Genomic DNA, 113950 nt, shown 5'->3' with positions numbered 1-113950 from the left:
GGGCACTGGCGAGGCATGCGGCCCGGTTACGCGAGTGGAGGCAACCACGCCAACAGCGCAGTCCGGAGGCGACAGGGCCGGTCCGGAAGCTCGCTCGGAAGCACTCGGATGGTCGGGCGATGGATCATCGTCTCACTCGCCTCAGGTACGTCCGTATCGACTGTGCGGTATGCCGCCGGGGTCACGGACGTCACGGCAACTGTAGCGGCGTTCGACCACGTCGACCATGATCCGAGGTGATAATCCCATCGGACGCATCCATCCGCGACGGTGGATCGACGGGAACTGCCGAGCAGGGCCCTTCGGCCCCTGGAAGGGCCGTTCGGCATCTGCGCGGACCGCGGGTGCGCGGGACAGACTGCGCAGCGGGGCCGGACGTACGACGTACGCAACCGACCGCCCCGGCGCCCGCACTGATCTCACTGGGCGTCCGCACACGATGCGGAACGAGGAAAAGCCATGACACTCACGACGAGGCCCTTCACCATCGGCGCAGAAGTCTCCGACGAGGACGGCGCCTTCGGGGTCCTGCGCCGGGTGGTCGTCGACCCGGTCGCCAGAACCCTCACTCACCTGGTGATCGAGCCCAAGTACCACCACGCGGCCGGCCGCCTCGTACCTGTCGGTCTGATCGACCAGTCCGCCGCACGGATCGCACTGCACTGCACCACGGCCGAGTTCGAGGCTCTGTCGAGCGCCGACGAGAAGCATTTTGTGCCCGCACCGGACAATGAGTGGGGCTATGCGGGCGGCGAGATTTTCGCTCTCCCCTACTACGGACTCGGTATGGGGACAGGCGCGGTCGCCATGAGGCCCGTTCTCCCGGTTCCTGGGCCGCGCCTCATCACGCGGGACCGTATTCCCACCGGCGAGGTGGAGATCCGCCGGGGTGACGCCGTGCACGCGACCGACGGTGAGATCGGCCGGGTCCAGGGCCTGGCCGTGGACACCGGTGACTACCACGTCAGCCATGTGCTGCTGGACGAGGGCCACTTGTGGGGAAAGCGACGCGTCGCGATCCCCATCGACGCGGTCGTCAGCGTCACCGGCGACGTCCGGCTCAGCTTGACCAAGGACGAGGTACGCGACCTGCCGCCGGTCGACCTCGCCCATGACCGCACACCGAGCGTCGCCGACGGAAATCCTGTCTGAGCCGCAGGGGCTAAGCCTCCGCTGACCGGCACGGCACGAGCCGCGACCCTGTGTCGACGTCTCGGCTCCTGCGGTGCCCTCAGGCGTTGACGCGGGCCAATGGCTGCTCTCGCCCCTGACGGCCAGGGAACAGCAGAGCGGCCGATCCGGGCGGAACGGGATCGGAGCCCCCCTTCGCACGGCGCTCCGCCGGACGGCGGTGATGGAAGCCGCGGCCCGCAGTCCGCCACGGCCTCGGGCCGCTGCCCGGGGTGGGGCGGGGGGATGGGAAACTGGCGGGTATGGATATCCGTCGCAGGAACAACGTCACCGTCACCGGCTGTGCAGACGGGCCGGTGCTCCTGCTGGCGCACGGGTTCGGCTGTGACCAGAACATGTGGCGCACGGTGGTTCCCGCATTGGCTGAGAGCTACCGGGTGGTGCTCTTCGACTACGTGGGTTCCGGCCGGGCGGACCCGTCGGCCTGGGACGAGCGGCGTTACAGCTCCCTGGAGGGCTACGCGCGGGACGTACTGGAGGTCTGCGAGGAGCTGGACCTGCGGGACGTGACGTTCGTGGGGCACTCGGTCAGCGCGATGGTCGGGGTGCTCGCCGCGGCGAAGGCCCCGCGGCGTGTGTCCCGGCTGGTGATGGTCGCGCCGTCGCCCTGTTACATCGACGACGACGGTTACCGGGGCGGGTTCAGTGCCGAGGACATCGACGAGCTGCTGGAGTCGCTGGAGTCGAACTATCTGGGCTGGTCGGCGGCGATGGCCCCGGTCATCATGGGCAACGCGGACCGCCCGGAACTCGGCCAGGAGCTGACCGCCTCGTTCTGCGCGACCGACCCGGACATGGCTCGCGTCTTCGCCCGCACGACGTTCCTGTCCGACAGCCGCGAGGACCTGAAAACGGTCACGGCGCCGACGCTGGTCCTTGAATGCAGGCAGGACGTGATCGCGCCCCGGGAGGTCGGCGCCTACGTCCACGCGGCGATCCCCGGCAGCCGCCTGGTCACGCTGGAGGCGACGGGTCACTGCCCGCAGCTGAGCGCGCCGCAGGCCACCGCGGGCGCGATCATCGAGTTCGTCGGGACGAGCCGGTGATGTGCAGGACCGACCAGGCGCCCGAGCCGGGCGAGGAGCAGGACGTGGACACCACGGACGCGGTGTTCACCTCACTGCTGGAGGACAGTGCGGAGGAGCTGTACGAGCAGGCCCCGTGCGGATATCTGTCGACGCTGATGGACGGCACCATCGCGAGGATCAACACCACCCTGCTGGACTGGCTGGGCATGGAGCGTGCGCAGGTGGTGGGGCGGATGCGGTTCACCGATCTGCTCACTGTGGGGGGCAAGCTCTATCACGAGACGCACTTCGCGCCGCTGTTGCAGATGAAGGGCGAGGTCAGCGGCATCGCCCTGGACATCAGGGCCGCCGGAAAGGCGCGGATGCCGGTGCTGGTCACCTCGAAGGTGAAGACCAGCGAGGACGGCGAGCCCCTGCTGATCCGCACCACCGTTTTCGACGCCCGCGACCGCCGCGCCTACGAGGCGGAGTTGCTGCGCGGCCGCGAGGCGGCTGAGGAAGCCCACCGGCAGGCTGAAGCGGCGCGCCGGCGGGCGGAGGCTGATCGCGTCCGGCTCCAGGAGGCGCTCGCCGTTCTCCAGCAGAGCCTGCTGCCCTCGCAGCTGCCCGCGATCCCGGGCCTGGAGGCCGGTTCCTACTACCACACGGCATCCCCGGATCTGCTGGGCGGAGACTTCTACGACCTGTTCCCCCTGGACTGCGGCCGGTGGGCGTTCTTCCTCGGGGACGTGTGCGGCAAGGGGCCCCAAGCTGCCGCGGTCACCTCACTGGCCCGCTACACCCTGCGCGCCGCCGCCCTGCACGATGCCGACCCGGTCACCGTCCTCACCACCCTGAACACGGTGCTGCACGAGCGGTACGCCAGCGGCGAGGGCCGCTACTGCACCGCCGTCTTCGGAGTCCTGGAAACCGATGAGGGCCACGTCGGCGTGCACCTGGCTTCCGGCGGACACCCCTCCGCGGTGATCCAGCGCGCGGACGGCAGCACCGACTGGGTTCCCACTCCGGGCGGCCTGCTCGTCGGCGTCCTGCCGCAGGCCCCGTTCACGGCCGCCCGCGCCGATCTGCTGCCCGGCGACACCCTGCTCCTGTACACCGACGGCCTGACCGAGGCCCGCACCGGGCCGGACCGTGAGCTGTACGGCGAGGACGCTCTGTGTGCTTTCATCGCCGCCCAGCCGCCGACGGGCCCGCAGGCTCTCATCACCGCCCTGAGCGGGCTGCTCGCCTCCTTCGGCGACGGGCTCGACGACGACACCGCCCTGCTCGCCCTCGGCGTGCCCGCCCCGCTTCCCACCACCGCGAGTGACGAGCTGACATGAACCCTCTGACGATCACCGCCCGAGCCACCGCCACCGGTCCCGTCCTGGAGATCACCGGTGACCTCGACTACGCGACGGCACCCGAACTGCGCAGGGCCGTAGACGGCCTGGCGGTCGCCGCGGGGCAACTGCTGGTCCTTGACTTGGCCGGCCTGGACTTCTGCGACTCCAGCGGGATCAGCGCTCTGCTGTCGGTTCGGAGTGTGGCTATCGAACACGGCGGCGACATGACCCTCGCCGCGGTTCCCGCGAACACCGCCCGCATCCTGGGCATCATCGGTCTGGACCAGGTTTTCACCATCCACCCGGACGCCACGACGGCCACCGCCCGCGACTCCGCCGCCAGTTGATCCTGCTCCGGACAGCGTCAGCCAAGGGGGCCAGCGTCCGGGTGGCCGCGCTATGCCGCCCTCTGCCAACCCCGCTGCTGCGCGTTCCGTTACTTGCCGCCTGCCTGCTCCAGGGCGGCCTCGTAGGCGTACAGCGCGGCGATGACCGTGGCGCGGTCGGCGGGGTCGAGACCGCGCATGACGCGTTCCCGGGCAGAGGCACTGCCAGAGAGCCATTCGCCGATCGGTGCGGTGTAGGCGGGGGCGGTGGCCCCGGTGCGGCGGGGGAGTTGGCAGGCGATGCCGCCCACGGCACTGGCCGCGCCGGTGATCAGAACGTTGACTGGTGGGTGCGGCCGCCAGCGGCCGGGCGGGCAGGGAGACCCGCTCGGCCCGGGTACCGCAGCTGGGACGGGGAATCAGGCGTTGATCGAGGCTTCGTGTCCGGCGTCCTTCGCCGATGTCCGTGTCCGGGGCAGGACGAGATAGGTCAGGGCCAGTCCGATCAGGCTCAGGACCGCGCCCGCCAGGCCGGTCCACCGCAGAGCACCGGCGGCGACGATCGCGCCGCCGATGACCGAGCCGGCTGCCGCACCGAGGTTGAAGGCGCCCACGTTGACGGACACCGCCAGGCTCGGCGCGGCGCCCGCGTGGTACAGGATCAGTCCCTGTAGCGGGGCGATGGTCGCGGTGGCGAACAGACCGAGTACCAGGACTGCCGCCACGGCGGTGGGCTGCCACACCACGGCGAACGGGATGAGCGAGAGCGTCGCCGCGAGCCCGCCGAAGACCCCGCGTACGGTGGCGCTCATCGACTTGTCGGTCAGCTTTCCGGCGGTGAGGTTGCCGAGAAAGCTACCCGCGCCGTAGGCGAGCAGCAGACCGGAGACCGCGTCGGCGGAGAAGCCGGAGACCCGGGTCAGCAGCGGCGCGATGTAGGTGAACAGTGTGGCGACCCCGGAAAAGCCCACCGCGGTGGTGGCGATGGCGAGCATGACCGGCCGACGGGTCACCACGCGTATCTCGTCACGCAACCGCGTGGACGGTGCTTCCTGACGGGGCAGTACGGCGGCCAGGAGCACGGTGCCCACCAGGGACAGAACGGTCAGCGCGGCGAATGGAGCCCGCCATCCGGCGCTTTGCCCGAGCAGTGCCCCCAGGGGCACTCCGAGGAGCGTGGCCACGGTGAAGCCGGAGGCCACGGTGGCGATGGCCGAGCCCGTCTTCTCAGCCGGGACCACCCGAACCGCCGTGACCAGCGCCAGCGCCAGGAAAGCGGCGTGACTCAGCGAGGACACCACGCGGCCCACCAGGAGCAGGCCGAACGACGGCGCCACGGCGCTCATCGCACTGCCCGCCGCGAACAGCAGCATCAGCCCGATGGCGAGGCCCTTGCGCGGCAGACGCGAGGTCAGCAGGGCCATGAGCGGCCCTCCGACCACGACTCCGAGCGCGTATGCGGTCACTGCTTGTCCGGCGGTTCCCACGGAGACGTCCAGATCCTCGCCGACCTGGGGCAGCAACCCGGCGATCAGGTACTCCGAGGTACCCACGACGAAGACGCTTACGCACAGTGCGGCGAGCGTCGCGAAACCCTTGTTCACCTTCATGCCGCAGACGCTAAAGTCTCACATGGGTATGAGAGTCAAGCCCGAACGGGCAATGTCCGCGCGACTGTCAGGAGGTCCCTGTGCGTATCGGTGAGTTGTCCCGGCGGACCGATGTGGCCGTGTACTTGTTGCGCTACTACGAGGAGCAGGGTCTCCTCCATCCGCAGCGTCGTCCCAGCGGTTACCGGGAATACGTCGAGGAGGACGTCGCCGTGGTCCGCCGCATCCGCAGCCTGCTCGCCGCCGGCTTGGGCACCTCCACCATCACCGCGGTCCTGCCGTGCCTGCGGGATACCGGCGACCGTCTCGTCCCCACCTGCTCGGACCTGCTCGCCGACCTCCACCAGGAACGCGACCGCATCGCTCAGGCCATCAGCGACCTTCAGGCTTCCATGGACGCGCTCAACAACGTCATCGCTGCGGCCCCAGCCGACGTCACTCGCAGGGCACTTGCTTCACTCGACGTGTGAACGAATCGACTCTCACCGCCGTACCCCGACGGCGCTGAGGTCCCCAAGGTGGCGCCCGGCCTGTCGAAAGGGTTACGGAGTTGGCCCGCACATGGCCCGGATCTTGGTGACGGACTCCCGCCAGATGCCGAGCAGTGCCCGCACCTTTACTTGTCCTCGCGGCACCCGGTTGCCACCGCGGTCCTGCCCGTGGAAGCGCACCGTCGGACAGGTGCGAGGCAGAAATGGCCGTGCGGCATCGCGGTCACCGTCGAACAGCCGAGGCCGTGCGAATTGTCCAGGAGCCGCCGGGTCGTCGGGGTCCATGCGGACGTCTGTCTCGGCTGCGGGCCCATGCTCCATGCCGGCCCAGCAACCCCATTCTGATAGCGGAGAACGCGTCCGTCCGCGGGGGCCGAGGTGGTCGTATGGGCTGATATGCCATACCGCCCAATAGGCGCAGACCAGCGCGTCGGCTGCGAAGGGGCTTTGTACCTGTGCTACGGCAGAGTCCTCGGCGCGAGTGTTGCCAACACATCTGCGAGAGTTGGCTTTGGTGAGTTGGGCGATGGCCGCACCAACCAGGCCCCCGCGGCGCCGCCGCACCGGCTAATCGTGGCATGCCATGATCCTGACGGGCTGGTGCCACCGGCATCACGCCACACGCTGGGGATACCGCGTCGGAACAACGCCTCCAGCCGAGGCCGAGGTGGTCGTGCCTGTGCTGCCGAAGCGAAGGTGTGGAAGCAGCGCGGCCAACCGCGGGCAGGCCCGATATTCTTGGTACCGGCCGTATCGGTTCGTAAACGGCGCTTTGCGCCTCAGCGGGTCCGCTCGATGACGCAGCGGCCTCGCCGGAGTTCGGGTCTCCCGGAGTGCCGTAGAATTGAGCGTCCCAGCCGATCGGCTGTGGCTGAGCCTGGCGAACTCCGCGGCGAGCCTCGTGGATGTCAGCTCGTCGTTCCCAGCGGATGCGGAGTCGTTTGAAACCGTGGAGCCAGGCGAAGGTTCGCTCGACGACCCAGCGGTAGGTGCCCAGTCCGGTGCCGTGCCGAGTGCCACGGCGACCGACAGCACGAGCGCCGCAGCGGTGAACGCACCGCCGCAGTGTCCTCGCAGGTAAGTACACCATCGTCAGCGCGGAGTGCCGTCCTGAAGCAGTACCGGGCTCGGTCGACACGGCTCAGGCACACCAACGATGGCAGAGACGACAGCGGGATAAGACCGTGAGGATCGCGCGGACGCGCGAAGCTTCCCGCAGCGCCGGAGCCCGGCGTGGCCTACAGTCCGGCGGCGGCCGAGGACTACGAGACGCGTAATGAGGCCAAGGTCGGCGTCCACCGCTGGTGCGCCCATCCGTGGACTAGCGGACCCGCGCTGCAACTCTTGCTCCAGCCGGGCGATCTGCGCGTCACTGAGGCGAGGACGGCCGGGCGAACCCTTCAAGGCCACTCCAGCCTCGCGACACTCACCGGCGGTGTGGCCTGGTGGTGGTCAGACGGCGTCGATCACCCGCCGTACTGCGGATTCGATGGCGCGTTGTCCGGCGGGTAGGGGGTGGCCGCGGTTGTCGCCGCCGTTCCGGCCGACGTCGTAGACCCATGGTGAGGCGCTGCACAGTTCGTGACCGTGGAAGCTGTTCAGGACCGAGACGTAGGTAACGTGAGCGCGGGCGGCCGCGGCCCGGGTGGCGGCATCCATCTGCGCGGCCAGGTCGTTGAGATTGGAGCGCTCAGAAGGTGTGAGCCAGCCGCACCGCCTGGTGGCCGACTGCTGCGCGGGGAACAACCGCGGATAGCCGACCACGACTACCCGGGCATGCGGAGCTGTCGTTTTGACCAGCTGATAGGCGCTCAGCAGCTTCCCCGGGAGCGTCTGGCTGATGTAGCTCCTCGCGTGGGCGACGGTGCGATCCAGGACGCAGTCGCTGAGGAAGCAGTGGGTCAGGATGCGGGAGAAGCCGACATCGTTTCCACCGATAGTGAGCGTGACCAGGCTCGGTGCGGGCCGAAGGGAACGCAGACGGGTCGTCACCTGTGCGGGTTCCCCCTTGAACGTCGAGCTGAGCGCCGAGATTTCCGCCCCTGAACACGCCAGGTGCGCTACGAGATGCACGGCCGCGTCGTCTACCGCCAGCAGCCGGGGCCACGCCTGCGGGCTACGATCGCAGGCGTGGGAAGCGGCGTCGAACGGCGGATTGCCCTCGCCAGAGGAGTAGGAGTCGCCCAGCGCGACAGTCGAGACCGGCGCCGGAAGCGGCGCACTGGATTTCAGGAGCGTGGCGCGAGGTTCGTCCATCCCCAGCCCCGGGCGCGGCATGGACACCAGCACGGTCTGCCAAGTGCCACATAGCCCGTCCGGGGCGGTGCACTGGACTTGTTCGACGTAGAGACGGCCTTCGGCTAGGGCGTACTGGCTGCTGTTTCCGCCTGCGCCGGAGTCGAGCGCGGAGGTGTCGAAGGAGTCCACCGGCGCGCCGGTGGTGTGGCTGTAGGTGTCTACCTGAAAGCTGGTGGAGGTGTACGCGTTATAGGTGACATTGCGCAGCAGCACGATGTGGCCGCGGCTGTCGGCTTGGACGGCGACCGGTGCGTAGGCGCGGTCGCGGGCGTCGTCTCTTTCGGGGACGGTACGGGTGAACAGCAGATGGCCCCTGGGATCGACAGCGATCAGGCGGTCGGTGCTGCTTCCAGCCTGAGTGACAGTCAGCAGGACCGGCACCCCCCACGAGGCAGCGGTCCAAGCGTTGATGAGTGGGTCGGCGCAGTATGGCAGGGTGTAACGGCCGGTGCGGCCACTGATGTTGAACACATCGAGGCGGTTGACCGGGTCGTACCGCCAGCAGTCGGGTTTGGAGGTGGGGCCGCTGCGGTTGGTGAGGTACGCGAACACGTAGCCGTCGGGGTTCACAGCGAGCCGCTGCGGCATCTCGGCAGCGGCGGACACCACGCGAACGCGGCCGATGTCGTTGCCGTGGTAGTCGATGTACCGCACGCCGTCTCCGGCGTAGTTCTCCACTACCAGGCCCCGCCGGTAGGCCCCGACGATGCCGGAAGCGTCCGCGGACCGGTTGGCGAACAGCAATGCCCCGGTCGTCGCGGATATGCCGAAGATCACGGCTTGCCAGCCGCAGTTGGTGTACGCGGTGCCGGCGCCGTAGATGTTGCCGTCCGCGCCCGGGACGAGCTGTCCGTATCCGATAGCGACAGGAGACTGGCCGCACGTCACGCTGATGGGGCGGGTCCACTTCAACGCCGCGCCCTGGTACGCCGCCACGACCGAAGGATCGGTGCCGTTGCCGTGCGGGCGTGGGCGGATGCCTACCGTCAGACCACTGGCGCTCACCATGCTGACACAAGACGCCAGCGCTCCTGCGGGCGCGCCGGGAAGCGGAGACCCACCGGCAGTGAACCGCTGCACTATCGACCCTGTGCTGTCGTTGCCCGTGCATCCCTGGACGCTGGAGTTCCCCTGCAAGTCCGTATGGAGCAGCCCTGAACTCTCAACGGGCTGCTGCCATGCCGCAGCCGACGGCTGCGGCATGTCCTGCGGGAGTTCGGCACGTGCCGCGGGTGCCATGAGCCCCGCCGCTAATAGCATTCCTGTCACCGCTGCGACCAGCGCACGTCGTGTCCCCGGCATAAGTCCCACCCCTCAGCTCACTCCGCGGACCGCCGGGCGGATCACCCGGGCCAAGCGGAATCAGGCGATGTTAGCGGCCGATGTGTCCTTATGAGCCCTGTTCGCCGTTATTGCCTGTCAGACGCTCATTCGGCATCTACTCCGATACGCACCGACAAGCACCTGCCTGTCAGCAGGCGCGTCCGCCCCACCGACTCTCCGGTGCCCTCTGCGCCGTCACAGGCCCCGGGCCCGGACGGATCCCGCTTCGAAATTCCCCGGGCCCGCTGTCACCGTGGATGACCCGTCAAACCAAACTGAGTCGATCGCATGGCGTTGACCTGTGTGGACTTGATTGAGTGAGACGGCTGCGCGTTGCGATTCCGTGGACCAGCACAACACCTAACTGTTCGTTCCCCACCAGCACACGCCCCCCTCACCCCCCGCCGCTGAGACGCCGGCAGGCCAACGGATCGCGGCGTGGCCGACCGGCCCCGCGGACGCCCAGGTGCCCCCGCGCAGGCGGAGGTCGCTGGTCTGCGCCGGGGTGACGGGGTGACGGGGCAAGCGCGTACGGGCCGTGACCCCTGATCTTGGACACACGAGACACCGGATCCTGAGGACCTGAGGACGGACATCTCGTGGTCATGAAGAGCTATCCGCCGCAGTTCAAGGCGGACGCGGTCACGCTGTACGAGTCGCGGCCCGAGGCAACGATCAGGCAGCTTGCCGCTGATTCGGGGATCGACCCGGCGACGTTGCGGAACTGGGTCCGGGCGGCCGGAGTCAGCCGACCACGGGGACGCCGGGCAGCGGCACCCGCGGAACCGTCGACGCCGTTGGAAACGGAGAACACGCCCTGCGCAAGAAGGTCCGCGAACTGGAAGAGGAACGGGAGATCCCGCGGAAGGCGGCCAAGTATTTCGCCGGGGAGACGCGCTGGTGAGCCGCTTCCAGTTCGTCGCCGACCACCAGCGCCGCTACGGCGTCAAGCGGCTGTGCGCCATCCTCGGCATCGCCCGCTCCAACTTCTACTGCTAGCACGCAACAGCCAGTGCCCGGGCAGCCCGGCAAGCGGCAGACGCTCACCTCGCCGCCCGGATACGGGAAGTGCACCGCGAATCGGACGGCACCCACGGCGTCCCCAGGATCACCGCCGAGTTCCCGAAGGCGGGCGAGTACGTCAACCACAAGCGCATTGCGCGCGTGATGCGGAAGATCCCTCGGCCAGGCTTTTCAGCAGGAATCGCGAACGTCACTCAATTCCTACTAGCGGCTACCAGACCAGCGGTTACAGGTCCGATACTCTTCTTGATTTCTTCCATTGGAAGGCCTGATCCGGAAAGGATTTCGATTACTCGAATCTTCACTGCTTGACGAACCTCCGAACTGGGGGAAGTAACGAGCTCTTCAAGGAGGCGAGCACATCTCACCACCACGGGGTCACCTGGTAGCTGCCTCTCTAGCGCAGGGACGAGCACAGGCCAGACAAACGCCTCGGACAGCAGCGAATAAATCCCTATTTCGTGCGGAACTAGACCTAGGTCGCGCGCCGACTCGACCTCAGCGGCCTCCAGCTCCTCAACCAAGGGAAGGCACTCGGGCAGCCAGTGGAGCAGAGCTGCGCGCACGTACTCCGCATCGGAAGATACTTTTTTAGACACGGGCACAGTCACCTCGCTGCATCATCGATGTTTTGGGGGCTACGCCACAGGGGGAGGCCCGCAGTCCCCACCAGAAATCTCACAATAGATCATCCCGTCCCTCAGGTACTGTACAACGACGTCGACTATGAGGAGGCTATCGGTAATGCCACCTAGCGTACTCAGCATGCCCGATGTTCTCAGGCTCGGGCCGCTAGTCCGGAGCACGGGCTTGTATGGCCTCTCCTGGAACTGCGAACCTGTGACCGATTCAAGCGCTGGCGAATTCGCAACCCGGTTAATTTCACCGCGAATAGTCCTATCAGCCTCAGTGGGTTCGTTGAGGTACGTCGTAACCTCGCCAGCCTTGTCGACGGATTCGTCCGTTCGTGATGGCGTGAGCAAGAAGCCGTGGATCGTGGATGACGGGTTGTGGGCTCGGATCGAGCCGCTGCTTCCGGCATGGCCGAACCTGTCGCCGGGCCCGCGGCCTGTGGATAATCGGCGCTGCCTGCAGGGCATCCTATTCGTGCTGTACACCGGCATCACCTGGCAGCAGTTGCCGCTGGAGCTCGGCTTCGGCTCCGGGCAGACCTCCTGGCGGCGCCTGGGTCGCTGGCAGGCGGCCGGAGTCTTCGAGGACCTGCACCGCACACTCCTGGCCGAGTTGAACACGGCCGGCCTGATCGACTGGACACGCTGCGTGGACGCCTCCCACGTACGCGCGAAAAGGGGGCGAGGCGACAGGCCCCTCGCCGGTTGACCGCCGCACGACCGGCAGCAAACACCACCTGATCAGTGACGGCGGCGGCATTCCGTTCCACGTGATCACCACCGCCGCCAACGTCAACGACGTCACCCAGACCCTCGACCTGGTCGACGGGATCCCGCCCGTCGCCGGCCGAGTCGGGCACCCCCGCAAACGCCGCGACGCCCCTGCTCGGGGACATGGGCTACGACAGCAACCCCAACCGGCGACAACTGCGCCAGCGCCGGATCCTGCCGGTCATCTCCCGCAAGGGATCACGGGACATCATCGGCCTCGGCAGGCTCCGCCACGTCGTCGAGCAGACCTTCGCCCAACTCCACCAGTTCAAGCGACTTGCCGTCCGCCGGGAACGGCGCCTCGACCTCCACAACGCCTTCGTCTCACTCGCCTGCGCACTCATCTGCTGGCGACGCCTCAACAACGCATCCTCATGATCGTGTTACGAGTTCTCAGGTTTCAACGCCCGCTTCGGTCGCATGTCAACGCGGGCGAACCTGCCCGCACGTTGGCGCGCGTGGCCACTCACCGGTGACGCGCGTACGGTTGGCACGATGCCCCGGTCCCCGGCAGCGGGTTTTTGATCTGTCTGGAAGAGGCGCATCGGGTGCATGTATTTCACGCAAACCCAAGGGCGCGTGGGCGCGCAACAGCGGCGCCTGGGGGCATCGACGCCCGGACGCCGCACACGGTCACTGCGGCGGCCAGTCTTCCGGCCGACCGTGTCGTCGGCGAACTGGCCTCCAGCAGGGACGGTCTTCGCGCGAAGGCGGCGGCGGAGCGGCTGCTGCGATGGGGGCCTAACGCCGTGTCGTCGCACCGTGCGCGGGCGCTTCCCGTGCTGTGGCGGCAACTGCGGTCTCCGCTGCTGGGACTGCTGCTGGCTGCCGCGGCCGTCTCCTACGGTGTCGGAGAGCGCAGCGCCGCCGTGATCATCGCGGTGATCGTCGCCCTCTCGGTGGGCCTCGGCTTCGTCAACGAGTTCCGGGCCGAGAAGGCCGCCGAGGCGCTGCACAGCCAGATCCGCCACCAGGCGGTCGTCTTCCGCGACGCCAAAGCGGTGAGCGTTCCGGTGACCGACCTGGTACCGGGAGACGTGGTCAGCCTCCGGCTGGGTGACATCGTGCCCGCCGACGTGCGGCTGCTGGAGGCGACCGACCTGGAATGCGACGAGTCCGTCCTCACCGGTGAGTCGCTGCCGGTGTCCAAGGCGACGGACCCGGTTCCGGCCGGGACGGCGCTGGCAGACCTGACCTGCTGCGCCCTGATGGGCACGGTCGTCCACTCCGGCAGCGGCCGCGCTCTGGTGGTCTCCACCGGTGCCGATGCCGAGTTCGGGAAGATCGCGGTCGGGCTGAGCGGCCACCAACTGGAGACGGAGTTCCAGCGCGGGCTGCGCCGATTCTCCATGCTGCTGGTCTACGTCGCGGGCTCCCTCACCGCGTCGATCCTCGTGATCAACGTGGCGCTCCACAAGCCGCTCATCGACTCGCTGCTCTTCTCGCTCGCCATCGCGGTCGGCATCACCCCCCAACTGCTCCCGGCTGTCGTCTCCACCAGCCTGGCCGCCGGGTCGCGGCGCATGAGCCGCCGCAAGGTACTGGTCAAACGCCTGGTCTGCATCGAGGACCTCGGTGACGTCAACATGCTGTTCACCGACAAGACCGGCACCCTGACCCTGGGGCGCATCGACTTCATGCGCGCCGTGCCCGCAGGCGACGACTCTCCCGAACAGGTACTGCGCTGGGGCCTGTTGAGTACCGAGAGCAATGCCGCCGACGGCTCGGCGGTGGGCGGCAATCCACTGGACACCGCCTTGTGGGACTCACCCGCGGCCCAGACCCAGCACACGGCTCTCGCCGCCTGGACGCAGGTGGCGGTACTGCCGTTCGACCACCAGCGGCGCATGGTCTCCACCGTGGTCCGCGACGGCTCCGGCACGGCGATCCTGGTCACCAAGGGCGCCCCGGAGAGCGTGCTGGAGCGCTGCGTCGACGTACCGGACACCGCCAGGAAGGCGCTGGAGGCCGAGTTCGCCGCGGGCAACCGCGTCGTGGCCGTCGCCACCCGGCCGGCTCCCGGTTTGCGGAAGCCCACCGCCCCGGACGAGAACACCCTGCACCTCAGCGGCCTGCTGGTATTCCTCGACCCGCCCAAGCCCGATGCGGCAGCGGCGCTGCTCCGGCTCGCCGGCCTGGGGATCGACGTCAAGATCGTCACCGGCGACAACCCCGCGGTGGCGGTCCGGGTCTGCCACGACCTGGGTCTGCCCGCTGCCACCGCCCTGACCGGGACAGACCTGAACACGCTCGACGACAACCAGCTCATCGAGGCGATCGAGCGCACCACGGTGTTCGCCCGCGTGAGCCCGGAGGACAAGGCACGCATCGTCCGCGTCCAGCGCACCACCGGAAACGACGTGGCGTTCCTCGGTGACGGCGTCAACGACGCCCTCGCCCTGCACGCCGCGGATGTCGGGATATCCGTCGACTCCGCCACGGACGTGGCCAAGGACGCCGCCGACGTGATCCTGCTGGAGAAGGACCTCGACGTGCTCGCCGACGGGGTCACGGAGGGACGCCGGATCTTCGCCAACACCATCAAGTACGTCCTCATGGGCACGTCCAGCAACTTCGGCAACATGTTCAGTGCGGCCGGTGCCTCGCTCTTCCTCAGCTTCCTCCCGATGCTGCCGTCGCAGATCCTGCTCAACAACCTGCTGTACGACTCCAGTCAGCTCGCCATCCCCACCGACAATGTCGATGAGGCGCAACTGCGCCGCCCCTCGCACTGGGACATCGGGTTCATCCGTCGCTTCATGATCTGCTTCGGGCCGATCAGTTCGGTCTTCGACTTCGCGACCTTCGGCGTCATGCTGTGGGTCTTCCACTCCGGTGCGACGCAGTTCAGGACCGGCTGGTTCGTCGAGTCACTCGCCACCCAGACGCTGGTGATCTTCGCCATCCGTACCCGCCGCATTCCGTTCTGGCGCAGCCACCCCAGCCTTCCCCTGGTGCTGGCGGCGTTCGGCGCGGCTGCGGTCGGCGCCGTACTGCCGTCGACTCCGCTGGCCCACACCCTCGGATTCCAGCCATTGCCGGCAGGGTTCTTCGCGGCGCTGGCGGCCCTGACCGTCTGCTATCTCGGACTGATCGAAGCGGGCAAGTGGCTCTTCTACCGCACCTTGCCGTCGCCGGACACTGTTCCCTTGCCACACGCGGGTCACCGGCGCCTGCTGCGACGGCGGGCCGCACGCTTCAGCTCGCTGAAGCGTCAAGCAGGCGGCACGGCCCGGGTGTAGGCGTGTACTGACCCTGAATCGATGACTACGGCGTCCCGGCCCTCTGGCCTGGTGCGTTCCGGCGGCGGAGCCACCGGAGCAGTCCGTCGGCTTCCCAGACGATGAAGGGGAACGGCGCGATCACGGCCAGCTGTGACGGGCCGAGCGACGCGGTGCCGAAGATGTCCTGGAGCGGGGACGTATAGACGACGGCTGCCGTGAAGACCGGTTCGAAGGCGATGCCCCACGGCAGGCGCGGGTTGGACCGCAGGCCGATGGTGAACAGCGAGGCGTGGTCGGTCCGGGCGGCGAACGCCGTGCCGATCTGGCAGGCGACGATGCCGGCGAAGGTGATGGTCGAGGCCTGCAGATAGGCGTGGTGAAGGGCCGTACCGCCGCCGGTGGGGTCGCCGGGGTGCCAGCCGGCCCGCCAGAGGGTGAAGAAGAAGCCGCCCATGACCAGGACCGCCGAGATGCTTCCCAGGAACGCCCAGGCGCGGATGAGCAGCGCCCGGTCGATGACTCCGGCGGTGCGGGGTCGCGGCGGCCGGTCCATCACTCCGGGTTCGGCGGGCTCGCGTCCCAACGCCAGCGCGGGCAGCGTTTCCGTTCCGAGGTCGATGGCGAGGATCTGCAGGACCGTCAGCGGCAGCGGCAGCGGCACCGCGCCACCGGACAGCGCGACCACTTCGCCGCGGGCCTGCACCGCCTGGGCGACACCTTCGCGGGGCGGGTCGGCCATCGCCACCAGACCGATCAGGGTCAGCCCGGCTTCGGCTTCCTGCCTGTTGTCCAGAGCCCCGGGTACGACGCGCCGGGCGACGCGTTTCGAGTGCGCCCTTGGTGTGCACCACGAGGTCACCGGAGGTCTGGTCCACCGTCGACATGCGCTTGAGGTGGGCGTCGAAGTGGAAGACCGCCCGGCGTGCGGCCGTACGCTGCGATGAGATCACTCCTACCCCGAGCTCCGATGCCAGCCCCCCCGCCAGGGACATGGTGCACGACGGCCTCGACTTCGACGGTGTCTTCTGCGCGACCGGCACGGTGGCGATGGGCGTGCCGCGCGGCCTCGCCGACTCAGGGGTGCGGGTGCCCGGTGAGGTCAAGCTGATCGGCCTCGACAACGTCGAGACGAGCGCATACCGCGCCCCCTCGCTGTCCACGATCGACCCGGACGACGACGCGAGGGCACAGTCCGCGGTCGGCCTCCTGGCCCGGCGGTCGCGTCGTCGGTCAAGGACCAGGAAGGGATCGTCAGCCGCGTCACTCCGGTGGCCAGGGAATCGAGCTGCCGATGAGGCCAGATGGACCGCGGCAGAGTGAGCCGACCCGAAAGTGCGTCCCGCGCAGGGGATGACGGGCCCTCGTCGTACTCGCTAGGCTCAATCCAGCAGTGGGAGCGCTCCCACATACCCCGTCGCATCTGGCCCTCGCTCCCTGAGGGCCCTCTCCCCCCACGAGAGCACGGAGGAAAACTGTGACACCCCCCATCGGTACCCCACGCCCGGCCGAGGCGGCCAAGGCTCCCGCGCGCGGGTCGCGGCTGCGCAAGGCCATGGCGCTCGGCGTAGCCGCAGGTCTCGCCGCCACCGGCATCGTCCTGAGCACCGAGATCACCGCAGGCGCCGCGGCGCAGGGCAGCCTCCCGACCGGGACCCAGCTCTACGCGGACCCCAACTCCCAGGTCGTCCGCTGGGTTGCCGCCAATCCCGGTGACTCCCGCCAGCCGGTCATCGCCCGGCGGATCGCAAGCCAGCCGCAGGCGATCTGGTTCTCCAACTACCGCCCCTCCACCGTCACCGGCGACGTCCGGGCTGTCACCACGGCCGCGGCCACCGCCGGACAGGTGCCGGTGCTGGCCGTGTACGAGATCCCCAACCGTGACTGCGGCGGCGCGTCCGCAGGCGGTGCACCGGACCTGGCCTCGTACGACGCCTGGGTGCGCAACTTCGCCGCCGGGCTGGGCAGTGGCCGGTCGATCATCATCCTGGAGCCCGACTCCATCGCCCTGACCACCTGCCTGACCGCACAGCAGCAGGCCGACCGGTTCGCCTCGCTCTCCCGGGCGGGAGCCGCCATCCACGCCGCCGCACCCAACGCAAAGGTCTACCTGGACGGCGGCCACTCGGCCTGGAACAGTGCCTCGGAGCAGGCCAATCGGCTGCGCAGCGCCGGCATCCTGACGAATGCCGACGGCCTCTTCACCAACGTCTCCAACTTCAATACCACGGCCAATGAGGTCAACTTCGCCAAGAACGTGCTGGCCGCGCTCGGCAACCCGGCCAATCTGCACGCCGTGGTGGACACCAGCCGCAACGGCAACGGTCCAGCGGGCGGCGGGGCATGGTGCGACCCGTCTGGCCGGGCGATCGGTGCCTATCCCACGACCAACACCGGCGACGCGGCGATCGACGCGTTCCTCTGGGTGAAGCCGCCAGGCGAGGCGGATGGCTGCGCCGGCGCCGCAGGTACCTTCCTGCCGGACGTGGCATACGCGCTGGCATCCGCCGGAACCTCGGACCCCGTTCCGCCGACGACCCCGACGACCCCGCCGACCACCGTTCCGCCGACTACCGTTCCGCCGACGACCCCGCCGACCACGGCCCCGCCCACGACCCCGCCGCCGACATGGGCGGCCTGCTCCGTCAGCTACAAGATCGTCAGCGCCTGGACGGGCGGCTTCACCACGGACGTGACCCTGCGCAACACCGGCGGCAGCGCAGTCAACGGCTGGTCTCTCAAGTGGACTTTCCCTGCCGACCAGAAGATCACCAGCGCATGGAACGCCACGACCACCCAGTCCGGCGCCACCGTGACCGCCACCGACCTGGGCTACAACGGCGCCGTCCCCGCGGGCGGCTCCACCAGCTTTGGTTTCCAGGGAACAGGCTCCGGCACCACCTCGCCCACCGCGTTTACGCTCAACGGCGCTGCCTGCACCGTCTCCTGACGCACCATCCGCTTGACGGCGGTGGCCGGCCCGGAATCTTCCCGGGCGCGGCCGCCGCGGTACGCCCGGCACGGGCGATTGATGGGACGAGCCCGCACGCGGGGGAAAGCGGCAATGATCGCGCCTTTGAGTCTGACTGGGGCCGGCCCTGCCGACACCGGCTGACAAGGTCAGGCGGGAAGCCGGCGGATCAAGGTCGAGGCCCGGTACGCGGGATGGTTCCCAGAAGGTGTCTGCGGTTGGTCCGCCCACGACCCGACCCTGTCAGTCCGTCACGAACATACCTTCGGGGAAGAAGGTGCCCCCGACGGGAACGTCGACCTCGAAGAGCTCGTTCGTGGACAGGACGAATCGCAGACGTTCGTTGTCGCCGCAGTGTCGGGATGAGTGGCCCAGCAGCAGGAAGTGCTCGTGGGGCCTGAACTCGAACTCGCCCTTGGCCGGGATGACGACCTTGTCCAGCCTGCCGGCCTCCACCTCTTGGTCCCGGGCGATGGCCTTGTGCATCGTGACGGACATGAAGGTATCGGCGAACACCAGGTGGATCTCAATGTCCGGGCCACCATGCCTGACGACCAAGTTCGTCTGGGTCACGCCTGTCACCTCGCACGACAACCGCGCATATGCGGTGAAGACCGCCTACACCACGTTCAGCTCGCAACTGATGCACCAGAGCGACGACGGCCGCCTGTCCAAGGACCAGTTCGTCACCGAGCTGCACGCCCGGCTCGACGACTCCAGCCGTGCGGACGTGATCGAGGTTCTGTCCGAGGCCCTGTTCAACATCGCGGACACAGCGCGAATCAACGAAGTGAGCAAGGCGGAGTTCGTGGACCTCGCCAAGGCCGCCGGCGATGCCGCCCCGTCCATCGTATGGGAGGCATTCAACAGCGACGGCGTCATCCTCGGCGTGGAGTAGGCGCCGGGCAACCCGCCCGGAGTGGGCCCGAATGCGCTCCGCCCCATCGCGAGCCGACGGGCCCGGCCGCCCGACCGCACGGGCGGGCGGCCCGAAGATCACCCTCACGCGGTCGCGCCCTATGCCGCCGTGCGCTCAGGAACGGCGGCAAGGAGCCAGCTCCCCGGGACGCCGTCCGGTGCAGTGAAGAAGCCGTGCGCCGCCGCTTGGAGGTCGCCGAGGGTGAGGAAATCGTCATGGTCACGGTCGAGATGCTCGAACTCGTAGCCGACGGTGTCGACGGAGGCGTCGGCGTGGCGGGCCTTCAGGTACTCCTCGAACGCGGCCCTGCTGACCTTGCCGGACCTGTCGGTGTCCATGACGGCGAACACCGTGGAGACGAATTCGCGGATGTAGTCGGGAAGGTCTCGGGAGTCGTCCCGCCCATCGCCTTGTCCACGTAGTTGAGCAGTTCGATCTTGCTCACCTGACCGTCTTTGTTCGCGTCGCTGTGCCGGACGAAGCCCTGGACCAGCCTCTGGGCTCCCAGGGCCAGTGGCGTCGGCCGGGAACCCGAAATCCCTTCGACGTACGCCAGATCGCGCGGGTTGATGCCGCCGCTTCCGTCCTTGTCGAGCCGCTCGAACAGTTCAAGAACCCTCTGCGTGTACGCGCCCATGATCGGCATCCTTGAGTGTGAAGGGTGCTGCTGCCAGCCTTGCTGACGAACGTAGTCCGGCGATCATCAGCGCTTCCGCAGCACTCAGCTGGTGTCCACCGATCGGGTGACACCCCGCGGGGCCGGATCCGGAGCGGGCAGCCCGACCGCGCGGTCGAGGCGATCGAGACTGCCCGGCGCGACGGCCGGCGGCCCGTCTGAAGCGGCGTGCCGCCAACGCCACTCGGCTTGTGCCGATTCCTCCGCCGTTCGTCGTCATGCTGCGCTCGCATGTGGATCGGTTCGGCGTGGCACCGGACGGTCGGGTCTTCCGAAACGCGGCTGGCGGTTACGTCGACGCCGGGGCTTATGGCATCACGTGGGCCAGGGCGCGCGCCAGTGCGCTCACAGCCGAGGAGCAGGTCTTGATGCTGGCGAAGCGGCCGTATGACCTTCGGTACGCGGGCGTCTCCTTCTGGCTGGCCTCCGGCGGTGATCCTGCCGAGGGCGCCCGAAGGGCCGGGCATTCAGGTCATGTTCAGCTGCTGCGCCAAGTATCTCGCTGGAGCGCAGGACTATGCCGACGGTCGCATCGAGGAATCGGTGCGGCTCTGGGGGCAGATGGCGGAGACCGTCGACGGTGGGCCTCGGGCGGTCCGGTCCGGAAATAGACCGGGACAGCTGGTCAGAGGGGGGAGACCAGGGGGAGATGTCGGGAGAACACCGGGCGCCGTACCCCGACGGCGCTGAGGTCCCCGAGGCGGCGCCCGACCTGGCGAAAGGCCAGGTCAGGCGACATATTTGAGGAGTCTAGAAGAAGCCGAGCTTCTTCGGGGAGTACGAGACGAGGAGGTTCTTGGTCTGCTGGTAGTGCTCGAGCATCATCTTGTGGTTCTCGCGGCCGATGCCGGAATTCTTGTAGCCGCCGAAGGCCGCGTGGGCCGGGTAGGCGTGGTAGCAGTTGGTCCAGACGCGGCCCGCCTTGATCTCGCGGCCGAGCCGGTAGGCGGTGTTGCCGTCGCGGGTCCAGACGCCCGCGCCGAGGCCGTACAGGGTGTCGTTGGCGAGTTTGAGGGCCTCGTCGGTGGAGTCGAAGGTGGTGACCGAGACGACCGGGCCGAAGATCTCCTCCTGGAAGATCCGCATGTTGTTGGTGCCGCGGAAGATCGTCGGCTCGATGTAGAAGCCGCCCTCCAGGCCGGGGACGGTACGGCTGGTGCCGCCGGTCAGGACCTCGGCGCCCTCCTGCTTGCCGATGTCGAAGTACGACAGGATCTTCTCGTACTGGTCGTTGCTGGCCTGGGCGCCGAGCATGGTCGCCGGGTCCAGCGGGTCGCCGCCGACGATGGCGCGGGTCCGCTCCAGACAGCGGGCCATGAACTCGTCGTAGATCGAGGAGTGGATCAGCGCGCGGGACGGACAGGTGCAGACCTCGCCCTGGTTGAGGGCGAACATCACGAAGCCCTCGATCGCCTTGTCGAGGTAGTCGTCGTCCGCGGCCATCACGTCCGGCAGGAAGATGTTCGGGCTCTTGCCGCCCAGTTCCAGCGTCACCGGGATGATGTTCTCGCTGGCGTACTGCATGATCAGCCGCCCGGTGGTGGTCTCACCGGTGAAGGCCACCTTCGCCACCCGCGGGCTCGACGCGAGCGGCTTGCCCGCCTCCACGCCGAATCCGTTGACGACGTTGAGCACACCGGCGGGCAGCAGGTCGGCGATCAGCTCGATGACGACCAGCAGGCTGACCGGAGTCTGCTCGGCGGGCTTGATGACCACGCAGTTGCCCGCCGCCAGCGCCGGCGCGAGCTTCCATGTGGCCATCAGGATCGGGAAGTTCCACGGGATGATCTGGCCGACCACGCCCAACGGCTCGTGGTAGTGGTACGCGACGGTGTCGGCGTCGATCTCCGAGATGCTGCCCTCCTGGGCGCGCAGCGCGCCCGCGAAGTAGCGGAAGTGGTCCACCGCCAGCGGCAGGTCGGCGGCCAGCGTCTCGCGGACCGGCTTTCCGTTCTCCCACGTCTCGGCCACCGCCAGCCGTTCGAGGTTCTCCTCGATCCGGTCGGCGATCTTGTTGAGGATGTTCGCCCGCTCCGTGGCCGAGGTGCGGCCCCACGGACCGGCGGCCGCGTGCGCGGCGTCCAGGGCCAGCTCGATGTCCGGCGCGGTGGACCGCGCGACCTGGCAGAAGGTCTCACCGGTCACCGGGGACGGGTTGTCGAAATACTGTCCCTCGGCCGGTGCGACCCAGTCGCCCCCGATGAAGTTGTCGTACCGCTGGGCGAAGCTGACGATGCTGCCCTCGGTGCCTGGCTGCGCGTAGACCATGACGGCGCTCCTCGGTGTACCGGTGTGCGGGTTACGGTGTCAGCACTCACTGTGGTGGCCCGAGGTTGGCAAAAGGTTGGCGGCGCGGGGCCTGTGCGGACGCCGGGGCACGCAAGGTTGGCGGGGCGGGGCCTGTGCGGACGCAGGGGCGCGCGGGCGCCGCTTCCCGCACGGCCGGAGACCGTCGCGTCAGCTCCGCAGCGCCGCGTTCAGCCGGCTCGCCGCGATCCCGCGCCGCGCGTCGCCGGGACCGAGCAGCCGCAGCGCATGCTCGTGCACGGCGGCGTCGTACGGCGCCCGCTCCCCGTACCGCAGCGCGTGCTCGGGGCGGGTGTCGGCGAGCACCGCCTCGCGGACCACCACTTCCAGATGCTCGCGCCAGGCCACGATGCCCGGCGCCTCCGACATCGGCAGCAGCGGCCCGCGGTAGTGGCCGACGGCCGCCGCGATGTCACCGCACTCCAGCGCCCGCAGCACCTCGGCCGCGTCGCAGCTCACCGGCACCGTCAGCGCGTACCGCCTGGTCGCCACCCCGCCGTTCAGCGCGCGCCGCAGATGCGACAGCTCGGCCTTGAACGTGGACGCGGTCACGCAGCGGTCGCCGTACAGCGACGCGCGCAGCCGGTCGGGCGCGAAGCCCTCGGGCTCCAGGGCGAGCAGCGTCAGGATCTCCAGTTGGCGCGGCGGCAGATGCAGCGGCTCACCGTCGCTGCTGGCCTGCGCCGTACCGAGGCAGCGCAGTTCGAGACCGGCGGGGCGCTGCGGCTCCGGAGCGCCGTCCAGCAGCCGGGCCTCGATGGCGGAGGCCAGGGTGCGTACGGTCGGCAGGGCCAGCGGGTGCGAGCGGTCCCAGGTGGTGGAGAGGTCGAGGACGCCCAGCACCCGGCCGTCGGGGGCGTGGATGGGCGCGCAGTAACAGACCCAGCCGTGCAGGGCCGCGACCAGGTGCTCGGCGGAGAAGACCGTGCTCGGGCGGCCGGTGCGCAGCGCCAGGGACAGCGCGTTGGTGCCCATCGCGCGCTCGTCCCACCGCCCGCCCGGCGCGAAATTGACCCGCTCCGCCCTGCGCCGCATCAGCCTGCCGCCGCACGTCCACAGGATCGTGCCGGACTCGTCGGTCACCGCCGCGACGAAACCCGCGTCCTCGGCGATGCTGTGCAGTTCCCCCGACAGGTCGGCGACCGGTGCGCGCAGCGGCGAACCCTTCCACCGCGGATGGACCGCGCCGTCCTCGGAGACCGGCGCGCTGTCCCGCGCGGGATCCACCGTGCCGACGCTGCGCACCCAGGAGTCGGTGACCTCACGGCGCAGCGGAGCCGGGCCCGCCGGATAGCCCCCCGCCGACCTCAACTGCGGTACGCGGCGGGCCCATTCGTTTTCCAGTACGGTCCTGCGGTGCTGGAGCGCACCCTGCTCTGCCATGGCCTTCCCGACTTCTGTGTCGTCTTCGTCGTCGACATGGATGTCCGGGCACTGCCGGGTGCCACCTCGTAGGGGAGGCGGCGTGATCCGCATCATAATCGGACACCTCGCCCGCAGGAAGGCTGTTCGCGGCAGTCCGCACCGCGTTCACGTCCGGTCGGCAGCAGAACGGCTCGGGCCGCTCGTACCGCTCGGGCCGCTCGTACCGCTCGGGCCGCTCGTACCGCTCGCGCGCCTCGTACGGCTCCCAGGACGCGACGGAGGGCGGCGCCCCCTGTGACACGGGAGGCGCCGCCCTCACGGCATCCGAGGACCGCGGTCGGTCAGTGGCCGAACAGGTGCCGCACGTGACGGTGCCGCGGTGTGGCCGCCGTCTCGGAACCGTCGGCGCTGTCGGCCGCCGTGGAACCGCCGTACGCGTAGTCGGTCCCGGTGTCCCCGGCCGGTGCGGCCGTGGTGTCCGCCGTGCCCAACCGGGCCGCCAGCGCGTCACGTTCCCTGGCGTTGTCCTTCGCGGCCCTGCGGGCCTCGGTGAGCTTGCGGGACTTGCGCCGGTGGCTCACTCCGCCGCCCATCGCCATCGCGGCGCCGAGGCAGAAGATCAGGGCGAGCGCCAGACCGGCGCAGAAGATCTGAAGGGTGTTCATGGTCGCGATGGAGTGCCCGAGCACCGACACGTTGTACTCGGGACCTCCCGACGTGTTGTCGGCGATGGCGAGGCCGGTGAAAGCACCGGCACCGGCCAGGAGCAGCAATCCCAGGATCAGCATTGCGGTCACCTCCGATGGTGAGCTGCGTACCCCTCGGCTACCCGCCGGACGGCATCACATACGTCCCGCCCGTATCGGCCGCCGATATCGCATACGTCCCGCCCGTATCGGCCGCCCATCGCCCGCCGCACGCGCCGCCCCGGTGACGCGGCGCGTCACCGGGGTCCGTCACCACGCGTCACCGCCCGCCACCGGGGCGTGCGCGAGACGTCAGTGCGTCGGCGGGTAGCTCACCACGTCCACCGGGACCGTCGCCGAACCCTGCGCCGCCGCGCCGTAGCCGTTGATGACGTGGTCGATCACGCCGTCTCCGTTGAGCGAGACGGTCAGCAGGTCGTGGAACCGTACGCCCGGGCGGTCGGGCACCTCGAAGCTGTGGGCGTTGTGGATCGTCGGGTCCACGTTGAAGAAGCAGTAGCTGCCAAGACCCCAGCCCTCGTGGTGCCGGACCGAATCCGCCACCTTGTACGCGGCCCAGCCCGCGACGCCGTGATGCCCGTAGGCGGCCTGATTCGGCGGGTCGTACGGCAACTCGTTCTGGAACATGACCGTCCGGCCGTGGTCGCCGTTCCAGATGACGTTGTACTTCTGGTAGTGCTCCACGAACAGGCCGGTGGCCAGGACGTGGTCACCGTTGACGACCACGCCGGTCTCCGCGGTGTTCACCGTCCAGCCGACGCCCGTACCGTGGTCCGCGCGCCAGGCCCAGATGTGGTCGAGCAGCACATTGTCACTGTTGACGACCAGGCTCGTGGTGGCCTTGCCCGCGCCCGCGCCGCCGATCCGGAAGAACACGTCCTGGAGCGAGGTCGGATCGCGCGGGTCCGTACGGCCGCCGCGCCTGCTGCCGACCTCCAGCAGGGCGGGGGAGTTGGTCTTCCCCGCGTCGAAGAGCAGCCCCGCGACGCGGACGCCCTTGACGTCCGCGACCGTCATCGGCACCGCTCCGCCGACCGGCGTGAGGGTGGGGAAGCCCAGGCCGAGCACCACCGTGCCCGACCACTTGACCTTGATGGACTCCGCCAGCCGGTAGACGCCCGGCGTCAGGAGCAGGTGCTTGCCCTGCGCCAGCGCGCGGTTGATGGTGCGCACCGAGTCCGTGGGCTTGGCGATGAAGAACCGGTCGATGGGGACCGAGGTGCCCGCGGTCGTACCGCCGGACCAGGACGCGCCGACCGCGTCGTGCCGCAGCGACGGCAGGAACACCCGGTAACGGCCCGCCGAGTCGACGTACAGGAAGGGCTTCTCGCGGCTGAGCGGGCTGGTGGCCAGCGTCGTGTACGGCGGGTCGGGGAAGGACTGCTCGGGGGCGCCGACGACACCCGCGAAGACCTGGTTCCACACGCCGTTGGACCAGGAGCCGACCGAGCTGTCCCGCGTCAGCCACTGCTGCTGCGAGGCGTTGATCACCTGCCCGTCCACCACCGAGTCGGCGATGAAGCCGCCGCTGGAGTAACCGCCCTGCCGGGGGAAGAGGAAGAGCTGGCCGCGGATGTGCACCCGGCGCAGCGGCGCGGCCTGCGACACCGCCCACCAGTTGATGCCGTCGGTCGGGTTGACCGCCAGATTCTCCGCCGAGCGCCAGAAGTTGGTGAGCGCGCTGTCGCCGCCGCCCGGCTGCGCCTGCCCCTCGACGCGCACCGCGCCGTTGATGGTCACGTCGTCGGGCGACAGCCCGAGGCCCGCGACCGAGGTGTAGTAGCCGAGTTGCGCGTCGACGTCGTACGTGCCCGGCTTGAAGAGGAAGGCGTAGCGCTGCGTGCCGAATTCGTTGGCGACCTGTACGGCGGTGGCCGCGTCCAGCGCGGCCTGGATGTCGGCGGCGGGCATGCTCGGGTCGAAGACGGTGACGTTCGGGCCGAAGTCGGGTTCCGTGGACGGCGAGTGGCCGCCGGGGGAGTGGGAGCCGGGGGAGTGCGCGCCGGCCGACCGCGCCGCGGCGGGGGTCGCGGCACCCGCCAACGGCACCACACCGGCGAAAGCGGCCGTGGCGATCAGCGAACGGCGGCTCAGACCGCCGCGCTCCCCGGATGTGTGCTGCGACTGCGATGGCGCCTGCGGCTGCTGCGAGTTGGGAAGTGCACTGTCTGCGGCCCTGAACGAAGACATGAGCTACGACCACCTTCTGACGGCGAGGGGGGAATTGAGAGCGCTCTCTTGGAGACGTACCCTCGCGGGCCGCGCGACTGGGTGTCAAGCACGAAGAGAGCGCTCTCTCGCAGCGAATCGGCTGGTGACTCCACCGGGTTCACCAGCACACCACTGGCCTCAGGAGTGCTGCCTCGGCCACCGGCGGACGGGTCGTCAGACGGTCGCGAGCGAGATCTCCGTCGACTTGATCAGGGCGGTGACGGCGGTGCCCTGGGCGAGTCGGAGGTCGACGGCCGCGTCCTTGGTGATCGCGGAGGTCAACTCGCCGCCCTCGACGGAGATCTTCACCGCGGCCATCGCGCCGCCCGTGGCGATGTCTGTGACGGTGCCCGGCAGTTGATTGCGGATGCTGAGCCCCGAGACCGGGCCCGTGGCAAGGGAGACCTCGGTGGACTTCACCAGGGCGCGGACCGCCGTGCCCTCGGCGAGGCCGAGTTCGTCCGCCGCCTCCAGGGTGATCGCGGCGGTGATGTCCTGGCCGCCGTCCAGCCGTACCTTGACGGTCGCCATCACCTCGCCGGGGGTCACGGACGCGACGGTGCCGGGAAGTTGGTTGCGGATGCTCAGGCTCATGGGGATATGCCTCGATCGCCTTATGGAATGTCGGATTTGCCGGGTGCGGCTCTGGCACTCTAACCGGGCGCCGTACGCACGCCGGGGCGCGAACCGGCACGGCGCGTCCGCCGTGTCGCCGCCGCCTGCGCCCGCCCCCCGTGCTGCCCGCCTCTGGCGTCCCCCGGAGTCCGCCGGAGTCCATTGAGAGGCCGCCGTGTCGCCGCCCGTGGTGTGCGGAGCCGGGTGGCGGGCTGCGCTTATTGTCTTCCCCATGCAGTCCTACACGATCGGCCAGGCCGCGCGGCTCCTGGGCGTCAGCCCCGACACGGTCCGCCGCTGGGCGGACGGCGGCCGGGTCGCCACCCACCGCGACGACAACGGCCGCAGGCTCATCGACGGCCGCGACCTGGCCGCGTTCTCCGTCGAGATCGCGCAGTCCGACAGCGCGGACGAGGACGCCTCGTACACCTCGGTCCGCAACGCCTTCCCCGGCATCGTCACCGCCGTGAAGCTCGGCGACGTCGCTGCCCAGGTGGAGATCCAGGCCGGGCCGCACCGGCTGGTGTCCCTGCTGACCCGCGAGGCCGTCGAGGAACTGGGCCTGGAGGTCGGGATGCAGGCCACCGCCCGCGTGAAGTCCACGAACGTGCACATCGACCGGGTCTGATCCGCCGCGCCTTCGTCCGCGCCACCGTCGCGCCTCACCGTGTCGTCGCGCCCGCTGATGTCAGCCCGCCCACCGTCCCGAGGTGAAGGCGACCGTGAGGACGGTGGCCAGCGGCGCGGCGACGCACACGTACGCCGTGGTCAGCCAGGGGCGCCGTACGCTCCAGGCGGCCAGCCCCGTCCACAGCGGCCACCACAGCAGTGAGGCGCGCGGCACGGACATGTACCAGTACGAGGTGCCCAGCGCCCACAGGCTGAGCCCGAGGTAGACGGCCTCCGGCCAGCGGCGCCGCTTGAGCAGCAGGCAGAGCAGCGCCAGACCGACCGCCATGGCGACGAGTTCGAACTGGAACAGCAGCGCGTACGGCGTGGCCTGCGTGTGGTCGAAGGCGCCGTCCCAGGTGTGCCGCCACGCCTGCCACGGCGAGTGGAACGTCCGGTACCAGCCGCGTTCCTCCGCGTGCTTCCAGGCCATCCAGTCGCCGGTGCGCGCGTGCAGATACCAGGCGTAGACGAGCGCGGGCAGCGCGGAGAGCGCCGGCCAGTGCAGCAGCCGCAGCCGTTTGGTCAGCGGCCCCGAGGTCAGGAGCTGGACGACGAGCGCGGCGCCGAGGAACAGACCGCTGATCCGGACGGTGGTCGCGGCGGCGGCCAGCGCGGCGGCGAGCGGCCAGTTCCCGCGCTTGGCGGCCAGCCAGCAGGGCAGCGCGAAGGCGAGGAACAGCGCCTCGGTGTACCCGGCGGCGAGGAAGACCGCGCAGGGGGAGAGCAGCAGGAAGAGCACGGCGCGCGATCCGGTGCCGTTCCCGTCGTCCGGGAGCCGGTCCGCGCCGCGCCCGGCTACGGACGTACGCGCGGACCGGCCGTCCAGCGCGGCGATCCGGGCCAGCGACAGCACGGCGACGGCCCCCGCCACGAACGAGATCAGCAGCCCCGCGGCGGTCCAGTCGCGTATCAGCAGGTGCACGGCGCGCAGCAGCAGCGGGAAGCCGGGGAAGAACGCCTCGCGGTTGTCGGGCGTGGCCGCGCCGCTGCCGAGAACGGCTCCCGGCACCGGCGCCGGGAAGTAGCCGTCGCGCGCGATGTGCAGGTAGTAGCCCCAGTCCCACTGCTCCCAGCGGGACATCATCGATGGCGCCCGCTGTGCCTTGCCGTCGCCGGTGAACAGCCGCCCCGTGCAGTACGCGGTCGTCCAGGCGCCGACCCGCGTGAGCGCGTACAGCCAGAGCACGGCGCGGTCGGTGGGGCCGAGGCGGGGGAGCGGCAGACGCCCCGGGAGCCGGTGGCGGAGCGGGACGGTACGGTCCGGCGGCTCGGACGGTACGGGGCGGGGCGCGGTCGCGGGCGGGGAGAAGGCGCTCTTGGGCATGGTCGTGCTCCTGAGGGGGCTGCCACGGACCGCTCGGGCGACGGCGTGGGCGGACGACGTACGGGTGACGGTTCCGGGCATGCCGGACTGCCCGGCCGGCCGGTGCGGCCGGGGCGGGGTGCGACGGGGGGGGGGGAGTGTTTAGCGGGCTGTCGTCATGTGGACCGTGCCGGTCGGCGGGTAGGTCCGGACCGGGTAGTCGGAGGTCGCGGTCGACGACGGGAGGCCGTTCGGGCCGGTGGTGGCGGGCCCCGGGCTCGTGGCGGGCGGGACGGCGCCGCCGTCACCGGGCAGCAGCGTGACCAGCGACGCGGTCGTACCGCCGATCAGGACGCAGGCCACCGCGGCGACCGTCGCGAGCCGCTGCTTCCGCTTGCGGTCGCCGCGGGCGCGGACGACGGCCGGGGGCGCGGGCGTCGCCGCGCGGTGACCGTCCGCCGCGGCGTTCTTGAACGCGGACCTCAAGCGCTCCTCGTGGGTATCAGGCACCAGGGGGCTCCTCTGCGTGCGGTTCCGGCAGATGCTGGGCGAGCGTGGCCCGGCCCCTGACCAGGTGCGTCTTGACGGTGCTGCTGGACACACCGGTCTCCGCGGCGATCTGGTCGACGGACAGGTCGCACACGTAGTGCAGGGTGACGCTCCGCCGCTGTCCTGGCGGCAGTTCGCGCAGCGCGGAGACCAGGGCGACCGTGCCGGGGCCCGGTTCCTCGACGGACGGCGGGCCGCCGTACCGCTGCCACGCCTCCTCCGAGCGCCGACGGCCGCGCCAGCGGCTGACCGCGAGCCGCCAGGCGACCGTACGGATCCAGCCCTCCGGGTTGCCGTCCCTCGCGAGCTGCCGCCGTCGGCTCCAGCCCCTGACGAACGCTTCCTGCACCACGTCCTGCGCCTCCGGCAGATCGCCGAGCATCACATAGAGCTGACCGGTGAGCCGTCTGACCGCGTGGGCGTAGAACTCTTCGAACTCCTCAGCGGTCAACAACAGCTCCCAGTTCTCTTCGGCCTCATCACGCATACGCCTGGGGCCGGACGTCCGGTCGACATCCACGGGAGAGAATCTGCTGTGACGGCCGCCACATGAGGTGGCGGCGCGCCGTGGCCGCTACTCCGCGGCGGGCGACTCGGCGCGTTCCTTGAGGCCGCGGGCCTCCATCTCCAGGTACCTGCGGGTCAGGCCGCCCGCCACCAGGCCGACCAGGCCGGACAGCGCGCCGCGCTGGGTGAGCACCAGGGTGAGGCGGGTGCCGTCGCCCTCCGGCTCGACCAGGTGGTCGCCGCTCGTGGTCACTCCGGGACCCGCGGACCGCCATGAGAACCGGGAACCCTCGTCCAGCGCCGTGACCGTCCACACCGCCTTGCGCAACTTGGGCTGCTCGATCGCGAATCGGCGCCCGACGGCGACGACGTGGTCCGCGCTCCCGCTTCGGCTCGCGCCGTCCGCGTCGAGCGGGCGGACGGAGGTCATGGAGGCTGTGAGAGCGGGCCAGTCCTCGACGGCGACGAGCACCTCCCAGACGCGTTCGACGGGAGCGTCGACGGTGATCGAGGTCTGGTAGGTCGGCACAGGGACTCTCCCTCGCGGTCGCGTGGCTCCGGCAGGAGACAGACTCCCACGCGCCCCTCGTACCGCGCCGGGTAGCATGGCGGTCTGCGGCGCTCCCCGGAGCACCGCGCGGCGGTGGGGCCCGCCGTACCCGAACCACGGCGACACAGCCGTCAACGGTCCCTACTTGCGACGCGCGCACGCCAAGCTTGGGCGTGCCCGGTGAGTAGGAGACGAAAGTGGCAGAAGTCCGGCCCGTGACGCCCGACGAACCCGTGGACCCCGACATCGATCTGCACGACCCGGCACAGCGCGAAGCGTCGCGCGAGGGCCAGGCCCCGGTCGTCGCCGTGGTCGCGGTCGGCGGCGCGGTCGGCGCGTGCGCCCGCTACGGGGCCGCGCTGCTCTGGCCGACGGCCTCCGGCACCTTCCCGTGGACGACGCTGACCGTCAACGTCGTCGGCTGCGCGGTCATCGGTGTCTTCATGGTGCTGATCACCGACGTCTGGAACACGCACCGTCTGGTGCGGCCCTTCTTCGGCACCGGCGTGCTCGGCGGCTTCACCACCTTCTCCACCTACGCCACCGACATCCGGGCCCTGATCGACGGCGGGCAGGCCCTTACCGCGCTCGCGTATCTGGCGCTCACGCTGCTCGCCGCTCTCGCCGCGGTGTGGCTGGCGGCGGCCGCGACCCGGCACGTGGTGCTCGGGCGGCTCGCGGACCGGGCCGAGCGGGCCGACGAGGCGGAGGCGCGATGAACTGGCTGCTGGTCATCGTCGGGGCCATGGTCGGCGCTCCGATGCGCTACCTCACCGACCGCTCGGTCCAGAGCCGGCACGACAGCCTCTTCCCCTGGGGCACCTTCACCGTCAACGTCGTCGGCTGTCTCGTCCTCGGCGTCGTGACCGGCGCGGTCACCGAGGGCGCCGCCTCGTCCCAGGTCCAGGTGCTGCTGGGCACCGGCCTGTGCGGCGCCCTCACGACCTACTCGACCTTCTCCTACGAGACGCTGCGGCTGGCCGAGAGCGGCGCCCGCTTCTTCGCCGCGGCCAACGCGGTGGCGAGCGTGGCGGCCGGGCTCGGCGCGGCCTTCGCCGGTACGGCGCTGGCGCAGGCGTTCTGGGGCTGAGCCGCGGGGTTCGTCAGCGCGCCGACAGCACGCTCATCAAGTGACTTACGGCGCGGGGCAGTTGGGCGCCGAACCGCTTCGTGTCGACATGGGGCGGGGGTTCGGGTGAGCCGTCCGCGTCCGTCGGGCGCTCGCCCGCGCCGATCCACTCCTCGGTGGCGCCGGCCTCGATCGAGAACACGGCGCCGCCGTGCAGGACGTCCACGGTCTGGCTCGTGGAGTCACCGGTGAGAAAGGCGCGGTCGCCGAGGCCGGTGACCGGCCTGCTCGTCCGCGGGTCGTGGACCATGACCACGCCGCTGCCGGCGGCCGGCTCGGCCGGGTCGGCGTCCCGCGCCTTCAGTCCGTCCTCGAATTCCGTCCGGGGGTCGGTCTTCTTGTGCAGGTCGACGCTGACCGAGATGGTGTACGAGGTGATCCAGCCGTCGTTCTCCGACGTGTTGCCGACCAGGCGGCACGCGATGTGGTCGAGCGTCCTGCCGACGTTCATCGGTCCGGGGATCTCGCTCATCGAGGACAGGCCGATCATGTCCACGAGGGGCTGGAGCGCCGCCACGGTGCACGGATCCGCGAGGCGGTATCCGTGCAGGTCGGGCGGGGCCGTACGGCCGTAGTCGGCACCCCGCAGCGCACCGGCCCAGGCCGCCGACGCGACGACGGCCCCGGCGAGCGCCCAGACCCAGGGCCCGCGCCGCCGGTGCACACCGGACAGCCGTCCGCCGCGCGGCTCCCGCGGCCGGTCGTCGTCGCCGATGACATCGACGGGCCGGTCGTCGCCCGACCCGTCCGTCAGTTCGGGCTCGGTGATCACGCCGCCCCCCTCGTCGCGTTGGGGCCACCCTATGGCGGGGGCACGGCGCGCGGACGGGGGACGGGCGTGATCCGGTCAGCGGTCCAGGTACGACAGGAGTTCCCGCGCGGCCGGTCCTGGCCGGTCGTCGTCGGGCAGGGCGACGGAGACCGGCCAGCCCGGGTCCTCGGCGCCGGTGATCGGCACGGCGCACAGCGACGCGGCCGACTCCTTGCGGGCGATGGGGCGCGGGACGACCGCGATGCCGAGCCCGTAGCGGACCAGGTCGATCACCGTGTGCACGTCGTACACCTCGAGGGCGACCTGACGGGAGGCGCCGCAGGCGGCGAAGGCCCGGTCGGTGAGCTGCCGGGCGCCCCAGTCGGCGTGGAAGTCCACGAAGGTCTCGCCGTCGAGGTCCGCCCACTTCACCTGCGGCTCGCCCGCCAGCCGGTGGCCGGGGTCGCAGAGCAGCACCATCGGCTCGGTGGTCAGCGGCAGCAGGCGTACGCCCTCGGGCGGCGCTCCCGGCAGGGTCACGAAGGCGACGTCGAGATGGCCGTCGGCCACGTCGCCAGCGAGCACGGTCGAGCCCGCCTGGCGCAGCCGGACCTCTACATTGGGGTGCCGGGCGCGGAAGCGGGCCAGCAGGTCGCCGATGTCGATGGTCACGCACTGCTCGATGCCGACCGAGAGAGTGCCGCGCAGCAGCCCCTGCACCGCGGCCACGGCCTCCCGCGCGGCGCGGGCGCCGGCCAGCGTACGGGTCGCCTCCACGAGCAACGCCCGCCCGGCGCCGGTGAGTTCGACGCTGCGTGTGGTACGGACGAACAGCGGCGAGCCCAGCTCGCGCTCCAGCGCGCGCACCGAGGCGGACAGCCCGGACTGGGAGACCAGCATGCGCTGGGCTGCCCGGGTGAAGTGCCGCTCCTCGGCGACCGCCACGAAGTATTCGAGCTGGCGCAGTTCCATGATTCAGCACTCTAGCTGCTGAATCGAGCCCCATTGTTCCAAGCCCGGACGGACGGCGGCGGTCGCGGCCGGTGGCCGCCTGGGGCGGGAGGGGTGGTCCGTGCGGGGGTGACGAATGCCACCCGCCACCCTTGACGTGCTCGGAAGGCGACGGCATTCTTCCATCATTCGGTATTCAGTTACCGAGGAGTGGAATCAAGTGGAGGAGTGCGCGATGACCGCCGTCCCGGCCGACGCGGACCGGCCCACGCCCAAGGCGCCAGGGCTCGCGGCCCGGCTGCGCGCCTCCATCGGCGCGGAGAAGGTCCTCACCGACCCCGCCCAACTGCGCACCTACGAATGCGACGGCCTGACCAACTTCCGGGTACGGCCCGCCGTCGTCGTCCTCGCCGAGCACCGCGACGACGTCGTGGCGGCCGTGCGGCTGTGCGCCGAGGCCGGAGTCCCGTTCGTCGCCCGCGGCTCCGGTACCGGGCTGTCCGGCGGCGCCGTCCCCGTCGCCGACGGCGTCCTCATCGTGCTGTCCAGGCTCCGCCGGATCGTCTCCGTCGACCCCGACAACGCCCGCGTCGTCGTCGAGCCCGGCGTGATCAACCTGTCGGTCACCCGCGAGGCCGCCCCCTACGGCCAGGCGTACGCGCCCGACCCGTCATCGCAGCAGGTCTGTTCCATCGGCGGGAATGTCGCGGAGAACGCGGGCGGCGCGCACTGCCTCAAGTACGGCTTCACCGTCAACCACGTCATGGGCGCCGAAGTCGTCCTGCCCGACGGCGAGGTGGTGCACCTCGGGGGCACCGCGCCCGAACACCCGGGCCTCGACCTGCTCGGCGCGTTCGTCGGCAGCGAGGGCACGCTCGGCGTCGCCACCGAGGTCACCGTCCGCACCATCCAGGCGCCCGAATCCGTACAGACCATGCTCGTCGGCTTCCACACCGTGGAGGACGCGGCGGGAGCCGTCAGCGACATCATCGCGGCGGGCATCCTGCCCGCGGCCATCGAGATGATGGACGCCCTCGCCATCGAGGCGGCCGAGGCCGCGGTCAACTGCGGTTACCCGCGGGGCGCGGTCGCCGTCCTCGTCATCGAACTCGACGGCCCCCACGTCGAGGTGGACGAACAATTCGTCCAGGTCGAGCAACTGGCCGCCGCGCGACACGCGTTCGAGACCCGCATCGCCCGCGACGCCGCCGAGCGCGCCCTGATGTGGAAGGGCCGCAAGTCCGCCTTCGCGGCCGTCGGCCGGATCAGTCCCGCCTACTACGTCCAGGACGGCGTCATCCCGCGCACCCGGCTGCCCGAGATCCTCACCGAGGTCGGCCGCCTCGCCGAGCGCGCCGGGATCCGCGTCGCCAACGTCTTCCACGCGGGCGACGGCAATCTGCACCCCCTCATCCTCTTCGACGACACCGTCCCCGGCGCCGCGCACGCCGCCGAGGAGCTGGGCTTCGCCATCCTCGACCTGTGCGTCGAGGCGGGCGGCTCCATCACCGGGGAACACGGCGTCGGCCTGGAGAAGAAGTCGCGGATGACCCGGCAGTTCACGGACGAGGACCTGGACACCATGCAACTCGTCCGCTGCGCCTTCGACCCCGACAACATCGCCAACCCCGGCAAGCAGTTCCCGACCCCGCGGCTGTGCGGGGAGCGCCCCGGCGTCCGCACCGCCGCCGACACGCACGATCCGGCGCTGGGCGAGGTGTTCTGAGATGACCGCACCGCACCGCGCGCGTCCGGACACCGCGCAGGCGGGGGCCGTACGGTCCGAGACCGTCGAACCCGCGACTGCCGCCGAGGTCATCGAACCCGCGACCGCAGCGGAGACCGTCGAACCCGCGACCGCCGCCGAGGTCGCCGAGATCCTGCGGAGCACCACCGGCACCGTCGTCCCGGTCGGCGGCGGTACGAAGACCGGCTGGGCCGCCCCTGCCACCTCCTGCGACCTGCTGCTGCGCACCGCGGGACTGGGCCGGGTCGTGGAGTACGCGCCCGGCGACCTCGTGGTCGTCGCCGAGGCCGGGGTGCCACTGGCCGACCTGCAACGACAGCTCGCGGAACACGGCCAGATGCTCGCCCTCGACCCGCCGGAAGCGGGCGCCACGCTCGGCGGGATCGTCAGCGCCAACGCCTCGGGGCCGCGCCGACTGCGCTACGGCACCGCCCGCGACCTGCTCATCGGCGTCACCGTCGCCCTGGCCGACGGCACGCTCGCGCGATCGGGCGGCAAGGTCGTCAAGAACGTGGCCGGATACGACCTCGGCAAGCTCTACACCGGAGCGCACGGCGGCCTCGGCGTCCTGGTCTCCACGACCTGGCGCCTCCACCCGCTGCCACCGGTCACCGGCGCGGTCACCGTGCCCGTACAGGACAGCGCCGAAGCGGGCAGGTACGCCGCGCTGCTCGCCCGCTCCACGCTCACCCCCACCGCCGTCGAACTCAACTGGTCTTCGCGGGCGGGGGAGTTGACCGTGCTCTTCGAGAGCAGCGCCGCTTCCGTACGCGCCCAGTCGCGCGCCGCGATCGCGTTGCTGGGGGTGGGGGCGCACGCGGACGAGGTCCCCGACTGGTTCGGAGCGCGGCCGACCGGCGGCCTCGTCCTGCGGCTTGCCCACGAACCCTTCGCGCTGCCCCGCGTGCTCGACGCCCTCCCGGACGGCGCTTCGGGCACCGCGTCGGCCTGCACGGGAGTGGCGTACATGGCGGTGCCCACCGACACCGACCTCGCGGCGCTGCGGGCGTCGATCGCCCCGTACGACGGCTCCGCGGTGGTGATCGCCGCCGACGACGCGCGCGACGCGCTCGACCACTGGGGGCCGGTCGCCGACTCGTTCGACCTGATGACGCGGGTCAAGGACCGCTTCGACCCGGAGCGGCGCCTGTCGCCCGGCCGACTGCTCGGAGGACTCTAGATGGCCGCGGACACCCCCAACGGGCCCCTTCCGCACGGGAATTCGGCGGACACGTCCAAGGACGCCTCCAAGGACGCCTTCAAGGGCTCCTCCAACGGGTCGGTCCCGCCACGGAGTTCGGGGGAGCCCCCGGTCCCGGTGCCGCCCGTACTCGGTGTGTCCGTCGCGCCCAGCGCGGGCGCCGCCACCGTCGCCCTCGGCATGCCGGGCAGCGCGCCCCCTCCCGGCAGCGCCTTCGACGCCCACCACCCGCCGGACGCGGCGCTCGTCGGGGACTGCGTGCACTGCGGCTTCTGCCTGCCGACCTGCCCGACGTATGTGCTGTGGGGCGAGGAGATGGACAGCCCGCGCGGGCGCATCGACATCATGAAGGCCGGACTCGAAGGCGACGCTTTCGACGCCGGCAGCGTGCGTCACCTCGACCAGTGCCTCGGCTGCATGGCGTGCGTGACGGCCTGCCCGTCCGGCGTGCAGTACGACAAGCTCATCGAGAGCACCCGCGCCCAGCTCGAACGCCGGGTCCAACGGCCGCGCGCCGAACGGCTGTTGCGCGCCCTGATCTACGGCCTGTTCCCCTACCCCCGCCGTCTGCGCGCCCTGCGCGGACCGCTGCGCGTCTACCAGGCGAGCGGTCTCGGGCGGCTGCTCGCCCGCGGCGGAGTGCTGCGACGGCTGCCGCGCCCCCTCCAGGCCATGGAGTCGCTGGCCCCCAGGCTCGGCCACGTCGACAAGCTGCCGGAACACACCCCCGCCGTCGGCGCCCGCCGCCGTACCGTCGGCCTGCTCACCGGCTGCGTCCAGGGGACCTTCTTCCCCGACGTGAACGCCGCGACCGTACGCGTCCTGGCCGCCGAGGGCTGCGACGTGGTCGTACCGCGACGGCAGAGCTGCTGCGGCGCGCTGTCCGCGCACGCGGGCCGGGCCCCCGAGGCGGAGCGCTTCGCGAAGTCCGTCATCGAGACGTTCGAGGCGGCCGGGGTGGAGACCGTCGTGGTGAACGCCGCGGGCTGCGGGTCCAACCTCAAGGAGTACGGCCACCAGTTGCGCGACGAGCCCGACTGGGCGCGGCGCGCGGAGGCGCTGGCCGCCAAGGTCATGGACATCACCGAACTCCTGGACGAATTGGGCCCCGTGGCCCCCAGGCACCCGCTCCCCATGACCGTCGCCTACCAGGACGCCTGCCACCTGGCGCACGCGCAGGCCGTACGCGACCAGCCACGCCGACTGCTGCGGGCCGTTCCCGGCCTGGAGACAAGGGAGTTGGCGGAGGCCGAGATCTGCTGCGGCAGCGCGGGCACGTACAACCTGCTGCACGCGGAACCCGCACGCGAACTCGGCGAACGCAAGGCCAAGGCGGTCCTGGCGACCGGCGCGGACATCATGGTCACCGCGAACCCCGGCTGCTGGATGCAGGTCGCCACCACGTTGGCCCGCATGGGCGAGCGGCTGCCCGTCGCCCACACCGTGCAGGTGCTCGACGCCTCGATCCGGGGCGTCCCCGTCGACCGGCTCCTGGCCCGGGCACTCGAAGGACCCGGCACCGTCATCTCCTACGCCACCCCCGGGAGCCGCGCCACGCGGCGGAGCTCTCGTGAGGCGGAACCGCCCGGGCGCGCCCCGGTCGGCCGATGACGCGTTGACATGCGGTGACGCCCGGAGTTCACTGGCCAGTACGGCGTAGGGCGGTACGCGGCGCGCCTTCGGCACGCCACAGCCTTCAGCTTCCACCGATCTCATGGTGTTCGGGTGGGCGTCGGCACGACACCACGGCCCGGATCACGACCCCGCACGGCAGAGAGAAGTGGCACTTCACATGATGTATGACGCCGAACGCGCACGGCAGCCCGCGACCGGGGCGGAGAATCCGGCGTTCACCGAACGGTGGGCCAAGCGCGAGTCCCGGCCCGAGCCGCTGCTGCCGCAGAAGGAGCGCGACGACTCCGCCGCGCTCCTCCAGCGGGCCGCGGGCTCCTTCGGCGAGAGTCCGCGCCAGGCGCTGGACGAGGCCGACCAGGCCCTCGACGCGGCCAGCGGCCACCTCGCCGAGGTGCTGGCCGAGCGGCTGCGCGTCCTGCGCGCCCGCTGGCAGGACGCAGACGGCGTCCCGGACGGCGCCGTGGGCCTGCTGCGCGACTACCGCGAACTCACCGAGCGCCTGCTGCGCCTCTGACCGAGGGCCCGAGGGCCGCGCGAAGCCCGCTGGCGGAGAGCGATTCTCCGGCCCGGCGGGCTTTTGTCGTGACCCCGATCACACCTCGACGCCGGGCGTCCGGCCGGAGCACCGCACCGTTTCCGCTGCTCAGACGAATATTTGCCGCACGGCAATAATCTTCGGCATATGAGGTGTGCGTGCGGGACGGGCGGGCACGCGACGGTGTGAGCAAGCGTCACTGACTATCGGATGACACAACGTCACTACCGCGAATCGGGACGGAAATTGCGATAAAGGAGCCGCGACATGAGTGACAATATCTGGGGCTACGAGCAGACCTCCGGCCACACGGCGGGAACCGACCTGATCGGATACAAGGTCGAGGCGACCGACGGCCACATCGGAAAGGTCGACAAGCACTCCGATGACGTCGACTCCGCATATCTGGTGGTCGACACGGGTGTGTGGATTTTCGGCAAGCACGTACTGCTCCCGGCCGGCACCGTGAGGTCGATCGACGCGGCGGACCAGAAGATCTTCGTCGAGCTGACGAAGGAGCAGATCAAGAACTCCCCTGAGTTCGACAAGGACAAGCACGTCGGCGACGCCGGATACCACCAGCAGGTGGGCGAGTACTACGGCAGCCACCGTAACCGCTGACACAGCGAGCGGCAGGGAAATTTGGGGCCGCCCCGGCACTCGCCGGGGCGGCCTTTTCCCGTGGGCGCGTGAATTCCGTGGGAGCGGGAAATGCCCCCGGGGGTTTGTCACCGCACGGGCATCGCACGCTGGCATCTCACGGCATCTCACGGCATCTCACGGGCGCCTCACGACGGCGGAGCCGTCCCGGTGTAGGGCCGCAACGGAAGCGGCCGGTCCAGCAGGAAGGCCACGAGCGCCGACTCGTAGACCGCGGGCCGGTCGATCGCGATGGCGTGCCCGGCGCCGGGCACGTACACCAGGGTCGCGTCGGGAAGTGTGCGCTTGTAGTCGTAGGTGACCTCCCACTTCTTGTAGTCGCACTCCCCGCGCATGATGAGCGTCGGTATGCGCGCCGTGCGCAGCCGGGGACGCGGGTCCGGCAGGTGCTTGGCGTCGTCGATGGTGAACTGGTTGACGTAGAAGCCCGTGCGGTTGTCCGGGAGCCGCGCCGGGGGCCGGCCGGGGCACTGGGCGGCGGGCAGTGACGTGGTGAGGATCTCCCGGAAGCGCTGGTCGGCCTCCCGGTCGCCGACCAGGTGGTGCGCCGCGTCGGGGTTGACCGACTGGAGCAGGGCCATGGCGATCATCCGGGGAGTGTTGGTCAGCTCGTCGACCCGCTTCCTGGCCTCCGGCGTCAGCCGGTCCCACAGCTCACCGGTCTCGCCGTCGGGGAAGGCCCCGTACCAGAGCACGCCCGGCGAGCTGAGGACGGCCTTGGCCACCCGGTCGGGATGCGCGGCCATGTAGTGGGCGGCGAGCGAGCCGCCCCAGGACTGGCCGACCAGGATGATCTTCTCCGCGCCTATCGTCCGGCGGATGGCGTCCAGATCCGCCACCTGCCGGGCGACGGTGTACTGCGTCACGTCGCGCAGCCTGCTGGAGCGTCCCGAGCCGACCTGGTCGTACGCGTAGACGTCGAAGCCGTCGGCGGCCAGCGCGCGGCCCGCCCGCGAGATGTCGTCATTGGCGGTGCCCGGACCGCCGTGCAGGAAGATCACCGGTGCGGGCCTGGCCGTGCCCGTGGCCGCCGCCTCGCGGTACGCGATCCGGGAGCCGGTCGGCAGCGCCCAGAAACGCACGTCCGGCGGCACCTTCCCGTCCGCGGGCCGCGGCATCGGCCGCAGGACGGTCGCCCCCGACAGCGCCGCGGCCACCACGGCGAGCACGGTGGCGGAGATCACCGCGGCCCGGCGCCGACGGGCGACGCCGAACAGTACGAAGCCGGGCCACGCCACGAGGAAGGTGACGCCGAACAGGACGACGAGGGCCGCCGCCACCAGGAGCGGGACGGAAGCGGTGGCCGCGCCCGCGCCGACGAAACCGGCCACGGCCGCGGCGAGCCCGAGAACCGCGGCCACCAGAAGAAGCAGGACGCCAGCGGTGCGGCGTAGGAGTGTCTGTGCCATGTCGGAAACGCTATGAGCGCCCCTGGCCGCGTTCCTCCTGCTCAGGGGCCGGATCGACAGGGGGGCGCGACGGCCGGACGGCGGGGACCGACCCCGCCGTCCGGCGGGGTCGGCGTACGCCCGGCCGGATCAGCCCCGACTCGTACGCGGCGATGGTGGCGTGGACGCGGTCGCGTACGCCCAACTTGCCCAGGACGACGGCGACATGGTCCTTGACGGTGGCCGCGCTGATGCCGAGCGCCTCGGCGATCTCCGCGTTCGTCCCGCCGCGCGCCACCTGGACGAGCACCTCGGTCTCCCGGGGCGTGAGCGCGGCCAGCGGCGCCGCGTCGTCGGGACCCGGCGCGGACGTGAAACGGTCGATCAGACGGCGGGTGATGCCGGGGTCCAGCAGGGCGTCCCCCGCGGCGACGACCCGCACCGCGTCGATGACGCGCTCGGGTTCGGCGTCCTTGAGCAGGAACCCCGCGGCCCCGGCCCGCAGCGCGGCGAACACGTACTCGTCCAGGCCGAAGGTCGTCAGCACCAGGACGCGGGTCTGCGGCACGTGGGCGGTGATGCGCGCGGCGGCGGCGATGCCGTCGAGTCTCGGCATGCGGATGTCCACCACCGCCACGTCGGGGCGCAGTTCGGCGGCGAGGGCCACGGCGGCCTCCCCGTCGGCGCACTGGCCGACGACGCTCAGATCGGCCTCGGCGTCGAGCACCGCGGCGATACCGGCCCGCACCACGGCCTGGTCGTCCGCGACCGTCACCCGGATCATGCCGGCACCACCTCGGGAAGCCATACGCGGACCGTGCCGTCGCCGGTCGTCGCGAGCGTACCGCCGACGGCGTCGGCCATCGCGTGCAGCCGCCGCAGCGACGGTCCGGCCTGGGGTCGGCGGTGGACGACGACCTCGACCCCGTCGGCCGCGTAGTGCACGGTGACCCGCGCCTCGTCGGACATCAGCGCCTCCGCCGACCGGTAGGCGGCGACCTCCATCGCGGCCGGAAGCGACCGCACGCGCCCGGTCAGCCGGGCCGTCGCGCGGTGCCTGGCGGCCAGGGCGGCGATGCCCGCCACCGTGGGCGGCGGTACGTCGTCGTCGGCGTCGAGCGGTTCGCGGACCTCGGTCAGCAGCTCACGCAGCGCCCGCAGGCCGCCGCGCGCCTCGGCCAGCACCTGCGGCAGGTCGTCGGCGTCGGCCGCGGCCACCATGGCCGCCACCGGGCGGCGCGCCGTGGCGCGCAGTTCGGCGGACAGCCGCAGCCGTTCGGCCCGCGCCGCCTCGGCCGCCGCCCGGTTCAGCGCCGCTCGCCGGGCGCTCTCGCTGTCGGCTCCGGTGCGGCGGCGCCCGCAGGACCGGACCCCGCACGCCCAGACGGCCGCCGCGGGCACCGCTGCCAGCGCGCCGAACACCGCCCAGCCCAGCGCGACCCGCCGCACGTCCTCGCTGACCATGGCCAGCCCCGCCACTGCGGCGACGCCGAGCACCGCGGGCCAGGTCCGCCGCGCGCCCGGTGCGGTCGGCGCGCGGGCCGCGACCGAGTACAGCAGCACCAGATCGCCCCACCAGCACCACAGCAGCAAGTCCGTGGTGTGCGGCGCGGTGACGCCCAGCCGGTCGCAACCGAGCCACAGCAGCACCACGGCCGAGGCCGCCAGCAGGCCGCTTCGCGGTGCCGTACGCCGCCGGGCGAGCGGCAGCGCGTGCAGGACGAGCAGGGCGAGGAGCACGATGTGGCCGGTGGCCCCGGCGCCGCCGGGGAAGACGTCGGGGCCGCCGCCGGGCAGCAGACCGGCGCCCAGCGGAACCGCCAGGGCGAGCAGGGCGAGGGCCGCGTCCAGTGCCGCGGGGCCGCGCCGACCGGACCTGAAACGGGCGCTTTCTCGTACGGCGGTCGGCCCGGTCGCCAGCGGCAGCCGCGCGCTGACCCGCCACCCCGTGCCCACCGGGCCCGCCGTCAGCCGCCCGCCGTCGGCCGCGACCGCCTCGGCCAGCGCGGTCAGGCCGCTGCCGCTGCCGAGGTCGGCGACCGCGAGCGCGCCGCCGCTGTCCCGCACATGGACGACGAGGTCGCCGCGTTCGACGGCCAGCCGCACCTCCACCGTCGCTCCGGCCGCGTACCGGACGGTGTTCGTCAGCGCCTCACGGACGACGCGGAAGGCCAGCGAGGCCGTGGCGGGCTCCACCGCGGGCTCCCGGGCGGCGACCGTGCGGGTGTAGCGGACGCCGGGGAAGGCCGCCACCAGGGCGTCGACCTCCTCCAGACGGCGGGGCACCGCGAGCGCGTCGGCCAGCGCGTCGAGTTCGAGGAGCGCCAGCCGTCCCTCGTGGCCCGCGTGCCGGGTGGCCTCCGCCATCAGGTCCTCATGTCCGAGCCTCAGCGCGGCGGCGGCCGACACCGTGACACCCGTCAGCCGGTGCGCCACCACGTCGTGCAACTCGGCCGCGAAACCCCGGCGTTCACCGCGCGCGGTGTGCCGGAGCAGGTCGGGCGCCCGCCGGGCGTACTCCTCCCGCGCGGAACCGAGAGCCCGGCGCCATCGGCGGGACCGGCCCCGTACCCATACGGCCGCCGCGCCCGCACAGGCCAGCAGGGCTCCGGCCGCCACGATCCGCGGCTGCGCGCCGTGCCACAGCACGAGGCAGCCGACGGTCAGGGCGGCGAGGAGCGCCCCGAGCGCCGACGCGCCCGCGGTACGGCGCAGGGCCAGTGAGTACAGCGCGACGAGCACCGCCGCCACGGTCACCGGCGCCCAGGCCAGGACCCGCGAGACATCCGCGCCCACCACGGCGGCGACCGCGGCGGCCAGGGCCGTGGCCGGGGCGGCACGCCGGACCGCCATCGCACCGAAGGCGACCGCGACGGCCGCCGCGGCCAGCGCCGTACGGGCCGGACCGGGCGACGCGTCCCGCCCCAGTGCGGCCACAGCCCACCAGAGCGCCTGAAGGACAGCCAGGATCCCCGGCACCAGACGCGCCGAGCGCTCGCGATGCTCTCCCATGGCCCGGAGATTACCGGCCGGGCGACGCCCAGAGCGGAGGGTTCGGGGCCGTACGACGCCACGCGGCGCGGACGCGGGGCGAGCCTTCCGCCGATGCCGATCAGGTGCTTGGCGCCGCAGCGGTCGCAGATGCCGCCGTCTCGGGTGCGGCTGGGCGGCCGAAGCGAGGGGAGGGGTGTGCGCTCCGGGGGGAAGAGTGCCTGTGCGGGTGATCTCCCTGCCACGCGTCAGAAGAGCGGTGGCTCGCGGCGGGCCCTGCGGCAGACGAGCCAGGAGCGGATCCCGGCCCTGCTGCTCGGCCGCGGGCCGCCGCACCGCGCCGGGTCGGTCCGCCACGCGGGCGTGTCCCGGACGACGGCCGCCACGATCGTCAGCGGTCTGATGGCCCGTGTCCGGGCGTCGAGTCCGGCGCGGCGCGCCCGGACGGACTCGACGGGCGGGTCCTCGAACGGCTGGCGGTCGACCCCTCGCCGCCGTGGCCGTCGGCATGAACCACACCTTCGACGTGTCCGGGGCACCTCGGCGAATGGTCCACCGGGAAGATCGCGGGCGAGGGCGCGCGGCTGAATTCGGGGTCCGGCCGCGCGGAGCGGATCGCCGCCGGGTCGGCATCCTTCGACGGCTGCTGAACGACCACGGCCCGCGCCGACGCGGCGCCGCCGTCGCCCGGATCGAGATCGCCCGACCTGGCCGCCGCCCTCAACCGGGTCGACGTGCGCGAGGCCACGGCCCGACGTCCCTGCTCTGTCGGCGGGGAGGAGCTCAACACCGGCTCCCCGCACCGGAGTCGGGCTCGCGTCAGCGGCTCTCGTGGTGCCGGGCCAGCAGTTCGCCCGCGTGCCGGACGTGGTCGGCCATCGCCGTACGGGCCGCGTCCGGATCGTGGTCCGCCAGTGCGGTCAGGATCGCCTCGTGGTCGTGCGCGGACGCCTCCGCCCAGCCGTCGACGCCGGAGAAGAACATCCGGGGCGCGTAACGCGACGCGGTCCGCAGGAACCACAGCAGGCGCGGGGAGCCCGCGGCGCGGTTGATCTCGCGGTGGAAGAAGTGGTTGAGCTGTTCCACCCGCGCGGCGTCACCTGCCCGGTGTGCCGCGACGAGCTCTTCCTGGAGCGCCACGAGCCCGTCCAGCGCCTCCGCGGTGAGGCGACGGCTGGCGAGCGCGGCCAGTTCACCCGAGACGAACGCGTGCACCCGGTAGATGTCCTCGATGTCCGAGCGGGACAGCGGCAGCACGACGAAGCCCCGGTTCGGCTCCAGTTCCACGAATCCCTCGCCGCGCAGCAGACCCATCGCCTCGCGTACCGGCGTGACGCTCAGCCCCAGCCGCTGGGCGAGCGGTTCGAGCCGCAGGAACTCACCCGGCGCGACCCCGCCCGAGACGATCAGATCGCGTACGTACGAGGCGACGTCGTCGGACCTCCGGCGCCCGTCCGTCACCGGCCGCACCCACTCTCTCCGCTGATCCTCTGCCGGGTTCTCCGCCGGTTTCCCCTGCTGGGACGGCGTTCACCCTACATCATGTACGATCTGGAGAAATCATATATGAAAGGTCGGTGGCCATGGCGTCGAGCGTGCGGGTGCGCGGCCCGGTCGTGGGCAGGAGAGGCCGTTGACCGCCCCCGAATTCGAGAAGATCGCCGCCACCTGGCGACCCGAGCCCGCGCAGGTCAGCGGCGCGGTGGAACGGGGGACCACCGACAAGCTCGCCGCGCTGTTGGACGTACCCGCCCCCGAGGACGGCGCCGAACTGCCGCCGCTCTGGCACGAGGTGCTGCTGCGCGACGCCGTCGGGATCGAGCGGATCGGCGCCGACGGACACCCCGAGGGCGGGGCGCTGCTGCCGCCGCTGGCCGACCGGCGGCGGATGTTCGGCGGCGGCACGGTGGAGGTCGTCGCGCCGCTGCGGGTCGGCGACCGCGTCGCCCGCATGAGCCGCGTCGCCGACGTCCGGGTGCGCGAGGGCCGCTCCGGCGTGCTGCTGCTGGTCACCGAGGACCACGTGTGGTCGGTCGCGGGCGAGGACCGGATCAGGGAGCGGCGCGACATCGTCTACCGCCGCGCGGCCGACATCGGACCCCCCACCGCCACCACCGGAGGCGCGGTGTCCCCGGTCACCCCGTCGGCCACCCATGTCCCCGACGAGCGCTACCTGTTCGCGTACAGCGCGCTCACCTACAACCTGCACCGCATCCACTACGACGCCCCGTACGTCCGCGAGGTCGAGCACCACCCCGGCCTCGTCGTCCACGGCCCGCTGCTCGCCCTCTGGTGCGCCGAACACGCCCGGTACCGCCTCGGCGCCGCGCCGACGCACCTCACCTACCGGCTGACCTCGACCGCCTACGTCGGCCAGGAGGTCACCGTCGGCTCGGCCGGGCGGGAGGACGGCGCCCTGTCCATCGAGGCATGGTCACAAGGGCGTTGCTGCGTACGGATGACCGCGCGGGACGCCGCACCCGCCGCCGACTGAACCAGCCGAGCCGTCGCCGCCGGGCGCACCATCGAAGGAGAGCGGATCAGCCATGGCACCTTCCGAGGACAACGACAGCGCGGGCCCGTACGGCGGAGGCGACCGTACGGGTGTCGCGGACGCGCTGGGCCGCGCCCGGTCCTTCCTGTTCGTGCCGGGCGACCGGCCCGAACGGTTCGACCGGGCGCTCGCCGGCGGTGCGGACGCGGTCGTGGTCGACCTGGAGGACGCGGTGCCGCCCGACGCGAAGGAGGCCGCGCTGGCCAACGCGACGGCGCTGCTGGGCCGGGCGACCGGCGTGGTGATCCGCGTCAACGACCCCCGTACGCACCGTGGTTCGGCGGATCTGGCGGCGCTCGGCGCGGCGGGCGGGCCCGTCGCGGTCGTCGTCCCCAAAGCCGAGGACGCGGCCACGGTCGCGGCGGTCCTGGCCGCCCTGCCGCCCGGCTCCGCCGTGCTCCCGCTGATCGAGACGGCGGTCGGCGTCCTCGACGCCCGGCTGATCGCGGCGGCGCCCGGTGTCGTCCGGCTGGTCTTCGGACACCTGGACCTCTGCGCCCAGTTGGGGCTGCGGCCCGACGACACCGCGCGGCTCGTCCCCGCCAGATTCGCCCTGGTCGCCGCCTCGGCCGCCGCGGGACTGCCCGGTCCCGTGGACGGCGTCTGCACCGAAGTCCGCGACCGGGAAACGGTGCTGGCCCAGGCCCGTGCGTCCCTCGACAGCGGCTTCACCGGCAAGTTGTGCATTCACCCCGCCCAAGTGCCCGCCGTCCACGAGGCCCTTGCCCCCGAGCCGGACGAACTCGCCTGGGCCCTGAGGGTCCTCGAACTCACCACGGAGGACGAGGTGAAGCTCGTGGACGGCCACATGGTCGACCGCCCCGTCCACCTGCGCGCCCGCTCGATCGCCGCCCGCGCCGATCGGTGACGTGTCGGCGTAGCGGTGTCCGGCGGTGGCCACCGGCCACGCCCAGGCGGTCCGTGGCCGTACCGCGTGGAGTCACCCGGCGGCGCGCCACCGGGGCGGGCGGCGCTCCATGAACGCGCGGATGCCCTCCTGCGCCTCCTCGCTGGCGAACAGCCGCGCCGACAGCGCGGTGAGGTCGCTCGCGTCCGCGGCGATCCGCCGCCGCCGGTCCGCCGTCAGCAGCTTCTTCGTCTCGGCGGAACCCTGCGGTGAGGTTTCGCGGACGGCGGCGGTGAAGCGGGCGACGACGGCGTCGATCCCGTCGGCCGGGGCCGCCGACGTGATCAGGCCGATCTGCGCGGCGCGCGCCGCGTCGAAGGTCTCGCCGGTCAGGTAGTAGTGCGCGCCCGCGCGCGGTTCCATGACGTCCAGCGTGCACAGCGAGATGATCGCGGGCGTGACGCCGATCCGCGCCTCGGTGAAGGCGAAGGACGCGCTCTCGTCGGCCACCGCGATGTCGCACGCGCCGACGATGCCCATCCCACCGGCCCGTACATGCCCGGTGACCCGCGCGATCACCGGCTTGGGCAGCTCCACGATCAGGCCGAGCAGCGAGACGATCGCCTGCGTCGCCGCCGTCATCGAGCCGCCGCCCGCCTCCGACAGGTCGGCGCCTGCGCAGAACGTACGCCCGGTGTGGGTGAGGACGACCGCGCGCACATCGGCGTCGGCGCCCGAGGACTCCAGGGCCTCGGTCAGCTCCGCGACCAGTCGGGAGGAGAGCGCGTTGCGGTTGTGCGGCGAGTCGAGAGTGATCGTCGCGACCTGGTCGCGTACGACGTGACGGACGAGCTGCGTCATGGAGGACACCTCGGGTTGGCGGCGGTCGACGGTCCCTGCGGTCGGGACGATGCTAGGGCCCGCCCGGTGGCCCGGCCACGGAGCCGGGGAGGGGCAGGGGGAGGTCCGTGATCTGGCGCAGGGCGTCGAGGACGACGTGGACGGCCGCGCGGGGCGGGGAGCCGCGGCGGATCGCGGCGGTGATGGTACGGGATACGGGGGTCGCGAGCTCGCGGGTGGCGACGCGGTAGCGGCTGTGGGCCACGGTCAGGCCGGGGAGGAGGGTGATGGAGAGCCCGGCCTCGACGTGCTGGAGGGTCATCATGTAATTGCTGAAGCGGCAGACCACGCGCGGTTCGAACTGGGCCTGGCGGCACAGCCGCAGGGCCAGCCCGGCCATGTACGACTGCGGCATGTCCAAGGACCACGGCTCGTCCGCGTACGCCGCGAGGTCCGCGGCGCCGCGTCCCGCCGCGGGGTGCTCCGGCGGTACGACCAGCAGGATCGGGTCCCTGGCCAGCGGGACGAGGTCGAGGTCGGGGCCCAGGGGCAGCTCGTCGAAGTCGGTGGTGGTGATGATGACGTCCGCGTCGCCGCCGCGCAGCGCGGGCATGCTCTCGTGCGGCTCCAGTTGCAGCAACTCGATGTCGAGGCGCGGGTGTTCACGGGCCAGTCGGGTCACGACCGGCACGGCCATGGTGTGGATCGCGCTCTGGAACGCGCCCAGGCGTACGAGTCCGGCGGGCTCCTCGCCGAAGCCGTGCAGCTCCGCCTCGACGCTGTCCATGTGGTCGAGGACGGCGCGCGCCCGCCGGGCGAGGATCAGCCCGGCCGAGGTCAGCCGCACCCGGCGTCCAGTGCGTTCCAGAAGCTGCGTACGGGTCTCGGTCTCCAGCACGGCGAGCTGCTGCGACACGCTCGACGGGCTCAGGCTGGCGGCCTGGGCCACGGCCCGGATGGTGCCGAGCGTGTCGAGCTGGGTGAGCAGCCGCAGCCGCCAGGGATTCATCACGGGGCCATTCTTGTGCGGATCTACCGAACAGGACAGCCGGAAATGTGCGATGGACGTGTCGCTCGCGGGCCGCCTACCGTCGAGGACATGGCTGCTTCCCGCACTGGCACCCCCACGTCCACTACCGGCACCTCAACCGGCACCTCCACGGGCGCTTCCACCGGTACGACCGCGGGCACGACCCCCGGCGTGATCACCGGCCCCGCGGCCGTCCCGTCCGCCCCGCCGTCCGCCGAGAGCTTCTGGGCCGACGCCGAACGGCATCTCGTGCGCTACGGACCCGAGTTCACCCCCGAGATCATCGAACGCGCCGCCGGAAGCTTCGTGTACACCGCCGACGGCCGGAAGATCCTGGACTTCACCTCCGGCCAGATGAGCGCGATCCTCGGGCACTCGCACCCGGCGATCGTCGCCACCGTCCGGCGGCAGATCGCGGACCTCGACCACCTCTACAGCGGCATGCTCAGCCGACCGGTCGTCGACCTCGCCCGGCGGCTGTCCGACACCCTGCCCGCGCCCCTGGACAAGGTGCTGCTGCTGACGACCGGCGCCGAGTCCAACGAGGCCGCGATCCGGATGGCGAAACTCGTCACCGGCAAGCACGAGATCGTCTCCTTCGCCCGCTCCTGGCACGGCATGACGCAGGCGGCGGCGTCCGCCACGTACAGCGCGGGCCGCAAGGGGTACGGGCCGGCCGCGCCCGGCAACTTCGCCATCCCCGTACCGAACGCGTACCGGCCCGACTTCACCACGCCCGACGGCGCGCTCGACTGGCGCCGCCAACTCGACTTCGCCTTCGACCTGATCGACGCGCAGTCCACCGGCAGCCTGGCCGCGTGCCTGGTCGAGCCGATCCTCAGCTCGGGCGGTGTCATCGAGCCGCCGCCCGGCTACTTCGCGGCCCTGCGCGACAAGTGCCGTGAGCGCGGGATGCTGTTGATCCTGGACGAGGCCCAGACCGGTCTGTGCCGCACCGGGACCTGGTACGCGTTCGAGCGCGACGGCATCGTCCCCGACATCCTCACCCTGTCCAAGACGCTCGGCGCGGGACTGCCGTTGGCGGCCGTCGTGACCAGCGCCGTGATCGAACAGGAGGCGTACGACCGCGGGTTCCTGTTCTTCACCACGCACGCCGCCGACCCGCTCGTGGCGGCCGTCGGCAACACCGTCCTCGACGTCCTGATCGCCGACAGGCTCGACGAACGCGCCCGCGCGCTCGGCGCGTTCCTCCGCGAGGGCCTGGCGGAGATCGCCGAACACCACGCTGTGGTCGGCGACATCAGGGGCCGCGGCCTGCTGACCGGACTCGAACTCGTCGTCGACCGCGACACGAAGCAGAGCTCCGACGAGCTGGGCGCACGCGTCACCCGCCGCTGCCTCGAACTCGGCCTGCACATGAACATCGTCCAACTCCCCGGCATGGGCGGGGTCTTCCGCATCGCCCCGCCCCTGACCGCCACCGAGGACGAACTCTCCCTGGGCCTGGCCGTCCTCGACCAGGCGATCGGCGACGCGTCCGCCACGCTCTGAGCCGCGCTCATGGCCTGAGCCGCCGTCTCGCTCTGGACCAGCGCCATGCTCTGGACCACGCCCCCGCTCCGAACGACCGCCGCGCGAGCGGCTCGTGCGGCGGTCTAGCGCGGGGAAGCGCTCCCCTTCGGCGGAGTCGAGGCGTAGGGGAGCAGCGCCATCTCGCGGGCGTTCTTCACGGCCTTGGTGATCTGGCGCTGCTGCCGCGCGCTGATCCGGGTGACGCGGCGGCTGCGGATCTTGCCCCGGTCGGAGATGAACCTGCGCAGCAGATCGGTGTCCTTGTAGTCGATGTACTCGATCTTCGCCGCGTCCAGCGGGTTGGGCCGGGATGTGGGGGCCTTCCGGGGATCGGGTCGGCGGGGCATGGGCGGCACTTCCTCGGTCGGTTCGGGTCCCGGCCGCTCCGGCCGGGGGAAAGGGCGGATCAGGACAGCGGGGAGAGCAGTTCGTCGAAGGCGGCAGGGAGGGTCCGCCATCCGGCGCGGCCCGCCGCGTACTCGGCGTCCGTCAACAGGCAGGAGTCCAGGAGGTCTTCGAGTCCCGACCGGTCGAGGCCGGGGGAGGTGAAGACCAGATGCTGGCAGCGGTCGCCGTGCTCCGGGCCCCAGTCGAGGGACGCGGCGGCCGTACGGACCGGGGACTCCAGCTCCCAGGCCGCGTCCGGCAGCGACGCCAGCCACGGGCCGACGCTCTCCACGCACAGGGCGCCACCGGCCGCGTCCCACGCCAGGAGCGTGTCGGGCCGGTCCGCGAGCCAGAAGCGGCCACGGCTGCGGGCGGCGGCGCAGGCCAGATCCTCCAGTGCCGCGTACAACCGGCCGGGGTGGAAAGGGCGGCGCCTGCGCCAGACCAGGGTGCCGACCCCGGCCTCCTCCGCTTCCTGCGGCAGCCGTGAGCAGGCGGGGTGCTGCGCGGCGGCGGCGCCTGCGACGTCGAAACCGGCGAAGGCCATCCTGGCCAGCTCGGTGGTGCCCGCCGCCACCTGCCGCGCTGTCGGGTGGAGTTGACGCAGCAGGGCGCGCTCCTCGTCGGTCGGCTCCTCGTCCTGCACGACGACCAGCACCGGCGGGTACTCCAACTGGCGGGCCCAGGTGTCGCCGACGGTGCGCCGGTCCTGCGGCGCCACCGCGAGGCCCGCGTCGCCGAGGTCGTCGCCGTTGGCCAGGCAGGGCAGGACGAGAGCGGGGTCGACCGCCGTCATGACACCGGCCAACTCCAGGAAGCCGGAGCCCGGTTCGGCGATGATCTCGGCCATCCCCTGCGGCTCGACGGAGTCCCACAGCTCCACCACCGCGAGCCGCGTCAGACCGCTCGCGGCCAGCCGCTCCAGCTCCGGCACCAGGTCCTCGCGCAGAGCGCAGCACGCGCAGTCGTTGACCAGCGGCGTCTCGCCCTCGGACACGAGGCCGTCCGCGTCGCGCACCGTACGGCGCACGACACCGCGTTCCGCGGCCCGCGACAGGTCGTGGTGCAGGGCGACGCTGTTGGGGACCATCGACAGCAACTGCCCGACGACCGTGCGGCGCGCGTCGCCGTGCATACCGGCCACCACGACGACCGGCAGCCGGTCGTACCCCCGCGTCATCGCGGACCCCGCCGCGCGTACCGGCGCTCGAAGCGCTCGACGCGGCCAGCGGTGTCCAGGACGCGGGCGGTGCCGGTGTAGAAGGGGTGGCTCCGCGAGGAGATCTCCACGTCGATGACGGGGTAGGTCCTGCCGTCCTCCCACACCACCGTCGTGTCGCTGGTGGCGGTGGAGCGGGTGAGGAAGGCGAAGTCGGCGGCCTTGTCGCGGAAGACGACCGGGCCGTACGGGGGATGGATGTCGGGCTTCATGGAGGTGTCCTCGTGGTGAGTCGTCGGCTGCGGGGTCCGGTTTCTCCGGCCGCGGTGTCGGGTCAGCGCGCGGGGTCGAGCAGGCCGCGCTCGTAGGCCCTGACGAGCCGCCGGGGGACCGCGTACGCGACGCCGTCGATGGTGACGGTGACCAACCGCGGTGCGGCGGCCTTCCATTGGGCGCGGCGGTGCCGGGTGTTGCCGCGAGACATCTTGCGTTTGGGAACGGCCATGACGGTCCTTCGTGAGGTGGGCGGACGGGCGAGCCACCACACTATATGGAGATGGATATCATTTTCAATAAGAGGTGCGTGGACGGGCGCGATCCCGGACACGCCGGTGCGCCGGGACCCTGTCAGCGGGTCCCGGCGCACCGGTCGAGCGGGTCGGACGTGGCCAGGCGCGGTCAGGCCGGTTCGGCGTAGCGGCGGCGGGCGAAGTGCCTGACGGCGGGCTCGACCTCGCCGGGCTCGCGCAGGCGGCGCACCGCCACCAGGGCGTACGTCTCATGGCCGTCGACCACGTGGGTGCGCGGCAGGGCGAACCTCTCCCCGGGAACCGGCCAGACCAGCAGCCACAGGTGCCTTTCCGAGGTGTACGGCCGCGGGCCGACGGTGACCGCGGCGATCTGGTCCCAGCGGAAGACGAGGTCGGTGGCGCCGAAGTCCCGCATCGCGATGCCCTCGGGGCCGATCCGCAGGCCCAGCGGACGCAGCCACCGCAAGAAGAGCCAACTGCTGCCGTACAGACCGCCGAGCCGGGTCAACGGCCCGAGGGCGACGGCCTGTTGGGCGCCCCCGACGGGTCCGCCGGTGACCATGCGGAACGTGGCCAACGCGCCCACGACAGTGAGGACGAGCGCCAGGGCGAGCGGACCGGCCGCCGTCCATCGGGGCGCGAACGTACGCGCCTCCTTCTGTGGTCCCTCGTCTGCCGGACCGAAGTCGCCGATTCCCGGCGCGTCCGAGATCGGGCCGAAGCCGGGTACGAGCGGCGCCCCCGCGCCCGGCGCCACGGCCGGACGGTACTGGTACGGCGCGCCTTCGAAGCGGGTCCCCGCGTACCGCTTCAGCGTGTCGATCAGCACGCTCGGCCCCTGGTCGACCTCGCCGCCGTCGATCAGCGGGTAGCCCCGGCGGCCCTCGGGGAAGGAGCGGATCCGCGCCCCGGGAAGGGTGACGCCGGCCGCCGGGTAGACGAAGAGCTCGGGCTACGCCGCCTGCCGGGAATCGCCGCGCGCGAGCACCGCCCATACGACGGCGCCGACCGCCGCCAGCGCCCCCCGCCCCACCCAGCGTCTGCCGCTCCGGCGAAGCCGCCCGCTCCTGGTGAACTCCACCGTGCCACCCCCCTGTTGCCGTCCCTCGGCCGCGTCCGTCGCCACGCGTCAGGGGAGACGACGGGACCGCGCGCGGCAGTTCCTGTCCGCGCGGGAACGGTGGGGGAGTGACAGGGAAGCGGCCGGGGGCACCGCCGTGGTCGGCGGTGCCCCTGCGGCGTACGGCGTCCGGTGTGCGGCGTGCGGCGTGCGGCGTGGGTCAGGCGCCGGTGGCCTTGGCGTAACGGGCGCTGACGTCGGTCCAGTTGACGAGGTCCCAGAGCTTGGTGACGTAGTCGGGGCGGACGTTCTTGTACTGGAGGTAGTAGGCGTGCTCCCAGGCGTCGAAGACCAGCAGCGGGGTGGCGCCGTGGCCGACGTTGCCGTGGTGGTCGTAGACCTGTTCCACGATCAGCCGCTCGCCGAGCGGCTCCCAGGCCAGGACGCCCCAGCCGGAGCCCTGGACGGACGCGGTGGCGGCGGTGAGGTGCTTCTTGAACGCCTCGAATCCGCCGAGGTGCTCCTCGACGGCGGTGGCCAGCGCGCCGTCGGGGCGGTCGCCGCCGTCGGGGGACAGATTCTCCCAGAAGATCGAGTGCAGGACGTGGCCGGAGAGGTTGAAGGCGAAGGTCTTCTCCAGGCCCACGAGCCGGGCCGGGGCGAGCTGTTCCTTCTCGCGGGCCTCGGCGATCTGCTCCAGCGTGTCGTTGGCGCCCTTGACGTAGGCGGCGTGGTGCTTGGCGTGGTGCAGCTCCAGGATTTCGCCGGTGATGGCCGGTTCCAGAGCGGAGTAGTCGTACGGCATGTCAGGAAGCGCGTAGGTGCCCATCAGGCACGGCCCCTTTCGACAGAGTGAGAATACGTGCCGCGACCCACCCTATGACCTTATTGCGAGAGAGTTGCAATAGCGGCACAGGTGCAGCAGCATGGTGTCGGGCGGGGTCGGCCCGACAGCATCCCGGGAGAGTCGCTTCCTCGACGCTGATCGTCTTTCCAACCGGCAACCCGCCGGCCCGCCGGTCCCGCCCGCCGACGTACTGCTGTGCCCGCCGCCCGTGCTCCGATGCCGCCGACCTGGGCGGGCGGGGGCCGGGAACGCCGGAGCCCCCTTCGGCGCGGATCTCCGCGTCGAAGGGGGCTCGGCCACGCGTGCCGGAAGCCGGCCGCCTACTGCTTCTTGCGCCGCCCCGCCGCCTTGGGTTCGTCCAGGCAGAGCCGCGCCGCGGTCCTGCTCAGGTGCTCGCGCATGATCCGCTGCCCGGTCTCCACGTCGTCCGCCCGGATGGCCGCGATGATCGCCCGGTGCTCCTCCATGCCGCGCTTGCCCCTCTCGGGCGCTGTCCGCTGCGCGGTCGCCGGCGATATCAACTGCGGCCCGTGGAAGGAGTGGATCAGCATCTCGAACGCGGTGTTGTGCGTGCTCGCCGCCAGCCGCGTATGGAATTCGGCGGACAGCGACACGTCGTAGTCGCCGCCCGCGACCGCCTCCTCCTGCCGGTCGCAGATCGCCTGGAGCGCGGCGATGTCGTCGTCGTCCGCGTTCGCGCACAGCAGCGGCATGATGCCGACCTCCAGGACCAGCCGGACCTGGGTCACATCGGCCGCCGACACCGAGGAGAGCGTGAGCAGATCGGTGATGCTCGCCCCGATCCGGTCGCTGGTCGGCGTGGTGACGAACGCCCCGCCGTGCGCGCCCACCCGGATCTCGACCAGTCCGCCCGCCTCGAGCACCCGCAGCGCCTCGCGCACGGTCACCCGGCTGACCCCGAACCGCTCGCACATCTCGCGTTCCGGAGGGAGCCGGTCGCCCGGCGTCAACTTGCCCTCATGGATGAGCGAGCGCACCTGGTCGACGATCAGCGCGGAGATCCGGCGGTCGTTCACGGGGCTGAGGAGTCGGCCGGACTGACCGTCCTCGGTCCTCGCTGTCGGACGGCGAGCGGCCATAAGGGTTCCTTCCCTAGACGCGGACGACCCCATAGTAGCTGATTAAGGTATGACCAATAGGCCCTGGTCGGGGCCCGGCTCGTGCTCCCCCGTGAGGTCGGCCTCCGGGCCCTATCGACTCCGTGTGCCCCGGTATTGAGCCTTTCCCGCCTCCCGGCGCGCGGATGTTCTCCCGGTGTGTTCGACCGCGCCGCCCGGCCCCCTCCCCGGCCTCCTGGCGATGGCGGGCGCCCTGCCGCCGGCCTGGGCGCTGACGGCCTGCGCGGGCGACGCGGCCCGTTCACAGCCCGAGATGGACCCGCCGCACCCGGCGGGTCAGCGCGGGGGAGGGAAGGACTGGGTGGCGCCCGGTCGCGCGGGCATGGGCTGGGTGGAGGCCGCGGTCTGGGCGGCGAGGTGGGCGGCCGTCGTGGCGGGGGCGAATTCCGGGCTGGTCGGGGCGGGTTTGCGGTCCTGGAGGCGGAGGGCGCCGGTGAAGTCGCCGAAGGTGCGGCGGCGCCACTTGCTGATCGGGGTGAAGGTCACCGGACCGTGGCCGGACAGGCCGCCCGCCGCGGTGATGGTCTCGATGAACCGAAGCGCCGAGGTGTGGTCGGAGACCTCGGAGAAGATCCGGCCGCCCACGGTCCAGGGGGAGACGATGACGCACGGCACGCGGAAGCCCGCGCCGACCGGCAGCCCCCTGCCCGGAGTGCCCTTCGGCGACGTCAGGTGGACGAACTCCTCCGGGTACGTACGGGGGTTGGGGACGGGCGGCGGGACGTGGTCGAAGAAGCCGTCGTTCTCGTCGTAGTTCAGGACGAAGACGGTCGAGTTCCACAGCTCCTCGTTGGAGGCCAGCGCCTCCAGCTTGGACGCCAGGTACTGCGCGCCGGCCGCCGGGAGATTCGGCGGGTGCTCGTCGGCCTCGCTCGGCATGTAGAGCCAGGACACGTCCGCGAGGACGCCGTTGGCGCAGTCCTCCTCGAAACCGAGCGCCGGGTCGGACGCCGGGGACGGGTGGGTGGGATCGCCGACCCGTCCCGGTGTGCCGTCGCCGTAGAGCGTGCCGCCGGTCATGACGGCGGTGTGGAGGGCGACGGGCAGGGTCGCCTTGTTCTTGAAGCTGGCGAACCAGGCGAAGACGTTGAACCCGCTGGTCGCGCCGGAGAAGTACGTCTTGACGCTGTACCCCGCGTCGTGGAGGATCTCCGCCGCCGACGGGTGGGTCATCGGGTTCGGCGTGACCGTCTCCAGCACGGGGCCGCCGAATTTGCCCTCCGGGTCGTTGGTGCCGGACATCCACACCAGCCGGTTCGGGTCGGTCGGGCCCAGGACGGAGCAGTGGTAGTTGTCCAGCAGCGTGAAGGACTCGGCGAGCGCCCAGTGGAACGGGATGTCCTCGCGGGTGAAGTAGCCCATCGTGTACGCGCCGTTGACCTCGCCGTCCGAGGCGATGTGCGCGGACAGCCAGCCGTCCATCGCGCCCTGGTTCCACGAGGCGTGCTGGTCGCGCCAGTCGTGGGAGAGCGACGGGATCGCGGCGGCGCCGGTGCTGAGCGTGGACATGTGGAACGGTTCGAGATACCCGTCGGGGTTGGCCGGATCGGGCTGCCGGAAGACCGAGTCGCCGTTGGGCAGCTTGATCGCCGTCTTGTCGTTGAAGCCGCGGGCACCGGGAAAGGCGCCGAAGTAATGGTCGAACGACCGATTCTCCATCATCACGTACACGACGTGCTTGATCTGGGACAGGTCCCCCTTGGCCGGCCCCGCGGTCGCGGCCCGCGCGAGGTTCTCGGGCAGCACGCCCGCCACCCCGGCGGCACCCGCCAGCGCGGCGGCGCTGGCGACGAAGCGGCGCCGGGAGATCCCCGAGCGGCCTGAAGCGGTGTTGCTCATCGTCTGTCTTCTCTCCGTCTCGTGGGACCCGGTCAGGACTTCTGCGGGGCGGGACCGCGCGGGGCGGCGCCGCGACCGCGCGGAGCCGTCGGCCCCGCCGCGTCACCGGACCGGGCGACACCGAGCACCTGGGCGACCGCGCTGTTGCGTGTGTCGGCGAGGTACAGCAGGTCCGAGGACCGGTCGATCGGAGGTCGCCGCGCCGCCGTCGCCGGAGAACGCGCCGAGGCCGTCGTCCGCCTTGTCGGCAGTATGGTCGCCCGCCACGGTCGTGATGGTCCCGGTCCGCGCGTCGACCCGGCGGATCACGTTGTTGGCCGAGTCCGCGATGTAGTCGCGGAAGGCGCCGTCGCGGTCGTCGGCGCGGCGGCGTGCGGCGGCTCGGGGCGGGGCACGCGTGCACCGCGAGCGGGTCTCCTGTCGTTCTTCCAGCGTTCAACTCGTAGTCCGTGACGGCGCATTGTGCTGTCCCTAGGGTCCCTGAGGGCTGTGAAAGAAGGGACTCATGGACACTCTCCTTGCTGTCCGGGCTCGTGGGATCACCAAGTGCTTCGGTGACGTCGTCGCCCTCGACGGCGTGGATCTGGACGTCGCGCAGGGGCGGATCCACGGCCTGGTCGGACCGAACGGCGCTGGCAAGACCACGTTGTTGGGCCTGCTCCTGGGCCTGGCTGTCGCCGACGCCGGGCACCTCGACATCCTGGGCACGCCGATCGGCCGGCTGCTCGCCGCTCCCGAGGGGGTGGCCGGATTCGTGGACGGGCCGGGGCTGTACCCCTCGCTCACCGCCCGGCAGAATCTGGCCGCGCTGGCCGCCCTGCGCGGACGCGACGCGCGGACGGCGGGGATCGACGACGTACTCGACCAGGTCGGCCTCACCGACGTCGCCGACGACAAGGCGCGCGGGTTCTCCCTCGGCATGCGGCAGCGCCTCGGACTCGCCGCGGCCCTGCTCACCACACCCCGGCTGCTCGTCCTCGACGAACCGTCCAACGGCCTCGACCCGGCGGGGAAGAAGCACGTCCACGGTGTCCTCACCCGGCTCGCCGCCGAGGGCGCCGCGGTCGTGCTCTCCAGCCACCGCATGGACGACCTCGAAGCGCTGTGCTCCGACGTCACCATCCTCGCCACCGGAAGGACCGTCTTCTCCGGCCCGCTGGGCAAGTTGGCCGCCGAGAGCCGCGAACTCGACTACCGGCTGCTGACCTCGGACCAGCGGGCCGCCAGCCGGCTGGCCCATGACACGGCCGGTGTGCGTGTCGTGGACGAGGCCGCGACATGGCGCGGCGCCGACGTCCTCGTCGTCCGCGCGCCGACGCCGGCCCTGGACGACCTGGTGGCGCGGATCGTCCGCGACGGCGTCGCCGTACGAGAGGTGGGCCCGGTGCAATCGCCCCTCGAAGCCGCGTTCCTCGCCCTCACCGAGCAGGAGGCGGCCCGATGACCGCGACCGTGTCCGCGACCGACCGCCCGGCTGACGGCCATGACGGCCATGACGCCCATGACGGCCATGACGCCCATGACGGCCATGACGACGGGGCCGGAGTCCGCCGCGTCTCGGTGGCCCGCGCCTACCGCTTCGAACTGGTCAAGCTGGTGTCGCAGTGGCGCATCCGCCTGCTGGTGCTCGCCTGCTGGATCGCGCCCGCGCTCTTCGTCGCCGCGGTGAGCCAGCAGAGCACGCTCCCCTCCGACACCCTCTTCGGCCGCTGGATGCATGCCACGGGGTGGGCCGGATCGCTGGTGGTGCTCGGCTTCTCCGGCACCTGGGCGCTCCCGCTGCTGACCTCGCTGGTCGCCGGGGACGTCTTCGCCTCCGAGGACCGGCTCGGCACCTGGCGGCACCTGCTGGTGGCGGTCAGGTCGCCCGGGCGGATCTTCGCCGCGAAGGCACTGGCCAGCCTCACCGTCATTCTGCTGCTCGTGGCCGGGCTGGCCGCCTCCGGCGTGGTCGGCGGGCTGCTGTCGGTCGGCAACCACCCGCTGGTCGGCCTCGACGGCCACCTGCTGGCGCCTTCCGACGCCGCGCGTGACGTCCTCCTCGCCTGGGCCTGTGTCGTCGCGCCGACCCTCGCCCTGGCCGCGATCGGACTCCTCGGGTCGATCGCGCTGGGACGGTCCCCGATGGGTCTGCTCCTGCCCGCGCTCGTCGCGCTCGCGATGCAGCTCGCCCAGATGCTGCCGCTGCCCGTCGCCCTGCGCCTGGCCCTGCCCGGCTACGCCTTCCTCTCGTGGAACGGTCTGTTCACCAGTCCGGGACAGCTCGAACCGCTGCTGATCGGCATCGCGGTGAGCGTGGTGTGGGCCGTGGTCGCGACGGGACTCGCGTGTCTGCTCTTCCTGCGCCGCGATTTCACCGACCTCACCTCCGACGGCTCGGGGCGCCGTGCCGTCACCGCCGGACTCCTGCCGCTGACCGGCCTGTTGGCCGCGACCTTCGCGGTCATCGCCGTGGCGACCCCGTCGACGGGCTCCGGAATCGACCAGGACAAGATCCAGCGGTCGGTGGCCACCGCGTTCGCCCACCTCTACCGCGTCCAGGCCGGCGACCTGAACCGCCCCGACGTGACGGAGGAGCACCTGCGCGTCACCGCGGCGTGCAACAGGGGCGGGGGCCAGGTCGCCGCCGAGGGTCCGGGCAACGACTGGCGCTGCGTCGTCACCTGGCATCTCCCCGACGTCACGGCCGCGGGGACGGCTGTCTACCAGCTCGACGTCACCGCGGACGGGCGGTTCGTGGCCGACGGCGACGGGCCGAAGGAAGTCAACGGCTACTTCCTCGTGCGCACCCCCGTCGGGGACGCGCCGAACCCGCTCTGGCAGTTCGACGGCAACGTCGAACTGCTCCACTCCTCGAAGGGATGACTCCATGCAGGTAGCTCGCCGCCGAAGGCGTACCGAGAAACCGGAGTTCAGCATTTTCGGCAAACGCGTCGGACGCCGGGCGGTCCTGGTGACGTCGGGCGTCAGCGCCCTCGCCCTCGCCGCCACCGGCACCGCGTTCGCCCAGACGCACCAGTTCGGCACCCAGCAGGTCGGGCAGACCACCGACCGGGGCCAGGTCATCTCCAGCGACCAGTACATCGCCCCGTACGGCGACCGCCTCGTCGTCAACAACGGCAAGATCATGTCGTCCACGGTCAGCCCGGACGGCACCCACCTGGCGGCCGCGGTCACCGACGGCGGGATGGCGCTGTCCGTCGTGGACCTGAAGAGCTGGAAGGTGCAGCAGCTCATCGGCAACTCCGCCGCGGCCGACCTGCGGATCAGCGGCAATGACGTGGGACAGGAAAGCCCCGCGTACTCGCCCGACGGCTCGCAGTTGTGGCTCGGCCAGACCGACGGATACACCAAGTTCACCGTGAACGCGGACGGCAGCCTCGCCCACCCGACGGCCGTCAAGATCCCCGCCGACGGTCCCCGGCACGCGCTGGCGAGCGCGGCGGTCTTCTCGCCCGACGGCGCCACCGTGTACAGCGTGGTCAACGGCCAGAACCGCGTGGTCGCCATCAACGCCGCGACCGGATCCGTCCAGCGGAGCTGGCCCGTCGGCAACGCCCCGCGCGGCATCGCCCGGGTCGGCGACAAGCTGTACGTCAGCAACGAGGGCGGACGTCCGGCGCGTCCCGGCGAGACCACCATCAACTCGTACAACACCCAGGTGGCCGCCGACCCGGTGACCGCCGCCACCACGACCGGCACGGTCAGTGTCATCAACCTGGCCAAGCCCGACGCCGCGCCGGCCAGCATCACCGTCGGGCTGCACCCGACCGCGGTCTACGCCAAGAAGGGAGCGGTGTTCGTCACCAACACCGCGACCAACGACGTGTCGGTGATCAGGACGGCCAACGACAAGGTGGTGCAGACCATCGCCACCCGGCCGTGGCCCGAGGCGTCGGTGGGCTACGAACCCGACGCCGTGACCCTCACCGACGACGGGCACCTCCTGGTGACGCTCGGCCGCGCCAACGCCGTCGCCGTCTACCGCTACACGACCCCGCAGGAGCCGGTCAGTTACGTCGGACTGCTCCCGACGGACTACTTCCCGGCCGAGATCGCGACCGTCGGCAAGCAGGTCGTCGTCTCCAACACCCGTGGCGTGGACGCCCGTCGGCCCAGCACCGCCGCCGGGCACGGCACCCACGACACCACGTCGAGCGTGCAGCACTTCACGCTGCCGAACGACCGTGTCATCGCGTCCCAGACGGCCAAGGTCTTCCGGCAGAACGGCTGGACCAACGGCTCGCTCAAGGAGGCCGCGTCCAAGGGCCACGCGAAGCCGGTGCCGGTCCCCGCGCGGCTCGGCGACCCCTCGACGATCAAGCACGTCTTCCTGATCGTCAAGGAGAACCGGACCTACGACCAGATCCTCGGCGACCTCCCGCAGGGCGACGGCGACCCGGCGCTGACCCAGTTCGGCGAGAACGTGACACCCAACCAGCACGCGCTGGCGCGCCAGTTCGGGCTGCACGACAACACGTACGACATCGGCACCAACTCCGCCGAGGGCCACAACTGGCTGATGCAGGCGGACAATCCGGAGTACACCGAGTCCTCCGCCGGTGAGTACCTGCGCAGTTACGACACCGAGGACGACGCGCTCGGCCACCAGCGAAGCGGATTCCTGTGGACCGGCGCGCAGGCGGCGGGGAAGTCGGTGCGGGACTTTGGCGAGTTCCAGCAGTTCCTGACCAAACCCGCCGACGCGAGCTGGCAGAACCTGTACTGCGACGCCAAGACCATGGACGCCACCGGGAAGGACACCGCCTACCCGCTGGACTCCTCCTCGCCGATCCCGTCGCTCAACGCCGTTTCCGTGCCGGGCTTCCCGAAGTTCGACACCAGCGTCCCCGACGTCTACCGGTACCAGATCTGGAAGCAGGACTTCGAGAAGAACGGTCCGGCGAACCTGAACATGTTCTGGCTCTCCAGCGACCACACCGGCGGTCCCGCGAGCCCGGCCGCGCAGGTCGCCGACAACGACCTCGCGGTCGGCAAGATGGTCGACGAGATCTCGCACAGCAGGTACTGGAAGGACTCCGCCATCTTCGTGGTCGAGGACGACTCCCAGGCCGGTCTCGACCACATCGACGGCCACCGCGCCCCGATCCAGATCATCAGCCCGTACGCCCGGCACGGCGTCGTCGACAACCACTACTACTCGCAGATCACGATGATCCGCACCATCGAGCAGATCCTCGGGGTCCACCCGATGAACCAGAAGGACACGGCGGCCAGCCCGATGACCGCGGCCTTCACCAAGAAGCCCGACCTCGCGCCGTTCAACGCGCTGGCCAATCGCACCTCGCTCACCGACGGTCTGTCCACCCCGCCCTCCTGCGGCGTCGACACCCCGGCGGCGCAGGACCCCAACGCGGCGGCGGTACCGGCGGCGGCGGTCCCGGCGGCCGAGAAGCGGCTCGCGGACCAGTGGGACACCTGGAAGTCCCAGCAGCGCCTGACCGGCCCCAACGCGGTGCCCGACTACGCCAACCCGGCGCAGATGAACCACCTCACCTGGTACCAGACGCACAACTGGACCAAGCCGTACCCCGGCGAGGCCAGGATCTTCGCGCCGAACGACGTACCGGGCGCCTACATCCCGTCGTCGGAGAACGACGGCTGACGGTCCGAGCCGGATCGATCGCGAAAGGGCCCCTGGCCGGCGTCACCGCCGCCCAGAGGCCCTCCAGTCGTCCTGCCGTCTTTCCGTCAGCGGGAACGCGAGATCCGCTCCTCGGCGCCGTAGCGGTGCTCCTGGTCGCCGTCCATCGCCTCGTAGATGGTCCTCTTCAGGCCCTCGGGGTCCGGAATGTGCTTCAGGGTCAGCAGGCCCTGCTCGGAGGCCGACTCGATCTTGAGCGTGCCGCACCGGATGATCCGCTCCCACAGGGAGGCGGCGAACGAGATGTCGTTGATCCGGGCCAGCGGGATGCTGCGCCCGGTCTTGTTCACGAAGCCGACCCGCGTGTGGACCCGCTTGGTGGTCAGGATGTAGAGGGTGCCGCGCCACTTCATGAGCGGGATCAGCCAGAACCACAGCGACACGAGCGCGGCCACACCGAGCACCACGTACCTGGCGGCGTCCGTCCAGCTCTTGCCGGAGGGCAGCACCCACATACGTTTCCGCCCCCCGCCGACCACGTCGCGGCGCGGCCGGTGCCGCCGTGCTGTGTGTCGAACCCGCCGTCCATCGCCGTTGGTACCGGCAGGTGCGGACGGAATCCGGCTGGGCGGGCCGCTGGTCGGCGGGTGGCCGGTCGCGAACGGGCAGGTCGGGGACCGTACAGTGGGCGATCCGAACGGTGGTACGAACAGCGAAACGCGTGTCGGCACGGGAAAGGCCCGATCATGACGTCCCCTCTGAGCCCGCAGGTCCGCCCGAATCTCGTTCCGGACGACGGCGTCGTGCTCTTCATCGGCGACAGCATCACCGACTGCGGTCGTGACCTGGACGCGCCCGACTCCCTCGGCGACGGCTACGCGGCGATGGTGGCCGAGCGGTACGCGGCCGGGCACCCCGGCTCCGGGGTCCGCTTCGTCAACCGGGGCATCAGCGGCAACCGCGCGGTCGATCTGCGGGGCCGCTGGGACCGGGACTGCCTGGCGGTCGGCGCCGACGTGGTGTCCGTCCTGGTCGGGATCAACGAGGTGTGGCGCCGCTTCGACAGCGACGACCCCACCTCCGACGAGGAGTACGAGGACCACTACCGCACCGTGCTCGGCCAGGCCGCCGACCGGGGCAGCGCGCTGGTGCTGATCGAGCCGTTCGTGATGCCCGTCAGCGAGGACCAACTGGCGTTCCGCGACGACCTGGACGGCAAGCTGGCGGTGGTACGGCGACTGGCCGCCGACTTCTCCGCCACCCTCGTCCCCGCCGACGCGCTGATGACGCGGGCCGCCGCCGACGCCGGTCCCCGCAAGTGGACCGACGACGGCATCCACCTGACCCCGGACGGTCACGCCCTGCTCGCCGACGCCTGGCTCACCGCGGTCGGAGCGGCGCTCCCCGAGCGGGCCTGACCCCCGCGCCCCGGCCGCTTGCCGGTCGCCAGGGCCACCCGGCTCACAGCCGGGTGGCCGTGCGGACCAGGGCGGCGAGGGGGAGGGAGCGGCTGTGGGCGGGCCAGGCGATGTGGGTGACGACGGGCGGAGCGTCGCTGAGCGGGACGGCGGTGTGCTCGGCCCACAGCCAGGCGCGGGCGGAGTCGGGGAAGACGGCCATGGTGCGGCCGAGGGCGATGAGCTGGGCCAGTTGCGTCTGGTCGTGGATCTCGGGGCCAGGGCCTGGGGGATACGTGCCGTCGTGGGCCCAGCGGGCGAGCGGGAGATCGGGGAGGTCGCTGACGTCGGCCAGCGACAGGACCTCGCGCGTGGCCAAGGGGTGCCCTGCGGGCAGGATGGCGATCTGGCCCTCGGTCATCAGTTCCTCGCTGTCGAATCCGGCGAGGGAGTTGAACGGCTTGTGCATGAGCGCCACGTCGGCGCGGCCGTCGCGCAGCATCTCGCCCTGCTCGCACGTGCCGCTCGGCAGCACCTCGATCTCTGCGGCGTCCGGCTCGGCAGCGTAGGCGTCCAGGAGCTTGTGCAGCAGCTCGTGCGACGCCGCGGCCTTCACCGCCAGGACCAGACGGTCGCGGGCCCCGCCCGCGCGGTCGGCGTCACCGGCCCGGCGGGTACGGCGCGCGGCGGCGGCCGTCGCGTCCAGGGCCGCGCGGCCCTCGTGCAGCAGCACCTGACCGGCGCCGGTCAGCGCGACCCCGCGGCGGTCGCGGATCAGCAGCGTGACGCCGAGCCGCCGTTCGAGCTGCTGGATCGCGCGGGACAGCGGTGGCTGGGCCATGCCGAGGCGCTCGGCGGCGCGGCCGAAGTGCAGTTCCTCGGCGACCGCCGTGAAGTACCGAAGCTCGCGGATCTCCAAGGTGTCCATGACCCCAGCGTACGTGTGATACCTGCCGGGTATGACAGAGCACCGTATCGGTGTTGGATGCGCGGCCCGGCCGCGGGCGAGCATCGACGGTATGAGCGAAACGAAGATCGCGCTGGTGACCGGCGCGAACAAGGGAATCGGCTACGAGATCGCGAGCGGCCTCGGCGCCCTCGGCTACCGGGTGGGCGTGGGAGCGCGTGACGGGGGCCGCCTCGAAGCCGCCGTCGACAAGCTGCGCGCCGCCGGGGTGGACGCCTTCGGGGTGCCGCTGGACGTGACCGGCGACCGCAGCGTCACCGACGCCGCGGAACTCGTCGAGCGGCGGGAGGGCCGCCTGGACGCCCTGGTCAACAACGCCGGTGTCTCAGGACCGACGGGGCCGGGGTGGACGCAGGACCCGACGACGCTCGACCTCGACCTGGTCCGCACGGTCGTGGAGACCAACGTCCTCGGCGTCATCCGCGTGACCAACGCGATGCTGCCCCTTCTGCGGCGCTCCGCGTCGCCGCGCGTCGTCAACGTCTCCAGCAGCGTCGCCTCCCTGACCCGGCAGGCGGACCCGGACGTCGAGATCGGCCCGGTCATGGCGGCCTACTCGCCGACGAAGACGTTCCTCAACGCCGTCACCGTGCACTACGCCCGGCAGTTCGCCGGTACGAACATCCTGATCAACGCCGCCTGCCCCGGCCTGGTCGCGACCGACTTCACCGGCTTCCTCGGCCCCCGCACCCCCCAGCAGGGCGCGGCCACCCCCATCCGCCTCGCCACCCTGCCCGACGACGGCCCGACCGGCGGGTTCTTCGAGGACGCCGGCGTCGTCCCCTGGTAACGGCTTCCAGCACCGAGTCCCGAGGGTGCGCCGGGTCAGCCGGTGACGGCCTCGGCCGCGAGGGCGTCCTGCGCCGTGCCGCGCATGCCCGCGACGATCATGTCGACACCGCGCCGGTAGTACGCGTCGTTGCTCGCGCACGACAAGAGCGCGTCGGCGGCGGCCACGACGTGCGGGTACCGGTCGGGGGAGAGGTCGAGCAGGCTCGCCTTCTTCGCGCTGACGGCCTCCTCGCGGGACTCGGGGTCCAGGGCCGGATTGCTGCGGCCGGGCTCGGTGATGACCAGGGTCACCAGCGAGCACAGCGCCTGACCGGCGGTCTGCGCGCCCTGCTCGACCGGCAGACCGGCCGCGGAGAGCAGCGCGAGGGTGCGTTCGGTGACGACGAGACCGGGCTCCGAGGCGAAGATCCGGGTGATCACCAGACCGGCGGCGTTGGGGTGCGGGCGCAGCGCCGCGAGGAAACCGCTCAGCAGGTCGTTCATCTGCTCGTGCCACGGCCGCTCGTCCGGCTCCGGGACCCGGACGTCGGTCAGCAGCCGCTCGGTGACCGCGTCGAACAGCCCGTCCTTGTCCGGGAAGTGCCGGTACAGCGCCATCGGCGTCACGTCGTGCTGCTGGGCGACCCGCCGGATGGTGACGGCTTCGAGACCTTCGCTGTCGGCCACGGCGAGCGCGGTGGAAATCAGCTCGTCCCTGTTCAAGCGCTTGTGAGCCGCCACGGGTCCCGCCACCTCCTGGTCGACAGCCTGAGCGACACCGGATTCCTCGCCGCCGCCACTACGCAGCGTACTGCGTATACAGCCGCGAACGGTGCCGCCGAGGATCAAGGTATACGCCGTACGCATACGGGGTGTGCCTCCGGGACTGTCCCGGAAACGGCGGCCGGTCCGCACCTCGGCCGGTGGCCGTATTGCCGGAATTTGCTATAGTCGGATGAGTACCCGACGAGCGCGTCGTACCGGGACCCTGCAAAGACGGCGCACCCCCGTAAGCACGAAACCCACGGAGGTGCCCTCATGGCATGGGTCCTTGTTGTTGTCGCAGGTCTGCTCGAAGTGGCCTGGTCGATCGGAATGAAGTACACCGACGGCTTCACCCGTCCCGTCCCGAGTCTGCTGACCGGCGCGGGCATCGTGGCGAGCATGCTGATGCTCTCCCAGGCGGCGAAGACGCTGCCGATCGGTACGGCGTACGGCGTCTGGGTCGGCATCGGCGCGGCCGGTGCGGCCGTGGTCGGCATGGCGGTGCTCGGCGAGCCCACGACCGCCGCCCGGATCTTCTTCGTCTCGCTGCTGCTGGTCGCCGTGGTCGGTCTGAAGGCGACCTCCGGCCACTGACCGGCGCTGCCGACGGGTCAGCTCGGCTGGCCCGTCGGCATGACGGTGACCTGCTGGATGTTGACCCGCGGCGGCAGCGTCGCGATGAAACCGACGGTCCTGGCGATGTCCCCGGCCTCCAGGAACTCCATCGACCGCCGGGCGCCGTCCAGCCACTCCAGCGCGCCCGCGTCCGTGACGTGGGTCTGGAGTTCGGTGCCGACGATGCCCGGCTCCAGGGAGGTGACGCGCACGTTCTTCGGGCCGAGTTCGACCCGCAGATTCGTGGACAGATGCGTCACGAACGCCTTCGTCCCGCAGTAGACGGCGAAGGTCGGGAAGATGTTCCGCGCGCCGATGGACGAGGTGTTGATCAGGTCGGCGACGCCGCGCTCGGCCGCGGCGGCGATCAACTGCGGGGTGAAGGCGCCGATCGCGTTCATCAGGCCCTTGACGTTGAGGTCGATCTGCCGCTGCCACAGGTCGGTGCGCAGCTCCTCGATCGGCGAGGGCAGCATCACGCCCGCGTTGTTGAACAGCAGGTCGGCGCCGCCCAGTTCGGCCGCGACCCGGTCGGCGGCGGCCAGCAGGGCTTCCGGGTCGGTGACGTCGACCGGCAGGGCCAGCGCGGCGCCGCCGTTCTTGGTGATCCGGGCGACCAGGTCGTTCAGCCGGTCGGTGCGGCGGGCCAGCACCGCGACCTTCGCGCCGAGTTCCGCCAGGTGCTCCGCGGACGCCTCGCCGAGACCGCTGGAGGCACCGGTGACGACCGCCACCCGGCCGGTGAGGGGCTTGCTGATGTCGTGCGCGGACATGGCTGTCCACCTTTCGTGTTCGGTGTGATCCGGCGGCGGACCCTCGGTCCGCCTGCCGTCCAGCAGACCACCCGGGCAGCCGCCGCGGAGCGCCGAAAAGTGCCCTGAGCAGGCAGGTAACGGCCTGACCCGCACCGGCGAGGCAGGTACTGACAGGGCCAGTCACGACGCGCGCGGCCCGCGCGCCGCCCGCCACACTGGGGGTATGGACCGCAGCACCGACACCGCCGACTTCCTGCGCTCGCGCCGGGCCCGTATCACCCCCGACGAGGCGGGACTGCCCGCCGACGGCCGGGTCCGCCGGGTGCCGGGGCTGCGCCGCGACGAGGTGGCCCGGCTGGCCGGGGTGAGCACCGAGTACTACACCCGGCTCGAACAGGGGCGCGGCGGGAACCCGTCGCCCGAGGTGCTCGACGCGCTCGCCCGCGCGCTGCGGCTCGACACCGCCGAGCGCGAGCACCTGACCGACCTGCTGACCCGCAGGCCCGCAGGGTCCCGGCACGCGCCGAGCGGACCGCAGCGGGTTCGGCCGGGACTGCATCTGCTGCTCCAGACGCTGGAGCACGTGCCCGCCTTCGTCCTCGGCCGCCGCACCGACGTGCTGGCGTCCAACCGGCTGGCCCGCGCGCTGCTCGTCGACTTCGACGCGCTGCCCGCGACCCGCCGGAACATGGCCCGCTACTACCTGCTGGACCCCGAGGCGCGCGAGCGCGTCGTCGACTGGGAGCAGCTCGCCGCCGAGACCGTCGCCATGCTCCGGCTGGAGGCCGGCCGCTACCCGAACGACCGCCATCTCGCCGACCTGGTCGGTGAACTCACCCTGCGCTCACCGGAGTTCACCACGTGGTGGAACGACCACCGGGTGCTGCGCCGCACTCACGGGATCAAGCGCTACCGCCATCCCGTCGCGGGGGACCTGGAGTTCTCCTACGAGTCGCTGCAACCGCCCGGCGATCAGGACCAGACGCTGTGCGTCTACACCGTCGAGCCGGGCTCGCCGAGCGCCCAGGCGCTCCAGCTCCTCGGCAACTGGACGGCGCCCGCTCCGGAAGGGCGCGACGGCGGCCGGGGAAGCGGCCAGGACAGCGACCCGGAGCTGCAAATTTAAGTTAATTAGGAATTATCGTTGACAGGGTTCGGGACCGCCGCCACAGTCTTCGTCGTGGCGGCGGTCCCCGGTGTTCCGGGAGGCGGCCGTCCGCGTATCCCCAACTCTCGGGAGACCCTTCATGACTTCGCATCGTTCAGGGACGGCGCGTGCCCGGCGCGCCGTGGCGACGGCGGGAGCGGGCGTACTGCTCGCGGTCGCGGTGCCGGGGGCGGCGCATGCCGACGCCCCGGCGCGTACCGCCGCCGACGGCGCCCCCGCCTTCTACGACAGCGGCCTCGCGCCGACGCCGTACATGGGCTGGAACACCTACTACGGCCTCGGCGCCCCCACCGAGGCCCAGGTCAGAAGCGTCGCCGACCACCTCGTCAGCAGCGGTCTGCGCGACAGCGGCTACGACATCGTGTGGCTCGACGGCGGCTGGCAGGCCGACACGCCCCGCGACAGCGCCGGACGCCTGACCGCCAACCGGGACCGATTCCCCTCCGGCATACCGGCGTTGGTGACCTATCTGCACCAGCGCGGACTCAAGGCCGGCATCTACACCGACGCGGGCGACTACGACCCGGCGAACTGCGGGCTCGGCAGCCGCGGCCACTACCGGCAGGACGCCGACCAGTTCGCCGCCTGGAAGATCGACGCGGTCAAGGTCGACTTCCTGTGCGGCATCGCGGAAAAGCTCGATCCCGGCCCGGCCTTCAAGGAGTTCAGCGACGCCGTCGCGAAGTCCGGCCGCCCGATGATCCTCAACCTGTGCAACCCGCTCACCGACGACTGGGGTCTGCCGCACACCCCGGCGCAGGACGCGCACAACGCGTACGTGTACGGGCCAACCGCCGCCGACTCCTGGCGCAGTGGCACCGACATCGCCTACGGCACGCCGACCGCGGACGAGTGGCCCAATGTGCTGCGCAACATGGATGCCAACGCCTGGCACCCCGAGGCGCAGGGCCCCGGCCACTACAACGACCCCGATTATCTGATCCCGATGCGGAAGATGCCCGACGGCTCGTACGAGCTGACGCAGGAGGAGTCCACCACGCAGCTCGTGATGTGGGCGGAGATGGCCTCCCCGCTGGTCATCGGCTCCGACCCGCGCACCCTGCCCAAGGCGATGCTCGACACGCTGCGCAATCCGGAGATCCTCGCCGTCGACCAGGACCCGCTGGCGATCCAGGGCGTACGGGTGGCCACGGACGCGACCGGCGACGTCTACAGCAAGGTCCTCCAGGGCGCGGGCCGCCGCGCGGTCGTCCTGCTCAACCGCTCGGACCGGCCCGCCGCGCGCACGGTCGACTTCGCCGCCGCCGGGCTGACCGGCGACGTGGCCGTACGCGACCTGCGGGCGCGCGCCGACCGGGGCACGCGCAGCGGCTCGTACACCGTCACCGTCCCGGCCCACGGCACCGCCTTCCTGAAGCTCACCGGGCGCGACGACGCGCCCGGCGTCACGCTCGGCGGCCGGTCCACGGCGAGCCCCGCGCTGGTGCGCGACGGCGCCACGCTGACCGCGTTCACCCGTGGCGACGGCGGCGAACTGCGGGTGCGCACCGGCCGGGACGGTCACTGGCCGGCGCGTACCACCGACCTCGGCGGCCCCACCCGCGGCCGGTTCCTCGGCGACCCCGCCGCGTACGGCGGCGCGGGCGGCCGGATCGACGTGTTCGTGCGCGGCACGGACGGCGCCGCGTACCGGCGGACCTACGAACACGGCCGCTGGGGCGGCTGGCAGAGCCTGGGCGGGCGGCTCGCGGACGCGCCGACCGTCGCCTTCGACGGCCCCGACCGGTGGACGCTGTTCGCCACCGGGAGCGACGGCACGGTCCGCAGCCGCGGCCCGCGCACCGGCTGGACCTCGATCGGCGCGCCGGACGGACTGGCGCTGTACGGACGGCCGTCGGCCGTCGCCGACGCCGCGGGCCGGATCCATGTGGCGGTGCGGGCCGCGGACGACGCGGTGTGGACGCGGGTGCGCGACACCTCGGGCGCCTGGTCGGGCTGGTCGTCGCTGGGCGGCACCATCAGTGCCGCGCCGACGCTGGTCACGGCGGGCGGCACCGTCCAACTGCTCGCGCGGGCCTCGGACTACACGCTCTGGCAGCGCGGGTACGACGCCGCGAGCGACACCTGGTCGGGGTGGTACCCGCGCACGGCGTTCGTGAGCGGGGCGCTCGACGGGTCGGCCGGGGCCACGGCCGGGGCGGACGGGAGCGTGCTGGTGGTCTTCCGCGGGGTGGGCGGGGCCGTCCGCCAGAGCACGCTCTGACAGGTCGGGTACGGCGTCCGGTGTGGGATCGCGCACGGGCCACGGACGTGCCTAAGTAAATAAATTAGGAATTAATCTTGACGGCGCTCCGCCGTCACGACAGTCTGTACCAGCCGAACGAGGGCCCGGTCGTCAGGGGGCCGGGCCCCGTTCCGTGGGCGTAAGGGAGTCCCATGAACACCTCGCAACCCAGCCGCCGCCGGTTCCTCGCCGGTGCGGGCGCCGTCGGCGCCGCGGCGATGATGAGTAGCTGCGTCACCTCCGGCTCGTCCGGTGCCAAGACCCAGTCGGGCAAGGGCCCGGTCACCCTTCAGTCCAACCTGTCGTCCCCGCAGGCGAAGGCCGCGATGCAGGACCTCGTGGCCGCGTACAACAAGCAGGGCGACGGCAAGGCCAAGCTGAACACGGTCGCCTCTGAGACCTTCCGCACCCAGCTCCCGACGTACCTCACCTCCGGCAACCCGCCGGACCTGCTCACCTGGTACCCCGGCTCGGTCGCGGACTCGTACGCCAAGAGGAATCTGCTGCTCGACGTCGGCGACATCTGGGCCGAGCCGGAGCTGTCCGGCTACTCCAAGGCGCTCCAGACGCTGTGCACCTCCTCGTCGGGCCAGAAGGTGTTCGTGCCCGCCACGTACTACTGGTGGGGCGTGTTCTACCGGAAGTCGAACTTCGCGAAGTGGGGCGTCCAGGAGCCCAAGACCTGGGACGAGTTCATGGCCCTGTGCGAGACGCTCAAGTCCAAGGGCGTCGCGCCGATCGGCCTCGGCGCTGGCGGCGGCACCGCGTGGGTCGCGTCGTCCTGGTTCGACTACCTCAACATCCGTATCAACGGCGCCCAGTACCACCGCGACCTGCTCGCGGGGAAGCACCGCTTCGACGACCCCGAGGTCCGCAAGGTCTTCGACAAGTGGGCCGAGGCGCTGCCGTACTTCGACCCCAACGGCACCGCGCTCGCCTTCCAGGACGCCACCACGGCGCTGCTCCAGGGCCGCACCGGGATGATGCTGATCGGCACCTTCTTCGCCGACTCCGCCCCGAAGGGCGAACTGGACGACATCGACTTCTTCCGCTTCCCGGTGATCGACGCCAAGATCCCGATGGCCGAGGAGGGCCCCACCGACGGCTACTTCGCCAGCGCCCGCACCGGCCACCGGGACGAGGTCAAGGACTTCATGCGGTATCTGGCCACCGCCCCGGCGCAGGAGACCTACATCAAGGGCTCCTCCGGCACCGCGCTGCCGACCAACCCCAAGGCCAAGGACAGCGGCACCCCGCTGGTGAAGAAGGGCCGCGCGCTGATCGAGAGCGCCGCCGAGGTCACGCAGTTCTTCAACCGCGACTCCAGCGACGCCCTCCAGCCGACCGCCGACACCGCGCTGACGAAGTTCCTGGCCAAGCCCAAGGAGATCGACTCGATCCTCACCACCTGGCAGCGGGACGCGCAGAAGATCTGGAGCCAGTGAGATGGCGGTGCTCACCGCGACCCGCGCGGACCCGGGCAAGAAGCCGGGGAAGCCGAAGAAGCGCAAGCAGGCGACCCGGGTCCCGCCCGTCGTCCTCGCCTTCGTCCTGGTCCCGCTGCTCGCCGAGGGCTTCTGGGTCTTCTGGCCCGCCCTCCAGGGCTTCTACCTCTCGCTGACCAAGTGGGACGGGGTCTCGGCGCCGCGGTTCATCGGCCTGGGCAACTACCGGGAGATGGTGCACGACAGCGTCTTCCACACCGCCGTGCTCGACACCGTGCTGTGGCTGGTGCTCTTCGGCGGCCTGTCCGCCGCACTCGGCCTCGGCGCGGCCCTGCTGCTCCAGCAGGAGCGGCGCGGGGTCGGCTTCTACCGGGCCGCGCTCTTCCTGCCCGTGGTGTTCTCGCTGACCGCGACCGCCCTGGTCTGGCAGGCGATGTACCAGCCGGACGGCCTGATCAACCACACCCTGTCCGGCCTCGGACTCGGCAGCCTCACCCACCCCTGGCTCGCCGACCAGGACACCGCCTTCTACGCCGTGATCGTGCCCGCCCTGTGGCGGCAGATCGGCTACGTGATGGTGCTCTACCTGGCCGGACTCAAGGGCATCGACCCGATGCTCTACGAGGCCGCCAAGGTCGACGGCGCCTCCCGCTGGCAGCAGTTCCGGCACATCACGCTGCCGCAGCTCAGCAGCGTCAACGCGGTCGTGCTGTCGGTCATCATCATCGACTCGCTGCGCTCCTTCGACGTGGTGTGGGCGCTCACCCGCGGCGGCCCGTACCACTCCTCCGAACTGCTCAGCACGTACATGTACTCCACCGCCTTCCAGTCCCTGCGGCTCGGCTACGGTTCCGCGCTCGCCGTCGTGATCTTCGTGCTGGCGTTCGGCGTGATCGCGTCGTACCTGGTGCGCGCCTTCAAGGAGGCCGACTCATGACCGTCACGCACGCGGGCGCCGACGCGGCGCCGACCGCGGACCGTACCGGCGAGGACGCGGGTGCCGGTGCGAAGGCCGCGCGCGGCGGGAGCCGTCGGCCCGACCGGCGCCGGGCCTGGGGGACCGCCGCCTTCCACACCGGCGCGGGACTGCTGTCGCTGATCTGGCTGATCCCCATCGTCGTCGTACTGGTCACCAGCACCCGCTCGTTCGACGACATCGCCGCCAACGGCCTCGGCGGCCTGCCGCACTCCTTCACCCTCGACGGCTTCCGCCAGGCGTGGGTCGACGGCGGACAGCAGCGCGCGCTGATCAACAGCATGCTGGTGTCCGTCCCCACCGTGCTGATCTCGCTGCTGCTCGCCTCGATGGCCGCCTTCGCGCTCAGCCGCTACGACGTGCCGCTGCGCCGCGTACTGCTGCTGGTGATGCTCAGCGGCAATCTGCTGCCGCCGCAGATCCTGCTGATCCCGGTCTCCAAGCTCAGCGAGCAACTGGGCTTCTACGACTCGCTGTACGCCCTCATCGGCGTCCAGGTCGGCTTCGGCGTCGGCTTCTACGTCTTCGTGCTGCACGGCTTCATGCGGTCCATCCCGCCGGAGATCCAGCAGGCCGCCGTCATCGACGGAGCGGGCCCCTGGCAGATCTACACGCGGATCATCCTGCCGCTCGCCAGGCCCGCGCTCGCCGCGCTCACCGCGCTGTCGTTCACGTGGATCTTCAACGACCTGCTGTGGGCCATCACCGTGCTGCGCACCGACAGCAAGATGCCGATCACCGCGTCGCTGATCGGCCTCCAGGGCCAGTACGTCTCTATGTGGAACGTCATCGCGGCCGGTTCCGTGATCGCCGCCGCCCCGACCGTCATCGTCTTCCTCCGATTCCAGCGGCACTTCGTGGCCGGACTCAACCTGGGAGCAGTCAAGTGACCCCGTCCGCAACGCCGTCGGCCGCACCGTGGCTGCTGCGCACCGACACCACCACCTACGCCGTCCGCCTCGGCGGCGACGGGCGGTGGGCCGAGGTCGCCGCCTGGGGCCCGCACGGCGCCGAGACCGGCCCGTCCCCGCTGGACTGGTCGCGCCGCACCCACTACATCACCCCCGCCGACGCCGCCCCGGCCGAATACCTGCCCCAGGGCATGCGTCCCTTCGGCGGCGCCGACCTCGTCGTACGCCGCCCCGACGGCGAACGCGGCGTGTGGTGGACCTTCGAGCGCGCCACACAGGACGACGACCGGTCGCTGCGCCTGGACTTCACCGACGACCACCTCGGACTGCGGGTCGCGCTGCGCTACGAGACCGTGCCCGGCACCGACGTACTGCTGCGCTGGACCGAGCTGACCTGCACGGGACCGGACGAACTGCGCCTGGAACGCCTGGACTCCGCCGCGATCAGCGTCCCCGTCACCGACGGCGGGGGCGCCCGGCTCACCTACCTCACGGGCCAGTGGTCGCAGGAGTTCCAGCGCACCCAACTCGACCTCGTCAGGGGCCGGTTCGAGATGGCCTCCACCCAGGGAGTGCCGGGCCACGCCTACGCGCCCTGGCTCGCGGTCCAGGACGCCGCCGCCCCGCAGGAGGGCGACACCCCCACCTACGGCATCGCGTTGGAGTGGTCGGGCAACTGGCACATCACCGCGGACGCGGAACCCGGCGGGATCGTCCGCGTACGCGCCGGGCGGCTGCCGCACGAGGAGTCCGTCCGCCTCGCGCCCGGCGCCACGCTCACCACCCCGCGCGTCGCCTGCGCCTTCAGCCCGGAAGGGCTCGACGGACTGACGCGGATCTGGCACGCGTACGAGCGCGCGCTGAGCGGCGAGCGGCTGCACCGTACCCGCAAGGTGCAGTACAACTCCTGGGAGGCCACCGGCTTCGACGTCGAGGCCGACGCGCAGCTCGAACTGGCCGCCGTCGCCGCCGACATGGGCGTCGAACTCTTCGTCGTGGACGACGGCTGGTTCCGCGGGCGGCGGGACGAGACCGGGGGACTGGGCGACTGGACCCCGGACCCGGCCAACTTCCCCGAGGGATTCGACGGCTTCATCGAGCGGGTCCGCGCCACCGGCATGGACTTCGGCCTGTGGGTCGAACCGGAGGCGATCAGCCCGCGGTCCGAGCTGTACGCCAAGCACCCCGAGTGGGTGTACCGGATCGACGGCCGCCCGGCGACCCTCGTCCGCGAGCAACTGCTGCTCGACCTCGGCCGGGTGGACGTGCAGGACTTCGTGATCGCCACCTTGGACCGGCTGCTCGGCGAACACGCCGTCAGCTACCTCAAGTGGGACATGAACCGCCCGCCGACCGAGCGCGGCAGGCCCGACACGGGACCGGCCGCGGGCCAGGACCTCGACGCCGACCACGTCGCCGGATACCTGCGGGTCCTCGACCACCTGCGCGCCCACCACCCGCACGTCACCGTCGAGGGCTGCGCGGGCGGCGGCGCCCGCATCGAACACGCCACGCTGGCCCGTACCGACGTGGTCTGGCCCAGCGACAACACCGCGCCGCTCGACCGGCTCGCCATCCAGTACGGCTATCTGCACGCGCACGCCCCGCACACCATGAGCTCCTGGGTCACCGACGCGCCCGGCGTCTTCGACCCGCGGCTCCGCTCCCTGGCCTTCCGCTTCGTCCTCGCCATCGCGGGCGTGCTCGGCATCGGCGCCGACATCCGCGCCTGGACACCGGAGCAGCGCACCGAGGCGGCGGGCTGGATCGCCCGCTACAAGGAGATCCGCGACGTCGTCCACCACGGCACGGCCCGGCTGCTGAACGGCCCCGCCGATCCGACCTGCGGTGTCCAGTACGAGGAGCGCGGCGGCGCGCGGGTCGTGGTCACCGCGTGGAGCACCGGACGGCTCGACGGCGCGCCGCTGGTCCCCGGACGCGCCTCGCGGCTGCGGCTGCGCGGCCTGGACCCCGCCGCCCGCTACACCGACACGGCGGACGGGACGGTGTACAGCGGGGCGTATCTGCTCCACAGCGGCCTGCCGTTCGGCTGGACCGGTCGACACGACGCCGAACTCGTCGTGCTGGCGCGGCAGGAGGCCGCCGACGGCTCCGGGCGTCACTAAAGTCGCGGGAGGCCCGGACCGGTCCGACCGCACCGAGCGACCCGACCGCACCGAGCGACCCGACCGCACCGACCGTACCGACCAGCCCCACCGTACCGAGGAGCAGGACCAGCACATGAACGCAGCACTCCGCTTCGCCGACAAGGTGGCCGTGGTCACCGGAGCCGCTTCCGGGATCGGCGCGGCCACCGCAGAACGGCTCGCGGCCGAGGGCGCCGCCGTGGTCCTCGCCGACATCGCGGCCGACCGCGCCGAGGGCGTCGCCGCGGGCATCCGCGAGGAGGGCGGCCGGGCGGTGTCCGTACGGGCGGACGTGTCCGACCCCGAGGACTGGGAGCGGATCGTCGCGGTGGCGCACGCCTACGGCCCCGTGGCGGCCCTGGTCTCCAACGCCTACACCGTCGACGTGGCCCCGGCCCACGAGATGTCCGTCGCCTCCTGGGAGCGTCAGCTCGCGGTCAACCTCACCGGCGGCTTCCTCGGCTTCCGGGCGCTGCTGCCCGACCTGCGCACCGCGCGCGGCGCCGCCGTCCTCACCTCCTCCGTCCACGCGCACAAGGGCATCCCCGGCCACCCCGCCTACGCGGCGGCCAAGGGCGCGCTGCTGTCGCTGAGCGGTCAACTGGCCGTCGAGTACGGGCCCGAGGTCCGGGTCAACGCGGTGCTCCCCGGTCCGATCCTCACCGCGGCCTGGGACCGGGTGCCCGAGGAGGACCGGGCCCGCAGCGTCGCGGAGACCGCGGCGCGCCGCTTCGGCCGCCCGGAGGAGGTCGCCGCGGCCATCGCCTTCCTCGCCTCGGACGACGCCTCGTACATCACCGGTTCGAGCCTGCTGGTGGACGGCGGCTGGAGTGTCACCAAGGCCTCGGCCTGACCGCCGCCGACCACCATCGCCGTACCTCACCCGGGGTACCCCACCCGACCTGGAGAAAGGCAGAACGACATGACGCCATACGCGCGCCGCGGAGTGCACGGGCAGACCGTGGAGACTCTCGCGCGCCGGGTGCTCAGCGGCGAGATCCCCGAAGGGGCGACACTCGATCTCGTGGCGTTGCAGAGCGAGTTGGACGTCAGTCTCACCGCGCTGCGCGAATCGCTGAAGGTGCTGGCGGCCAAGGGGATGGTCGACGCGCGGCAGAAACGCGGCACCTTCGTCAGAGCCCGCGCCGACTGGAATCTGCTGGACGCCGACGTGCTGCGCTGGCAGTTCGCGGGCGGCACCGGCACCGGGGCCGACCTGGGGCTGCTGCGCAGCCTCGGCGAGGTCCGCGGGATCGTCGAACCGGCCGCCGTACGGCTGGCGGCGGTGCGCCGTACCGACGGCGACCTGGTCGCGCTGGACGCCGCGCTCACCGCGATGGGTGAGGACGAGGGCGGCGCCGCGCACGCGGTCGAGGCCGACCTCGCCTTCCACCGCGCCCTACTCGCCGCCACTCACAACGAACTGCTGGAGCGGATGGAGATGGTGATCGAGTCCGGTCTCGCGCACCGCGACGAGATCGTGCACAGCTCCCCGCACGGCCAGGACCCGGTGCCCAGCCACCGGGCCGTCCTCGACGCGGTACGCGACCAGGACCCGGACGCCGCCGAGCGCGCCATGCGGGCCCTGCTCGACCAGGCCGTCCGCGACCTGGACCTGGTGCACGGCTCGGGCGCCGAGGCGGTCGAGGGGTCCGGCGGGTCCGGGACAACCGGGGCATCCGAAACGGCGCGGGCATCCGAAACGGCGCGGGCATCCGAAACGGCGCAGGCATCCGAAACGGCGCGGGCAACCAAGGAATCCCAGACCTCCACGGCTTCAGAGGCGGCGAAGTGAAGATAGTGCGCGTCGAGACCTTCCTCGTACCGCCCCGGTGGCTGTTCTGCCGGATCGAGACGGACGAGGGCGTCGTCGGCTGGGGCGAACCCGTGGTCGAGGGGCGGGCCGAGGTGGTGCGCGCCGCCGTCGACGTGCTGGCCGAGTATCTGATCGGCCAGGACCCGCTGCGGATCCAGGACCACTGGCAGGTGCTCACCAAGGGCGGCTTCTACCGCGGCGGCCCGGTGCTCTCCAGCGCCGTCGCCGGTCTCGACCACGCGCTGTGGGACATCGCGGGCAAGACGTACGGCGCCCCCGTGTACGGCCTGCTCGGCGGTCCGGTCAGGGACGCGGTCCGGGTCTACGCCTGGGTCGGCGGCGACGAGCCCGCGCGGCTCGCGGAGGACGTCGGCGCGCAGGTCGAGGCGGGCTTCACCGCCGTCAAGATGAACGCGGCCGGCCGCACGTCGGCGCTCACCACGCCCGCCGAGACCGCCGCCGTCGTGGAGCGGGTGGCCGCCGCGCGCCAGGCGCTCGGCCCCGGACGCGATGTCGCCGTCGACTTCCACGGCCGCTTCACCGCCGCGGGCGCCCGGCGCGTGCTGCGTGAAATCGCGCCGCTGCACCCGCTGTTCGTCGAGGAGCCGCTGCTGCCGGAGCTGGGACATCTGCTCGGCGGCCTGGTGGCCTCCACCGAAGTGCCGATCGCGACCGGTGAACGCCTGTACGGGCGTGCGGAGTTCCTGCCCGCGCTCACCGCGGGCATAGCCGTGGCGCAGCCGGACCTCTCGCACGCCGGGGGCATCACCGAGGTGACGCGGATCGCGTCGCTCGCCGAGACGTACGGCGCCCAACTCGCCCCGCACTGCCCGCTGGGGCCGATTTCGCTCGCCGCCAGCCTCCAAGTCGCCTTCTGCACGCCGAACTTCCTCATCCAGGAGCAGAGCCGCGGCATCCACTACAACAAGGACGCCGACCTCCTGTCCTATCTGGTGGACACCGAGCCGTTCCGCTTCGTGGACGGCCAGGCGCAGCGCACCGGGCTGCCGGGGCTCGGGATCACCGTGGACGAGGCGGCGGTACGCGCCGCCGACCGCGGTGGGCACGCCTGGCGCAATCCGGTGTGGCGGCACGCCGACGGGTCGTTCGCGGAATGGTGACAGCGCTGACCGGGGCGGCGCTTCCCGTACGGATCGTCACCGACTGTGCGCACGGCGGCCGTTGGACGTCGCTGCGGGCCGGGGACCGCGAATGGCTCTGGCACCGGGACGAGCCGCGCCGCGCGGGCGTCGCGCCCGGTGACGCCTTCGCCGACGCGGGCGGTGTGGAGGAGTGCCTGCCCACCGTCCGGGGCGTCCCCGACCACGGCGACGTGTGGTCGCGCCCCTGGCGGCGCGAGAACGGCGGGGACGGCGCAGATGGCGCGGATGGCGCGGACCGGGTCGACCACCCCGACTTCCGGCTCACCCGGCGGATCGGGGGCGGCCCCGGCGGCGGCGCGGTGGTCGACTACCGGCTGACCGCCGCGCCCGGCTACCGCTTCCTGTGGGCCGCCCACGCGCTCCTCGACGTGTCGCGGGACGGCCGGATCGAACTGCCGCCCGGCGCACAGGCCCTGCACTACCCGGACGGGGGTGCGCGGCGCGAGCCGTTCACCTGGCCGTCCGTCGGGGGCACGGGCGACGGGACGCCTACCCGCTTCGACCTGCTCGGGCCCGACGACGGTACGGCGAGCGGCGCGGTCGTCGAGGCCGCGACGGCGACCGTGCGCGACGGGACCGACCGGCTGCGGTTCGCGCTCGACGTGGCCGGTCAGCCCGCGTCCATCGCCCTGTGGCGGAATCTGGGCGGCTTCCCCGAGGGCGCGCCGTACCGCTCGATCGGCGTGGAGCCGATGCTGGGCCGGGTCTTCGACCTGGCGACGGCGGGGGAGGGGGACGCGGCCCGCGTGCCCGCGAGCGGCGAGGTCCGCTGGCGGCTCACGGTCACGGCCGCCGGTGCTTCCGCCGCCACCGCCGCCGCGTCCGCCCCGGACCGCTGAACCCTCGACGGGATCGGCTGACCGTGTCCGGCTCACCACGACCGGCTCACCGCACCGCGACCGGCTCACACCGACCCCACCGCCCGCCCCGGCCCCACGCCGTCCGAATCACCGCAACAGGAAAGGAACATCACCCGTGGACCTGCTCACCGCGCTGCGCGCCCACCGCCTCGTCGCCATCGTGCGCGGCGACGACGAGGACGCGTCGCTGCGCACCGTACTGACCCTGGTCGAGGAGGGCGTCGCACTGGTCGAGGTCTCGCTCAGCGGCCGGAACGCGCTCGGCGTCATCGCCGCGGCCCGGGCCGCCCTCGGCCCCGACGCGCCGCTCGGCGCGGGCACCGTCCTCACCGAGCAGGACGCCAAGGACGCGCACCGCGCCGGGGCCGACTTCGTCGTCACGCCCGCGGTCGGCGAAGGCGTCAGCGCCGCACGGGAGTTGGGCCTGCCCGTGCTGGCCGGAGTGATGACGCCCACCGATATCGTCACCGCGCGGCGGCTCGGCGCCACCGCGCTCAAGCTCTTCCCCGCCGAGCAAGCGGGCGGCCCCGGCTACCTCCGTGCCCTGCGCGGCCCCTTCCCCGACCTGCCCTTCGTGCCCGTCGGCGGCGTCGACATCCCGGCCGCCCGCGCCTACTTCGCCGCCGGAGCCCTCGCGGTCGGCGTCGGCTCGCCCCTCATCGGCGACGCGGCGAGCGGCGGCAGCCGGACCGCGCTCCGCGCGCGGGCCAGGGACTTCCTCGCCGCCGTCGCGGAGACGGACGCGCCGAGCACGCGGGCCGCGCGATGACCGGGAGTACGACGGGACGGGGGCAGCGCCCGGCGCCGTCACTCGCCATGACCGGACGGGGCCCGCGCCGTACCCCCGCGAGGAGACTGCCGTGATCCGGATCGGCGGCCCCGTCGCCTGCCTCGGGGAGACCATGGTCGCGATGGTGCCGGAGACCGGTGAAACGCTCGCGGAGGCACGGCGGTTGCGGGTGGAGGTCGCCGGGGCGGAGTCGAACGCGGCGATGTATCTGGCCGACCACGGGGTGGAGGCCCGGTGGGTGTCGGCGGTCGGTGACGATCCGTTCGGGCGGCGGATCGTGGCCGAGGTCGCGGCGTGCGGGGTGGACGTCGGCGGCGTCAGGACCGACACGGGGCGGCCGACCGGGGTGATGGTGAAGAGCCCCGGCGGGCAGCGCACCCGCGTGCACTACTACCGGCGGGGGTCGGCCGCGTCCGCGCTCGGGCCGCGATCGCTGGCGGCCGAGGCCGTACGCACCGCGGGGCTGCTGCACCTGACCGGCGTCACGGCGGCGCTGTCGGACTCCTGCCGTGACCTGGTGGACGCGGCGCTGCGCGGCCCGCTGCCGGTCAGCTTCGACGTCAACCACCGGCCCGCGCTCTGGCCGGACGGCGCGGCGCCCGGCGTCCTGCGCGACTTCGCCGACCGCGCGGACATCACTTTCGTCGGCCTGGACGAGGCCCAGGAGCTGTGGGGCGCGCACCTCGCCGACGCCGCCGACGTACGCGCCCTGCTGCCGGGCCCGCGCGTGCTGGTGGTCAAGGACGGCGCCCGCGCCGCGACCGCCTTCGACGGCGCGAAGGCGCACACCGTGCCCGCCCGCGCCGTCGAGGTCGTGGAACCCGTCGGCGCGGGCGACGCCTTCGCCGCCGGATTCCTCACCGGCCTGCTCCGCGGCGAGCCGCCCGTCCGCGCGCTGCGCCTCGGCCATGTCACCGCGGGCGCGGCCCTGCGGGTCCCCGGCGATCACGGCCCGCTGCCGGACCCCGCCCGTATCGCACACCTGCTGGACGCCACCGAGGCGCGGTGGGCCTCGGCGGCGTCCCCGGGCGGCGTCACCGATAGCTGACGGTGACCTGCTGACGCACGGACCTCTGCGGAACGGTGACGGTCACCTTCCCGGCGGCGGCGTCCCACGCCCAGACGCTCCTGGCCACCGGGACGCCGTCCACGGTCACGGACTTCGGCGCGGTGGCGTTGGTCACCGGCACACCGGCACACCGGCACACCGGGCCTCCTCGGCCAGAATTTACGTATACGGCAGCAGCGCCTCGTTCGAGCGGGTGTCACCCGTGAAGTGCACGGTGGTGCGCTTGTCGGCCCGCGGCCCGGTCGCGAGCCCGGCCCTGCCGCCGTAGCCGCCGGTCTGGAGTGAGCCGTACGCCCACGAGAACCCGCTGGGTGAACGGGGCGCCGCCGAAGCCGTCACGGCCGACGGTGTCGAAGGTCGGCGCGTCCGGGAACGCGGTGTCGCCCGCGTACGCGGTGCGGATCAGCGTGGGGAGAGGACCTCGAACCGCGCTCGAGACCACGGCGTCGGTTCGACGTCGGGTCATGTCTGGTTGCGGGTCCGCTTGAGCGCATTTCTGTTCGTGCGCTGACAAGTCGACGATGACAGATCCGGCGCCGCGAGGGGAGTGTGCCGACTGGTGCGAATGGGGTTGGTGCAAAGAGCTGACGCGAGCGGATGTACCCGGCGGGGCGCACCGGCTGGTGAGCCGTCAGGGGGCGGTCTGCTCGCGCAGCGGGCCGGTGTCCTTCGCGGGGTCGGCCGCCGGGGCCGGGGCGCCGGAGTCGTAGCGCCAGAAGGAGCGGGCCAGCGGGGCGGCGAGTGCCACGACCACCACGCAGGCGAGGCCGCCAATTGTCCAGGACAGCCCGGCGCCCAGCGCGGCGGCCATGGTACCGGCGCGCAGGTCGCCCAGCCGGGGGCCGCCGGCGACGACGACGGTGTGGACGCCCTGCATACGGCCTCGCATCTCGTCGGGGGCGTAGGTCTGGAGGAGCGTCTGGCGCAGGACCGCGCTGATCAGGTCGGCGGCGCCGGCCACGGCGAGGAGCAGGACGACCAGCCAGAGCTGCCGGGCCAGGCCGGAGACGGCGACGGCGGCGCCCCACACCAGCACGGCGCCGGTGAGCACCACGCCCTGCCGCCGGATCCGGCCGATCCATCCGCTGGCGAACCCGGCCAGGACGGAGCCGATCGGGATGGCGGAGTAGAGCAGTCCGACCGAGCCGCCGAAGCGGGCGTCCGCGACGGCGGGGAACAGCGACCGCGGCATCGCCAGCGTCATGGCACAGATGTCCACGAAGAAGCTCATCACCAGCACCGGCCGCCCGCCGATGAAGGACAGCCCGTCCCGTACCGACCGCAGACCCAGGCGGCCCGCGGAGCCGTCCGGCGGAAGTCGGGGCAGCCGCAGCGTGGAGTGCAGCGCGGCCGTGAACAGCACGGCGTCCGCGCCGTACGCGTACGCGAAGCCGTGCGGGACGGTGACGAGGACACCGGCGATCAGCGGGCCGACGACCTCGCCGACCGTGCCGATCACGTAGTTGAGGGTGTTCGCGGCGGGGATCAGGCCGGGTTCGACGATGCGCGGCACGATCGCGCCGCGCGCGGAACTGGCCATCGCGAACCCGGCCGACTGCGTCGCGACCAGGGCGAGGATCAGCCCGACATTGCGCAGGTCGAGCAGCGTCTGCGCGAGCAGCGCCAGCGTCACCGTCCAGGTGCCGAGCGAGGACCACAGATACAGCGTCCTGCGGTCGACGGCGTCGGCGACGGCCCCGCCGTAGAGGCCGAAGACGATCAGCGGCACCAGACCGGCGAAGCCGACCATGCCGACGGCCAGCGACGAGTGCGAGATCCGGAAGACCTGGACCGGCACCGCGATCTGGGTGAGCATCGAGCCGACGAACGACGTGCCCTGGCCGATGAAGAGCCGCCGGAAGGCGGGCAGGGCCAGCGGGCGGGTGTCGATGGCGTGGTCGGCGAGCAGCCGCCGCGCTCCGCGAGGGCTCGGCTGCTCCGCGCGCTCCACGGCGTCGCCTTTCATCCGCCTCTGCTTTCCGGGCCGCCGCGGCCCTTTTCCCGTTGCCGCCCGCCGGGGGCCCCTGCCCGGCCGTTCGTCCTGCCGGGCCCCTTGCCGCCGCGGCTCACAGACGGCAGCTGATCTCCATGCCGTCCTCGACCGGGAAGGTGACGCTCTCGTAGCCGTTGCGCGGATCGCGGACGTAGTCGAGATACGGCGCCAGGTCCGTGAGGTCCACGTCGTCGGCCACGACGAGGGTGCCCGGCGCGAGGCGCGGTTCGAGCAGCCGCAGGACGGGCAGACAGAGGTCCTTCCAGCCGTCGAGCAGCAGGAAGTCCACCGGACCTGACAGCTCGGCGAGGGTGTCGCGGGCGTCGCCTTCGAGGACGGTGACCAGTCCGTCCAGACCCGTCTCGGCGAAGGTCACGCGGGCCGCGGCGGCCTTGTCCGCGCTCAGTTCGGTGCTGATCACCCGCCCCGCGCCGTTGTCGCGCACCGCGGCGGCCAGGTGGAGGGTGGAGATCCCGAAGGAGGTGCCGAATTCGACGACAGTGGCCGGGCGGACGGCCCGGACCAGGCTGTACAGGAGTTTTCCGCCGTCGGCCGAGATCGGCATGTAGACCTCGGCGTTGGCGTCGGCCAACTCCCGCGGCGTCGCCGGGGCGAAGCCGTCGGGCCACGCGGCCCGGATACGGCGGCGGGTCGCGTCGTCCTGCGCGGCCCGGTCGAACATCGCGGTCAGGGCGGAGACGACCCGGGGGTCGCGGAGGGTGCTGGTCGCTGTCATGAGCCCTAGAGTAGACGCACCGTTGCGTTGCGTCTAGAAGTTGCCGACCTACCCCGAGACCCGGAGGATGCAGACATGGAGCGAGGGAGTTCGGTCGCCGACGGCGCCAGGGGCGCCGAAAGCGCGGGGGGCACCGAGACTGCGGGCGGCACGGAGGGTGCGGAGGGCGCCGGGGCTGACGCCGACCGGACGGCGCGGCACCACGGCAACCGGCACGGGCGCAGCGAGCAGGCGCGGATGGCCGTACTGGAAGCCGCCGACGACCTCCTGGTCGAGAAGGGCTTCGCCGGTGTCACCGTCGAGGGCATCGCGGCGCGGGCCGGGGTCGCCAAACAGACCATCTACCGCCGCTGGAACACCAAGACCGACGTCCTTCTTGACGCCTTCCTCCAGGACGCCGCCGAAGCCCTCGCCCCGGCCGACCACGGCGATCTCGGCGCCGATCTCCGCGAGCACCTGGGCCTGCTGGCCGGCTTCCTCACCGCGTCAGACGCGGGCGCGGTCTTCCGGGCCCTGCTCGGACACGCGCAGCACGACCCGCAGTTCGCGGCCGTGCTGCGCGCCCGCTATCTCGACGAGCAGCGCCGCCGCGACCGGCTCCCGCTGGAGAACGCGGTGGGCCGCGGCGAACTCCCCGCCGGTCTCGACCTGACGGCCGAGGTCGACCGGCTCGTGGGGCCGATCTACCACCGCGTCCTGGTGACCGGGGACCCGGTCGACCGGGACTTCACCGACCGTCTCGTGGACGACTTCCTGCGCCGCCACCCCCGTGCCCGTCCCGCGTCGGACGGCACTTCCTAGCGGCGCGTGGTACGTCCTCCCGTCGGCGTCCGTCAGGCTCCGGTGCCGTCGGCGGCGGCCTTGAGCGCCGCCAGGTCGATCTTCTTCATGCCGAGCATCGCCTTCATCGCGCGCTGGCCGCGCTCCGCGTCGGGGTCGTTCAGCATCGCCACCATGCCGGTGGGGACGACCTGCCAGGACAGCCCGTACTTGTCCTTGAGCCATCCGCACGGGCCCTCGGAGCCGCCGCCCTCGGTGAGCCGGGCCCAGTAGTGGTCGACCTCGGCCTGGTCCTCACAGGTGATCAGCAGCGAGACGGCCTCGGTGAAGGGGAACTCGGGGCCGCCGTTGATCGCGATGTACGGCTGGCCGTCCAGCTCGAACGCCACGGTCAGTACGGTGCCCGCCTCGCGCGGACCGGCCTCGCCGTAGTAGGTGGTGTCGGTGATCCGCGAGTTCGGGAAGACCGAGACGTAGAACTCGGCGGCTTCCTGGCTCTCGGTGTCGAACCAGAGGTTGGGGGTGATCCGGGGCATCGCGGTCTCCTCGCGTCAGGCTGTCGTCGGCGCCCGAGCGCCGCCGTTCACCTTTATGACCGGCCGCCCGCCGAAAACTCATCGGCGACACAGCACCCGCGCGGCTCAGTCCCCCAGCCGGTCGATCTGCCGGATCTTGTTGGTGACGTCGAGCGCCGCGACCTTGTAGGACTCGGCGAGCGTCGGGTAATTGAAGACGGCGTCCACGAGGTAGTCGACGGTGCCGCCGCAGCCCATCACGGCGTGGCCGATGTGGATCAGCTCGGTGGCGCCGGTGCCGAAGCAGTGCACGCCGAGCAGCTTGCGGTCCTCCGGCGAGACCAGCAGTTTCAGCATGCCGTGCGCGTCACCGATGATCTGGCCGCGGGCCAGCTCGCGGTAGCGGGAGACACCGACCTCGAACGGCACCAGTTCGTCGGTGAGCTGGTCCTCGGTGCGGCCGATGAAGCTGACCTCGGGAATGGTGTAGATGCCGATCGGCTGGCCGTCCCGCATCGCGTGCACCGGTTCGCCGCAGGCGTGGTACGCGGCGGTCCTGCCCTGCTCCATCGAGGTCGCGGCCAGCGCGGGGAAGCCGATGACGTCACCGACGGCGTAGATGTGCGGGACCGCGGTGCGGAAGTGCTCGTCCACCGATATCCGGCCGCGCTTGTCGGCTTGCAGACCGGCCTTGTCGAGGTCCAGTTCGTCGGTCAGACCCTGCCGTCCCGCCGAGTACATCACCGCGTCCGCGGCGATCTTCTTGCCGCTCTCCAGCACGGTCAGGGTGCCGCGCTCGTGCCGCGAGACCGCCGCGACCGTCTCGCCGAAGCGGAAGGTGACCGCGAGATCGCGCAGGTGGTACTTGAGCGCCTCGACGATCTCGGCGTCGCAGAAGTCCAGCATTCCCTCGCGCTGCTCCACCACGGTGATCTTGCTGCCGAGGGCGGCGAACATCGACGCGTACTCCATGCCGATGACCCCGGCGCCGACGATCACCATGGACCGCGGCACCCGCTCCATGCTGAGGACGCTGTCGGAGTCCAGCACCGTACGGTCGTCGAACTCGACGCTCGCCGGGCGCGCGGGCCGGGTGCCGGTGGCGATCACGATGTGCTCGGCCGTCACCAGCCGGTCCTGGCCGACCGCGTCGCGCACCGCGACGGTGTGCTGGTCGACGAAGCGCCCGGTGCCGGAGAGCAGCGCGACCTGGTTCCTGGAGAGCTGACTGCGGATCACATCGACCTCGCGGCCGACCACATGCTGCGTCCTCGCGGTCAGGTCCGCGACGGTGATGTCCTCCTTGAGCCGGTAGCTCTGGCCGTACAGATCCCGCTGGTTGAGGCCGGTGAGGTAGAGCACCGCCTCCCGCAGCGTCTTGGACGGGATCGTGCCGGTGTGGATCGACACCCCGCCCAGCGAGTCCGCGCGGTCCACCACCGCCGCCCGCCGTCCGAGCTTGGCCGCCGCGATGGCCGCCTTCTGACCACCAGGACCTGAACCGATCACCAACACGTCGAAGTCGGGCACACCAGCGAGTGTGACAGTCGGCGGGCCGCCCCGGAAGGCTTTGCCGAACAGGGCCGCCCGCGGCCGTGGTCGCGCTGCCGCCGGTCCGCTACGTGACCGGCCGCCCCGCCCGCTGCCCGACCCGTTCCCCGAACCGCTGCTCGCCCGGTTCCCCGCCCCGTAACCCGACCGGCTACGTGACCGGCGCGAAGAGGTGCTGCGCCGCCACGGCCGCGCCGCCGCGCGCCCACTCCTCGAACGGCAGCGGGCGCAGCAGCAGATCGCACTCGGCGGCGGCGCCGAACGCCTGGGCGGCGAAGGTCTCGCGGATCTGGTCGGCGAACAGGTCGTAGGTCGCCACGCCCTCGCCGGAGATGATGATCCGCTCGGGGCCGATCAGGTTGGCGACCGAGGCGATGGCGAGGCCGAGCGCGTGCCCGGCGCGGGAGAACACGGCGCGGACCGCCTCGTCCCCGGCGTGCGCCAGCCGTACCGCTTCGGTCATCGTCAGCCCCGGATTCCCCGTGGCCTGCCTGGCCTGCTCGGTGATGGCGTGCGTGGACGCGACGGCCTCCACACAGCCGGTGTTGCCGCAGGTGCAGGTCCGCTCGGTGCCGCCGACCGGCAGGTGGCCGACCTCCCCCGACACGCCGTGCGCCCCCGACACCACGCGCCCGCGGATGGAGAGTCCGCAGCCGATCCCGGCGCCGACGGTGATCAGCGCGAACGAGTCCAGGCCCGCGCCCGCGCCGAACCACTGCTCGGTGACGGTCAGCGCGCGTACGTCGTTCTCGATCACCGTCGGTGTGCCGGTGGCGGTCTCGACGAGCCGGGCCAGCGCGACCCGGCGCCAGTTGAGGAACGGCGAGTACTGCACGATGCCGGTCTGCCCGTCGACGTCGCCGGAGATGGTCACGCCGATGCTGTGCACGTCCTCGCCGTGCTCGGGCCCGGCCGCCGCGCGCAGCCGCTTGACCAGCCGGGCGATGGCCAGCACCACGGTGCCGACGTCCCGCGAGTCGAGGGTGACCCGGCGTGCCACGAGCGGCTTGGCCGTGAGATCGGCCAGTACGCCGATCAGCTCGTCCGCGGTCACCTTGACGCCGATGAAGCGGGCCCGCTCCGGGCGTACCGCGATCAGCGTGGCGGGTCTGCCGGTCGCCCGCTTCGGGGCCGGGGTGCTCAGCTCGGTGATCCAGCCGTCGCTCAGCAGCGGCGCCGTCACCTTGGTGACGGCCCCCGCGGACAGGCCGGTACGTCGGCCGGCCTCGGCCCGGGTGAGCGGCCCGTGGGCGAGCAGGGTCTGGAACACCAGGGCGGCGGCGGGCGGCTGATCGGCGGGAGTCACGTCTCCGACCCTACCTTTCCGCCGGAAGGTAAGGGAAGGCGAGAGTGGCGCGAGGGGTGCACAGGATTCACAGAATCCACCGGGAAACCAGGTGGTGACTATGTTGACGCTGGAAGGAAACTCTGGCTACAGTCGCCGCACTCCACAGCCGAACGGGGTCCGGGACGGCCCCGAACGGCAGGAGCGCGACCGGCGTTCCTCCCCTCCGGCCGCGGCCTGCGCACGGGGCGGCGTCCCCTCGGACCGCCCCGCGAGCGCAGGCGTCCACGCCAACCAACCCTCCTCGTCACCCGGCCCCGCCGTGCCCGCGCACGGTGCCGAGATGGAGCAGTCATGGCACCTTCCGATGGACCCGTACGCCTCAGCGCCCGTGCCGCCCGCGCCAGGGGCGGCGCCCGGAACGCCGTCCTCCCCGCCCTGCTGGCGGCCGGAGCGCTGATCGCGGCCTTCGCCGTACCGGCGTCCGCGTCGGCGCCCGCTGCCGCGCCCGGCTCCGCACCCGAGTCCGTACAAGCCGCCGTCTCCCGAGCCGCCCCCGCCCCCGCTCCGTCCTCGGTCCTGGCCGCCAAGCCGTACATGGGCTGGAGCAGTTGGAGCCTGGAGTCGACCAACTTCCCCGGCTACGGCGGGATGAGCTGGCTGACCGAGGCGCATGTGAAGCAGCAGGCCGATGTGGTGGCCAAGAAGCTCAAGTCCCATGGCTACGAGTACATCAACATCGACTCGGGCTGGGTCGGCGGCTTCGACCACTACGGCCGTCCGATGCCCAATGCCACGACGTTCCCCGACGGACTGAAGGGCCTGGCGGACTACGTGCACGCCAAGGGCCTGAAATTCGGCGCCTATCTGGCCGTCGGGCTCTACTTCGACGCGTACAACGACGGGAAGTCGCCGATCTACGGGGCACCGGGCTGTACGACCAAGGACATCGTCTACCCGGACCTGCGCAAGACCAGCGGCTGGGACGACGTCTCCTACCAGATGGACTTCTCCAGCCCGTGCGCCGCGAAGTACATCGACTCCGTCGCGGCCGAACTGGCGGGCTGGGGCGTGGACTTCCTCAAGGTCGACGGCGTCGGCCCCGGCTCCAACCAGGGCGACGCGGCCCACGACAACATCCCCGACGTCCAGGCATGGCACGCCGCGCTCCGGAAGACCGGCCGTCCGATTCAGTTCACGGTGTCCTGGTCGTTGAGTCATGACCGGGCGGACGTGTGGAAGCGGAACTCCAACGGGTGGCGGGTCGACACCGACGTGGAGTGCTACTGCGACACGCTGGTGACCTGGGACAACTCCGTCAAGCAGCGGTGGAACGACGTCGTCCAGTGGATCGACGACGCAGGCCCCGGCCACTGGAACAACCTCGACTCGCTCGACGTCGGCGCAGGCGCGATGGACGGCCTCACCGACGCCGAACGGCAGACCTACATGACGCTGTGGGCGGTCGAGTCCGCACCGCTGTACTCCGGCGACGACCTCACCCGACTCGACCCCTACGGCCTGAAACTCCTCACCAATGACGAGGTGATCGCGGTCGACCAGGCGGGCAACCCCGCCAGGCCCGTCAGCCAGGCCACCGACCAGCAGGTCTGGTACTCCCGCAACACCGACGGAACGTACACCGTAGCCCTGTTCAACCTCGGCAGCGCACCCGCCGACGTCACCGCTGACTTCGCCGACCTCGGCATCACCGGCAAGGCCGCCGTCCGCGACCTGTGGAGCCGCACCGGCCTCGGCAGCGCCTCGGGCCACCTGACGAAGAACCTGCCCCCGCACGGCTCCCGCCTGTTCACCCTCACCCCCGCCAAGAAGACCCCCGGCCCCGGCACGCCCCTCGGCGTCCACGGCACCGCCTCCACCGCCACCACCGTCTCCCTGGCCTGGAACCCGGTGAACACCGGCCCCGCCACCACGGGATACGACGTGTACGTCAACGGCCGCAAGGCCACCTCGACCGGCAGCACCTCCGCCACCGTCACCGGCCTCACCCCCGCCACCGGCTACACCTTCACCGTCACCGCCCACGACGCCAAGGGACGCCACTCCGCGCCCGGCAAACCGGTTCCGGTCACCACCCCCGCCCCCGGCGGACGCGTCACCTACGAGGCGGAAGCCCCCGCCAACACCCTCACCGGCAACGCGGGCATCACCGACTGCCCCGGCTGCTCCGGCGGAAAGAAAGTCGGCAACCTCGGCGGGGACAGCGCGGTCGCCATCAACCACGTGACAGCGCCGAAGGACGGCACCTACCTCCTCACACTCGGCTACGCGGACGGGTCCTCCGGCCGCACCGCCGTGGTCACCGCGGGCGGCTCGTCGTTCCAGCTCCCGCTGCCCGGCGGCAACGACAACAACTGGGGCGTGGCGCGGTCCGTGACCGTACCGGTCCACCTGAAGGCGGGCGACAACACCGTCACCTTCGGCAACCCGGCCGACTACGCCTCGGACATCGACCGCGTCACCGTCTGACCCCGGTCGCCGTCCCGCGGTTGGGGTGCGGCAGCCGCCACGGCTGCCGCACCCCACCGGCGGCGCCCTGGTGCCCGATGACGATGATGGTCACCGGACCTGCGGAAAGGACTCATTCATGACCACCATCCCCGCGCGGATCGTCACCCTGCGCGCGGCAGGCGCCGCCCTCGTCGTGGAGCTCGGCGAGCCGGTGCCCAGAGTCCTGCACTGGGGCGCCGACCTAGGCGATCTCTCGGACGCCGACCTCGCCGCGCTGAGCCTGACCGCCGAGGGCGCGGTGCTCAACAACTCCCTCGACGTCCCGCGCCGGTTCACCGTCTGGCCCACCGAGGCCGACGGCTGGTCCGGCAGCCCCGCCCAGCAGGGCCACCGGGCGGGCACCGCGACCACCCCGCGGCCGTCCCTGACCGGCGCCGAGCAGTGCGAAGTGCCCGGCGGCGGCGGTGAGTTGGTGATCCACCTGCGGGACGAGGTCAGCGACCTGGCCGTCACCGTCACCTACCGCCTGGAGCCGTCGGGCGTGCTCGGGGTGCACGCCGAGCTGACCGCGGGGCAGGCGGCGGACTCCGGCACGGACCCGGCGCCGTACGACCTGTCCGCGCTCGGCCTGCTGCTGCCGCTGCCCGAACGCGCCGGTGAGGTACTGGACTTCACCGGCAAGTGGAGCAGGGAACGCTCCCCGCAGCGCCGCCCGCTGCACTACGGCTCGTACGTCCGCGAGGTCCGGCGCGGCAAGCCCGGCGTCGACTCGCCGTACCTGCTGACCGTCGGCGTGCCCGGCTTCGGCTTCCGGGACGGCGAGGTGTGGGGCCTGCACGTCGGCTGGAGCGGCGACCAGCGGTATCTCGTCGAGCGGCTGCCGGAAGGCGCGGGCAGCGACCACGCCGTGGTGCTCGGCGGCGGCGAACTGCTGCGCGCGGGCGAGGTACGGCTGGCACCGGGGGAGTCGTACACCTCCCCGGTCTGCTGGTTCGCCTGGTCCGACGCGGGCCTCGACGGGCTCGCCGACCGCTTCCACACCCTGCTGCGCGCCCGCCCCACCCACCCGGCCACCCCGCGCCCGCTGATCCTCAACAGCTGGGAGGCGGTCTACTTCGACCACGACCTGGACCGGCTGCTGCGGCTGGTCGACCGGGCCGCCGAGGTCGGCGTCGAGCGCTTCGTCCTGGACGACGGCTGGTTCAAGGGGCGCCGCGACGACACCGCGGGCCTCGGCGACTGGACGGTGGACGCGACCGTCTGGCCCGACGGCCTGACCCCGCTGGCCGACCACGTCCGCTCCCTCGGCATGGAATTCGGCCTGTGGGTCGAGCCGGAGATGGTCAACCTCGACTCCGACCTCGCCCGCGAGCACCCGGGCTGGATCCTCGGCCCCTCGGCGGGTCTCGGACCCAGCTCCCGGCACCAGTACACGCTCGACCTCGCCAACGAGGACGCCTGGCAGTACCTGCTCACCTCGCTCGACACCCTCGTCGGCCGGTACGGGATCGGCTACCTGAAGTGGGACCACAACCGCGAACTGCACGAGGCGGTCGAGCGCGGCCCCGGCGGCGTCGACCGGCCCGGCAGCCGCGCCCAGGTCCTCGCGCTGTACCGGCTGATCGACGCGCTCAAGGCCCGCCACCCGGGCCTGGAGATCGAGAGCTGCGCCAGCGGCGGCGGCCGGATCGACCTCGGCATCCTCGCCCGTACCGACCGGGTGTGGGCCTCGGACTGCAACGACCCGGTGGAACGGCAGACCATCCAGCGCTGGACCGGCCAGCTGCTGCCGCCGGAACTCTTCGGCGCGCACGTCGGCCCCACGCCCAGCCACACCACGAGCCGTCCCGGCACCGACACCTTCCGGATGGCCACCGCCCTGTTCGGCCACGCGGGCATCGAGCAGGACCTCAGCCGCTGCACCCCCGAGGAGCTGGCCCGGCTCACCCACTGGTCCGCGCTCTACCGCGAGCAGCGCCCGCTGCTGCACTCGGGACGGGTGGTCCGCGCCGACCTCGCGGGCGGCGCCGTCCTGCTGCACGGCGTCGTCGCCGCCGACGGCTCGGCCGCGCTGTACGCGTGGGCCAGGATCGCCACCTCGCCCGAGGGCCAGTCGGGCCGCGTCCGGCTGCCGGGCCTCGACCCCGCCACCGCCTACCAGGTCCGCGTCCGCACCGAGATCGGCCTGCCCTCCTTCCACCAGACGACCGCACCGCCGTGGCTGGCCCGCGCCCTCGAGGGCTGGCTGCCGCTGCCCGGCGCCGTCCTGGCCACGGCGGGAATCCCCATGCCCACGCTCGACCCGGAGCACGCGATGCTCATCGAGGTGCGCACGGCACCTTGACCCGGCGGACCGGCCGGCCGGCGGACCGGCCGGCCGGCGGACCGGCCGGCCGACGGGCGTACGGACCGGGGGAGCCCATTGGGGGAGGCATTCGTACCCCAGGTGTACGAATGTCGAATCCACCGGCGCAGGCGGCACGGCGAACCGCCCTCGAACGGGTCACGGACCCGCACGGAGGCGGTTCGCCCTGTTAGGCAGGAGTCGATGCCCGCCATCGACCCCTGGAGTCCCCTTGTCCTTCGCCACCGCCGCCCGCGAGGAGCCGACCGCCTGCCTGCCCGGCCCGGTGCCCGCCCAGAGCGACGGCGCCACGGCGCGGCCATTCGCCCGGATCAGTGAGTGGCATCTGGAGTACGAGGGCTTCCGGTACACCTGCCGGATCAGGCACCACGAACGGCCGGTCGACGCCCCCCTGCTGATCCTCGGCGGCTCCTCCCAGGACCGGCACTCGTGGATGCGGCACGAGCAGCGGATCGGCACCGCGGCCGACGTGATCACCGTCGACCTGCCGGGCTACGGCACCGCCGACTTCCTCCCGGCGTTCTACGGCATCGACTTCCTGGCCGCCGTCGTCCGGCATCTGCTGGACGAACTGGTCGTGCCCGCCGTCAACCTCGTCGCGGCCTGCTTCGGCGGCGCCGTCGGCCTGCGCTTCGCCCAGCACTACCCGGCGCGGGTCGAGCGGCTGTTCTTCGTCGGCATGACGACCCGGATCCCGCCGGACTACGCGGCGGCCATGGAACGCTGGGACGGCATGATCGACCGTGGCGAGACCGACCGGATCGCCCGCGAGCTCACCGACCGCTTCATGTCCCCGCCCGGCACCGGCCGGGTACGCAAGCACGCGGCCGTCGCCCGCCTGGTGTACGGCGGTCTGATCGGCCAGGACGCCGAGCAGTTGCGGAAGTCCGCCGAGCACAACAAGCGGCTGATGCGGCACGAGTGGTACCGGCCGGAGCCCGTACCCGCGGTGCCCAGCCTGGTCGTCACCGGCGAGTACGACACGCTGTGCACCCCGGAGATGGGCCGCGAGGTCGCCGCGGTGCTGCGCGCGGCCACCTTCCTGACCATCGATGAGACCGACCACCTCGCGCCGGTCGAGCGGATCGCGGACTTCGCCGACCTCGTCACCCGCTTCTGCGCCGGCCACCCGCTGGACGACCTGCCGTACTGCAGCGCCCCCGAGTCGGCCGCGGCCGGCACGCTCCGGGAACCGGCCGTGGCCTGGCGCGGCCGACCGTAAGACCGGCGGTATGAGCGACTGTAAAGCCCGGCGATGATGACCGGCGGTGACGGGAGTCCGAAAGGGCAGGGGACCCGCGCTACGGGGTCGGGATGCCCGCGGGCTTGTTCGGCAGGCCGAAGCGGACCGGGACGCCGGGGGAGTACAGCACGCTGACCGGGTCCCCCAGCGGCCGGGCCAGACCGGCGGCCGTCACCACGTCCTCGTCCAGGGACAGCAGCTCGGCGCGGTGCAGCGGCCAGCGCGGATGGGCGTTGGGCAGATACACCGGCCGCCCGAAGAAGGCGTTGTGCATGCCCCAGCGGGCGGTGAGGAAGTGTTCGAGTTCCGTGGGCTCCGCCACCGGCTCACCGATCCGTACGCTCAGCGAGGCCCGCGCGCCGCGCGGCCCCGGCCAGCGGCGGGAACTGGTGTACGTGATGGTGTCGGCGTCCCGGCGCACCGACATCCGCGACCACAGATAGGGCAGCCGGAAGACGCCCCGGCCCACGACGACCGGTATCAGCCGGGACGCGTCCAGCGACCGGAACACCACACCGCGCCGCCCCCGCTCGTCCACCGAGTACAGCCGCACATTCGTCTCGGGGAAGGTGCCCAGATACGGCACACCGGGCAGCCGGAACCAGCCGACCCGGCGCATGCGGAAGGCGACCAGACCCACGTACGTGACGCCGTGCAGGGTGTCGGGCCGTACGCCCGGCGGCAGCAGCGGTGCCACCAGCCCAGGCTCCACCGGCCAGTGCACGAAAGCCAGGTCCAGCCACCACTGCGTCATCAGCGGCTCGGCCGCGGCGCCGGGCGGCGCCTCGGCCACGATCGGCTCCGCGTCGGCGGGGATGGTGGACACGCCGTCCAGCATGCCACCGCCGCGTCACCCGCCCGGCTCCGGGGGACGGCCGGTCAGCTCGGGCGGTAGCGGATCTCCAGCATCAGACAGCCCGGGCCCGTGCGGTACGGGCCGTGCGGCATGCCGGGAGGGCGGGAGGCGAAGTGGCCGCTGGCGAAGGTCTTCCCCAGGGTCAGATCCTCCAGCTCGCCTTCCAGGAGATAGACCTCCTCGTAGTAGGCGTGCCTGATCACCCCGGCGGCTGAGGTGTCGAGCCCCGGCTCCCAGCGTGCGAGCCGGGTCAGCTCCGCGCCGTCGGCGGCCGGGTCGGCGGACAGCACGCGCTCGCTGACGCCCGGCGAGCCCTCCGCCGGGGTCCACGGGATGTCCGCGGCGGCGAGGAATTCGTGTTCGTCCTTCACGGGGGAGACCTCTTTCAGCACGGGTACGGGGGTGCGGGCGCCGGTCTCGAATTCGGTTGACCGACGCATGCGGCCGGTATAGCAATGCCGGGTGATAGAAGGCGAGAAAATCCAGCTCAGAGCCAGGATCGAGAGCGATGTCCCGGTGCTCCACGCCGAGTTGCAGGACGACGTGGTGGGCAGGTCCCGCTCCGACTCCCGCCCCTGGCGCCCCATATCGCCGGACACGGCGGACTCACCGTACGCGGTGAACGGGCTTCCTCCGGAGGTGGTCGTCTTCTCCGTGGTGGAGACCCGGACGCGGGAGCTGGCGGGCGCGGCCTCGATGTGGGGAATCGACACCCACAACCGGCTCGCCCACCTCGGGATCGGTCTGCGCCCCGCCTACCGCGGCCGCGGCCTCGGCACCGACGTCGTGCGCGCGCTGTGCCACTACGGCTTCGTCGTGCGCGGTCTGCACCGGATCCAGCTCGAAACCCTCGCCGACAACAGTGGGATGATCACCGCGGCCACACGCGCCGGATTCCGCGTCGAGGGAACGCTGCGCCGGGCGTCCTGGGTGTACGGCTCCTTCCTCGACGAGGTGGTGCTCGGGCTGCTCGCCGACGAGTGGACCCCGTAGGGCGGACTCACCGCGTCCGGCTCATGGACGTACAGTCGGTCAGTCGGTCAGTCGGTCAGCCGGTCGAGCCGGTCGGCCGGGGAGACCGGCGGACGGCCGCGCGGCGCGGTTCACGTGCCCTCGCGTACGCGGCAGGAAGCGGCCGACCCGCCTGGCCGGGAAGACGTATTGTCCGATATGCCCCGTTATGCTCGACGGTGTGAAGACGATCCGATCCCGCTGGCGTTCCTGGTGGCCGGACGTCCGATGGGATCCCGTCCTCCTGACCCCGCTCCTGCTGACCGTGATGATCATTGTGGTGGCGCTGGTCACTCCGACCGACTTCGCGATCAGCCGCCTGCTGCCCGCCGCTCCCGCGCTCGCCGCCTCCATGTGGCCGGTGCGCCCGACCGTCGCGCTGGGCGTGGTGGCGACCGCCGTGGTGGTCGGTGACTCGCTCATCATCGACTCCCCGAACATGCTGTTCACGGCCGGGGCGATCGCCGTGGTCACCGCCGCGGCCGGATACGCGGCGCACAGCCGGCTGCACCGCGAGGAGACCCTCACCCAGGTGAGATCGGTGGCCGACACCGCACAGGCGGTCGTCCTGCGGCCGGTACCGCCCCGTGTCGGGAACGTGGACGTCGAGACGCTGTACGTGGCCGCCGCCGCGGAGGCCCGGATCGGCGGCGACTTCTACGCGGCGGCCGACACCCCGCACGGCGTACGCCTGCTCATCGGCGACGTCCGCGGCAAAGGGCTGAACGCGGCGGGCGCGGCCGGGGCGATCGCCAACAGCTTCCGCGACGCCGCCCACGACGAACCCGACCTCGCGGCGGTCGCGCGCAGGCTGGACAGGAGTGTGGTCCGCTACAGCGCGTCGATCCCCGGCGGCGACGCGCCCGAGCGCTTCGCCACCGCCCTGTTCGTCGAGATCCCGGCCGACGGCGGCCACGCCGTCCTCCTCAACTGCGGCCACCCGCCGCCGCTGCTGCTGCGCGGCGACCAGGCCACGTCCCTCGACCCGAGCGCCCCGTCACCGCCCCTGAACATGGCCGTGCTGATCGGATCCGAGTACCGCATGGACACCGTCCCGCTGGTCCGCGGCGACCGGCTGCTGCTCTACACCGACGGCGTCATCGAGACCCGCGACGACACGGGCGCGTTCTTCTCGCTGCGCCGATGGGTGAGCGGCAGACCGCCCGTGGAGCCCAGGGAACTGCTCGACCAGCTCCGCGCCGAGTTGCTGCGCTTCAGCGACGGACAGCTCGACGACGACATCGCCGCCGTGCTCGTGCGCTCCCGCGCGGGAGCGTGCGATTCGCGCGGTTCGGGCAGCGCGGACGGCTCGTCCGGCTCAGGCGGCGGCTCACCCGGTTCACGCGGCGCGGGTGAAGACGTGTGAGCGGCCGATCGGGGTGAAGCCCCGCCGCGCGTACCAGGTGCGCGGCCAGTCGTCCGCGTCCGCGATCAGGAACAGCAGCGGGCACCCGGCCGCCAGGTGCACGGCGGTGGCGAGATTGACGTCCGCGTAGCCGCGCCGCTGATGCGTGGTCGCGGTGACGACCTCCTCGATCTGCGCGATGCCCTCCGCCGGGTCGAGGTAGAGGTCGGTCCACGCGCCGACCGCCCCCTGCTCGTCCCTGACCGCCAGGAAACGCACCTGCTCCGCGCCCCGCAGCCGGGCGGCGCGGCGGTCGGTGAGCTGGCGCAGCACCTCGTCGTCGGCCTTCGGCAGCCACTGCCGCGTCTGGCGCAGCACGGCGGACCGCAGGGCCCGCGGCGTGACGGTCTCGGCGGCCGGGTCCGGCGCGGGCGCGGGACCCGAGTGCCGCATCACCAGTTCCGTCTCGTGCTCGTAACCGGCCGCGAGCAGCGTCGGCGCGCACAGCACGCCGAACTCGTCGTCCAGCACCGAGATCCGGCGGTGCGGCAGATGGGCGAGTACGGCGTCGGCGAACGCGGGCAGCTCGTCCACCGCCACCGGTCCCTCCACGACGATCTGATTGTGCTCGTGGGAGGCGGCGTACGCGCCGTTGAGGACCGCCGCGCCACCGGGGAACTCGACGACGCACCGGGCCTGCCGCCGCTGGAAGGCGGCGCGGAAGGACGCGATGCGGTGCAGATCGACGGCGGAGACCTCGACGGCGGGCATACCGCCCAGTCTAGGAACACCTGGTCACGGCGCCGCAAGCGCATTTCCCGCCGCCCGCGCGCCGTACCGCCGCCTCGGGGAGACGCGACCGGTCGGCCGTCACTCCCCGATGTCCTCGTACCAGAGCTCGGGCCGCGCCGAGATGAAGTCCCGCATGAGCGCGACGCAGTCGGGGTCGTCCAGCAGCGTGATCCGCACGCCGTGCTCCGCGAGCCAGTCGTGGCCGCCGGAGAAGGTGCGCGCCTCGCCGATCACCACATGGCCGATGCCGAACTGCCGGATCAGCCCCGAGCAGTACCAGCACGGGGACAGCGTCGTCACCATCGTCGTGCGCCCGTATCCGCGCAGCCGTCCGGCGGCCCGGAAGGCCGAGGTCTCGCCGTGCGCCGACGGGTCGCCGTCCTGCACCCGGCGGTTGTGCCCGCGGCCCAGCACGTGCCCGTCCTGGCCGAAGAGGGCCGCGCCGATCGGGATGCCGCCCTCGGCGAGCCCGGCGCGGGCCTCCTCCAGGGCCGTGGCCAGCATCGTTGTCGGGTCCGGGGCCGCCGCGTCAGTCATGTGCCCACTGTGGCCGCGGGGGAGCGCCGCCGCAATGCCGTCGGCGGCGGACGGCCCGAGGCGCGGAACCGGTCCCTTCCCCCGTGGCCCGGCGCGGACGCCGTGCAAGGGTAGTGACAGGCGTGGCCCGCGTTGCTTCAATGCAGCAAGCGCTTTCCGTCCCCGTTTCCCTGGAGCCGCCGCCGTGCCGATATCCCGTCGTGTCCTGCTCTCCTCGGTCCCGGCGGCGAGCCTGACGGCCCTGGTCGCACCCTTGCGCGCGCGAGCCGCGGACGGCCCGGTCCCGGCGGGCGGCGCGCACGGCGCGAGCGCGGACCAGGCGGCGCTCGTCGCCAACACGGTGGCGGTCTTCGCCGGAACCGCCGAGTCCAACGTTCGCCCCGAGGTCGCCGCGAAGCTCACCGCGATCGAGGCGACCGCCCGCGCCAGGCTGGCCGCGCTGGGCACGGCAGGAGCGCACCAGCTCTTCGGCGGCCTGACGCTCGGCACCAGCGACACCAACCTGACGACGTCGTTCCAGTACCTGTACGAGACGGCGCTCGCGACCCGCGTACCCGGCGCGCCCGGCGGTCCGGGCTCCGGGCTGCGCGACGACGTGGCCGTGCAGCGGCGCGTCATCGACGGCCTGGCCTTCCTCTACGACGGCTACTACGGCGACCAGGCGAAGGGCTACTACGGCAACTGGTTCAACTGGGAGATCGGCATCTCCACCCACGTCACCAAGACGCTGCTGCTCCTCCAGGACGCCCTCGCCGCCTACCGGCCCGACCTCACCGCCGCGTTCGTGGCCGCCATGGACGCCTATCTGCGCAATGGCGAGGACGGCGACGTCGACCTCGACTCGCGCTTCCACACCGGCGCCAACCTCGCCGACATCACCACCAACCGCATCCTGCAAGGCGCGGTCCTCGGCGACGACGCCCGTACGTCCAAGGCCGTCGCCGACCAGTTGACGGTCTTCGCCACGATCGACCCGTACGGTCTGCGGCACGGCGTCACCGACGGCTTCTACGCGGACGGCTCCTTCATCCAGCACGCCTCCGTCGCCTACACCGGCTCGTACGGCACCGGGCTGCTGAGCCGCGTCGTGCAGACGGTCCGGATGCTCGACGGCACCAGCCATGTGCAGGGCGACGACCTGATCGGCGTCGTGCAGGGCTGGATCGCCGAGGGCTTCGCGCCGCTGATCTTCGAGGGGTGGATGACCGAGATCGTCAAGGGCCGCGCGATCTCCAGGACCACCACCGGATACGCGGACGTCGCCATTGTCGTCGAGGCCGTCACCGGAATATCCGCCTACGCCACCGCGAGCGACGCGGCGGCGCTGGCCGGTTACGTCCGCTACGTACGGCAGACCTCGCGGGCCGCCCTCGACCCGGTCAGCTTCGTCTCCCCGACGACCGTCGTCCGCTACGCCGACATCCTCGCCGACACCTCGGCCCCGGCGCGCGACCTCGTCCCGGCCGCGCACCACGCGGCCCTCAACTCCATGGACAGGACCGTCCACCGCCGCCCCGGCTACGCCTTCGCGCTGGCCCGCAGCTCGGCCAGGATCAGCAAGTACGAGTACATGAGCGGTGAGAATCTGCTGCCGTGGTTCCAGGGCGACGGCGCGCACTACCTCTATCTCACCGGCCAGGACCAGACCCGCGCCTACGGGATCGACTACCTCACCGCCGTGTCGCCCTACGGCCTCGCGGGCGTCACCGCCCCCGTCGAGACCCGGCGCAGCGTGCCCGAGCTGTACGGCACCGCCTGGTACGACAACCCGGACCAGGGCTTCACCGCCTCCTCCGAGTCGCAGAACACCTACGTCTACTTCCCGCGCGCCACCAACGCCCTCTCCGGCGGCGCCACCCTCGGCGCGTACGGGACGGCCGCCTTCGTGCAGTCCGACGACGCCGCCTACGCCGCCGAGCGGGCCGGGCTCCTGCCGGACGACTTCGTCGTCTACCGCAACGCGGACGCCACGAAGTCCTGGTTCATGCTCGACGACGAGATCGTGGTCCTCGCCGCCGGAGTCGGCGACGGCGCGGGCCGCGCGGTGACCACGACGCTCGACACCCGGATCGCCGACCCGGCGGACCCGGTCACCCTCACCGGGCGGCTGCGCGACGGCGCCCCGTGGTCCGGCACCGGCACCGCGCCGCTGGCCTGGCTGCGCTACGCCGACGCGGGCCAGGGCACGGCCGTGGGGTACGTCTTCCTCGACGGCTTCGAGGACCGGCGACAACCGGACCGGGGACACGGGCGGTCCGGACCGCGCACCACCGTCGCGCTGGACACCGTCGCCCGCAGCCGCCGCGTCGTCCGTACCTCCAACCCCGACACCACCGTGACCAAGCAGGTCTTCGCCGTCCGCGTCGAGCAGGCCGCCGGAGCGCGGCCGGTCTCCGTGGCGTACGCCCTGGTCCCGCACGCCAGCGAGGCGCGTCTGCGGTCGTACGCCCGCGGCCCGCTGTCGGTGGTCGCCAACTCCACGGCGGCGCAGGCGATACGCCACCGCGACCTGGGCCTGCTCGCCGTCAACACCTTCACCGCGGGTTCGCACCACGCCGAGCGGCTCTCCGTCGAAGGGCCCGCGTCCGTCCTGCTGCGCGAGGACCGGCGCGGCGTGGTCTCCCTCGCCGTCGCCGACCCCACCACGCGGCGCGACCGGATCACGCTCCTCCTCCGGGGCCGTCCGCTGCGCGCGGTCACCGCCGACGACGGCCTGCGCGTCACCCGTGTGCCCGGCGGCACCCGCGTCGAGGTGACCACCCGGCACGCGTACGGCCGCAGCTTCACGGCCACGCTGCGCTGACCGCCTGGCCCGGCCGGTCCCCGGGAACCGCGGCGACCGCCGTGGGCGCTGTCCGTCGCGGGTCCCGGTAAGGGGTCGGCAAAGGATCAGCGCGGACCGCCCGCGTGTCCGATTCGCCCGCATGCCGTTCGTCTACAGTCGTGTAGTCGTCGGCCTGTCGGGGCTCGCCGCCCTGGTCGGCGCGTGCTCGGGGCCGTGCTGTGCGGAGAGCGGAATCGGCCTGCGCGCCGGGAGAGTTGCGGTCCTGTGGAACAACCTGTGGAGCAACCTGTGGAGCAGCGGTCCGCGCGTGCGCGGACGGTCGGAGCGGTGCCGTACGAGTCGGCGGGCGCCGGTCCCGTACGGCACCGGCGGACGGGGCGGAGCGGCCTCGCGGCCGGCGGCGCCCTGAGCAAGGTGCCGGAGGTGACCGCCTGGTTCTGGCTGACCAAAGTGCTCACCACCGGCATGGGCGAGACGACCTCGGACTTCCTGGCCCGCGCGCTCGGCCCGGTCGTCGCGGGCGGCCTCGGCCTGATCGGCCTGGTGGCGCTGCTGGTCGCCCAGTTCCGCGCGCCGCGCTACTCGCCGTGGATCTACTGGTCGGCGATCGTCATGGTCAGCGTCTTCGGCACCATGGCCGCCGACGTCGTGCACGTGGTGGCCGGGGTACCGTACGCGGTCTCCACGGTGGCCTTCTCGCTGATCCTCGCGGCCGTGCTCACCGCCTGGTACGCCAGTGAGGGGACGCTGTCGATCCACAGCGTCCGCACCCCGCGCCGCGAGGCGTTCTACTGGGCGACCGTCCTGACCACCTTCGCGCTCGGCACCGCGGCCGGCGACCTCACCGCGGGCAGCCTGCACCTGGGCTACTTCTCCTCCGGCGTCGTCTTCGCCGTCCTGATCGCCGTACCGGCGCTCGCGGGCCGCTTCCTCGGGCTCAACGCGGTGGCCGCCTTCTGGTGGGCGTACATCCTCACCCGCCCGCTCGGCGCGTCCTTCGCCGACTGGATGGGCGTACCCCTCCACCGCGGCGGCCTCGGCTGGGGCACGGGACCGGTCAGCCTGGTGCTCACCGTCCTGATCGCCGCGCTGGTGGGCTTCCTGGCGGTCAGTCACCGCGACCTGCCCGCGAACGCGGGCGCGTAGCACCGGACGTGGCGCGCGGTCGCGCGCGCCGCCGCCGGGATCCGGCGGCGGCGCGGGGGCCGAGGAAGCTGTCCACCGCCCCCGCGCCGAATTTCTGCACGATGCTGTACGCCAGCACCGGCATCAACACCTGCGGATGCGCGGGGAGATGAGTCGCCGCGAGCACCGCGCTCGCGCTGCTGTTGTTCATCCCCGAGGCCAGCGTGATCGCGACCGTGTCGGCCCGGTCACTGCGCAGACCGCGCGCCAGACCCCAGCCGACGGCCAGCGCCGCGAGGCACGCCAGGGCCGCCACACCGACCGACGCGGCGATGAACGCCACCTGCGGGTGCCGCAGTTGACCGCCCAGCGCGCCGCACGCGTTGGCGTACGTCAGCAGCAGTGACGCCAGCAGCGCCGCCAGCTTCAGACCGGGAAGCGCGCGGTCCCGCCGCTCCCGCGACGTCATCCACTGCGCCAACAGCCCGGCCACGCACGGCGCGACGACCCCGGCCAGCGCGAAGGCGCCGCTGCTCGAACCGGCCATCCGCCCCAGATCGTGGGCGTAGTGGCCGTGCGCGAAGACGGCGGCCATGGAGAGCGTCAGCGGGGTGGTCAACGGGCTGAGCAGCGTGGAGGCGAGCACGATGCCGACCACCAGCGCGTGGTTGCCGCCCGCCCGGCCGCCCCAGACCGTCGCGCCCCCGGCCACCGGCATGGCGCCGACGAGCGCGATCCCGGTCAGCAGCCCGCTGCCGCCGTCGGTGTCGGGCGAGAACCGCAACAGTCCCGCCAGCAAGGGCAGGACGAGCAGCGGCACGGCCGCGTTCACCGCCGTACCGGTCATCAGCGCCCCCGGGCGCCTGGCCAGCGCGGGCAGCCGCCGCACCGGCACCTGAAGGGCCGCCGTGAACAGCACGAACGCCAGCAGCGCCGAGGGCGGCGACAGCGCGGCGGCCGGTACGCCGACCCCGCGCGGCACGCTCCACCGCAGGTGCCGCAGCCACAGACCGGCGGCGGGAGCGACCGTCGCGACGGCGTAGGCCAGGGCCATCAGCCAGGTCAGGGACCGTTGGACGCGCGCGAGGGCGCGGGGGACGAAGGGAGCACGCACGGGCTGTCGTTCCTGTCTGCTGCGATACGGCACGGAGGACCGGTGGACGCCGGTGACCGGCGCGGGCCGCGTATCAGCGCAGACAGGACGGTGGCAGCCGCGTACGTCATCAGGCGGTTTCCGCCGCCCGCCGGTCCTGCTGGGCGGGCTCGTCCAGCGGCGTGTGCGGTGCGGGCCGCTGGTCCTTGCGGGTCCGGGTCAGATAGACGACCAGCGCCAGGATCGTGGCCAGGAACAGCGCGCTGGTGCCCACCGTGCCGAGGCCGAGACCGCCGTCCGCGCGCGGCTGCGAGAGGTAGTCGCCCAGGGACGCGCCCAGCGGCCGGGTCAGGATGTACGCCAGCCAGAACGCGAGCACGGCGTTCAGCCGCAGCCGGAAGTGCGCCAGCGCGACCACCGCGATGACCGCGCCGAAGGCGAGCGCGGAGAGCCAGTAGCCGAGGTTCATCCGCTCCGCGACCAGGTCGCCCGCCGCCGTGCCCAGGGCGAAGGTGAACAGGATCGCCAGCCAGTAGAACGCCTCACGGCGCGGGGTGCGGATGCTGTGGATCGACAGCGTCCGCTCGACGGCGAACCAGAGCGCGAAGGTCGCCGCCAGGACGACCGCGAAGACCGCGGTCGTGGTGGTCAGCGCCACCCCGAGGTTGTCGGTGAGATTGTCCGTGACCAAGGTGCCCACCACGCTGATCAGCACCACCGCGAGCCAGTACACGCCCGGCACGTACCGCCGTACCCGGAACTGCGCCACCAGGGCCGCCACCAGCAGCACCGACATCACGTACGTCGTGTTCGTCAGGCCCATGTGGAGACTGGTGTTGAGATAGTCCGCCGCGGTCTCGCCGACCGTGGTGCACAAGACCTTGATCAGCCAGAAGTAGACGGTGACTTCCGGCACCTTGTTGAGCATCGTGCGCACCCCGGGCGCGGAGCCCGAGCGTTCCATGGTCGTTGTCATGCCGCGCAGGCTGGCACGCGGCGCCTGAACACAACCTGAGCGCCGCCCCGCCTCCGGCCGCCCGGCCCTTCCCCGACGTGCCCGGTCGCCGATACTGGGCCCATGACCGCCCACTGCGTCCTGATCGTCGAGGACGACCACGGACTGCGCGACGTCCTCGCCCGCGGCCTGCGCGAAGAGGACTTCGAGGTGCTGACCGCCGCCGACGGCGCGAGCGCGCTGCGTACGGTCGGCCCGCGCGTGGACGCGGTCGTCCTCGACGTCGGCCTGCCCGACTCCGACGGGCGGGACGTCTGCCAGGCCATGCGCGCCGTCGGCATCGAGGCCGCCGTGCTCTTCCTTACGGCGCACGACGCGCTGCACGACCGGCTGTCGGGCTTCTCCTCCGGCGGCGACGACTACCTCGCCAAGCCCTTCCACCTGGCCGAGCTGACCGCCCGCCTGCACGCGGTGCTCCGCCGCGGCAACCGCGTGGCGGCCCGCGAGGTCGAGGGACTGCGCTTGGACCCCGTCACGCACGCGCTGTCCGCGGACGGCGGCGCGGCCGTACCCCTGACCCCCACCGAATTCCGCATCCTGGCCTGCCTGATGGCCGCGCCCGGCGCCGCCGTACGACGGCACAGCCTGGTACGGGCGGCGTGGCCGCACGGCGCCCAGGTCAGTGACAACACCCTCGACCAGTACGTGTCGCGGCTGCGCCGCAAGCTCCGCGAGACGGGCAGCACGCGCGGCATCGACACCGTGCGCGGCATCGGATACCGGTTCGCGTGAGGCCGCCCGCGCGCGTGCGACGTCCGGGCCGGGCGGAACGCCCGAGCCGCGCCGGGCAGCAGCCGCGCGCGGGGCGGGCGCGCCGCCGAGGTCTGTCCGGCACGCTGCCCGCGACCCTGCGCGGCCGACTGGCGCTGCTCGCCCTCGTCACCACCGTGCTGTGGGTGGCGCTGCTCACCGCCGCGTTCAACGTCGCGCTGCACGAGATACTGCGCCGCCAGGCCGACGACCTGCTGCGCACCCGCGCCGCGGCCGTCGCCGCGACCGTCGACATCCGCGCCGACGGGACCATCGCCGTCCGGGAACCGGGCGACGACGGCGCGCTCGACAGCGGCATCTGGATCTACCGCGGCGCCCACGTCGTCGAACGCCCCGCCGCTCCGGAACCGCTCCAGCGCCGCGCGGACGCCCTCGCGGGCAAGGGGACCCGATTCGCCGACACCTCCACCCCGCGCTCGACCCGGCTGTACGCGATGCCGCTGGGCAGCGGGGGAGTTCAGGTCGCCACCGTCGTGGCCGCCGCGAGCCTGGAGCCGTATCTGCTCACCGCCCGTTCGGCGCTGGCCGGTTCGCTCGGCCTCGCCCTGCTGCTGGTCGGCGGCGTCTACCTGGTCACCCGCATGGTGATCGGCCGCGCCCTGCGCCCGGTCAGCACCATGAGCGACCAGGCGTCCCGCTGGAGCCGGTACGGCGCGGCGCAGCGCTTCGGCGCGCGGGAGGCCAGGCCCGCGGAACTGGCCGCGCTGGCCGCCAATCTGGACCAGCTCCTCGACCGCCAGGCGGCCGTCCTGCGGCACGAACAGCAGCTCACCGCCGAGCTCTCCCACGAACTGCGCAATCCGCTGGCCCGGATCACCGCGGAGACGGACTGGCTCACCGCCCGCCCCCGCACCGCGGACCAGTCCCGCTCCTCCCACCAGGCCATCGCCGCCGCGGCCACACAGATGGCGCAGATCTGCCGGACACTGCTCAGCGAGGCCCGGCAGCCGTCCGCGGCGGCGGCGGGCCGCTGCGCCGCCCTCGACGTCGCCCGCGCGGTCGCCGACCGCAGCCGCGCCGAACACCCCGAGGCGCCCCCGGTCACGGCGTCCGGCGAGCCGGTGGACGTCGGCGTCACCCCCGAACTCCTCGAACGCGTCCTCGCCCCGCTGCTCGACAACGCCCGCCGCTACGCCGCCCGCGCGATCGCCCTCGAATGCGTCCGACTCCCCGACGGCGCGCGGGTGTTCGTCGCCGACGACGGCCCCGGCGTCCCCGCCGAACACGCCGAGGCCGTCTTCGAGGCGGGCCGCCGCTTCGGCTCGGAGACGGACGCCCACGACGGCGCCGGGCTCGGCCTCCCCCTGGCCCGCCGCCTCGCCCGCGCGGCAGGCGGCGACATCACCCTGGTCCCCGCACCGCGCGGAGCCCGCTTCCAGGTGACACTCCCGCCTGGCTAGAGTCCGTTCCGCGGATCACGAACGGCCCCTCGGCCCCGGCCTCTTCGGCCCCGGTCCCTTCGGCCCTGGCACGCCCGCCCGTGCCCGGCGTCGTCAGGACCGGCGGCCGCGCGGGCGCCGCGCCGGGCGGGTGCCGGGAGCGGCGCCGGTGGCCTGCCCCGAGGCGTGATCGCGCAGCAACCTCTCCAGCAACCTCTCGTCCTCCGCGGGCAGTTCGGAGACGAAGCGGGCCAGGACGGCCGCGCGGTCGCCGCCGGCTTCCAGCAGGTCGCGCATGCCGGCCGCCGCGTGGCCCGCCTCGTCGCGCACGGGGGAGTAGAGGTAGCCGCGTCCGGCGCGCTCGCGGGTGACCAGGCCCTTGTCGTGGAGGCGGGTGAGGATCGTCAGGACGGTGGTGTAGGCGGGTTCGCCCGCGACCTGTTCGCGTACGGCGCCCGCCCCGGCCGGCTCGCCGACTGCCCACAGCGCCGCGAGGACTTCGCTCTCCAGCTCGCCCGGCGCGCGTCGCCCGGCGGCCGGGCCTTCCTGCTCGGCCACGCTTCCCGCTCCTTCGTAGAATCCTCACGGTACTACGGCACGACCTGGCCGCCCCGGCCCCGGCCGCCCGACCAACCGGCCACCGCGAGACCCCCGTGATCGCGCAACGGGCCGACCGTCAGGCCGCGTTCCTGACAGAAGTCGAGAAGGCGGGGGAGCGCCCCGAGCGTGTTGCGCCACGACCCGGTGGCCGAGGCGCAGTCGGAGTCGTGGAGCAGGACGGTGCCGCCGCCGCGCAGGTCGCGGGTGACGGTGTCGAGGACGGTCCGCGGCGTCGCGCGCCCGCGCCAGTCCTCGCCCCAGGCGGTCCACAGCACCGGCGTGAGTCCGAGGCGGCGGCAGGCCAGATGCGTACCGGCGGTCATGACGCCGTACGGCGGCCGGTAGAGCGTCGGCGCGCCGCCGGTGAGGCCGCCGACGAGGTCGCGGGCGCGGGCCAGGTCCTCGTACGTGGTCCAGGGGCCGCGCAGCAGCGCGGGCCGGTGGGTCCAGCCGTGGATCGCGACCTCGTGGCCCGCCTCGTACATCTCCGTGACGAGGCCGGGGGAGCGGACGGCCATCGAGCCGAGCAGGAAGAAGGTGGCCCGCACGCGGCGGGTGTCGAGCAGTCGCAGGAAGTGCGGGGTGGACAGGTGGTCGGGGCCGTCGTCGAAGGTGAGCGCCACGCTGTCGGGCCGTCCGCGTCCCGACAGCCGCGGCATGAGCCGGTTGCGCAGCGGGCCGAAGGTCGACAGCGCGGGCCCGGCGTAGGCGGCAGCGAGCGCGGACGCGGCCACCGCACCCGTGCGCAGGACGGTACGGGCGACGATCCGCCGGTCGGAATGAGGAGTCACGGTGATCGGCCTCCTTGCGGGCGTGGGCAGCGGGAGCCGGGCATGCCGGACCCGCGCCCCGCGGTGACCTCGGCGGACGGCCCCGGCCGGGGGCTGCCCGCGAATCTACTACACGTTGTAGAAGGTGGACGAGGTGCCCGTCGATCGGAGGGCGCACGGGGCGAGCGGCGGCGGTCTCCCGAATCCATGGACGGGCAACATTGGATCTTGCGAGAGAAAGTAGAGATTGAGCAAAGATAAGTTCGTATATTGCGCTGCCGTGTCCACGACATTACGGTTCCCCTTGCGCCGTCACCCCCCCACCCGCCGACCGCTTCAGCGCAACGCCCCAGCCGCCATCCCCTTCACCGCCACCGCGACGGGCCGTGTCCCAGGCCCGCTCCGGCGTCGGCGGCCCAGCTCCGCGTCACCTCGCTTCCCCATGCCCTCGTACGGCTGTCCGCACGGCGCAGGTCCGGCATTCCGTGTCGAAAAGGAGCAGACGTTGTTCCAGCCCATCAGATCCCTGAGGCGCACCATCGCCGTGGGAGGCACCACCGCGCTGATCGCCGCCGCGGGCGTCATCGCCCTCGCGGCCCCACCGGCATCGGCCGCCGCAGCCACCGGCGGCAGCGGCGCGAGCCTTCCCTACGTCGAGGTGCAGGCGGAGAACTCCGCCACCAACGGCACGGCCATCGGCCCGAGTTTCGCCGCGGGACAGCTCGCCGACGAGGCGTCGTACCGCAAGGCGGTGACCCTCTCGGGCAGCGGCAAGTACGTCACCTTCACCACCCCGGTCGCCACCAACTCGATCGACTTCCGCTACAGCATCCCCGACGGCTCGGGCGGCTCGGTCTACACCGCCCCGCTGTCGTTCGCGATCAACGGCGCCGCACAGCCCGACTTCACCCTCACCAACGCCTATAGCTGGTACTACGGCAGCTACCCGTTCACCAACACACCGGGCAGCAACCCGCACCACTTCTACGACGAGGTCCACCGGCTGCTCCCGCAGACGTATCCGGCCGGCACCACCTTCACCCTCCAGACCAGCGGCTCCAGCGCCGCCACCACCATCGACTTCGCCGACTTCGAGCAGGTCGGCGCCGCCCTCCCGCAGCCGTCCGGCTCGGTCTCGGTGACCAGCCAGGGCGCCGACGCGACCGGCGCCGCCGACAGCACGGCCGCCTTCAACGCGGCGATCAACGCGGCGGGCCCCGGCGGCACGGTGTGGATCCCGCCGGGCACCTTCAAGATCCCCCGGCACATCACGGTCAACAACGTCACCGTCACCGGCGCGGGCATGTGGTACTCGACGGTGACCGGCGCGGCGCCCGGCTTCTACGGGCTCGGCGAGCCCGACAGTTGCGGAGTCGGCGGCAACCGCGGGGTGAGCAGCAACGTCCACCTCTCCAACTTCGCGATCTTCGGCCAGGTCGGTGAGCGCAACGACTGCGACCAGGTCAACGGCATCGGCGGCGCGATGAGCAACTCCACCGTCTCCAGCCTCTGGATCGACCACCTGAAGGTCGGCGCCTGGATGGACGGGCCGATGGACAAGCTGACCCTCAGCGGTCTGCGGATCCGGGACACCACCGCCGACGGCGTCAACTTCCATGGCGGAGTGACCAATTCGACCGTCACCAACAGCGAGATCCGCAACACCGGCGACGACGGCATCGCCACCTGGGCCGACGCCGCGCTCGGCGCCGACGCCAACGACACCATCTCCAACAACACCGTGGAGACCCAGATCCTGGCCAACGCCATCGCGATCTACGGCGGCCATGACAACACCGTCAGCGGCAACCTCGTACGGGACACCGGACTCGCCCAGGGCGGCGGCATCCACGTCGGCCAGCGCTTCACCTCCACCCCGGTCGGCACCACCACGATCTCCAACAACACCCTGATCAGGGCGGGCAGTCTCGACCCGAACTGGCAGTTCGGCGTCGGCGCGCTGTGGTTCGACGGCAGCCAGGGCGCCATCACCGGCCCGATCAACGTGACCAACGCGCTGATCCAGCAGAGCCCCTACGAGGCGGTGCAGTGGGTCGAGGGCACCGTCAGCGGGGTCAGCCTCAACAACGTGACCATCGCGGGCGCCGGCACCTTCGCCCTCCAGGAACAGACCGGCGGCGCCGCGAAGTTCACCAACGTCACGGCCACCGGCATCGGCGCCAGCTCACCGATCTATAGCTGCGAGGGCAACAACTTCACCGTCACCGACGGCGGCGGCAACTCCGGTATCAGCGGCACCCCGTTCTGCGGCGGATTCCCCACCCCCGTCTTCCCGCCCTACCCGGCGGAAGGCGTGACCGCCAGCCCGAGCGCGCTCAACTTCGGCTCGGTCGCCACCGGTTCGACCAGCGCCGCCCAGACCGCGACGGTCACCAACCCGACCGGCTCGGCCGCCTCCGTCTCCGCCATCACCACCAGCGGTGACTTCTCGCAGACCAACACCTGCGGCACCTCCATCCCGGCCAACGGCTCCTGCACCGTCAGCGTGAAATTCGCGCCGACGGCGACCGGAGCGCGTGCCGGGACACTGACCGTCGGCGCGGGCGGCAACACCAGCACCGTCGCCCTGTCCGGCACCGGCACCGCGCCCGGCCCGATCCTGGGCACCAACCCGGCGAGCCTGTCCTTCGGCGGCACGGTCGTCGGCGCGACGGCCGCCCCGCAGACCGTCACCGTCACCAACTCCGGCACCACCACGGCCACCGTCTCGGCCGTCGCGGCGACCGGCGACTTCACCCAGACCAACAACTGCTCGTCGCTCGCGGTCGGTTCGTCCTGCGCGGTGACCGTCACCTTCAAGCCGACGGCCGGCGGCACCCGTAACGGCACGCTGACACTGACCAGCAACGCCAACAACAGCCCGACCACGGTCGCGCTCAGCGGCGCCGGAATCGACAGCAGCACCGACATCGCCGCAGGCCGCCCGGCCACGGCGAGTTCCGCCAACGGCACCTTCGTCGCGGGCAATGTCACCGACGCGGACGCGTCCACGTACTGGGAGAGCGCCAACGGCGCCTTCCCGCAGTGGGTCCAGGTCGACCTCGGGCAGAACTACGCCGTCGGCAAGGTGACCTTGCGGCTCCCGCCGTCCACGGCGTGGGCCACCCGTACCGAGACCCTGTCCGTACAGGGCTCCACGGACGGCACCTCGTTCAGCACCCTGTCGCCCTCCGCCGCGCAGACCTTCGACCCGAGCGCCAACAACAACACGGTGACCCTCACCTTCCCCGCGGCCACCGCCCGCTACGTACGGATCAACGTCACCGCCAACTCGGGCTGGAGCGCCGCCCAGTTGTCCGGCCTCCAGATCTACCCGAGCGGCGGCACCAACCCGTCGTCCGCGACCTTGTCCGTCACTCCGACCTCGCTCACCTTCGCCTCCCAGGCGCCCGGCACCACCAGCGGCGCGCAGAGCGTGACGGTGACCAACACCGGTACGGCCGCCGCGTCGATCAGCTCGGTCACCGCCTCCGGGGACTTCTCGCAGACCAACACCTGCGGCACGTCGCTCGCGGCCAACGCCAGTTGCTCGGTCGCGGTGAAGTTCACCCCCACCGCCTCCGGCACCCGCACCGGCACCCTGACGATCAGCGGGAACGCCTCCAACAGCCCCACCACCGTGGCGCTGACCGGCACCGGCAGCGGCACGGTGAGCACCAACCTGGCGGCGGGCAAGGCCACCAGCGAGTCCAGCCACTCCGACGTCTACGGGTCCTCCAACGTCACCGACGGCAGCCAGAGCAGCTACTGGGAGAGCGCCAACAACGCCTTCCCGCAGTGGGTCCAGGTCGACCTCGGCTCCGCGCAGAGCGCGAGCAAGGTCGTCCTCCAGCTCCCCGCGGGCTGGGGCGCCCGCAACCAGACGCTGTCCCTGTCGGGCAGCACCGACGGCAGCACCTTCACCACCCTCAAGTCCTCGGCCTCCTACTCCTTCGACCCCGCCTCCAACAACACGGTCACCCTCACCTTCACCGCGGCCACCGCGCGGTACTTCCGGGTGACGGTCACCGCCAACTCCGGCTGGCCCGCCGGGCAGATCTCCGAATTCCAGGTCTGGAACACCTGACCCGGACTGACCTCCTCCGACTCGACCCGACCCGA

The 113950-nt window shown here is 72.0% G+C and carries 97 protein-coding genes, 5 pseudogenes and 1 riboswitch; of the genes and pseudogenes, 52 read left to right on the top strand and 50 right to left on the bottom strand.

Translation table 11 applies throughout. The features are described 5' to 3' along the window. Window positions 1-459 precede the first annotated feature (459 nt). From ABZX65_RS05695 to ABZX65_RS05680, 4 genes are all read left to right on the top strand, one after another. Entirely contained in the window at window positions 460-1152 is a 693-nt protein-coding gene (locus ABZX65_RS05695; RefSeq protein WP_355335105.1) for a PRC-barrel domain-containing protein, read from the top strand. Window positions 1153-1433: 281 nt separating this feature from the next. Beyond that, window positions 1434-2237 carry an alpha/beta hydrolase gene (locus ABZX65_RS05690; RefSeq protein ID WP_355335103.1) on the top strand — a complete coding sequence of 268 codons (804 nt, stop codon included), beginning with the start codon at window positions 1434-1436 and terminating at the stop codon, window positions 2235-2237. After that, a complete protein-coding gene (locus ABZX65_RS05685) occupies window positions 2237-3541 on the top strand; it encodes a SpoIIE family protein phosphatase (protein WP_355335101.1) in 1305 nt (434 codons plus the stop codon). Before ABZX65_RS05690 ends, ABZX65_RS05685 begins: the two co-directional genes overlap by 1 nt. Next, entirely contained in the window at window positions 3538-3891 is a 354-nt protein-coding gene (locus ABZX65_RS05680) for an STAS domain-containing protein (protein WP_355335098.1), read from the top strand. The genes ABZX65_RS05685 and ABZX65_RS05680 overlap by 4 nt, the downstream gene beginning before the upstream one ends. 398 nt (window positions 3892-4289) lie before the next feature. Here ABZX65_RS05680 and ABZX65_RS05675 read toward each other — a convergent pair whose 3' ends face one another. Next, a complete protein-coding gene (locus tag ABZX65_RS05675) occupies window positions 4290-5480 on the bottom strand; it encodes an MFS transporter (protein WP_355335095.1) in 1191 nt (396 codons plus the stop codon). Between the two features lie 80 nt (window positions 5481-5560). Here ABZX65_RS05675 and ABZX65_RS05670 point away from each other — a divergent pair, with 80 nt between their 5' ends. Beyond that, window positions 5561-5950 carry a MerR family transcriptional regulator gene (locus ABZX65_RS05670; protein WP_266608394.1) on the top strand — a complete coding sequence of 130 codons (390 nt, stop codon included), beginning with the start codon at window positions 5561-5563 and terminating at the stop codon, window positions 5948-5950. A 916-nt stretch (window positions 5951-6866) separates the two neighbouring features. On the opposite strand, the pseudogene ABZX65_RS05665 reads toward ABZX65_RS05670, so the two are convergent. Next, window positions 6867-7001: pseudogene (locus ABZX65_RS05665) on the bottom strand (transposase); the annotation flags it as partial. A 422-nt stretch (window positions 7002-7423) separates the two neighbouring features. Next, on the bottom strand, window positions 7424-9277 hold the full coding sequence (locus ABZX65_RS05660; RefSeq protein ID WP_355335093.1) for an SGNH/GDSL hydrolase family protein: 1854 nt from the start codon (window positions 9275-9277) through the stop codon (window positions 7424-7426). Between the two features lie 920 nt (window positions 9278-10197). Between ABZX65_RS05660 and ABZX65_RS05655 the strand changes: the two are divergent. The 4 genes and pseudogenes from ABZX65_RS05655 to mgtA form a co-directional block, all read left to right on the top strand. Beyond that, window positions 10198-10398, top strand: a pseudogene (locus ABZX65_RS05655) (transposase); the annotation flags it as partial. 244 nt (window positions 10399-10642) lie between these two features. Beyond that, window positions 10643-10927 (top strand): annotated as a pseudogene (locus ABZX65_RS05650) (transposase); the annotation flags it as partial. Window positions 10928-11590: 663 nt separating this feature from the next. Then, window positions 11591-12396 (top strand): annotated as a pseudogene (locus ABZX65_RS05645) (IS5 family transposase). Between the two features lie 230 nt (window positions 12397-12626). Continuing rightward, window positions 12627-15260, top strand: a complete 2634-nt coding sequence (mgtA, locus tag ABZX65_RS05640) for a magnesium-translocating P-type ATPase (protein WP_355335770.1) — start codon at window positions 12627-12629, stop codon at window positions 15258-15260. A 25-nt stretch (window positions 15261-15285) separates the two neighbouring features. Here mgtA and ABZX65_RS05635 read toward each other — a convergent pair whose 3' ends face one another. Beyond that, complete coding sequence (locus tag ABZX65_RS05635; protein ID WP_355335091.1) at window positions 15286-16101, bottom strand: cation-translocating P-type ATPase; 816 nt, start codon at window positions 16099-16101, stop codon at window positions 15286-15288. A gap of 23 nt (window positions 16102-16124) precedes the next feature. On the opposite strand from ABZX65_RS05635, the gene ABZX65_RS05630 reads away from it, so the two are divergent. Both ABZX65_RS05630 and ABZX65_RS05625 read left to right on the top strand, forming a co-directional pair. Next, window positions 16125-16562 (top strand): substrate-binding domain-containing protein, encoded by a 438-nt coding sequence (locus tag ABZX65_RS05630; protein ID WP_355335089.1) that lies wholly within the window; start codon window positions 16125-16127, stop codon window positions 16560-16562. A 154-nt stretch (window positions 16563-16716) separates the two neighbouring features. Further along, on the top strand, window positions 16717-18189 hold the full coding sequence (locus ABZX65_RS05625) for a glycoside hydrolase family 6 protein (protein WP_355335086.1): 1473 nt from the start codon (window positions 16717-16719) through the stop codon (window positions 18187-18189). 264 nt (window positions 18190-18453) lie between these two features. On the opposite strand, the gene ABZX65_RS05620 is transcribed toward ABZX65_RS05625, so the two are convergent. Further along, window positions 18454-18708 (bottom strand): hypothetical protein, encoded by a 255-nt coding sequence (locus ABZX65_RS05620; protein WP_355335084.1) that lies wholly within the window; start codon window positions 18706-18708, stop codon window positions 18454-18456. 31 nt (window positions 18709-18739) lie between these two features. Here ABZX65_RS05620 and ABZX65_RS05615 point away from each other — a divergent pair, with 31 nt between their 5' ends. Continuing rightward, the gene (locus ABZX65_RS05615) at window positions 18740-19108 is read left to right on the top strand and encodes a hypothetical protein (protein WP_355335082.1); all 369 of its coding nucleotides are present in this window, start codon (window positions 18740-18742) and stop codon (window positions 19106-19108) included. 119 nt (window positions 19109-19227) lie between these two features. Here ABZX65_RS05615 and ABZX65_RS05610 read toward each other — a convergent pair whose 3' ends face one another. The 6 genes from ABZX65_RS05610 to ABZX65_RS05585 form a co-directional block, all read right to left on the bottom strand. Continuing rightward, window positions 19228-19467, bottom strand: coding sequence for a hypothetical protein (locus ABZX65_RS05610; protein ID WP_355335080.1), 240 nt, complete (start codon window positions 19465-19467; stop codon window positions 19228-19230). A gap of 1088 nt (window positions 19468-20555) precedes the next feature. After that, window positions 20556-22073, bottom strand: a complete 1518-nt coding sequence (gene adh / locus ABZX65_RS05605; protein WP_188283206.1) for an aldehyde dehydrogenase — start codon at window positions 22071-22073, stop codon at window positions 20556-20558. 189 nt (window positions 22074-22262) lie between these two features. Then, window positions 22263-23495 (bottom strand): GAF domain-containing protein, encoded by a 1233-nt coding sequence (locus tag ABZX65_RS05600; RefSeq protein WP_355335078.1) that lies wholly within the window; start codon window positions 23493-23495, stop codon window positions 22263-22265. 323 nt (window positions 23496-23818) lie between these two features. After that, the gene (locus ABZX65_RS05595; RefSeq protein WP_355335076.1) at window positions 23819-24265 is read right to left on the bottom strand and encodes a hypothetical protein; all 447 of its coding nucleotides are present in this window, start codon (window positions 24263-24265) and stop codon (window positions 23819-23821) included. 210 nt (window positions 24266-24475) lie between these two features. Continuing rightward, a complete protein-coding gene (locus ABZX65_RS05590) occupies window positions 24476-26374 on the bottom strand; it encodes a coagulation factor 5/8 type domain-containing protein (RefSeq protein ID WP_355335074.1) in 1899 nt (632 codons plus the stop codon). 195 nt (window positions 26375-26569) lie between these two features. Beyond that, on the bottom strand, window positions 26570-26989 hold the full coding sequence (locus tag ABZX65_RS05585) for a TOBE domain-containing protein (RefSeq protein ID WP_355335071.1): 420 nt from the start codon (window positions 26987-26989) through the stop codon (window positions 26570-26572). Between the two features lie 253 nt (window positions 26990-27242). Here ABZX65_RS05585 and ABZX65_RS05580 point away from each other — a divergent pair, with 253 nt between their 5' ends. After that, entirely contained in the window at window positions 27243-27638 is a 396-nt protein-coding gene (locus tag ABZX65_RS05580; protein ID WP_188283203.1) for a helix-turn-helix transcriptional regulator, read from the top strand. Window positions 27639-27698: 60 nt separating this feature from the next. Here the strand turns inward: ABZX65_RS05580 and ABZX65_RS05575 are convergent, their stop codons facing one another. The 4 genes from ABZX65_RS05575 to ABZX65_RS05560 all read right to left on the bottom strand — a co-directional run bounded on the left by ABZX65_RS05575 (window position 27699) and on the right by ABZX65_RS05560 (window position 30570). Then, a complete protein-coding gene (locus ABZX65_RS05575) occupies window positions 27699-29006 on the bottom strand; it encodes a hypothetical protein (RefSeq protein WP_355335069.1) in 1308 nt (435 codons plus the stop codon). A gap of 141 nt (window positions 29007-29147) precedes the next feature. Further along, a complete protein-coding gene (locus tag ABZX65_RS05570) occupies window positions 29148-29495 on the bottom strand; it encodes a hypothetical protein (protein ID WP_355335067.1) in 348 nt (115 codons plus the stop codon). Further along, window positions 29488-30021 (bottom strand): SigE family RNA polymerase sigma factor, encoded by a 534-nt coding sequence (locus ABZX65_RS05565; RefSeq protein WP_355335065.1) that lies wholly within the window; start codon window positions 30019-30021, stop codon window positions 29488-29490. Before ABZX65_RS05565 ends, ABZX65_RS05570 begins: the two co-directional genes overlap by 8 nt. Window positions 30022-30108: 87 nt before the next feature. Continuing rightward, window positions 30109-30570, bottom strand: coding sequence for an SRPBCC family protein (locus tag ABZX65_RS05560; protein ID WP_355335062.1), 462 nt, complete (start codon window positions 30568-30570; stop codon window positions 30109-30111). 218 nt (window positions 30571-30788) lie between these two features. Here ABZX65_RS05560 and crcB (ABZX65_RS05555) point away from each other — a divergent pair, with 218 nt between their 5' ends. Together crcB (ABZX65_RS05555) and crcB (ABZX65_RS05550) are read left to right on the top strand one after the other, a co-directional pair. Beyond that, complete coding sequence (gene crcB, locus ABZX65_RS05555) at window positions 30789-31310, top strand: fluoride efflux transporter CrcB (RefSeq protein ID WP_355335060.1); 522 nt, start codon at window positions 30789-30791, stop codon at window positions 31308-31310. After that, window positions 31307-31681 (top strand): fluoride efflux transporter CrcB, encoded by a 375-nt coding sequence (gene crcB, locus ABZX65_RS05550; protein WP_355335058.1) that lies wholly within the window; start codon window positions 31307-31309, stop codon window positions 31679-31681. Before crcB (ABZX65_RS05555) ends, crcB (ABZX65_RS05550) begins: the two co-directional genes overlap by 4 nt. Window positions 31682-31694: 13 nt before the next feature. On the opposite strand, the gene ABZX65_RS05545 is transcribed toward crcB (ABZX65_RS05550), so the two are convergent. Both ABZX65_RS05545 and ABZX65_RS05540 read right to left on the bottom strand, forming a co-directional pair. Continuing rightward, window positions 31695-32492, bottom strand: a complete 798-nt coding sequence (locus ABZX65_RS05545; RefSeq protein WP_355335055.1) for a hypothetical protein — start codon at window positions 32490-32492, stop codon at window positions 31695-31697. Between the two features lie 75 nt (window positions 32493-32567). Then, on the bottom strand, window positions 32568-33443 hold the full coding sequence (locus ABZX65_RS05540; protein WP_355335053.1) for a LysR family transcriptional regulator: 876 nt from the start codon (window positions 33441-33443) through the stop codon (window positions 32568-32570). A 214-nt stretch (window positions 33444-33657) separates the two neighbouring features. Here ABZX65_RS05540 and ABZX65_RS05535 point away from each other — a divergent pair, with 214 nt between their 5' ends. The 5 genes from ABZX65_RS05535 (at window position 33658) to ABZX65_RS05515 (ending at window position 39161) form a co-directional block, all read left to right on the top strand. Beyond that, on the top strand, window positions 33658-35148 hold the full coding sequence (locus ABZX65_RS05535) for an FAD-linked oxidase C-terminal domain-containing protein (RefSeq protein WP_355335051.1): 1491 nt from the start codon (window positions 33658-33660) through the stop codon (window positions 35146-35148). A 1-nt stretch (window position 35149) separates the two neighbouring features. After that, window positions 35150-36349: an FAD-binding oxidoreductase gene (locus ABZX65_RS05530; protein ID WP_355335048.1), complete on the top strand. Its 1200-nt coding sequence runs from the start codon at window positions 35150-35152 to the stop codon at window positions 36347-36349. Then, window positions 36350-37981, top strand: a complete 1632-nt coding sequence (locus ABZX65_RS05525) for a heterodisulfide reductase-related iron-sulfur binding cluster (protein WP_355335045.1) — start codon at window positions 36350-36352, stop codon at window positions 37979-37981. Window positions 37982-38162: 181 nt separating this feature from the next. Further along, on the top strand, window positions 38163-38519 hold the full coding sequence (locus ABZX65_RS05520; RefSeq protein ID WP_355335042.1) for a hypothetical protein: 357 nt from the start codon (window positions 38163-38165) through the stop codon (window positions 38517-38519). A gap of 288 nt (window positions 38520-38807) precedes the next feature. Next, on the top strand, window positions 38808-39161 hold the full coding sequence (locus tag ABZX65_RS05515; RefSeq protein WP_355335039.1) for a PRC-barrel domain-containing protein: 354 nt from the start codon (window positions 38808-38810) through the stop codon (window positions 39159-39161). Between the two features lie 167 nt (window positions 39162-39328). On the opposite strand, the gene ABZX65_RS05510 is transcribed toward ABZX65_RS05515, so the two are convergent. The 4 genes from ABZX65_RS05510 to ABZX65_RS05495 all read right to left on the bottom strand — a co-directional run bounded on the left by ABZX65_RS05510 (window position 39329) and on the right by ABZX65_RS05495 (window position 45040). After that, window positions 39329-40609 carry an alpha/beta hydrolase gene (locus ABZX65_RS05510; RefSeq protein WP_355335037.1) on the bottom strand — a complete coding sequence of 427 codons (1281 nt, stop codon included), beginning with the start codon at window positions 40607-40609 and terminating at the stop codon, window positions 39329-39331. 10 nt (window positions 40610-40619) lie between these two features. After that, the gene (locus tag ABZX65_RS05505) at window positions 40620-41372 is read right to left on the bottom strand and encodes a response regulator transcription factor (protein WP_355335034.1); all 753 of its coding nucleotides are present in this window, start codon (window positions 41370-41372) and stop codon (window positions 40620-40622) included. Next, window positions 41369-43600, bottom strand: coding sequence for an ATP-binding protein (locus ABZX65_RS05500; RefSeq protein ID WP_355335031.1), 2232 nt, complete (start codon window positions 43598-43600; stop codon window positions 41369-41371). The genes ABZX65_RS05505 and ABZX65_RS05500 overlap by 4 nt, the downstream gene beginning before the upstream one ends. A gap of 798 nt (window positions 43601-44398) precedes the next feature. Continuing rightward, window positions 44399-45040, bottom strand: coding sequence for a GntR family transcriptional regulator (locus ABZX65_RS05495; protein ID WP_355335028.1), 642 nt, complete (start codon window positions 45038-45040; stop codon window positions 44399-44401). A 172-nt stretch (window positions 45041-45212) separates the two neighbouring features. On the opposite strand from ABZX65_RS05495, the gene ABZX65_RS05490 reads away from it, so the two are divergent. Next, a complete protein-coding gene (locus ABZX65_RS05490; RefSeq protein ID WP_355335026.1) occupies window positions 45213-46073 on the top strand; it encodes a MaoC family dehydratase N-terminal domain-containing protein in 861 nt (286 codons plus the stop codon). 52 nt (window positions 46074-46125) lie between these two features. Further along, window positions 46126-47001: a CoA ester lyase gene (locus ABZX65_RS05485; protein ID WP_355335023.1), complete on the top strand. Its 876-nt coding sequence runs from the start codon at window positions 46126-46128 to the stop codon at window positions 46999-47001. Window positions 47002-47073: 72 nt separating this feature from the next. Here ABZX65_RS05485 and ABZX65_RS05480 read toward each other — a convergent pair whose 3' ends face one another. Beyond that, window positions 47074-47841, bottom strand: a complete 768-nt coding sequence (locus tag ABZX65_RS05480; RefSeq protein WP_355335020.1) for an enoyl-CoA hydratase family protein — start codon at window positions 47839-47841, stop codon at window positions 47074-47076. 52 nt (window positions 47842-47893) lie between these two features. Continuing rightward, the gene (locus ABZX65_RS05475; protein WP_355335767.1) at window positions 47894-48829 is read right to left on the bottom strand and encodes a LysR substrate-binding domain-containing protein; all 936 of its coding nucleotides are present in this window, start codon (window positions 48827-48829) and stop codon (window positions 47894-47896) included. A 90-nt stretch (window positions 48830-48919) separates the two neighbouring features. On the opposite strand from ABZX65_RS05475, the gene ABZX65_RS05470 reads away from it, so the two are divergent. Next, entirely contained in the window at window positions 48920-50362 is a 1443-nt protein-coding gene (locus tag ABZX65_RS05470; RefSeq protein WP_355335018.1) for an aspartate aminotransferase family protein, read from the top strand. Window positions 50363-50466: 104 nt separating this feature from the next. Here the strand turns inward: ABZX65_RS05470 and rpsR are convergent, their stop codons facing one another. The 8 genes from rpsR to ABZX65_RS05430 all read right to left on the bottom strand — a co-directional run bounded on the left by rpsR (window position 50467) and on the right by ABZX65_RS05430 (window position 57344). Beyond that, window positions 50467-50730, bottom strand: coding sequence for a 30S ribosomal protein S18 (rpsR, locus tag ABZX65_RS05465; RefSeq protein ID WP_355335015.1), 264 nt, complete (start codon window positions 50728-50730; stop codon window positions 50467-50469). Window positions 50731-50789: 59 nt separating this feature from the next. Continuing rightward, window positions 50790-51950 (bottom strand): GTP-binding protein, encoded by a 1161-nt coding sequence (locus ABZX65_RS05460; RefSeq protein WP_355335012.1) that lies wholly within the window; start codon window positions 51948-51950, stop codon window positions 50790-50792. After that, entirely contained in the window at window positions 51947-52201 is a 255-nt protein-coding gene (locus ABZX65_RS05455) for a type B 50S ribosomal protein L31 (RefSeq protein ID WP_355335009.1), read from the bottom strand. The genes ABZX65_RS05460 and ABZX65_RS05455 overlap by 4 nt, the downstream gene beginning before the upstream one ends. Before the next feature lie 62 nt (window positions 52202-52263). Further along, window positions 52264-52434: a 50S ribosomal protein L32 gene (rpmF, locus tag ABZX65_RS05450; protein ID WP_355335007.1), complete on the bottom strand. Its 171-nt coding sequence runs from the start codon at window positions 52432-52434 to the stop codon at window positions 52264-52266. Between the two features lie 173 nt (window positions 52435-52607). Next, complete coding sequence (locus ABZX65_RS05445) at window positions 52608-53288, bottom strand: hypothetical protein (RefSeq protein ID WP_355335004.1); 681 nt, start codon at window positions 53286-53288, stop codon at window positions 52608-52610. A 451-nt stretch (window positions 53289-53739) separates the two neighbouring features. Then, the gene (locus ABZX65_RS05440) at window positions 53740-54348 is read right to left on the bottom strand and encodes a superoxide dismutase (protein WP_355335001.1); all 609 of its coding nucleotides are present in this window, start codon (window positions 54346-54348) and stop codon (window positions 53740-53742) included. 338 nt (window positions 54349-54686) lie between these two features. Then, complete coding sequence (locus ABZX65_RS05435) at window positions 54687-55466, bottom strand: FadR/GntR family transcriptional regulator (protein ID WP_355334999.1); 780 nt, start codon at window positions 55464-55466, stop codon at window positions 54687-54689. Window positions 55467-55781: 315 nt separating this feature from the next. Further along, window positions 55782-57344, bottom strand: coding sequence for an alkaline phosphatase family protein (locus ABZX65_RS05430; RefSeq protein ID WP_355334996.1), 1563 nt, complete (start codon window positions 57342-57344; stop codon window positions 55782-55784). Between the two features lie 505 nt (window positions 57345-57849). Between ABZX65_RS05430 and ABZX65_RS05425 the strand changes: the two genes are divergently transcribed. The 3 genes from ABZX65_RS05425 to ABZX65_RS05415 are packed head-to-tail and all read left to right on the top strand — an operon-like array spanning window position 57850 to window position 62970. Beyond that, a complete protein-coding gene (locus tag ABZX65_RS05425; RefSeq protein ID WP_355334994.1) occupies window positions 57850-58788 on the top strand; it encodes an ABC transporter ATP-binding protein in 939 nt (312 codons plus the stop codon). After that, window positions 58785-60209, top strand: coding sequence for an ABC transporter permease (locus ABZX65_RS05420; protein ID WP_355334991.1), 1425 nt, complete (start codon window positions 58785-58787; stop codon window positions 60207-60209). The genes ABZX65_RS05425 and ABZX65_RS05420 overlap by 4 nt, the downstream gene beginning before the upstream one ends. Before the next feature lie 4 nt (window positions 60210-60213). Then, window positions 60214-62970, top strand: coding sequence for a bifunctional YncE family protein/alkaline phosphatase family protein (locus tag ABZX65_RS05415; RefSeq protein WP_355334988.1), 2757 nt, complete (start codon window positions 60214-60216; stop codon window positions 62968-62970). 86 nt (window positions 62971-63056) lie between these two features. On the opposite strand, the gene ABZX65_RS05410 is transcribed toward ABZX65_RS05415, so the two are convergent. Next, window positions 63057-63464, bottom strand: a complete 408-nt coding sequence (locus ABZX65_RS05410; protein ID WP_355334986.1) for a PH domain-containing protein — start codon at window positions 63462-63464, stop codon at window positions 63057-63059. Between the two features lie 231 nt (window positions 63465-63695). Here ABZX65_RS05410 and ABZX65_RS05405 point away from each other — a divergent pair, with 231 nt between their 5' ends. Next, window positions 63696-64367 (top strand): SGNH/GDSL hydrolase family protein, encoded by a 672-nt coding sequence (locus ABZX65_RS05405; RefSeq protein WP_355334983.1) that lies wholly within the window; start codon window positions 63696-63698, stop codon window positions 64365-64367. A 43-nt stretch (window positions 64368-64410) separates the two neighbouring features. On the opposite strand, the gene ABZX65_RS05400 is transcribed toward ABZX65_RS05405, so the two are convergent. Continuing rightward, on the bottom strand, window positions 64411-65274 hold the full coding sequence (locus ABZX65_RS05400) for a LysR family transcriptional regulator (RefSeq protein WP_355334980.1): 864 nt from the start codon (window positions 65272-65274) through the stop codon (window positions 64411-64413). A 91-nt stretch (window positions 65275-65365) separates the two neighbouring features. Here ABZX65_RS05400 and ABZX65_RS05395 point away from each other — a divergent pair, with 91 nt between their 5' ends. After that, window positions 65366-66103 carry an SDR family NAD(P)-dependent oxidoreductase gene (locus tag ABZX65_RS05395; RefSeq protein WP_355334977.1) on the top strand — a complete coding sequence of 246 codons (738 nt, stop codon included), beginning with the start codon at window positions 65366-65368 and terminating at the stop codon, window positions 66101-66103. A gap of 35 nt (window positions 66104-66138) precedes the next feature. Here ABZX65_RS05395 and ABZX65_RS05390 read toward each other — a convergent pair whose 3' ends face one another. Further along, window positions 66139-66825: a TetR/AcrR family transcriptional regulator gene (locus ABZX65_RS05390; RefSeq protein ID WP_355334974.1), complete on the bottom strand. Its 687-nt coding sequence runs from the start codon at window positions 66823-66825 to the stop codon at window positions 66139-66141. A gap of 194 nt (window positions 66826-67019) precedes the next feature. Further along, window positions 67020-67090: riboswitch (guanidine-III (ykkC-III) riboswitch) on the top strand. Between the two features lie 32 nt (window positions 67091-67122). Here ABZX65_RS05390 and ABZX65_RS05385 point away from each other — a divergent pair. Continuing rightward, window positions 67123-67443 carry a multidrug efflux SMR transporter gene (locus ABZX65_RS05385; RefSeq protein WP_188280976.1) on the top strand — a complete coding sequence of 107 codons (321 nt, stop codon included), beginning with the start codon at window positions 67123-67125 and terminating at the stop codon, window positions 67441-67443. A gap of 17 nt (window positions 67444-67460) precedes the next feature. Here ABZX65_RS05385 and ABZX65_RS05380 read toward each other — a convergent pair whose 3' ends face one another. After that, window positions 67461-68237, bottom strand: coding sequence for an SDR family oxidoreductase (locus tag ABZX65_RS05380; protein ID WP_355334970.1), 777 nt, complete (start codon window positions 68235-68237; stop codon window positions 67461-67463). Window positions 68238-68442: 205 nt separating this feature from the next. On the opposite strand from ABZX65_RS05380, the gene ABZX65_RS05375 reads away from it, so the two are divergent. The 12 genes and pseudogenes from ABZX65_RS05375 to ABZX65_RS05320 all read left to right on the top strand — a co-directional run bounded on the left by ABZX65_RS05375 (window position 68443) and on the right by ABZX65_RS05320 (window position 82788). Beyond that, window positions 68443-69345: a helix-turn-helix transcriptional regulator gene (locus ABZX65_RS05375; RefSeq protein WP_355334967.1), complete on the top strand. Its 903-nt coding sequence runs from the start codon at window positions 68443-68445 to the stop codon at window positions 69343-69345. A 121-nt stretch (window positions 69346-69466) separates the two neighbouring features. Further along, entirely contained in the window at window positions 69467-71611 is a 2145-nt protein-coding gene (locus ABZX65_RS05370; RefSeq protein WP_355334965.1) for a glycoside hydrolase family 27 protein, read from the top strand. 173 nt (window positions 71612-71784) lie between these two features. After that, complete coding sequence (locus ABZX65_RS05365) at window positions 71785-73077, top strand: ABC transporter substrate-binding protein (RefSeq protein WP_355334962.1); 1293 nt, start codon at window positions 71785-71787, stop codon at window positions 73075-73077. A 1-nt stretch (window position 73078) separates the two neighbouring features. After that, window positions 73079-74014 (top strand): sugar ABC transporter permease, encoded by a 936-nt coding sequence (locus tag ABZX65_RS05360; RefSeq protein ID WP_355334961.1) that lies wholly within the window; start codon window positions 73079-73081, stop codon window positions 74012-74014. Next, window positions 74011-74943: a carbohydrate ABC transporter permease gene (locus ABZX65_RS05355; RefSeq protein WP_355334959.1), complete on the top strand. Its 933-nt coding sequence runs from the start codon at window positions 74011-74013 to the stop codon at window positions 74941-74943. The genes ABZX65_RS05360 and ABZX65_RS05355 overlap by 4 nt, the downstream gene beginning before the upstream one ends. Next, complete coding sequence (locus ABZX65_RS05350; RefSeq protein WP_355334957.1) at window positions 74940-77090, top strand: alpha-galactosidase; 2151 nt, start codon at window positions 74940-74942, stop codon at window positions 77088-77090. The genes ABZX65_RS05355 and ABZX65_RS05350 overlap by 4 nt, the downstream gene beginning before the upstream one ends. A gap of 115 nt (window positions 77091-77205) precedes the next feature. Continuing rightward, window positions 77206-77964: an SDR family NAD(P)-dependent oxidoreductase gene (locus tag ABZX65_RS05345; protein WP_355334955.1), complete on the top strand. Its 759-nt coding sequence runs from the start codon at window positions 77206-77208 to the stop codon at window positions 77962-77964. A gap of 69 nt (window positions 77965-78033) precedes the next feature. Next, window positions 78034-78741 (top strand): annotated as a pseudogene (locus ABZX65_RS05340) (FadR/GntR family transcriptional regulator); the annotation flags it as partial. Window positions 78742-78902: 161 nt separating this feature from the next. Then, on the top strand, window positions 78903-80048 hold the full coding sequence (dgoD, locus tag ABZX65_RS05335; protein WP_355334952.1) for a galactonate dehydratase: 1146 nt from the start codon (window positions 78903-78905) through the stop codon (window positions 80046-80048). Beyond that, window positions 80042-80929: a hypothetical protein gene (locus tag ABZX65_RS05330; protein ID WP_355334949.1), complete on the top strand. Its 888-nt coding sequence runs from the start codon at window positions 80042-80044 to the stop codon at window positions 80927-80929. Before dgoD ends, ABZX65_RS05330 begins: the two co-directional genes overlap by 7 nt. 136 nt (window positions 80930-81065) lie before the next feature. Further along, window positions 81066-81719 (top strand): bifunctional 4-hydroxy-2-oxoglutarate aldolase/2-dehydro-3-deoxy-phosphogluconate aldolase, encoded by a 654-nt coding sequence (locus ABZX65_RS05325; protein WP_355334946.1) that lies wholly within the window; start codon window positions 81066-81068, stop codon window positions 81717-81719. A 91-nt stretch (window positions 81720-81810) separates the two neighbouring features. Further along, window positions 81811-82788, top strand: a complete 978-nt coding sequence (locus ABZX65_RS05320; RefSeq protein WP_355334944.1) for a sugar kinase — start codon at window positions 81811-81813, stop codon at window positions 82786-82788. On the opposite strand, the gene ABZX65_RS05315 is transcribed toward ABZX65_RS05320, so the two are convergent. The 4 genes from ABZX65_RS05315 to ABZX65_RS05300 all read right to left on the bottom strand — a co-directional run bounded on the left by ABZX65_RS05315 (window position 82775) and on the right by ABZX65_RS05300 (window position 85538). Further along, the gene (locus tag ABZX65_RS05315) at window positions 82775-82924 is read right to left on the bottom strand and encodes a hypothetical protein (protein WP_355334941.1); all 150 of its coding nucleotides are present in this window, start codon (window positions 82922-82924) and stop codon (window positions 82775-82777) included. The genes ABZX65_RS05320 and ABZX65_RS05315 overlap by 14 nt on opposite strands. A gap of 44 nt (window positions 82925-82968) precedes the next feature. Further along, window positions 82969-83148, bottom strand: a complete 180-nt coding sequence (locus ABZX65_RS05310; protein WP_355334939.1) for a hypothetical protein — start codon at window positions 83146-83148, stop codon at window positions 82969-82971. Between the two features lie 292 nt (window positions 83149-83440). Beyond that, window positions 83441-84775, bottom strand: coding sequence for an MFS transporter (locus ABZX65_RS05305; protein ID WP_355334937.1), 1335 nt, complete (start codon window positions 84773-84775; stop codon window positions 83441-83443). Between the two features lie 100 nt (window positions 84776-84875). Beyond that, window positions 84876-85538, bottom strand: a complete 663-nt coding sequence (locus ABZX65_RS05300) for a class I SAM-dependent methyltransferase (RefSeq protein WP_355334934.1) — start codon at window positions 85536-85538, stop codon at window positions 84876-84878. Between the two features lie 75 nt (window positions 85539-85613). Between ABZX65_RS05300 and ABZX65_RS05295 the strand changes: the two genes are divergently transcribed. Continuing rightward, window positions 85614-86339 carry a TetR/AcrR family transcriptional regulator gene (locus ABZX65_RS05295; protein ID WP_355334932.1) on the top strand — a complete coding sequence of 242 codons (726 nt, stop codon included), beginning with the start codon at window positions 85614-85616 and terminating at the stop codon, window positions 86337-86339. Between the two features lie 32 nt (window positions 86340-86371). Here ABZX65_RS05295 and ABZX65_RS05290 read toward each other — a convergent pair whose 3' ends face one another. The 3 genes from ABZX65_RS05290 to ABZX65_RS05280 form a co-directional block, all read right to left on the bottom strand. Continuing rightward, on the bottom strand, window positions 86372-86854 hold the full coding sequence (locus ABZX65_RS05290) for a VOC family protein (RefSeq protein WP_355334929.1): 483 nt from the start codon (window positions 86852-86854) through the stop codon (window positions 86372-86374). Between the two features lie 105 nt (window positions 86855-86959). Continuing rightward, on the bottom strand, window positions 86960-88363 hold the full coding sequence (gene sthA / locus ABZX65_RS05285; protein WP_355334926.1) for a Si-specific NAD(P)(+) transhydrogenase: 1404 nt from the start codon (window positions 88361-88363) through the stop codon (window positions 86960-86962). 172 nt (window positions 88364-88535) lie between these two features. Further along, window positions 88536-89690: an ROK family transcriptional regulator gene (locus tag ABZX65_RS05280; protein ID WP_355334923.1), complete on the bottom strand. Its 1155-nt coding sequence runs from the start codon at window positions 89688-89690 to the stop codon at window positions 88536-88538. A 333-nt stretch (window positions 89691-90023) separates the two neighbouring features. On the opposite strand from ABZX65_RS05280, the gene ABZX65_RS05275 reads away from it, so the two are divergent. The 3 genes from ABZX65_RS05275 to ABZX65_RS05265 all read left to right on the top strand — a co-directional run bounded on the left by ABZX65_RS05275 (window position 90024) and on the right by ABZX65_RS05265 (window position 95728). Continuing rightward, complete coding sequence (locus ABZX65_RS05275) at window positions 90024-92159, top strand: fibronectin type III domain-containing protein (RefSeq protein ID WP_355334921.1); 2136 nt, start codon at window positions 90024-90026, stop codon at window positions 92157-92159. A 118-nt stretch (window positions 92160-92277) separates the two neighbouring features. Next, complete coding sequence (locus ABZX65_RS05270) at window positions 92278-94485, top strand: alpha-galactosidase (protein WP_355334919.1); 2208 nt, start codon at window positions 92278-92280, stop codon at window positions 94483-94485. A 232-nt stretch (window positions 94486-94717) separates the two neighbouring features. Then, window positions 94718-95728, top strand: coding sequence for an alpha/beta hydrolase (locus ABZX65_RS05265; protein ID WP_355334916.1), 1011 nt, complete (start codon window positions 94718-94720; stop codon window positions 95726-95728). 79 nt (window positions 95729-95807) lie between these two features. On the opposite strand, the gene ABZX65_RS05260 is transcribed toward ABZX65_RS05265, so the two are convergent. After that, window positions 95808-96503 (bottom strand): DUF2071 domain-containing protein, encoded by a 696-nt coding sequence (locus ABZX65_RS05260; RefSeq protein WP_355335765.1) that lies wholly within the window; start codon window positions 96501-96503, stop codon window positions 95808-95810. A gap of 125 nt (window positions 96504-96628) precedes the next feature. Further along, window positions 96629-97045: a cupin domain-containing protein gene (locus ABZX65_RS05255; protein WP_355334914.1), complete on the bottom strand. Its 417-nt coding sequence runs from the start codon at window positions 97043-97045 to the stop codon at window positions 96629-96631. A 22-nt stretch (window positions 97046-97067) separates the two neighbouring features. Between ABZX65_RS05255 and ABZX65_RS05250 the strand changes: the two genes are divergently transcribed. Next, a complete protein-coding gene (locus ABZX65_RS05250; protein WP_355334912.1) occupies window positions 97068-97598 on the top strand; it encodes a GNAT family protein in 531 nt (176 codons plus the stop codon). Between the two features lie 199 nt (window positions 97599-97797). After that, window positions 97798-98982 (top strand): PP2C family protein-serine/threonine phosphatase, encoded by a 1185-nt coding sequence (locus tag ABZX65_RS05245; protein WP_355334909.1) that lies wholly within the window; start codon window positions 97798-97800, stop codon window positions 98980-98982. Here the strand turns inward: ABZX65_RS05245 and ABZX65_RS05240 are convergent. Both ABZX65_RS05240 and ABZX65_RS05235 read right to left on the bottom strand, forming a co-directional pair. Further along, on the bottom strand, window positions 98956-99732 hold the full coding sequence (locus ABZX65_RS05240; protein WP_355334907.1) for a GNAT family N-acetyltransferase: 777 nt from the start codon (window positions 99730-99732) through the stop codon (window positions 98956-98958). The two genes, ABZX65_RS05245 and ABZX65_RS05240, sit on opposite strands and share 27 nt — an antisense overlap. Window positions 99733-99831: 99 nt before the next feature. Further along, complete coding sequence (locus tag ABZX65_RS05235; RefSeq protein WP_355334904.1) at window positions 99832-100290, bottom strand: nucleoside deaminase; 459 nt, start codon at window positions 100288-100290, stop codon at window positions 99832-99834. A 184-nt stretch (window positions 100291-100474) separates the two neighbouring features. On the opposite strand from ABZX65_RS05235, the gene ABZX65_RS05230 reads away from it, so the two are divergent. Beyond that, window positions 100475-103093 (top strand): polysaccharide lyase family 8 super-sandwich domain-containing protein, encoded by a 2619-nt coding sequence (locus ABZX65_RS05230; RefSeq protein ID WP_355334902.1) that lies wholly within the window; start codon window positions 100475-100477, stop codon window positions 103091-103093. 387 nt (window positions 103094-103480) lie between these two features. Further along, window positions 103481-104221: a hypothetical protein gene (locus ABZX65_RS05225; RefSeq protein WP_355335763.1), complete on the top strand. Its 741-nt coding sequence runs from the start codon at window positions 103481-103483 to the stop codon at window positions 104219-104221. On the opposite strand, the gene ABZX65_RS05220 is transcribed toward ABZX65_RS05225, so the two are convergent. Together ABZX65_RS05220 and ABZX65_RS05215 are read right to left on the bottom strand one after the other, a co-directional pair. Next, window positions 104184-105314, bottom strand: a complete 1131-nt coding sequence (locus ABZX65_RS05220) for a bile acid:sodium symporter (RefSeq protein ID WP_355334899.1) — start codon at window positions 105312-105314, stop codon at window positions 104184-104186. The genes ABZX65_RS05225 and ABZX65_RS05220 overlap by 38 nt on opposite strands. A 109-nt stretch (window positions 105315-105423) precedes the next feature. Beyond that, window positions 105424-106269: a hypothetical protein gene (locus ABZX65_RS05215; RefSeq protein ID WP_355334896.1), complete on the bottom strand. Its 846-nt coding sequence runs from the start codon at window positions 106267-106269 to the stop codon at window positions 105424-105426. A gap of 102 nt (window positions 106270-106371) precedes the next feature. On the opposite strand from ABZX65_RS05215, the gene ABZX65_RS05210 reads away from it, so the two are divergent. Together ABZX65_RS05210 and ABZX65_RS05205 are read left to right on the top strand one after the other, a co-directional pair. Then, entirely contained in the window at window positions 106372-107040 is a 669-nt protein-coding gene (locus tag ABZX65_RS05210; protein ID WP_355334894.1) for a response regulator transcription factor, read from the top strand. 14 nt (window positions 107041-107054) lie between these two features. After that, window positions 107055-108479, top strand: a complete 1425-nt coding sequence (locus ABZX65_RS05205) for a HAMP domain-containing sensor histidine kinase (protein ID WP_355334892.1) — start codon at window positions 107055-107057, stop codon at window positions 108477-108479. Between the two features lie 93 nt (window positions 108480-108572). Here the strand turns inward: ABZX65_RS05205 and ABZX65_RS05200 are convergent, their stop codons facing one another. Together ABZX65_RS05200 and ABZX65_RS05195 are read right to left on the bottom strand one after the other, a co-directional pair. Continuing rightward, window positions 108573-109016, bottom strand: a complete 444-nt coding sequence (locus ABZX65_RS05200; RefSeq protein WP_355334889.1) for a BlaI/MecI/CopY family transcriptional regulator — start codon at window positions 109014-109016, stop codon at window positions 108573-108575. A 32-nt stretch (window positions 109017-109048) separates the two neighbouring features. Beyond that, on the bottom strand, window positions 109049-109825 hold the full coding sequence (locus ABZX65_RS05195) for a polysaccharide deacetylase family protein (RefSeq protein WP_355335760.1): 777 nt from the start codon (window positions 109823-109825) through the stop codon (window positions 109049-109051). Between the two features lie 508 nt (window positions 109826-110333). On the opposite strand from ABZX65_RS05195, the gene ABZX65_RS05190 reads away from it, so the two are divergent. Then, window positions 110334-113915, top strand: a complete 3582-nt coding sequence (locus tag ABZX65_RS05190; protein WP_355334886.1) for a choice-of-anchor D domain-containing protein — start codon at window positions 110334-110336, stop codon at window positions 113913-113915. The last annotated feature ends 35 nt before the right edge of the window (window positions 113916-113950 follow it).

The sequence above is a fragment of the Streptomyces sp. NPDC003300 genome (genome assembly GCF_040610915.1).
GTDB lineage: Bacteria > Actinomycetota > Actinomycetes > Streptomycetales > Streptomycetaceae > Actinacidiphila.
Note: the sequence above shows the minus strand (reverse complement) of the source record. Positions and strands in the feature narration are given on the sequence as shown.

Excerpts from the sequence above, each read along its gene's own strand:
- ABZX65_RS05380 (WP_355334970.1), bottom strand. The coding sequence starts at position 68,237 with ATGTCCGCGCACGACATCAGCAAGCCCCTCACCGGCCGGGTGGCGGTC.
- ABZX65_RS05345 (WP_355334955.1), top strand. The coding sequence starts at position 77,206 with ATGAACGCAGCACTCCGCTTCGCCGACAAGGTGGCCGTGGTCACCGGA.
- ABZX65_RS05400 (WP_355334980.1), bottom strand. The coding sequence starts at position 65,274 with ATGGACACCTTGGAGATCCGCGAGCTTCGGTACTTCACGGCGGTCGCC.
- ABZX65_RS05505 (WP_355335034.1), bottom strand. The coding sequence starts at position 41,372 with ATGATCCGGGTGACGGTCGCGGACGACCAGGCCGTGGTGCGGGCCGGT.
- ABZX65_RS05685 (WP_355335101.1), top strand. The coding sequence starts at position 2,237 with ATGTGCAGGACCGACCAGGCGCCCGAGCCGGGCGAGGAGCAGGACGTG.
- rpmF (WP_355335007.1), bottom strand. The coding sequence starts at position 52,434 with ATGGCCGTTCCCAAACGCAAGATGTCTCGCGGCAACACCCGGCACCGC.
- ABZX65_RS05290 (WP_355334929.1), bottom strand. The coding sequence starts at position 86,854 with ATGCCCCGGATCACCCCCAACCTCTGGTTCGACACCGAGAGCCAGGAA.
- ABZX65_RS05455 (WP_355335009.1), bottom strand. The coding sequence starts at position 52,201 with ATGAAGCCCGACATCCATCCCCCGTACGGCCCGGTCGTCTTCCGCGAC.
- ABZX65_RS05565 (WP_355335065.1), bottom strand. The coding sequence starts at position 30,021 with ATGCGTGATGAGGCCGAAGAGAACTGGGAGCTGTTGTTGACCGCTGAG.
- ABZX65_RS05210 (WP_355334894.1), top strand. The coding sequence starts at position 106,372 with ATGACCGCCCACTGCGTCCTGATCGTCGAGGACGACCACGGACTGCGC.
- ABZX65_RS05275 (WP_355334921.1), top strand. The coding sequence starts at position 90,024 with ATGGCACCTTCCGATGGACCCGTACGCCTCAGCGCCCGTGCCGCCCGC.
- ABZX65_RS05675 (WP_355335095.1), bottom strand. The coding sequence starts at position 5,480 with ATGAAGGTGAACAAGGGTTTCGCGACGCTCGCCGCACTGTGCGTAAGC.
- ABZX65_RS05540 (WP_355335053.1), bottom strand. The coding sequence starts at position 33,443 with ATGGAACTGCGCCAGCTCGAATACTTCGTGGCGGTCGCCGAGGAGCGG.
- ABZX65_RS05425 (WP_355334994.1), top strand. The coding sequence starts at position 57,850 with ATGGACACTCTCCTTGCTGTCCGGGCTCGTGGGATCACCAAGTGCTTC.
- ABZX65_RS05360 (WP_355334961.1), top strand. The coding sequence starts at position 73,079 with ATGGCGGTGCTCACCGCGACCCGCGCGGACCCGGGCAAGAAGCCGGGG.
- ABZX65_RS05355 (WP_355334959.1), top strand. The coding sequence starts at position 74,011 with ATGACCGTCACGCACGCGGGCGCCGACGCGGCGCCGACCGCGGACCGT.
- ABZX65_RS05430 (WP_355334996.1), bottom strand. The coding sequence starts at position 57,344 with ATGAGCAACACCGCTTCAGGCCGCTCGGGGATCTCCCGGCGCCGCTTC.
- ABZX65_RS05305 (WP_355334937.1), bottom strand. The coding sequence starts at position 84,775 with ATGAAAGGCGACGCCGTGGAGCGCGCGGAGCAGCCGAGCCCTCGCGGA.
- ABZX65_RS05630 (WP_355335089.1), top strand. The coding sequence starts at position 16,125 with ATGCGCTTGAGGTGGGCGTCGAAGTGGAAGACCGCCCGGCGTGCGGCC.
- ABZX65_RS05580 (WP_188283203.1), top strand. The coding sequence starts at position 27,243 with ATGCAGTCCTACACGATCGGCCAGGCCGCGCGGCTCCTGGGCGTCAGC.
- ABZX65_RS05620 (WP_355335084.1), bottom strand. The coding sequence starts at position 18,708 with ATGTCCGTCACGATGCACAAGGCCATCGCCCGGGACCAAGAGGTGGAG.
- ABZX65_RS05595 (WP_355335076.1), bottom strand. The coding sequence starts at position 24,265 with ATGCTGATCCTGGGATTGCTGCTCCTGGCCGGTGCCGGTGCTTTCACC.
- ABZX65_RS05510 (WP_355335037.1), bottom strand. The coding sequence starts at position 40,609 with ATGGCACAGACACTCCTACGCCGCACCGCTGGCGTCCTGCTTCTTCTG.
- ABZX65_RS05615 (WP_355335082.1), top strand. The coding sequence starts at position 18,740 with ATGTCCGGGCCACCATGCCTGACGACCAAGTTCGTCTGGGTCACGCCT.
- ABZX65_RS05235 (WP_355334904.1), bottom strand. The coding sequence starts at position 100,290 with ATGACTGACGCGGCGGCCCCGGACCCGACAACGATGCTGGCCACGGCC.
- rpsR (WP_355335015.1), bottom strand. The coding sequence starts at position 50,730 with ATGCCCCGCCGACCCGATCCCCGGAAGGCCCCCACATCCCGGCCCAAC.
- ABZX65_RS05440 (WP_355335001.1), bottom strand. The coding sequence starts at position 54,348 with ATGGGCACCTACGCGCTTCCTGACATGCCGTACGACTACTCCGCTCTG.
- ABZX65_RS05575 (WP_355335069.1), bottom strand. The coding sequence starts at position 29,006 with ATGCCCAAGAGCGCCTTCTCCCCGCCCGCGACCGCGCCCCGCCCCGTA.
- ABZX65_RS05680 (WP_355335098.1), top strand. The coding sequence starts at position 3,538 with ATGAACCCTCTGACGATCACCGCCCGAGCCACCGCCACCGGTCCCGTC.
- ABZX65_RS05365 (WP_355334962.1), top strand. The coding sequence starts at position 71,785 with ATGAACACCTCGCAACCCAGCCGCCGCCGGTTCCTCGCCGGTGCGGGC.
- ABZX65_RS05410 (WP_355334986.1), bottom strand. The coding sequence starts at position 63,464 with ATGTGGGTGCTGCCCTCCGGCAAGAGCTGGACGGACGCCGCCAGGTAC.
- ABZX65_RS05240 (WP_355334907.1), bottom strand. The coding sequence starts at position 99,732 with ATGCCCGCCGTCGAGGTCTCCGCCGTCGATCTGCACCGCATCGCGTCC.
- ABZX65_RS05330 (WP_355334949.1), top strand. The coding sequence starts at position 80,042 with ATGGTGACAGCGCTGACCGGGGCGGCGCTTCCCGTACGGATCGTCACC.
- ABZX65_RS05375 (WP_355334967.1), top strand. The coding sequence starts at position 68,443 with ATGGACCGCAGCACCGACACCGCCGACTTCCTGCGCTCGCGCCGGGCC.
- ABZX65_RS05370 (WP_355334965.1), top strand. The coding sequence starts at position 69,467 with ATGACTTCGCATCGTTCAGGGACGGCGCGTGCCCGGCGCGCCGTGGCG.
- ABZX65_RS05480 (WP_355335020.1), bottom strand. The coding sequence starts at position 47,841 with ATGACGCAGCTCGTCCGTCACGTCGTACGCGACCAGGTCGCGACGATC.
- ABZX65_RS05255 (WP_355334914.1), bottom strand. The coding sequence starts at position 97,045 with ATGCGTCGGTCAACCGAATTCGAGACCGGCGCCCGCACCCCCGTACCC.
- ABZX65_RS05405 (WP_355334983.1), top strand. The coding sequence starts at position 63,696 with ATGACGTCCCCTCTGAGCCCGCAGGTCCGCCCGAATCTCGTTCCGGAC.
- ABZX65_RS05590 (WP_355335074.1), bottom strand. The coding sequence starts at position 26,374 with ATGTCTTCGTTCAGGGCCGCAGACAGTGCACTTCCCAACTCGCAGCAG.
- ABZX65_RS05695 (WP_355335105.1), top strand. The coding sequence starts at position 460 with ATGACACTCACGACGAGGCCCTTCACCATCGGCGCAGAAGTCTCCGAC.
- ABZX65_RS05260 (WP_355335765.1), bottom strand. The coding sequence starts at position 96,503 with ATGACGCAGTGGTGGCTGGACCTGGCTTTCGTGCACTGGCCGGTGGAG.
- adh (WP_188283206.1), bottom strand. The coding sequence starts at position 22,073 with ATGGTCTACGCGCAGCCAGGCACCGAGGGCAGCATCGTCAGCTTCGCC.
- ABZX65_RS05610 (WP_355335080.1), bottom strand. The coding sequence starts at position 19,467 with ATGGACACCGACAGGTCCGGCAAGGTCAGCAGGGCCGCGTTCGAGGAG.
- ABZX65_RS05535 (WP_355335051.1), top strand. The coding sequence starts at position 33,658 with ATGACCGCCGTCCCGGCCGACGCGGACCGGCCCACGCCCAAGGCGCCA.
- ABZX65_RS05415 (WP_355334988.1), top strand. The coding sequence starts at position 60,214 with ATGCAGGTAGCTCGCCGCCGAAGGCGTACCGAGAAACCGGAGTTCAGC.
- ABZX65_RS05585 (WP_355335071.1), bottom strand. The coding sequence starts at position 26,989 with ATGAGCCTGAGCATCCGCAACCAACTTCCCGGCACCGTCGCGTCCGTG.
- ABZX65_RS05525 (WP_355335045.1), top strand. The coding sequence starts at position 36,350 with ATGGCCGCGGACACCCCCAACGGGCCCCTTCCGCACGGGAATTCGGCG.
- ABZX65_RS05485 (WP_355335023.1), top strand. The coding sequence starts at position 46,126 with ATGGCACCTTCCGAGGACAACGACAGCGCGGGCCCGTACGGCGGAGGC.
- ABZX65_RS05515 (WP_355335039.1), top strand. The coding sequence starts at position 38,808 with ATGAGTGACAATATCTGGGGCTACGAGCAGACCTCCGGCCACACGGCG.
- ABZX65_RS05470 (WP_355335018.1), top strand. The coding sequence starts at position 48,920 with ATGGCTGCTTCCCGCACTGGCACCCCCACGTCCACTACCGGCACCTCA.
- ABZX65_RS05530 (WP_355335048.1), top strand. The coding sequence starts at position 35,150 with ATGACCGCACCGCACCGCGCGCGTCCGGACACCGCGCAGGCGGGGGCC.
- ABZX65_RS05215 (WP_355334896.1), bottom strand. The coding sequence starts at position 106,269 with ATGACAACGACCATGGAACGCTCGGGCTCCGCGCCCGGGGTGCGCACG.
- ABZX65_RS05435 (WP_355334999.1), bottom strand. The coding sequence starts at position 55,466 with ATGGCCGCTCGCCGTCCGACAGCGAGGACCGAGGACGGTCAGTCCGGC.
- ABZX65_RS05295 (WP_355334932.1), top strand. The coding sequence starts at position 85,614 with ATGGAGCGAGGGAGTTCGGTCGCCGACGGCGCCAGGGGCGCCGAAAGC.
- ABZX65_RS05270 (WP_355334919.1), top strand. The coding sequence starts at position 92,278 with ATGACCACCATCCCCGCGCGGATCGTCACCCTGCGCGCGGCAGGCGCC.
- ABZX65_RS05475 (WP_355335767.1), bottom strand. The coding sequence starts at position 48,829 with ATGAATCCCTGGCGGCTGCGGCTGCTCACCCAGCTCGACACGCTCGGC.
- ABZX65_RS05420 (WP_355334991.1), top strand. The coding sequence starts at position 58,785 with ATGACCGCGACCGTGTCCGCGACCGACCGCCCGGCTGACGGCCATGAC.
- ABZX65_RS05500 (WP_355335031.1), bottom strand. The coding sequence starts at position 43,600 with ATGGGAGAGCATCGCGAGCGCTCGGCGCGTCTGGTGCCGGGGATCCTG.
- crcB (WP_355335058.1), top strand. The coding sequence starts at position 31,307 with ATGAACTGGCTGCTGGTCATCGTCGGGGCCATGGTCGGCGCTCCGATG.
- ABZX65_RS05660 (WP_355335093.1), bottom strand. The coding sequence starts at position 9,277 with ATGGTGAGCGCCAGTGGTCTGACGGTAGGCATCCGCCCACGCCCGCAC.
- ABZX65_RS05395 (WP_355334977.1), top strand. The coding sequence starts at position 65,366 with ATGAGCGAAACGAAGATCGCGCTGGTGACCGGCGCGAACAAGGGAATC.
- ABZX65_RS05460 (WP_355335012.1), bottom strand. The coding sequence starts at position 51,950 with ATGACGCGGGGGTACGACCGGCTGCCGGTCGTCGTGGTGGCCGGTATG.
- ABZX65_RS05520 (WP_355335042.1), top strand. The coding sequence starts at position 38,163 with ATGATGTATGACGCCGAACGCGCACGGCAGCCCGCGACCGGGGCGGAG.
- ABZX65_RS05300 (WP_355334934.1), bottom strand. The coding sequence starts at position 85,538 with ATGACAGCGACCAGCACCCTCCGCGACCCCCGGGTCGTCTCCGCCCTG.
- ABZX65_RS05690 (WP_355335103.1), top strand. The coding sequence starts at position 1,434 with ATGGATATCCGTCGCAGGAACAACGTCACCGTCACCGGCTGTGCAGAC.
- ABZX65_RS05600 (WP_355335078.1), bottom strand. The coding sequence starts at position 23,495 with ATGGCAGAGCAGGGTGCGCTCCAGCACCGCAGGACCGTACTGGAAAAC.
- ABZX65_RS05385 (WP_188280976.1), top strand. The coding sequence starts at position 67,123 with ATGGCATGGGTCCTTGTTGTTGTCGCAGGTCTGCTCGAAGTGGCCTGG.